Here is a 114,690-nt window from a genome sequence, read left to right as displayed (position 1 = left end):
CGATCGATCAGTGGTCGCCGATCTTCCAGGAGGCCGGGTACTCGCCGATCGGCCCTGCGGTGCTCAACATCATGGCGCCAGACGAGGGGAACATGCACCTGCTGCACGTGACGGGTACGCCCGTGCAGCGCGAGCGCTACCTCGCGCCGCTGGTGCGCGGCGACATCCGCTCGAGCTTCGCGATGACCGAGCCCCACCCGGGCGCGGGTTCAGACCCTCGCGCGCTCTCGACCACGGCGGAGCGGGTCGACGGCGGCTGGCGGATCACGGGGCAGAAGCGCTTCATCAGCGGGGCGAACGGCGCCGCGTTCGCGATCGTGATGGCGCGCACGCCGGCGGTCGAAAGCTGGGACGAGGGGGCGACGATGTTCCTGCTCCCGCTCGACGCGCCGGGCGTCACGATCGGCCCCGACATCCACACGATCGAGGGCGCGATCGCGGGCGGGCATCCGTATGTCAGCTTCGACGGATGCCTCGTCCCCGACGACGACGTGCTCGGCGAACCGGGTCAGGGGTTCCGGTACGCGCAGGTGCGACTCGGCCCCGCACGGCTCACCCACTGCATGCGCTGGCTCGGACTCGCGCGTCGCGCGCACGACACCGCACTCGACAGGGCCAACGCACGCGAGCTCTTCGGTTCGCGTCTGCGCGACCTCGGCGTCGCCCAGGCGCTCCTCGCCGACAGCGTCATCGACCTCGAGACCTCCGATGCCATCATCGACAAGACGGCACGGATGCTGCGCGCCGACGCCCGCGCGGGTGAGGCGCTGTCGTCGGTCGCCAAGGTGCACTGCTCCGAGGCGGTGTTCCGTGTGATCGACCGTGCCGTGCAGCTGTGCGGCGGCGACGGGGTGACCGATGCACTCCCGCTCATCCAGTACCTGAACGAGGTGCGTCCGTTCCGGATCTACGACGGATCGAGCGAGACCCACCGCTGGGCGATCGCCAGACGCGCAGCATCCGCTCGCTCCCGTGACGTCGAGGCGGGCGCGGCCCGGCTCGATGAGGTGACCCCGTGATCGCGGTGCCCGACGGCGTCGAAGCGGTGGCGACCTCGACGGACGCGGCCGGGCTCGAGCGGCCGCCCCTGCTCGTGGTCGACGCGGTCGAGGAGTACCTGCGGGGTCTCGGCTTCGGCGATGGAGCGCTCGCGTGGGCGCGCATCGGCGAGGGCCATTCGAACGTCACCTACGCGGTGTCCTACGGCGGGCGCGACCTCGTGCTGCGGCGCGGGCCGCGCCCGCCGCATCCGCCGTCCACCCACGACATGGCCCGCGAGGCGCGCGTGCAGCGCGTGCTCGCCGCGGCGGGCGTGCCGGTGCCGGTGATCGTCGCCGAGTGCGACGACCCCGCCGTGCTGGGCGTGCCGTTCTACGTGATGGAGCGCGTGGACGGGGAGGTCATCACGGATGCTGTGCCCCCGCCACTCGACGACGCCGACGGTCGTCGTGGAATCGGGTTCGCCGCCGTCGACGCGCTCGCCGACCTGCACGCCGTGCCCGTCGACGCCGGCGAGGTCGCCGCGCTCGGACGACCCGACGGCTACCTCGCGCGCCAGGTCGGCCGTTTCGCGGCGCTGTGGGACGTGAACTCGCGGCGCTCGTTCCCCGCGGTGGCAGAGCTCGCCGCGTGGCTGGCCGAGCGCATGCCCGAGACCCGGCGCACCGCCGTCGTGCACGGCGACTTCCGCATCGGCAACCTCATGTACGCACCCGGAGCGCCGGCGCGCGTCGCCGCGATCCTGGACTGGGAGATGGCCACGCTCGGCGACCCGCTCGCCGACCTCGGCTACTTCACCGCGACCTACGCCCGCCCGGGCTCTTCACCCACGCCGCTCGAACTGACACCCGTCACCCGGCTCGACGGGTTCCCCGAGACCGCGGAGCTCGTCGCGAGGTATGCGGCGCGGCATCCGCTCGATCTGTCGATGCTGCCCTGGTACGAAGCGCTCGCCTTCTTCAAGGCCGCGGTGTTCTGCGAGGCGCTGTACACCCGCTGGCTCGACGGCCAGCGCCCCGCAGACACGTTCGGCCCGACCCTCGAGGACGGAGTTCCGCGGCTGCTCGAGGCCGCCCAGGACAGGGCCGCGGCCCTCGGCGCCTGATCCGAGTACGCCGGAATCTCCGAGTTTCGCGGGCGGAGCCGAGGCCGGGAACCCGGCATAGGCTCGAGGCAGGAGGTCTCCCATGCCCCACGCCGTCATCGTCGATGTGGTCCGCACCCCGTCCGGGCGCGGCAAGCCCGGGGGAGCGCTGAGCGCGGTGCACCCCGTCGATCTCGTCGCGGGCGTGCTCACGGCGCTGCTCGAGCGCAGCGGCCTCGAGTCGCGGCAGATCGACGACGTGCTGATGGGATGCGTCAGCCAGGTCGCCGATCAGTCCCTCAACATCGCGCGGCACGCGGTGCTCGCGGCCGGGTTCGACGACACCGTGCCGGCCGTCACCATCGATCGCCAGTGCGGCTCGAGCCAGCAGGCCGCGCACTTCGCCGCGCAGGGCGTGATCGCCGGCGCGTATGACATCGTGATCGCCGCCGGCGTCGAGTCGATGAGCCGCGTGCTGCTCGGGTCCAGCGCCCACGGCGGAACCGTGTCGCACGGCGTCGCCCACCGCTACCCCGATGGTCTCGTGAACCAGGGCGTGTCGGCCGAGCTCATCGCGCAGAAGTGGGGCTTCAGCCGCGAGCAGCTCGACGCGTACTCCGCCGAGTCGCATCGACGGGCGGCGGATGCCTGGACCCGCGGCGCGTTCGACTCCCAGGTCGTGCCGGTCTGGGGCGGCGGCCCCGAGGCCGTCGCCTTCGACGAGACGGTGCGGTCCGGCACGACCGTGGAATCGCTCGCCGGGCTCAAGCCGGCCTTCCGCACCGATGAGCTCGCCGCCCGGTTCCCCGACCTCGATTGGCGCATCACGGCGGGCAATTCGTCGCCGCTCACGGATGCGGCATCCGCTGCTCTCATCATGAGTGAGGAGAAGGCCGCCGAACTCGGCCTCACGCCCCGCGCGCGCTTCCACTCGTTCGCCGTGGTCGGCGACGACCCGATGATGATGCTGACCGGGCCGATCCCCGCAACGCGGCGCATCCTCGAGCGCAGCGGCCTGTCGATCGCCGACCTCGACGCGTACGAGGTGAACGAGGCGTTCGCGTCGGTGCCGCTCGCGTGGCAGCGCGACCTCGCCGCCGACCCCGAGAAGCTGAACCCGTGGGGCGGCGCGATCGCGCTCGGCCACGCCGTCGGCGCGTCCGGCACGCGCCTGCTCGGCACGCTGGTCGCGCACCTCGAGGCGACCGGCGGCCGCTACGGCCTGCAGACGATGTGCGAGGGCGGCGGCATGGCCAACGCGACGATCATCGAGCGCCTGTAGGGTGCACGCCCGCCGGCGGAGCCCGCACCGGAGGCTGAGGTCTACGGCGCCTGCAGCCGGGACTGCCACCGATGGTGCTCGCGCACCAGGAGCAGGGCGAGGATGCTCCAGACACCGAGGTCGTCGGTGAATCCGAGCGGCCCGAGGACGAGCTCGGGGATCAGGTCGATCGGCGAGACCGCATAGACGACCGCAGCGGTCGCGGCGATCCACGTCGTCGGCGCGACGCGGTGCTCACCGCCCTTGAGTGCCTTGAGGAAGCTCCACCACATGCATCGAGTGTGCGCCGCGATCGACCGATAGAGGCCCGGCGAGATCAACTCGTGATGCTGAGCATTCGCTGATCGCCGCTGCAAGCGATTGCGTGAACAGGAGGAGAACGGATGCCCCAGCCCGCGGCATCCGCTCTATGAAAGCCTTCTCATGATGTAAGCGCTTGCAATTCCCGCGACGCCGCTGTTAGTGTCGGCCGCACAACTGCACCGCGGGCACGTCGGCGTGCCCACCGCCCCACCCCAGGAGCTCCCGTGTCGAAGTCGACCTCAGGACGTGCCCGCATCCTCACCGCCAGCCTTGCCGCGGCGGCGCTCTTCGTGACGGGGGGAGTGGTCGCCATCGCGCCCGCGCCCGCGGCCGCCGCCGAGCGCACGTTCGCGCTCGTCGGCAGCCTGCAATCCGAACTCGGCTGCGCCGACGACTGGAAGCCCGACTGCGCGGCGACCGAGCTCGCCGCCACCGACACCGCGGGCGTCTACGCGGCGGACTTCACCGTGCCGGCGGGCTCCTACGAGTACAAGGTCGCCGTCAACGACGCGTGGGACGAGGCGTACGGGCTGAACGGCGGCGGTGGCAACATCCCGCTGACGGTCGGCGGCCCGGCGGAACTGCGGTTCGTGTTCGACGACAACACCCATCGTGTCGGCGTCGAAGCGAGGAGCCTGCGCGCCGGGTACACGGCCGACGACGATGCGCTCGTCGCCGCGCCGGTGCGGCAGCCGGGAAGCCAGGAGCAGTTCTACTTCGTGATGACCGACCGCTTCGCGAACGGCGACACCGCGAACGACCAGGGCGGCCTCGGCGGTGACCGTCTCACCACCGGCTTCGACCCGACCGACAAGGGCTTCTACAACGGCGGCGACATCGCGGGCCTGCGCGAGAAGCTCGACTACATCGACGGCCTCGGCACGACCGCGATCTGGCTGACCCCCAGCTTCAAGAACAACCCGGTGCAAGGCGAGGGCGCGAACGCGAGCGCCGGCTACCACGGGTACTGGATCACGGACTTCACGCAGATCGACCCGCACCTCGGCACGAACGCCGAGCTCGAGGCCCTGATCGCCGAGGCGCACGCCAAGGGCATCAAGGTCTACTTCGACATCATCACGAACCACACAGCCGACCTGATCTCGAACACGCAGGGCCAGTACTCGTACATCGACCAGGCGACGGCCCCCTACAAGGACGCGTCGGGGGCGGCCTTCGACCCGGCCGACTACGCGGGCACCGACACCTTCCCCGAGCTGGACGCCGCGACCTCGTTCCCCTACACGCCCGTCGTGAACGACGCGACCGCCAAGGTGCCGGCGTGGCTCAACGACCCGACGCTGTACCACAACCGCGGCGATTCGACCTGGTCGGGCGAGTCGGTCACGTACGGCGACTTCTCGGGCCTCGACGACCTGATGACCGAGCACCCGACCGTCGTGAACGGCTTCGTCGACGTCTACCAGGACTGGATCGACCTCGGCATCGACGGCTTCCGCATCGACACGGCGAAGCACGTGAACTTCGAGTTCTGGGAGACCTGGACCACCGAGGTGCTCGACTACGCGCACTCCCTCGGCAAGGACGACTTCTTCATGTTCGGCGAGGTCTACGACGCCGACCCGGTGAAGCTGTCGCCGTACGTCCGCGACACCGACATGAACTCGGTGCTCGACTTCACGTTCCAGTCCTCGGCCGTCAGCTACGCCGCGGGCAACAGCGCGAAGGGACTGCAGTCCCTGTACGCGGGCGACGACTGGTACACGACGACCGACACGTCGGCCACGGCGCTGCCGACCTTCCTCGGCAACCACGACATGGGCCGTGTCGGCTACATGCTGCAGTCCACGCCGAACGCGCTCGAGCGCGACCTGCTCGCGCACGACCTGATGTTCCTCGGGCGCGGTCAGCCCGTCGTGTACTACGGCGATGAGCAGGGCTTCGCGGGCACCGGCGGCGACAAGGACGCGCGCCAGACGCTCTTCGCGACGCAGGTCGCCGAGTACCAGAACCAGAAGCTGATCGACGGCACCACTGCCGGATCGGTCGACCGCTACAGCACGACGTCTCCGGTCTACCAGCGCATCACCGACCTCGCCGCGCTGCGTGAGGCTCACCCGGCCCTGGTCACCGGCGCGCAGATCGAGCGCTACGCCGACAACGGCGCCGGCGTCTACGCCTTCTCGCGCGTCGACCGCGACGAGAAGGTCGAGTACCTGGTCGCGCTCAACAACACGACGGCCGCCAAGACGGTGAACGTCTCGACGCTCACGGCGAACGCCTCGTTCGCCCCGGTGTACGGCACCGACGCGGGCGTGTCGACGGATGCCTCGGCCGAAGCATCCGTCACCGTCCCGGCGCTGTCCGCCGTGGTCTACCGGGCGAACGCGCCCGTCACGGCACCCGAGTCGCCGCTCGCGATCACCCTGTCGGCGCCCGCTGTGGGCGCGGCGGTCACCGGCTCCGCGCCGATCTCGGCCGACGTCGACGACGAGACGTGGCAGGAGACGAGCTTCGCGTGGCGCGTCGTCGGCTCGGACGAGTGGCACGCGCTCGGCACCGCCGAAGACACCGACCCGCGCGTCTTCCACGCCGTCGACGGCCTCGCGGACGGCACGCTCGTCGAGTACCGCGCGGTGACCACCGACGCCGCCGGCGGTCACGCCGCCGCATCGACGTACGCGTCGGTCGGCAACGCCGTGTCGCTCGTCGTGGACGAGGAGCCCGAGTCGCCGATCGACATGGTGACCGTGCCCGGAAGCCTCAACTCCGAGATGGGCTGCGCCGGCGACTGGACCCCCGGCTGCGAGGCCGCGAAGCTCACGCTCCGCGCCGACGGCATCTGGGCCGGCACGTTCGACCTGCCCGCAGGCGACTACGAGTACAAGGCCGCGATCAACGGCACGTGGGACGTCAACTACGGCGCGAACGGCGTTCCGGGAGGCGGCAACATCGCCATCTCGCACCCCGGCGGCAAGATCTCGTTCTACTTCGACCCGCGCACGAACATCGTGCAGTCGACGGCCGAGGGACCCATCGTGACCGTCCCGGGCAATCACCAGAGCGAGAGCGGCTGCGCGGGAGACTGGGCGCCCGAGTGCCTCGCGAGCCTCATGGCCGACGGTGACAAGGACGGCGTGTACGAGCTCACCCTCGACCTGCCCGCCGGTGCGTACGAGGGCAAGGTCGCGCACGGCATGAGCTGGGCCGAGAACTACGGCGTCGGCGGCACGCCGGGCGGCTCGAACTACTCGTTCACCGCCGAGGACGGCGTGCCCGTCCTGTTCCGCTACACACTGGCCACCCACGTGCTGCAGATCGGCGACGGACTGCCGGGACTCGGCGAGGAGCGCGCTCACTGGATCGACGCGCAGACCCTCGCCTGGCCCGCCGGTCTCGGCGCCGACCCCGCCGAGGCCGCGTGGCAGCTGCACGCGTCGACGGCAGCGACCCTCGCGCTGGACGAGGGCGAGGTCGTCGGCGGTGACGCGATCGGGCTCACCCACCTCGACGGCGGCCTCACGGACGCGCAGCAGCAGCGGTTCCCCGCACTCGCTGACTACGTCGCGCTGCGGGTGGAGGAGGGGACGGATGCCGCAGCCCTCGTGCGCGGCCAGCTGATGGTGTCGCAGCGCGACGCCGACGGCACGATCCGCGCCTTCACCGGGGTGCAGATCCCCGGCGTGCTCGACGACCTGTACGCCGACGGGGTGGCCGACGCCGACCTGGGCGTCACGTTCCAGGGCAAGAAGCCGACGTTCCGTCTGTGGGCGCCCACCGCCCAGAGCGCGACGCTGCTCACGTGGGAGGCCGGCGCCGACGGCGACCCCGTGCGTCACGAGGCGGCGTGGGACGCGGCATCCGGGATCTGGACCGTCGCAGGTGCGAAGTCGCTGAAGGGCGACGAGTACCTGTGGGAGGTCGTCGTCTACGCGCCGACCACCGGGGCGAACGAGACCAACCAGGTCACCGACCCCTACTCGGTGGCGCTCACCACGAACTCCGAGCGCTCCGTCGCCGTCGACCTGGCCGACAAGCAGTGGCGCCCGAAGGGCTGGGAGAAGACGAAGGCGCCCGTGATCGACCGCCCGGTCGACCGCGCGATCTACGAACTGCACGTGCGCGACTTCTCGATCACCGACGAGTCGGTGCCCGAGGCCGAGCGCGGCACCTATCGTGCCTTCACCCGTAACAGCGCGGGCACGAAGCAGCTGCGCCAGCTCGCCGACGCCGGCATCAACACGGTGCATCTGCTCCCGACCTTCGACATCGCCACGATCGAGGAGGACCGCTCGAAGCAGGCCGTGCCGGACTGCGACCTCGCGTCGTACGCCGCCGACAGCACCGAGCAGCAGGCCTGCATCCAGCAGGTCGTCGACGCCGACGGCTTCAACTGGGGCTACGACCCGTTCCACTACACGACGCCCGAGGGCTCGTACGCGGTCGATCCCGAGGGCGGGGCGCGCGTGGGCGAGTTCCGTGAGATGGTCGGCGCGCTGCACGGCATGGGCCTGCAGGTCGTGCTCGACCAGGTGTTCAACCACACGTCGGCCTCGGGACAGGCGCCGACGTCGGTGCTCGACCAGGTCGTGCCCGGCTACTACCAGCGCCTCAACCTCGCCGGAGGTGTCGAGACCTCGACGTGCTGCCAGAACGTGGCCACCGAGCATGAGGTCGCTCAGAAGCTCATGGTCGACTCGGTCGTGACCTGGGCGCGCGAGTACAAGGTCGACGGCTTCCGCTTCGACCTCATGGGCCACCACTCGAAGGAGAACATGCTCGCGATCCGCGCCGCGCTCGACGAGCTCACGCTCAAGGGCGACGGCGTGGACGGCACGGCGATCTACCTCTACGGCGAGGGCTGGAACTTCGGCGAGGTCGCGAACAACGCCCTCTTCGAGCAGGCCACGCAGGGGCAGCTCGGCGGCACCGGCATCGGAACGTTCAGTGACCGCCTGCGCGACGCCGTCCACGGCGGCAGCCCCGTGGCCGGCGAGACGATCCAGCAGCAGGGCTTCGGCACCGGCCTCGGCACCGACCCCAACGGCGCGCCGATCAACGGCACGACCGAGCAGGCCCTCGCGGACCTCGCGCACCAGACCGACCTCGTGAAGCTGGGACTCGCGGGCAACCTCCGCGACTCCACGCTGACCGACCACACGGGTGCCGTGAAGGCGGGCGACGAGCTCGACTACCGCGGCTCGCCGGCCGGGTACGCCGACCAGCCCGACGAGATCATCACGTACGTCGACGCGCACGACAACGAGACGCTGTACGACCTGTCGGTGCTGAAGCTCCCTGCCGACACGACGATGGCCGATCGCGTCCGCATGAACACGCTGTCGCTCGCGACCACGGCGTTCGCGCAGACCCCGTCGTTCTGGCACGCCGGCACCGAGCTGCTGCGCTCCAAGTCACTCGACCGCAACAGCTACAACTCGGGCGACTGGTTCAACCGGATCGACTGGACCGGCCAGGAGTCGACCTTCGGGTCGGGTCTGCCGCGGGCGGCCGACAACGAGACGTCGTGGGCGATCAAGAAGCCCCTGCTCGCGAACCCGGCGAACAAGCCGGCGGCGTCCGACATCGCCACGGCCGAGGCATCCGCTCTCGATCTGCTCCGCGTTCGTGAAGAGGTGGGGCTGCTGCGTCTCGGATCTGCCGAGCTGATCGGCGAGAAGGTCACGTTCCCGAACAGCGGACCGGATGCTGCACCCGGCGTGCTCACGATGCTCATCGACGACCTCGTCGGCGACGACGTCGATCCCGAACTCGAGGGTGCGCTGGTGGTGTTCAACGCGGGAGTCGAGCCGACGACCCAGACGATCTCGTCGCTCGCCGGTCGCTCGTTCTCGCTGACCCCGGCTCTCGCGAACGGCTCGGACGATGTCGTCAAGACGACCACGTGGGATGCCTCGACCGGCACCGTGACGGTGCCCGCGCGGTCCGCCGTGGTGCTGGTCGACCGTGAGCCGGTGGCCACGACGACGCTCGTCGCGCCGACGAAGCTGCTGGTCAAGGCGGGCGGCGGCATGACCGTCGCGGGCAGGGTCACCGCCGCCGACGGGTCCGCGCCGGTCGGCACGGTGACCATCACCGACAACGGCAAGGTCGTGGCGAGCGTCGAGCTCACCGCGGCGGCGAAGGGCAAGGTGGCGGTCGACGTGAAGCTCTCGAGCCGTGGGGTGCACCTCATCCGCACGACATTCACCGGCGCCGGCGACTACGAGGACTCGCGGGCGGCGATCCCCGTCCCCGTGCTCGTCTACTGACGGGTCCTGCCGGGCGCATTCCGCCCGGCAGAGCTGTCAGGCCGGCTCGGCGCGAGCTCAGGGGAGTGGGGACCCGATGCGCAGCAGATTGCCGTTCCGGTCGACGACCGCGAACTCGCACATGCCGTAGTCGGTGTCGACCGGGGCTTCGATGCGACTGCCGGTCGGCGGGTCGGGCTCGACGAGGCCGGCCCATTCGTGGTGGAGCCGCCTCGCATCGTCGACGTACAGGTAGCACATCGAGGCGGTGGTCAGCGGGTCGACCGACGGATCCTCGGAGAAGTGCAGCTCGATCGCGCCGCGGCCGATGATGAGGTACTGCCACTCCTCGGGCGGGGCACCGCGGTTCTCGAACCCGAGCCGTTCGAAGAACGAGAGCGTTTCGGCGAGGTCGCGGCTGAGGAGGATCGGGACGGCGCGCTCGCTCATCCCGGCAGGCTAGCGCGACGCCCCGCGGGTCGACAGTGCTAGAGGAGCTCCATCAGCTGCGGGCCGAACACGGCCACTGCGGCTGCGGCGACGCCTGCCGCTCCGATCGCGGCGATCGTCACGACGACGATGTTGCCGCCGATCGTGAGGAGCAGTGCTGCGGCGGTGGACAGCTCGCGGTGGCGGGTGACCGGGACAGTGGATGTGGTGCTGACCATGCCTTCGACGCTACGGAGCGGACCGCGCGGCCGCGTCAGCCGGGAGTCTCATACGGGTCCCCCCGGAGGATGATCTCTGCGGCCCACTTGACAGCGCGAGCTTTCTTCAAGAAAGTTGGCCCATGCCGCTCCGCTCCGACTGGTCGGGCTCGACATGCCCGATCGCCCACGCCGCCGACGTGCTCGCCGACCCGTGGGTTCTGCTGATCCTGCGCGAGACGCTGTCGGGGCGTGCCCGTTTCGAGGAGCTGCGCGACGCGACCGGCGCCGCCGACAGCGTTCTCGCGCGGCGCCTGCTCGGGATGGTCGACGCCGGTCTCCTCGAGCGCGACCGCGCGTCGGGCTACCGCGTCACCGAAAAGGGTGCGCAGGCGCTCCCGGTGCTGCACGCCTACGCGCGGTTCACACAGGCGGTCGACCCCGATGGCCCGTGGGGCCTCACGATCGCCTGCGCGCGGTGCGGGACGGTGGCGGATGCTGCGGACTGGTGCGCGTCGTGCGCCCTGCCTCTCGACGCCACGACCACGACGTGGGCGCGGCGCAGCATGGGCGGACAGCCTTTCCGCCTGCATGTGGGAGCTTCAGCATGAGCAGGGCCGACGAGCGCGAGGAGGGGGCAGCCGGGCCCACGCGCCCGGAGGCTCCGCTCGACGCGCCAGCGGCGAGTGGAGGGGGCGTGGGGACCGTTCCTCGCGGCCGTCGGATCCATCCCGCCTGGCTCGTCGCCGCGACCGCGCTCGTCGCGCTGATCGGCGCGGCGGGCTTCCGTGCGGCGCCCGGCGTCCTGATGCTGCCGCTCGAGGAAGAGTTCGGCTGGTCGCTCACCGAGATGTCGGTCGCCGTCACGCTGAACCTGCTGCTCTTCGGGCTCACCGCCCCCTTCGCCGCCGCGCTGATGCAGCGGTTCGGCATCCGCGCGGTGACGTCGACCGCGCTCATGCTCATCGCAGCGGGGGCTGCGCTCACGGTGTTCGTCACGGCGCCGTGGATGCTGCTGCTCACGTGGGGGCTGCTGATCGGACTGGGCACGGGCTCGATGGCGCTCGTGTTCGCGGCGACCGTGACCGACACGTGGTTCGCGAAGCGGCGAGGGCTGGTCTCGGGCGTGCTCACCGCCGGCAGCGCCACAGGGCAGCTCATCTTCCTGCCGGTCATCGCCGTTGCGGCCGAGGACTACGGGTGGCGTATCGCGTCGCTCGTCATCGCGAGCGGAGCGCTGCTGGTGGTGCCGCTCGTGCTCGCGTTGCTGCGGGATCGGCCATCGGATCTCGGCGTCGGCCGCTACGGCGAGCCCGACGCGCCTCCGGTCGAGCGGGCGGCCGTGCCGCCCGTCCGCGCCGCGCGCGGTGAGGGCGCCGCCGCGATGGCGCTGCGGGCGCTGCGCGATGCGTCGAAGGTGCGGGCGTTCTGGGCCCTCGTCGTGGGATTCGCCATCTGCGGCGCCACGACGAACGGTCTCGTCGGCACCCACTTCATCCCGAGCGCGCATGATCACGGGATGCCGCAGACCACCGCCGCGGGACTGCTCGCGGTCGTCGGCATCTTCGACATCGCGGGAACGGTCCTCTCCGGCTGGCTGACGGACCGCGTGAACCCGCGCATCCTCCTCGCCGTCTACTACGCGGGTCGCGGCGTGAGCCTGCTCTTCCTGCCGAGCCTGCTGTCGTCGACCGTGCAGCCGAGCATCGTCGTGTTCATCGTCGTCTACGGACTCGACTGGGTCGCGACCGTGCCGCCGACGATCGCGCTGTGCCGCGAGATCTTCGGCGACCGCGGGCCGTTGGTGTTCGGCTGGGTGTTCGCCGCGCACCAGGTGGGGGCAGGTATCGCGTCGGTGCTCGCCGGCATCGTGCGCGACCAGACCGGGCAGTACACCGTCGCGTGGTTCGCGGCGGCCGGTCTGTGCGTCGTCGCGGCGGTGATCAGCGGTGCGATCGCGCGCCGGCCGCGGTCGCGTGTGCTGCGGTGAGGACGCGCCGAGAGAATCCTGTGCGGAAGTGTCGACATCGTCGTCGGTCATGCGACGACCGGAGTGAGGCTGGCGGACGGCCGCCCACAACCGGAAGGATCACCCCATGAAGTACATGATGTTCGTCGTCACGTCGCTCGAGCCCGATGCCGAGACCGACGAGTCCGACGTCGACCTGTGGGTCGACCCGCTCGACGCCAGCGGCAAGCGCGTCATCGGCGAGGTGCTCGCGCCGCAGGCCGACTCCACGGTGGTGAGGGTGCGCGGCGGGAAGGTGCTCACCAGCCGCGGTCCGTACGTCGAGACGGCCGAGGTCATCTGCGGCTTCGACATCCTCGAGGTCGAGAACCTGGAGGAGGCGATCGAGATCGCGTCGCGGCATCCGATGGCACGAAACGGCCAGCTCGAACTGCGCCCGTTCATGGTCTGGGACCAGTGACGCGAAGAGGCGGCCCCCACCCGGAGGTGGGGGCCGCCTCGTGTGCGGTGTGTCAGTCCGTGGTGCTCTCGCGACGCTTGCGGATCACGAAGAGCGCGGAGCCTGCGACCATCAGCAGCGCTGCGCCGCCGACCGCGATGCCCCACGGGAACTCCGAGCCGGTCGCGGCGAGGGCCCCGGGAGCCACGACCGTGACGCCCACCTCGATCGGGTCGAGACCCGCCGACGTGATCACCAGGCGGTGGTCGCCGAGCGCGATGTGCGACGGGATCGCCACGGTGAAGCTGAGGCGGCCCTGCGCGTCGGCGGCCGGAATGCCCGAGACCACGACCGGGTCGCTGAACAGCGTCGCGGCCACCGTCTGGCCGGGCACGAGGCCCGAGAGCGAGACGCGCAGCGTGCCACCCTGCTCGACGCGACCGGAGCCCACGTCGACCCGCGCCCAGTCACCGCCGCGCTGAACGCCCGCCGCCGGCGGGTTGCCGCCGGGGTTCACGGGCGTGGGCGGGGTGGTGGTGCCCGGGTCCGTGCCGGGGTCCGTGCCCGGGTCGGTGCCCTCGACCGGAGGCTGCTCGCCGATCAGGTACGCGCGGTTCGCGGGCGACGGCGCGACCGGTCCGCCGGCGGCGGCGAAGAAGTCCACCGTCGCCTGGAGGTCGATCTGACCCGAGTCGAGCACGTTCGTGCCGTCGGCGAAGGAGAAGAAGTTGTCGCCACCGGCCGAGAGGAACGAGTTCGTCACGACGCGGAAGGTGTCCGTCGGGTCGACCTCTTCACCCTGGTACTGCATCGACACGACGTGCGCACCGCGGGTGGCAGCCGGGTCGTACTCGAACGTGAAGCCCTTCGAGACGCCGAGGGCGAGCTTCGGGCGCGACGCGCCGTCGGGCTGCCACTGCTGCTCGAGGATCTCCTTGATCTGCGCGCCCGTCAGGTCGAGCGTGACCAGGGTGTTGCCGAACGGCTGGACGTTCGCGACCTCGCGGTACGACATCGCGCCGTTGTCGTCGCCGAACAGCAGGTCGTTGCGCAGGCCGCCCGGGTTCATGAAGGCGATCTGCGCGTCGGCGCCGCCGTAGGCAGGGTTCTCGCTCGTCGCCCACAGGTAGACGTCGGCGACGGTGTTGCCGAGCGTGGAGTGCGCGCCGCGGTCCTCGCTGCCGGTCGAGGTCTTGCCCCGGAGGATGTCAGCCGTGATCGAGCCGACCTGCACCTGGCCCTTCTCGTTCGCGACCTTCACGGCCTCGTCGACGATCGACGTCGTCTCGGCCTGCGGGTACGCGACGTGCTGGCTCACGACCGAGTCGTACAGCGACACGGTGCCGCCGGTGATCGACCCGAGCTCGCCCGACTCGGTCAGCTCGATGTCGAGCGTGCCGAGCGCGGTGCCGTACTGGTGGGCCTGGATGACGGGGCGACCGCCGATCTCGTGCGCGTACCGCTGGTGGGTGTGCGCCGAGACGATGGCGTCGATGTCGCCGGAGGCGTTCTGGACGAGGTCGCCGAACGCGTCGTCTGACTGGCTGGCCTCGAGCGCCGAGCCCGCGGCCCCTTCGTGGGCGAGCAGGATGACGACGTCGGCGCCTTCCGCCACAGCATCCGCCGCCGCGTCATTGGCCGAGTCGACCAGGTCGCGGAACTCGATGCCGGCGATGCCGTCGGGGCTCACCATGCCGGCCGTCTGCGTCGTGACGACGCCGACGAACGCGATCTTCGTGCCGTTCACCGTCTTGATCGTGTACGGCTGCAGCGCGTGGACGTCCGTGCCCTTCTCGAACACGTTCGCGCCGAGGGCGAAGTCGCTCATCGCATCGGCGTTCTCGTCGCCCTCGTAGCTCGGGATGACGTCGTTCACCAGGTCGTCGAAGCCCTGGTCGAACTCGTGGTTGCCGACCGCGCTGGCATCGAGGCCGGCCGCGACCAGCGCGTCGATCGTCGGGTCGTCGTCGTCGATGAACGACTCGAACGCCGTGGCGCCGATGTTGTCGCCGGCCGAGACGAACAGCGTGTTCGGGTTCTGCTGACGGTACTTGTCGACCGCGCCCGCGAGCACCGCCGCACCCGCGACTCCGCCGGTCTCCTGCACGAGGCGCCCGTGGAAGTCGTTGATCGTCAGCACGCGCACGTCGGGCTGCGAGGCGGTGAGCTGCGCGACGTCCCACACGGTGGTGGTGCCCGAGACCTCGCTGCCCACGACGAGCTGCGGGGTGCCCGTCGACGAACGCAGCGCCGAGATGAACTGGATGCCCTCGGGGCCGAGGTCGCCGGCCGCGGAAGTCTTCACATCCTGCGTGAAGTCGCGGTTGTTGACGTAGGTGACGTACTGCGCTGCCGCGGGGTCGGTGATGTCGTAGACCATCACGCCGCCGACGCGCTCGAGGCCGACGAAGGCGTAGATCTTGCCGCCGACGACGCCGACCGTGACATTCTCGGGCTCGGGGCCCTTGTCGTCGCTGCGGTCGTTGCTGTTGTTGTTGTCGTTGCTGGCGTTGAAGACCAGGTCCGGGATCTGCGACGTGATCTGCTCGAAGTCGTCGCCCGAGTCGAACACCAGGTTGCCCTTGGTGTCCCAGATCGAGAACGAGCGACCGCCGTAGGCGTACAGCTCGCTGTAGCAGTCGGCGCCGTCGGCCTTGCCGAGGTCGGTGACCACCTTGAGGCGACCGAGGACGTCGTCCTTCTGGATGTTCGCGATCTCGGAGAGCGGCCCGGTCGCGCAGATGCCGGCGAGGCCGTCCTTGCCGAGGTCCTTGATGCGGGCCTCGTCGATGAAGTACGAGTCGGTGTCTTCCACGCCCCACTCGCGCGCGTCGCCCTCGTTCGCGGTGACGAGGTACGTCGCGGTCTTGCCGCCGACGGTCGCCTGGAACGACTGGATGCCGTCGGGCATGTAGAGGCCCTTGAGGCCGGGGTAGGTCTTGATGTTGACGGTCGGAGCGCCCTGCGGATCGCGGTCGCTCGCGTCGAGACCGTTGCCCGCGGCGCCGTAGTCCTTGTACCCGAGCGGGAGGATCGAGGTGACCTCGGCTTTGGTGAGGTCGATGACCGCGATCGCGTTGGCCTCCTGCAGCGCCGCGTACGCCGTGCTGCCGTCGACCGTGATGTACTCCGGCTCGAGGTTGCGGCTCACGCGGTTGGCAGTGAGCGGCTTGCCGCCCTGGTCGGGTGCCGCGACGTCGGGGCCGAACACGCGCACCTTGGCGTCGAGCGGCTTGGCGCCGCCGGCCTCGAAGGCGCCGAAGCCGGCGGTCTTGACCGCACTCTGGGCCGGGGCGGCGACGCCGGCCGGAAGCGTCACGACGCTGACCGAGCCCTCGGGGTCGAGCGAGAAGTCGTCGGCAGGCTCACCCTCGTTCGCCACGACCGCGTACTTGCCGTCCTTCGAGACGGTGACCATGTCGGGAAGGGCTCCGACCTCGACCTCTCCGAGCACCGCCGCTTCGGCCGAGTCCTTGTTCGCGTCGAAGAACACGAGGTGACCCTTGTCGGTCTTCTGCTCGGCCTCGAAGGCGACGACCCCGAGTCCGTCGTCGCGGACGGCGAGGGAGTTCGCGACGCCCGTCGAGGCGATCGAGAACAGCTCGGTCGGGTGCTCGGGGTCGGTGTTGTCGAGCACGACCACCGTGCCGGCCTGCGCGTTGACCACGAACAGACGGTCGCGGTAGGCCTGGACGATCTCGGCGGCGGACTCCCCGTAGACGCCGGACTCGTGGGTGCCGAGCGGGGTCAGCGCGAGTGCGGCGTTCGGGGCGGAGTCGCTGAAGTAGTCCGGAACGAGCGCGGCGGATGCCGCGGTGCTGCTGGTCAGCGCGAGCGCGCAGACGGCCGCGGTCGTCGCGGTGAACGCGACGGCGCGGCGGAGAAGATGCGAAGGCATGCGTGTCCTCTTGAGGGGGTGACGGGTGCGACACGGAACGGAACCCAGCGTCCAGACCGAATCGGTTCGAGCCTCTCTAGCGAAGGTGACCCCAGGGTGAACGGGATACGACGACCAGGGTGCACGGATTACCGAGCAATTACATGGATGTCCTAGTATTCTGGAAGCCGTGACGAAGCCGTCACCCTGACTCACCGGAGAGACGTAATGGACGCCACCCCTGTCCCCGTGCTCGCTCCCGTCGCCATCAGCGAGGACGAGCGCGCCGCCATCATCGAAGCCGTGCGCGATTTCGCACAGTCCGAACTCGCGCCGCACGCGCTGGAGTGGGACAGGGCATCGCACTTCCCTCGCGAGACGCTGGGTCTCGGCGGCGAGCTCGGTCTCGGCGGCATCTACGTCCGCGAGGATGTCGGGGGCTCGGGCCTTTCGCGCTCCGATGCGGCTGCGATCTTCGAGGAGCTGGCGAAGGGCGACCCCGCCATCGCCGCCTACATCTCGATCCACAACATGGTGGCGTGGATGATCGACACGTACGCCACCGACGCTCAGCGCCAGGAGTGGCTTCCGCTCCTGACCTCGATGCAGGGCTTCGGCAGCTACTGCCTCACCGAGCCGGGTGCAGGGTCCGACGCCGCCGCGATCGCCACGAGCGCGATCCGGTCGGGCGACGAGTACGTGCTGACCGGAGTCAAGCAGTTCATCTCCGGCGGGGGCGAGGCATCCGTCTACATCGTCATGGCCCGCACGGATGCCGATGCCGGCGCCCGCGGCATCACCGCGTTCCTCGTGCCGGCCGAGACCGCCGGGCTGTCGTTCGGGCAGCTCGAGCACAAGATGGGCTGGAACGCCCAGCCGACGCGGCAGGTGATCCTCGACGAGGTGCGCGTGCCCGTCGCGAACATCCTCGGCGGCGAGGGCCAGGGGTTCAAGATCGCGATGTCGGCGCTCGACGGCGGCCGCATCAACATCGCCGCGTGCTCGCTGGGCGGCGCGCAGTGGGCGCTCGACCGCGCGGTGACCTACGTGCACGAGCGCTTCACGTTCGGCGAGCCGCTCGCCGAGAAGCAGGCCGTGGTGTTCGCGCTCGCCGACATGGCCACCGAGCTGCGCGCGGCGCGGGCGCTGGTGCGCGATGCCGCCGCCGCCCTCGACGCGAAGGCACCCGACGCCTCCATGCAGTGCGCGATGGCCAAGCGGTTCGCCACGGACGCGGGCTTCACCGTCGCGAACCAGGCGCTGCAGCTGCACGGCGGCTACGGTTACCTCCACGAGTACGGGATCGAGAAGGTGGTGCGCGATCTGCGTGTGCATCAGATCCTGGAGGGGACGAACGAGATCATGCGCGTGATCATCGGCCGCCAGCTGCTCGCGCACTGACGATCTCAGGACGAGGAGGTCCGACATGAAGGTCGCATTCCTGGGGCTCGGCCATATGGGCCTGCCCATGGCGCGGAATCTCGCCGGCAGCGGACACGAGGTCGTCGGCTTCGACGTCTTCCCCGCCGCGGTCGACGCGGCGCGAGAGGCGGGGCTGACCGTCGCGGATTCGGGGACGGATGCCGCCACCGCCGCGGACGTCGTCATCACGATGTTCCAGACCGGCACGCAGGTGCTCGAGGCCTATCGGGGCTCCGGCGGGGCGCCGGGACTCCTCGGGGTCGCAGCATCCGGAGCGCTGTTCATCGACTGCTCGACGATCGCCGTGGACGAGGCGCGCGCCGCGCACGCGCTCGCCGAGGCCGCCGGGCACCGCTCGCTCGACGCCCCGGTGTCGGGCGGGGTCGTCGGCGCCGAGAACGCGACGCTCGCGTTCATGGTCGGCGGCACGGACGACGACTTCGAGGCGGCACAGCCCCTGCTCGAGGCGATGGGCCGCCGTGTCGTGCACTGCGGAGGTGCCGGGCTCGGCCAGGCCGCGAAGGTCTGCAACAACATGATCCTCGCGGTGTCGCAGATCGCGGTGGCCGAGGCGTTCGTGCTGGGGGAGCGGCTGGGACTCTCGCACCAGGCCCTCTTCGACGTCGCGTCGAACGCGTCGGGCCAGTGCTGGGCGCTGACGACGAACTGCCCCGTGCCGGGTCCGGTGCCGACCAGCCCCGCGAACCGCGACTACCAGCCGGGCTTCGCGGGCGCCCTCATGAACAAGGACCTGGGGCTCGCCGAGCAGGCGATCGAGCTCACCGGGGTGGATGCCCGCATGGGCATGCTCGCGCGCGAGATCTACGCCCACTACGCGGACGGCCCCGGCGCGGGCCAGGACTTCTCCGGCATCATCAACTCGATCCGCGAGTTCTCGGACTGACCCCCGCCCCCTGCCCCCCCGCGGTCGCTTCTGCGGCGCCGCCCGCTCAGTACGGGGCCCGCCGTCGGCGCCCGAATGCGTTCTCCGCTCCGCAGTCAGTTTGTGCGTCGATATCCAAAGGACACCCGCACGAAGTGACTGCGGAGCCGAGGCCTTACGATCAGGACGACCCAACCGAAGGAGCAGAGATGACCGAGGACCGGGCGACCGAGTACGAGACGATCCTCGTCGAAACGCGAGGCCGGGTCGGGTGGATCACCCTCAACCGGCCGGAGGCGCTCAACGCGCTCAACTCGCAGGTGTGCCGCGACGTCGTGGCCGCGGCATCCGTCTTCGATGCCGACGAGGGGATCGGCGCGATCGTCGTGACCGGCTCGGAGCGCGCGTTCGCCGCGGGCGCCGACATCAAGGAGATGGAGTCCAAGAACGGGCTCGAGATGCTGATGGGCGACCACTTCGGCGGCTGGACGCAGTTCGCCGCCGTGCGCACGCCGGTGATCGCGGCCGTCTCGGGCTATGCGCTCGGCGGCGGGTGCGAGCTCGCGATGATGTGCGACATCATCCTCGCGGCCGACACCGCGAAGTTCGGGCAGCCCGAGATCAACCTCGGCGTGATCCCCGGCATGGGCGGCTCGCAGCGCCTCATCCGCGCGGTCGGCTACTACAAGGCCGCCGAGCTCATCCTCACGGGACGGATGATGGATGCTGCGGAAGCCGAGCGGTCGGGACTCGCCTCGCGCGTCGTGCCCGCGGCCGACCTGCTCGCCGAGGCGCAGAAGACCGCTGAGGCGATCGCGTCGAAGAGCCTCCCGTCGCTGTACGCCGCGAAGGCCGTGCTGGACGCCGCGCTGGAGACCCCGATGGCCGAGGGGCTGCGCCTCGAGAAGCACGTGTTCGCGAGTCTCTTCGACACCGAGGACCAGAAGGAGGGCATGGCCGCCTTCCGCGAGAAGCGCGCCCCGGAGTTCAAGGGGCGCTGATGTGGCTCCGACTTTCCGGTCGTTGAGCGAGCTTGCGAGTCGAAACGCCTCGAGCTCGCGGACTGCGCCGGGTTCGGGGCGTTTCGTCTCGCTCGTTCCTCGCTCGCTCGACGACCGGCGGTCGGGCTCTCTATCGCCCGGTCAGAGGGGGTCGGGCTGAGGACGGGGCTCGGTGAAGTCGCCGGCGTCCTTGCGGAATCGCGCGATGATCCGCACGAGCTCGGTCGTGTCGGCGTCGGTGAGCCCGGGATCCTCGAAGACTTCGGTGTTGAGGGCTGTGGTCGCGCGCTCCACGAGCTCGCGCCCGGTGTCGGTGAGCACGAGCATCGCCGCGCGGCCGTCGCCGGGGTGCGGCTCGCGCGAGACGAGACCGTCACGGGCCAGGCGGTCGACGGTGTTCGTGACGCTGGTCGGGTGCACCTGCAGGCGGGCGATGGCGCTGGCCATCGGCATCCGTCCCTCCCTCGTGAAGCCGAGCAGGCGCAGCATCTCGTACCGTGCGAACGACAGGCCGAACGGCTTCAGAGCGGTGTCGATGCGCGCGAACAGCAGCTGCTGCGCGCGGATGATCGAGGTCACGGCGGTCATGCCCGCGGCGGCGTCCTCCCAGCCATGGGCGATCCACTGGCGCTTGGCTTCGGCGATCGGGTCGACCGGAAGACGCTTGGGTGCTGCCATGTCGACCTCCTCGCTCCACCGTACCGGTCGACCAGGCTGACAACGGACACGCGGATGCCGCGAAACGGCGGCTTATGTATACACACGGCGGGCAACGGGTCGGTCATCGCCGGTTCATTTCGCGGGATTGGGTACATTGCGGCGCGAGCCATAGACTCGTGCCCAGCGTGAGGAGATCGTATGAAGATCGTCGTCCTGGTCAAGGAAGTCCCGGATACCTATGGGGATCGCAAGCTGTCGCTCGAGACCGGCCTGGCCGATCGCGGCGCGAGCGAGACGGTGCTCGACGAGATCGGTGAGCGGGCGCTCGAGGTGGCCCTGTCGTACGCCGACAAGACGCCGGACACCGAGGTGGTCGTGCTCTCGATGACGCCGGAGTCGTCGGCGGCGACGGTGCGCAAGGGGCTCGCGATGGGCGCCGCGTCGGCCGTGCAGGTCGTCGACGAGGGACTGCTCGGCGCCGACCTGGGACTCACCGCCGAGGTGCTCGCCGCGGCGCTGCAGCGCACCGGGTTCGACCTGGTGATCGGCGGCAACCTGTCGACCGACGGAGTGGGCGGGATCATCCCTGCGATGGTGGCCGAGATCCTCGACGTGCCGTCGGCGACGTATCTGAGCTCCGTCGAGATCCGTGACGGCGAGGTGCTCGGCACGCGCGCCTCGGACGGGGCGACGCTGCAGGTGACGGCGGCGCTCCCGGCGGTGATCTCGATCACCGAGGCGCTACCCGACGCGCGCTTCCCCAACTTCAAGGGCATCATGGCGGCGAAGAAGAAGCCGTTCGAGACCCTGTCGCTCGCCGAGCTCGAGATCGATCCGCACGATCCGGGTGCGTCGCGGTCGATCGTGATCGCGCTCAGTGAGAAGCCGCCGCGCGAGGCCGGCGTCAAGATCGTCGACGAGGGGGACGCGGGCCAGAAGCTCGCGGACTTCCTCATCCAGAACCGGCTCGCGTGAGGTGGCACCCATGACGTTCGCAGATGACTCGATCCTGGTCCTCCTCGACACCACGCCGTCGGGCGGGCTCGCCAAGACGGCGGCCGAGCTGCTGGGTGCTGCCGCCTCGGTGGGCACGCCGGTCGCGGTGCTCGTCGGCGATGCCGCATTGGCGACGGATGCTGCGGCCCTCGGTGCCGCGTCGGTGCTGGTCGCGCCGGCCGGCGAGGGACTGTCGGTCCCGCGCGTGGACGCGCTGACGGAGGCCGCCGACCTGGTGCGCCCGGACGCGATCCTGGTGGCGAACTCGGTGGAGGGCCGCGAGGTCGCCGGCCGATACGCCGCCCGCACCCGTTCGGGCGTCGCGGTGGATGCCGTCGGCGTCTCGCGCGACGCGGAAGGCGTCGTCGCGCACCACTCGGTCTACGGCGGCGCGTACAACGTCGACTCGGCCGTCACGTGGGGTGCGCCGGTCATCACGATCCGGCAGGGGTCGATCGACGCCCGCGCCGATGCGGTCGCCGGCGTCGAGGCGGAGCCGCTCGAGGTGCGCGCCTCGAGCCGTCGCGCCGCGACCGTGACCTCGGTCGACGAGGCCGTGGTGTCGTCGACGCGCCCCGAGCTGCGCGGCGCGGCGAAGGTGGTGTCGGGCGGACGCGGACTCGGGTCCGGCGAGAAGTTCGAACTCGTGGAGCAGCTGGCCGACGCGCTCGGCGCCGCGATCGGCGCGTCGCGTGCGGCCGTCGACGCCGGCTACGTGCCGTACTCGTACCAGGTCGGGCAGACTGGCGTCTCGGTGTCGCCGCAGCTGTACGTCGCGCTCGGAATCTCGGGCGCGATCCAGCACAAGGCCGGCATGCAGACCGCGAAGACCATCGTCGCGATCAACAAGGACGCCGACGCCCCGATCTTCGAGATCGCGGACTTCGGCGTGGTCGGCGACCTGTTCACGGTCGTGCCGCAGCTGATCGCCGCGCTCGAGGCGAAGAAGGCGTAACCCGGTATGGCGACGTTCGGTTCCTCGGTGCGCCGCGGCCTGCCACGCGTGCCCGGCGGCGAGCCCTGGCCGCCCGCCGGCGCCGCGCCCGGCGCGAACGGCAACGGTGCGGGGCCAGCAGCCGAGGTCGCCGCCACCCAGGTGGCGCAGCAGGGGAATTCGGATTCCTCGACCCCGCGCGTCGCGACCCCCGGTCATCCAGTTCCGCAGTCGGTTGTGGCGGGTGCGCAGGAAGATGCCGCGCCGAAGGTGACTGCGGAACCGCGGGGTGCGGTCACGCTGCGCCGGGGTCTGCCGCGCGTGCCCGGTGGAGAGCCCTGGCCGCCCGCCGGGGGAGCGCCGAGGGTTCCGCAGTCGCTTGCGGCGAGTGCCGAGACGGATCATGCACCAGAAGTGACTGCGGAACAGCTGGGGCCGGACTCGACGGCGGTGCCGCAGCGAGTCCCGGCCACCACGCGCGCTGTCGCTCCGGGGTCAGCTGCGACCGCAGCCGGCGACGGTGCCACGGCACTGCGGCGCGGTCTGCCCCGCGTCGCAGGCGGCGAGCCGTGGCCGCCGGCCTCCGTCGCCCCTCCCCGTTCCTCGCTCGTTGGGCGAGCGAGGAATGAGGGAGTCGAAACGCCCCGCACCGACGAGCAGCCCGAGATCGGCGACGTTTCGACTTCGGGCGCCAGAGCGCCCTACGCTCAACGACCGGCGACCGCGACCGCGACGGGCGTGCCGCTGACGCAGCCGCTGCCGTTCCGGCGCACGGTGTGGGCCGGTGCCACCGCCAAGACCCATCCGGCGGCGAAGGCGGAGCCGAAGCGGATCGGACCGTTCACCCGGGGCCAGTGGGCCGGCGCGGTGATCGTCGGCGGCGCCGGACTGCTGTACGCGGCCGGCATGGCGGTCTTCGCGGTGCGCTGGCTGCTGTCGACCGAGTGGGGCGTGGACTTCCTCGCGGCCTACCCGGGCGAGTACCACCTGCCCGAGGGGGCGCCGGTCGGCATCCCGGCGTGGCTCGGGTGGCAGCACTTCTTCAACGTGTTCCTGATGGTGCTGATCATCCGCACCGGACTGCAGGTGCGCACCGAGAAGCGGCCGAGCGTGTTCTGGTCGCCGCGCAGCAACGGCCGGCGCAAGATGAGCCTGAACCTCTGGTTCCATCAGTCGCTCGACATCCTGTGGATCGTCAACGGCGTGATCTTCGTGGTGCTGCTGTTCGTGACAGGCCAATGGATGAAGATCGTGCCCACGTCGTGGGCGGTGTTCCCCAACGCCGTCTCGGCGGCGCTGCAGTACGTGTCGCTGGACTGGCCGACCGAGAACGGGTGGGTGAACTACAACTCGCTGCAGCAGCTGGCCTACTTCGCCACCGTGTTCCTCGCCGCACCCCTCGCGATCGCGACGGGGGTGCGGATGAGCCACGTCTGGCCGAAGAACGCGACCGGGCTGAACAAGGCGTACCCGGTGGAGTGGGCGCGCGCCGTGCACTTCCCCGTGATGCTCTACTTCGTGGTCTTCATCGCGGTGCACGTGTTCCTGGTGTTCGCGACCGGGGCGCTGCGCAACCTCAACCACATGTACGCGGCGCAGGGCTCGACGGATCCGAACGCATACGCCGACAACTGGACCGGATTCTGGTTCTTCGTCGCATCCCTCGTCGTGATCGCCGCCGCCTGGGTGGCCGCGCGGCCGCTCGTGCTGGCGCCGATCGCCCGCCTGTTCGGCAAGGTCTCCGGCCGCTGACGCGACCGGGCTACTCGACGACGATGCCGGCGAGGTCTGCGAGGGCGGGCGCCATGAGCTGCAGCTGCTCGGGCGAGATCGTCGCGCCGCGGAGGCCCGCCATCCCGACGATCTGACCGAGGTCGGCCCCGCGCAGGTCGACGTCGGTGAGCCGGGCGCCGCTGGCGTTCAGCGTGCCGATGCGGGCGCCGTCGAACGCGACGCGGCGGGCCGAGGCACCCAGCAGGTCGATCTCGTCGATGGTGCAGTCGACGAAGGCGACGTCGAGCAGCTCGGCCCCGCGGAGGTTCACGTAGCCGAGTTTGCAACGGGTGAATCGGATGCCGCGCCAAGCCACGTCGTAGGCCTCGACGGAGCCGAACCGGCTGTCGCGGAGCTCGACATCGCGCCAGCCGCCGCGTGCGGCCGAGACCGCGGGCACGTTGGCGCCGGCGAAGACGGACTCGACCAGGTGGGCGCCGTGGAGCGCCCATGTTCCGAGATCGAGGCCGTCGAACCGGCACGCCTCGACGGTGGCGCCCGACTCGAGCTGCCAGGCGTCGCGGGCGATGCCCGAGTACACGACACCGTCGAGGCGCCCGGCGTCGAGCATCTCGTCGTCGCCGGGATCGAGCGCGCCCAGCGACGATTCGTCGAAGTCGAAGGAGGGAGGCTGGGTGCCCTGGGTCTTGCGGGATCTGGCAGCTGGCATCGCCGCAACCTTAGCCCGTGCCACCGACGCCCGCCCGCGGAGGTGTGTCGGTTGGGGTTTGGGGCTCGCCGCGTGCATTCGGGGCGCGCGGCACGCGCCCCCAGCGGACGTCGTGCGCCCTGAACTCCACAGCGATCCGCCCCGAGGCGGCTCTGGGGAGGGGGGATAACCCGAAGAGAAGTCTCCGGGTGCCTCGGGCGCGCGGCGCGGCGCGCGCGCCTAACTTTGGTGACATGACCTCCTCGGACTCTCCTCACGTCCACCCGGTGACGCGGCCCGCCCAGGTGGCGGGCGCCATCGCGCAGCTCGCGGCCCTCGGCGTCATCGGCGCTGCGGCCTTCTCCCTCCTCTTCACGCTGCTCGGCGTCGGCATCGGCCTGGTGTTCGTGATCGGCATCGGCCTGGTGGTGCTCGTCGGGCTCGTCTACGTGCTCTTCGCGCTCGGCTGGCTCGAGACCGAGCGGGTCGACGGGCTCTACCGGTTCGGGCTTGCGCGGCTGCGTCCGCGGACCAGCGGCCGCCCCGGCTTCGGCGGGTTCCTGCGTACGATCTGGATGCAGGCGATCGACCCCGGCACGTGGCGCGCGATCGCGAACCTCGCGATCGCGACGATCCTCGGGTGGGTCGTCGTGGCCCTCGCCGGACTCCTGGTCTCGGGCGCCGTCCTCGTGTTCGCGCCGCTGTTCGCCGACGCGAGCGCTGTGCGGCTCGCGCGCACCGGCATCGAGGTGCCGCTCGCGTGGGCGGTCCCCGTGGGCATCTTCGCGGCGCTCTTCTCGGCCGCCGCGCTCATCGGACTCGGCGTGCTGCACGGCATCATCGCGCGGGCGATCATGGTGCCCTCGCGCGAGGCCCAGCTCGCCGCCGCGGCACGCATGTCGAGCCAGCAGCACGCCGGCGCGGTCCGCGCCGCCGACGTCGAGCGCACGCGCATCGAGCGCGACCTCCACGACGGCGTCCAGCCGCGCCTCGTGTCCGTCGGAATGACCCTCGGGCTCGCGCAGCAGAAGATCGACGCCGACCCGGAGGCCGCCAAGGCCCTCATCACCGAGGCGCACACCTCGACGAAGGCGGCCATCACGGAACTGCGGCAGCTGGCCCGCGGCATCCACACCTCCGTCCTCGACGATCGCGGTCTCGACGCCGCCATCTCGGCCCTCGTCGCGCGGTCGGTGGTGCCCGTGCACACCGATGTGCGCCTGGACGGCCGCTGCAGCCGTGACACCGAGGCCGCCGCCTACTTCGTGATCGCCGAGGCCCTCACCAACGCCGCCAAGCACTCGCGGGCGACCGAGGTGCGCGTGGTCGCACGACTGCGCGAGCCCGGGACGCTCTGGGCCCGCGTCGAAGACAACGGCGTGGGCGGCGCGCGGATCATCCCCGGCGGCGGCCTCGACGGCATCGTCAACCGCGTCCTCGCGGCCGGCGGCGAGGCCCGCATCGACAGCCCCGCCGGCGGTCCGACGAGCGTGGAGGTGAGCATCCCGTGCGCATCCTGATCTGCGAGGACTCGGCGCTGCTGCGCGCCGGCCTGGTGCGGGTGCTCGAGGACTCCGGCCACGAGGTGGTCGCCGCCCTTCCCGACGCGTCGCGTCTCGACGAGACCGTCGACGAGACGGCGCCCGACCTGTGCATCCTCGACGTGAGGCTTCCGCCCACGTGGGTCGACGAGGGCATCCGCGCGGCCCTGTCGCTGCGGGCGCGCCTGCCCCAGCTCGCGGTGCTCGTGCTCTCGCAGTACGTCGAGGAGCGCTACGCCGCAGATCTGATCTCGTCCAGCGGCGGAGCCCTCGGCTACCTCCTGAAGGACCGCGTGGCCGACGTCACCGACTTCCTCGAGGCGATCGAGCGCATCGCGGCCGGTGCCACGGTGCTCGACCCCGAGGTGGTCGCGCAGCTGCTCAGCCGCAGGACGAGGGACGAACGGATGCTGCGCCTCACCGAACGCGAGGCCTCGGTGCTCGCGCTCATCGCGGAAGGACGCTCCAACCAGGCCATCGCCAAGACGCTGCACGTCACCGAGGGCAGTGTCGAGAAGCACATCACCGCGGTCTTCCAAAAGCTGGACCTCGAACCCGACGAATCGGGCAACCGGCGCGTGCTCGCCGCGATCGCCCACCTCGAGCACGGCGGCCCGACGCCGCCGGCTCCCCCCACACCCAGCGGCCGTGGGCCGCAGACAGGAACGAACCGATGAGCACGACCCTGACCCCTCCTCCCGTGGCGCCGGGCACCCCCGCCGAGCCGCCGCGGCCCTCCTCTGGACGATCGCGCGCCGTCGCGATCGTCGTGATCGTGCTGGGCGGCATCGTGCTGCTGGGCGCGGCGATCTCGGCCGCCGTCGGGACCATCGCCTCGGCCTCGGTCCACACCTCCACCCGCACGGCCGACGCCGCCGGCGTCGACGAGCTCGACGTCGACGCCGCGGCCGGCACGCTGCGCGTCGAGTTCTCGGACGTGCGGGAAGCCGAGCTCGAGGTGACGAGCTCATGGGGCGCCGGAGACTGGAGGCTCGAGCGCGACGGCGACACGCTGCAGGTCTCGTCGCCCGACCGCGACTGGTTCGGCTGGCGCGGATGGTTCGGCGACGGGGGAGCGGATGCCGTGCTGCGGCTGCCGGCGTCGCTGGAAGGACTGGACGCCGACATCTCGCTGGCGGCCGGCGAGTTCGTGACCGACGGCGAGTTCGGCCAGCTGGACCTCTCGCTCGCGGCCGGCTCGTTCGACGTGACGGGATCGGCGGAGTCGCTCAGCGCGGACGTCAGCGCCGGACGCGGAACGCTCGAGCTCGACGGCGTGCGCGAAGCCGACCTCACCGTGAGCGCGGGCTCGCTCGACGCGACCCTGACCGGCACCGCGCCGGACGCGGTCGAGCTCGACGTGAGCGCCGGTTCGCTGCGGCTCACGGTGCCCGAGGGCGAGTACGACGTGCGCGCGGAGGTCTCGGCCGGTCAGTTCGACAACAGCATCGGCTCGACGCCTGGCGCGTCCCGCACGATCGACGTGCAGGTCTCCGCGGGCCAGGCCGTGCTCAAGTCCGGGAGCTGACCGCCCCGCATCGAAGTCCGGGAGCTGACCGCCCGCACTCCTTCCGACCCGTCGTCGCGGCTCTGCGACGGCGGGTCGGTCCGCGTCTTCGGGGTCCGCCACCCCCGTTCGAGGAAGTCGGCGGGGCGATCGGGTGGCGCGGGATCGGGGGTCAGGAGGAGACGGATGCTGCGCCCGCGGCGAATCCCTCGGCGTAGGCCTCGTCGGCGCCGAGGCGGAACATGTCCTTCTCGAGCGGGCGCACGATCGAACGGGCGCCGGGAAGATCCAGGGCGCCGACGAGGTCGGCGCGGCCGCGCACCACGGCGACGGGGCGCCGGGTCGCCTTGCCCTTGACGAGGTCCGCTGCGGCCGCGAGCTCGTCCCCGACGCACGGCATCGTGACGACCAGCGGGCGGCCCTCGGCATCCGTCCCTCCGCGCAGGTCCTCGAAGACGTGCACGCCGCCGGCGCCGATCGCGTGATCGGTCTGGCCCTCGCGCCAGGCGCGGCCGAGCGTGTCGGAGACGATGACGCCGACCTCGGCGCCGAGGCGCCCGCGCAGGCCCGCGGCGATCGCCCGTGCGGAGGCGTCGGGGTCGACGGGCAGCAGGAGCACCGTGCCCTCGGGGGTGTTGGACGCGTCGACGCCGGCCGCTGCCGAGACCATGCCGAGGCGGTTCTCGACGATGCGCGTCGTGGAGCCGTGGGGGGTGGTGCGGGATGCCACGACCCGCACGGTCTCGGAAGTGATGGCGTCTTCCCGGTCGTCGGCGATGACGAAGCGCCCCTCCGCCTTCGAGACGATCTTCGACGTCACCACGAGGATGTCGCCGTCCAGGAGCTCGTCACCCGCCGCGCGGGCGATCACATCGACGAGGTCGGCGCCCGCCTCGATCTCGGGAATTCCCTCGAGGGGCCAGACGGTGAGCGCGGTGCGAGGCGGCATGGGTCCAGTCTTCCGGATGCGCGGGCGCTCCTGCTCCGCCGTCGGAAACGTCGTGGGGGCGTATCCGGCGAACCGGACACGCCCCCACGGGACAGCGGTGGATCAGCGCACGAAGCGCACCTCGGTGAGGGTCTCGCCGAGGAAGGGCTCGGTGTGCGTCGCGCCGTCGAGCGCGAAGCCGTTGCGCGTGTAGAAGCGGTGCGCGCGGGGGTTGTCGTCGGCGACCCACAGGTACAGGCCCTCGGCGGGCTCGACGACCGCGTCGAAGAGCTTCTGGCCGATGCCGGTGCCGTGGTGGGCGTCGAGCAGGTAGATGAAGTACAGCTCGCGGAAGCGCGGCGCGTCCTTGTCGCGGGCGGGGCCGGAGCCTGCGAATCCGACGATGTCGCCGTTCACGAGGGCGGCGAACATCTTGAACTCGGGACCCTGGACGGCCCAGTGGGTCCAGAGCTCGGCGAGACGCTTGGGCGAGACGGCCTCGAGGGCGGCCTTGCTGATGAGGTGGTCGTACGTCTCGTGCCAGGCGGTCGCGTGGACGCGCCCGAGGGCCTCCGCGTCGACGTCACGCACCGGACGGACGACGATGTCGGTCTGGGTTTCGGCTTCCATGGCCAGACTCTACGCGCGTCGGCGCGAGACCCGAAATCGGGGCAACGCCCGGTGAACGAGGGGTGACGAACGGATGCTGCGCCCCGGAGGATCTTCGAATCTCACAGCGCACCGATCTGAGCGGGCGCCCGACGGAAGCTGTCGGGAATCCACAACCGAATCGGCGGACTCGTCGAGGATCGCTACGATCGCACCTCGTGAACGTGATGTGGCGGACCCTGATCGTGATGGTGACCGCGCGGCGGAGGCTGCGGCGCGGCGGACGACTCGGTCCGAGCGAGATCAGCCGGATCCGGCTCACGACCCTGCTCACCGACATCGACCTTCTGCGTCACATGAACAACGGGCGCTACCTCTCGCTGTTCGACCTCGGCCGGTGGGACCTCCTCGTGCGGACGGGCCTGTGGGACGTCATGAAGACCTACGGCTGGTACGCCGTGGTCTCGAGCGAGACGGTGACCTTCCGCAAGTCGCTCAATCTGTGGCAGAAGTTCGACGTCGAATCGCGCATGATCGGGCACGACGACAAGGCCGTCTACCTCGAGCATCGTGCGGTGGTCGGCGGCGAGGTGTACGCCCGCGCGATCATCCGCGCCCGCATGATGAAGCGGTCCGGGGGGACGCTGTCGCACGAGGAGCTCTTCGCCGCGATCGGCCGCCCCGAAGGGGTCCCAGAGGTGGATGCGTGGGTGCACGACTGGGCGGCAGCATCCGCTCTGCCTCCCACGCGCGCGGAGGCGCCCAGCGTCTGGGGCTGAGGCGTCAGCGCAGGATCGCCGTCGCGATCAGCGACATCGCGGCGAGGATGCCCACGTTGATGGTCGCGAGCAGCAGGGTCCAGTAGCGGCTCGGCTGCAGGTGGGTCCAGCTGCGGTGATCGACGGCGTCCAGCGCGGCGTCGAGGGAACGGTAGCGGCCGAGGGTCCGGCCACCGCGAGTCGCCACATAGCCGCGTTCGTCCCGCGTCACCCCGCCCACCTGGCGTCCGAAGCGGTCAGCGGCCCAGGAGCCGCGCTCGGGGGTGGACCAGTGGATCTCACCAGCCCGGTCTTCGGTGTGCTGTGTCATGCGTCCACGCTAAGCACGCGTCGACGCCGACCCCGGGTCTTGACAGGAACGCCGGCCGCGCCTATTTAAGGTGCTGCGGGGTTGTCGGGCTCGGGCACGATCGTGAGGCCCGCGGGTGAGTTCGCCGCTTTGGCGAGGGCGTCCACCCACGCGGGATTGAGGCGAGGCTGGCGGCCGCCGAAGTACTCGAACGCCAGCGAGACGTTCGGGCTCAGCCACACCGAGGTGCGTCCGAGGCCGGCGCGGGTCGGGTCGCTCCACGTGAAAGGGAACGACTCGCCGCGTCGCAGCTTGGCCCAGATGACCGCCTGCAGATGCGCGAGGATCCGATCGTCGATCGACGTCGTGACGCGGGTGTCGTAGGTGAGCGTGCCCATCGGTCCCACCTTAGCCCTCGGGGCATCGTGACGAGTCGGATCGCGTCTCCGGCCGAGGGTGCGCGACATGATACGCCGTTTCGCCGCATTTGTCTGGTGTTGCGCCTCGACGCGAACGTCCTCGACGCTGGTGGCATGCCCCGTCCCCTCCAGCTCACCCGTGACTTGCGCGCCGCGCTCTCGACCGGCGAGCTGTGGATCGCCTTCCAGCCGCAGTACGACCTGGATCCGGCGGGCCCACCCGACGCCCCGGAGCCGACGGACCCCGTCGCCGTCGAGGCGCTCTGTCGCTGGACCCATGCGCACCTCGGCGCGGTCCCGCCCGACACGTTCATCCCCCTCGCGGAGCAGGGGCACTTCCTCGACGAGGTGGATCTGCAGGTGTTCGACCGGGCGGCGGAGCGCGTGATGCGGTGGCGCGGGTCGGGACACCCGCTCGGTCTCGCGGTGAACGCGTCTCCCGCGCACTTCTCCACCCGGTACGCCGACACGGTGGTGGCGCGGCTGGACCGGCTCGGCATCGACCCTGCCGGCATCACGATCGAGATCACCGAGGCTCCGACGCCGCAGCTGCGTCCGGAGATGCTCACCGCGATGCAGACGCTGCGGTCCGTCGGGGTCTCGATCTCGGTCGACGACTACGCCGGCGGTGACACCACCGTGGCGATGCTGGAGGCCCTTCCGATCGACGAGGTGAAGATCGACCGATCACTCACGCAGCGGACGGATGCCGAAGCCGACGACGCGATCGCCGCCGTGGTCGCGAGCAGCGCCGAGCACGGATGGCGGGTGCTGGCGGAAGGCATCGAGACCGTGGCCCACCTCGAGCGCTCCCGCCGTCGCGGCTGCCACCGCGGGCAGGGCTACCTGTGGGGACTCCCGATGCCGTCCGACGAGATGGACGAGCTGCTCGCGGTCTGACCGGACCGGAGCGCGCGGCCCCGCTTCAGAGCCCGTAGTCGGCGAGGTCCTCGCTCTGCTCGTCGCTGGGAGCCGGCGTGTCGCCGACCTCGAACTGCGACCACGTCACCGGCATGCCGGGGGAGAACAGGATGTCGACTCCCGGGCCCCCGCGCAGCGGCGGGATGTTCACATAGCCGCCCCCCGCCTTGATCGCCTCGAGGATCTTGGTCTTCAGCTCCGACACGGGGTCGGGAAGGAAATAGTCGCGTCCATCCACGGTGAGCCGGTTCACGATCGCCATCGCACCAGCGTACCTGCGCCACCCGCCCGTAGGATCGACGCGTGGGCATACTTCACTACGGCGCACCCCCGGCGTCCTTCACGATCGACGATCGCACCCTCGCTCACCTCGAGCTGGTCATCATGGCGAAGCTGCGGCGTCGGGAGAACCTGTCGTTCGCCCACGTCGACGAGCACACGTCGCTGCGTCAGGCCGTCTGGATCTCGTCGGTGACGCCGCTGCGGTTCGAGTACGAGGGGCCGATGCCCGAGATCAACCGGCTCTGGCTGCAGGATCTGATCGACGCGGCGAACTCGTCGTCCGGGCTCCGGGTCGTCCCAGAGCCCGACCTTCCGTCACGCTGAGACCCGACCGCCACCGTCGCGCTTCGCGCGGTACATCGCCGCGTCCGCGGCATCCAGCAGTCCTCCGGGAGAGATCCCGCGCTCGGCTGCGACGACGCCCGCGGAGGCGCCCACGGCGACCTCGACGCCCCGTACCGTGATCGGCTCGGCGATCGCGGCCAGCGCCCTTCCCGCGATCGCCGCGGCCTCCTCCGGCCCTGCGCTGACGCACACGATCACGAACTCGTCGCCGCCCAGCCGTACGACCATGTCAGAGCTGCGGGCCACCCCGCTCAGCCGGCGGCCGATCGCGGCCAGGACGGCGTCGCCCATCTCGTGGCCGTACGTGTCGTTGATGAGCTTGAAGTCGTCGAGGTCGAGGAAGACGACAGCCACGGCGGCGCCGGAGCCCTGCAGCAGCTCGTTCAGCCGGTCGTCCAGGAAGCGGCGGTTGTGGAGACCCGTGAGTGCATCGCGCAGCGCGAGCTCCGCGAGCTCCGCCTGGGTGCGGGCGACCATGGCCGACCTGATCTCCTCACCGAGGTCCGAAGCGTCCTGGGCGTGTTCACCCCACGGGAGGCTTCGACCCGTGACGCTCTCGCGCCAGGCGGAGAACGACCGGCGAGGGGAGAGCGGCGTGTCGCGGTTCTCCGGTCGCTGGTCGCCGAGCCAGTCGACCGTGCGCGAGACCTCGCTGCGTACGAAGACGAGCGTGTCGCCGTCGCCGCCGAGCGGGACGATGAGAAGGCCGGCGACGCCCGGCACCTCCACCGCGAGGCCCGGCCGTTCGATCGGAAGCGCCTCCCACAGCAGTCGCCCCGGGCCGAGCTCGTCGATCACGGCGAACAGGCGAGCGGGGGGCGGCACGACGCCCACGGTGTGGACCGTCTCGCCCATCCGCAGCAGGGCGCCGTCTGCGGGAACCACGTCGAGCACGGTCCGCTCGCCGCTCATCAGCACGGTGCCGACGTCGCCGCGCCCGTAGAGCGGGGCGATGATGGCGATCCGCCGCTCGCGCGCCTCGAGCTGCCGGCGCAGGCGCCGGATCTGCTCAGCAGCGGCGAGCTGGGTCACGACCTGGGTCGCCATCACCTCGAGGGCCCGGCGCAGCAGCACGGGCAGACGTCGGGGGGTGCGGTGAGCGCACGTGAACATCCCCACGAGGCGGTCCTCGATGACGAGGCCGAACGACACCGTCGCCGCCTGTCCCATGTTGCGCATGAACTGGAGGTGGTGCGGTGACACGGCGCGCAGCTCGCTGCGCCCGAGGTCGAGCGGGGCGTCCTCGGGAAGGAGCGTGTGCAGGGCGAGGCCCGGGTCCTCGGTGTCGGCGATCACCCGTGAGCGCTTCTCGATGTACAGCGCACGCGCCTGCGCCGGGATGTCGGAGCCGGGGAAGTGGAGTCCGAAGTACGCCTCCATGCCGGGTTCGCGCTCGTCGGCCACGACCTGCCCGTGCCCGTCCTCGTGGAACTCGTAGCACATGACCCGGTCGAAGCCCGTGATGTCCTTGATCTCGCGGGCTGCCTGCTGCCGCAGCTCGTCGGGGTCGGTGACCCCCGCCAAGCGCTGGATCGCGCCGACGACTCCGGTGCGGACGTATTCGAGCTCCGGCACCACGGGCTCGAGCTCGACGACGAGCGGGACGGTGCCGCGATGTGCGATGACGTCGTAGACGCCGCCCTCGAACTCCGCGCGCACCGGATCGACGGCCAGTCCCTGGCTGATCGCCCAGGAAAGCGTGTCGCTGCCCGCCTCGCGCAGGTCGCGTCCGAGCCAGTGCTCGACGTTCTCGCTCGCGACGACCACGACTCCGGTCGCCTCATCGATGCCGAAAAGGGCGCCGTGCGCCTGGATGCGTCCGATCGTGCGGATCTGCTCCTGCGAGCATTCCTGGAGGCGGAGCGTCTCTGCTTCATCGCGGGGACGGTCTCCGTCGAAGACGAGGGCGGGCGTGTCGGTCAACGCGGGTCCTTCGGGGGGCGTGGCGGGTGGTGGCGAACTGCGTCGGCGAGAGCACTCATCCTATGCGTGAGGGGGTCCGGAACCTAAGAATCCCCGGTGCAGCGCCGGGCCTAGCGCACGCACTGCCGGTGCGCAACGGGTTTGCCGCTCGCCGGGTGCGGAGGTTGCCTGGCAGTGGTGGCGCCGGCCGAACCCCGCCGGCGTCGGAGGGAGAAGGAGGAGCCGTGGATACGACCACCCTGATCTGGATCATCGTCGGCGTCGTCATCGTGCTCGCGATCGTCGTCGTCGCCCTGCTGCTCACCGCGCGCGGGCGCCGTGAGCGTCGCCGGGAACACCAGCACGATCGCGCCGAGAAGATGCGCGAAGACGCGCGCGAGACCGAGCTGCAGGCCCGGCAGCACGAGGCCGAGGCGGCACGTGCCCGCGCGGACGCCGCAGCCGCCGCGGCGGCCGCGGAGGACGCCAAGGCGCGGGCGGCCGAAGCGTCGATGGAGGCCGAACGCCGCGCGGGACGCGTCGACGACCACCGCGCCGAAGCCGAGGACCTGCGTCAGCAGCACGCAGAGGCGATGCGCAAGGCCGACGACGTCGACCCCTACGTCGACGGCACCGGTGCCCGCAACGCCGCCGCCCCGTCGGCCGCACCGCACACGGGCGAAACCGCCGGCGACCGGGACACGGTGCTCGAGGGCGCCGAGCGCCGCCGTGCGAACACGGACGAGCGGCCGCCGACTCCGCCGGAACGGCACGAGCACACCGAGCGCACCTGACCGGGAGGCGGATGCTGCGACCCCGCCTCGGCGCGGCCTTCGGGTCCCGCTAAGAGCCTGGGGGCGCAGCATCCGTCCGCCGCAGCGGAAACGCGTCGTGCAGGGCACGCCGAACCTCCAGGATGCCCGCGCGTGCCCGCGACGCGGTGCGCTGCGCGGTGAAGATCTCGCGCGCGGGACGACCGGGCAGATCGAGCAGCGACACCGGGACCGCCGACCCCTCCCACAGCAGATCGGGCAGCACGGCGACCGCTCGTCCCGCCGCGACCAGACGCGCGTGGGCCGACAGATCGGCCAGCTCGTACCGCACGTCGGGTTCGAAGCCCGCGGCGCGGCACTGCTGCACCGCCCACAGGCGGGCGGCGGTGCCGGCGGGCTCCATCACCCACGGGCGATCGCGGAGGTCGTCGAGCGAGCGTGCGCGATCAGCGGATGCCACGGCCAGATGGATCGGGTCGGTGCCGAGCGGGTCGCGCTCGAGACCCGATGCGTGGGCCCGCGTGTGCCCGGGGTACTGCTCGGCGATCACGAGGTCGACGCCCCGCGCCGTGAGCTCGAACAGCCCGAGCTCGGGAGGCATCTCGACGAGCTCGACGCGAAGATCGGGTGCGCGTTCGGACAGCAGTCCGAGCGCGGCGGGCACGATGGCGAGTGCGGCGGTCTGCATGACCGCGACGCGCACCGGCGCGAGCCCCGGGTGCAGGGACTCGAGCTCGCCACGGGCCTGCTCGTCGAGGTCGAGTGCCCGCGCGGCGTGCGCCGCCAGGACGCGTCCGTGCTCCGTGAGCCGCACCCGCCGCCCTTCCGGCGCCAGCAGCGCGACGCCGGCCTCCTTCTCGAGCTGCGCGAGCTGCTGGGAGATCGTGGACGGACTGTACGAGAGCGCGTCGGCGACGGCTGCGAGCGTGCCGCGCAGCGCGAGCTCGTGGAGCAGTCTGAGACGACGCAGCTCGAACATCAGCATCCCATCGATAAATCCGAACGATATTGATCGTAGATGATCGCTTTTCACGAATGAATGGATGCCTCACCCTTGACCTCATGCAGCAGGTGAACCCGATCGCGCACATTGAGGTGCAGGCTGGAACCACGGAGTCCGATGACGTGACAGCGGGAGTGCGAATGCAAGGACGACCCGACGAGCACGTGGCCGGTGAGGCGGTCGCCCTCGCGCAGCGGTGGATCGCCGAGAGCGCCGAGGTCGAGGTCGACCCGGCGGCGCAGCGACTGGCCGGCGTGCTCAAGGACCCGAACGGCCTGCCGTTCACCATCGGGTTCGTCGACGGCGTGATGCGTCCCGAGAGCCTGTCGGCCGCGGCATCGCATCTGCATCGCGTCGCGCCTCTCGTGCCCGGGTTCCTGCCCTGGTACCTGCGCGGCGCGGTCCGTGTGGGCGGGGCGGTCGCGCCGGTGCTGCCGTCGCCGGTCGTGCCGATCGCACGGCGCGTGCTGCGTGAGATGGTCGGGCACCTCGTCGTCGACGCGCGTCCCGACAAGCTCGGCCCCGCGATCGCCGCGCTTCGTGAGAGCGGCGCGCGGCTCAACCTGAACCTCCTCGGCGAGGCTGTGCTCGGCGAACAGGAGGCGCTGCGCCGGCTCGAGGGCATCCACGAGCTCATCCGCAGGCCCGACGTCGACTACGTCTCGGTCAAGGTCTCGGCGATCGCCAGCCACATCTCGATGTGGGCGTTCGACGAGGTCGTCGCCAAGGTCGTCGATCGACTGCGGCCGCTGTACCTGACGGCGGCTTCGCCCACGAGCTCGGTGAACGGGCCGACGTTCATCAACCTCGACATGGAGGAGTACCGCGACCTCGATCTCACGATCGCGGTGTTCACGCGCCTTCTCGAGGATCCGCGCCTGCGGCACCTCGAAGCCGGCATCGTGCTCCAGGCGTACCTGCCCGACGCGCTGCCCGCGCTCGAGCGGCTCACCGCGTGGGCGCAGGAGCGCGTCGCGAACGGCGGCGCGCGCATCAAGGTGCGACTCGTGAAGGGTGCGAACCTCGCCATGGAGCGCGTCGACGCGGTCATGCACGACTGGAGCCTCGCCACCTACGGCGAGAAGGTCGACTCCGACGCGAACTACGTGCGGTGCCTCCGCTTCGCACTCGACAAGGAGCACACCCGCGCGGTGCGGATCGGCGTCGCCGGACACAACCTCTTCGACATCGCCTACGCCTGGCTGCTCGCCGGCGAGGCCGGTGTGCGCGACCATGTCGAGTTCGAGATGCTGCTCGGCATGGCGCAGGGCCAGGTCGAGGCGGTCACGCGCGAGGTCGGCCATGTGCTGCTGTACGTGCCGGTCGTGCGTCCCGACGAGTTCGACGTCGCGATCAGCTACCTGGTGCGACGCCTCGAGGAGAACGCGTCGAGCGACAACTTCCTGTCGGCGGCCTTCGACCTCGCCGACGACCCGGCGATGTTCGACCGTGAGCGCGACCGGTTCCTCGCCTCCCTCGCCCGCGCCGACGATCCGGCGCTCGCGACCGGCGCGAACCGTGTGCAGGACCGCGCCGCCGAGGCGATCGCGACCACCGGCCCCCAAGCAGACTCCCCGCGAGCGCAGGCGCGCCTGCGCCGGGCCGCCGCGGCGTCCGACGAGGCCGGTCTGACCCAGGCCGTGATCGGCATCGCGCGCTCGGCGGTGCCGGGCGACACCGCCCCGGTCGAGCGGTCCGTCCCCGAGCAGGTGTTCGGCGCCGAGGCGTTCGTCGAGACCGCGGTGTTCGCTCCGCGCGAGTCCGCCGCCCGCGTCGCGGGCGCGCCGGGCTTCCGCAACACCGCCGACACCGACCCGGCGCTGCCGGCGAACCGCGCCTGGGCGCGCAGCATCCTGTCGCGCATCGAGACCTCACGCGCCGGCGACGCGACCGTCGAGGCGGCCCGCGTCACCGACGAGCCCACGCTGCAGGGGATCGTGGCCCGCGTGCGCGACGCCGCCTCGGCGTGGGGCGCCCTTCCCGCGGCCGAGCGCAGCCTCGTGCTGGCCGCCGCCGCGCGCGCCCTCGAGGCCCGTCGCGGCGAGCTCATCGAGGTCGCAGCCTCCGAGACCGGCAAGGTCTTCGCCGAGGCCGATGTCGAGGTGAGCGAGGCCGTCGACTTCGCGAACTACTACGCCGCCACCGCGCGCGAACTCGACCGCGTGAGCGGCGCGGTGTTCGAGCCCGCGCGCCTCACCGTCGTCACGCCGCCGTGGAACTTCCCGATCGCGATCCCCGCCGGCGGTGTGCTGGCGGCGCTCGCCGCGGGATCCGGCGTGGTCTTCAAGCCTGCACCTCAGGCGCGGCGCTGCGCCGCGGTCGTCGCCGAAGCGCTCTGGGAGGCGGGCGTTCCGCGCGACGTGCTCGCGCTCGTCGACATCGACGAGGGCGGTCTCGGGCAGACGCTGCTGTCGCACCCGGACGTCGACCGGGTGATCCTCACCGGAGCGTGGGAGACGGCGGCCCTGTTCCGCTCGTGGCGCCCCGACCTCCCGCTCCTCGCCGAGACCAGCGGCAAGAACGCGATGATCGTCATGCCGACGGCGGACCTCGACCTCGCGGCATCCGATCTCATCAAGAGCGCGTTCGGCCACGCCGGCCAGAAGTGCTCCGCCGCGTCGCTCGCGATCCTCGTGGGTCCGGTCGGCCACTCGCAGCGCTTCGCGCGTCAGCTGGTGGATGCTGCGACCTCCCTCCGCGTCGGAGTGCCGTCCGACCCGCTCAGCGAGGTCGGCCCGGTCGTCGAGGTGCCGCGCGGCAAGCTGCAGTGGGCGCTGACCACCCTCGACGAGGGGGAGAAGTGGCTCGTCGAGCCGACGCGCGTGGACGCCGCTCCCGAGTACGACGGGCGGCTGTGGACCCCCGGCATCCGCACCGGCGTGCAGCCGGGCTCGCGCTTCCATCGCGAGGAGTTCTTCGGGCCCGTCCTCGGAATCATGCACGCGTCGTCGCTCGCGCACGCGATCGAGCTGCAGAACGCCGTGGCCTACGGCCTCACCGCGGGGCTCTACACGCAGAATCCCGACGACCTCGCGCTGTGGCTCGACCGCGTCGAGGCGGGAAACCTCTACGTCAACCGCGGCATCACCGGCGCGATCGTGCAGCGCCAGCCGTTCGGCGGCTGGAAGCGCTCGTCGGTCGGCGCCGGCGCCAAGGCCGGTGGCCCCAACTACCTCGTGGGCCTCGGCCGGTGGCGCGCCACCTCCGGCGCCCCGACGTCGGCGACGCTGCACCTGCGTGGTCTCGACACCCGCATCGTCGCCCTCATCGAGGCGGCGCAGCCTTCGCTCGGCTACGAGGCGTTCGAGTGGCTCCGCCGGGGCGCCCTGTCGGACGCCATCGCGTGGGACCGCGAATACGGCCAGGTCAAGGACGTGTCGGGCCTCGGCGTCGAGCGCAACCTCTTCCGCTACCGCCCGATCCCGGCCGTCGCGCTGCGCGCCACGGCCGACGCCTCGTGGCAGGCCGTGCTGCGTGTGGTGATCGCGGGACTCCGGGCGGGCTCGCGGCTGACGCTCTCGGCGCCGGTCGGTCTTCCTGCGGCGGTGCGCCGAGTCCTGGCCGAGGAGGACGTCGCCGTCTTCGTCGAGACCGACGAGCAGTGGCTCGAACGCCTCAGCGCCGTCGACATCGTCGCAGCGGCCGCCGATGCCGACCCCGAGCCGCGGCCCGCGCGCGTGCGACTCATCGGCCAGCCCGACTCGGTCGCGGCGCTGCACACCGTCGTCGCGCAGGCCATGGGCGGTGATCCCGATCTCGCGGTCTACGACAACGAGGTGACCACCGCCGGCCGGCTCGAGCTGCTGCCCTTCCTCCACGAGCAGTCCGTGACGATCACCGCTCACCGTTTCGGCAACCCAGACCCCTGGAGCGAGTCCGTCATCTGACGTGTGGATTCCGGATGCTGCGACCCGCAGCATCCGGATTCCTCTCGTCGCGCTTCTACAACGTTAGAACTTTCTGGGCGCCTCGGCTTGACATCGCCTCGGCTCGCGTCGCACACTGTTTTCCACCGAACAATTCCAACGTTGTAAATCAACGACGGCACCCCCACGGTCAGCGACGATCGATCTCCTGATCCGAGCGCTGACCACCACAGCACTACGAGAGGAAACGTGATGACGAAGTCACGGAAGTCGGTCGTCGCCGCAGCGGCGATGCTCGCCGCCGGCGGCCTGATCCTGTCCGGCTGCGCCGGCGGCTCGGGCGACGGCGGCAGCGAGCAGCTGACCTTCATGTTCCGCGGCAGCGACGCCGAGAAGGCGGCCTACACCGCGGCCATCGAGCAGTTCGAGAAGGACAACGACGTCGACGTCAAGATCATCATGACGACGGCCGACGAGTACAGCACCAAGCTCAAGGCGGCGATCACGGGCAAGCAGGTGCCCGACGTCTTCTACGTCGACCCGGGAAGCGTGCAGGCCTACGTCAAGACCGGCATCATCAGGGACATCACCGAGGACGTCGAGAGCGACGAAGACCTCGACCTCGCCAATGTCTGGCAGTACGGCGTCGACAGCTACCGCTTCGACGGCAAGCTGATGGGCCAGGGTGCGATCTACGCGATGCCCAAGGACGTCGGCCCGTTCTCGTTCGGCTACAACCGCACGATGTTCGAGAAGGCCGGCATCCCGCTCCCCGACAAGGACACCCCCTACACGTGGGACCAGTTCGTCGACGTGGCCAAGCAGCTCACGCAGGACACCAACGGCGACGGCACGCTCGACCAGTGGGGCACCGGACTCAACGTGCAGTGGAACCTGCAGCCGTTCGTGTGGTCGAACGGCGGCGACTGGCTGAACGAGGACCGGACCGAGGTCACCGTCGACAGCCCCGAGTTCGCCGAGGCGCTGCAGTGGTTCGCAGACCTGTCGAACGTCGAGGGCGTCACGCCGTCCACCGCCGACGCGCAGACGCTCGACACCTACCAGCGCTGGATGCAGGGCCAGATCGGCTTCTTCCCGGTGGGTCCGTGGGACGTGCCTGTCTACGAGAAGCTCGACTTCGACTGGGATCTCATCCCTTACCCGGTCGGCGCCACCGGTGAGACCGCGACCTGGACCGGCACCCTCGGCATCGCCGTGAGCGAGAGCACCAAGGACCCCGAGACGGCCGCGAAGCTCGCCATCTACCTGTCGACCGACCGCACCGCGCAGCAGTCGCTCGTCGACGCCGGTGTGCAGATCCCCAACCTGATCGACATGGCCAACGAGTGGGTCACCGCGTCGACGCTCCCGCCCGAGAACAAGCAGGAGTTCCTCGACATCGTCCAGGACTACGGCCGTGCGCTGCCCGCGAACACCACCTACAGCGCCGAGTGGTACGACGAGCTGTTCAAGAACATCCAGCCCGTCCTCGACGGCGAGCAGACCGCCGCGGACTACCTGGAGGAAGTCCAGCCGCGCATGCAGGAGATGCTCGACAAGGCCAACGTCGACGCCGGCATCGGCTGATCCCGGAACGGATGCCGCGGCCCGTGCCGCGCCGTGATCTCCGGCCGCGCCGGGGCGCGGCATCCGTCCCCTCCTCCTGCTTCTGAAGAAACGAGGTTCCCCATGTCGACGACGACACCCGTCCGCCGTTCGCGGCTGCACCGCCGCGAGCACCGCGCGGCCCTCGCGTTCGTCGCGATCCCGGTCATCGGATTCCTGGCCTTCACCGGCTACCCGCTGGTGTTCTCGGTGTACGCGTCGTTCACCAAGTGGAACGGCCTGAGCGAGCCGGTGTTCAACGGGCTCGACAACTTCGTCGAGATGGCCGCCGACCCGTACTTCTGGCAGGCCATGGGCAACACGATCTTCTACATGATCGGCATCCCGATCGGCCTGATCCTGTCGCTGATGCTCGCGCTCGCGCTCAACCGCAAGATGCGCGGCACCACCTTCTTCCGCACGGTCTACTACGTGCCGGTGATCTCGTCGCTGGCAGCCGTGGCGATCCTCTGGCAGTGGGCCTACAACGGCGACTTCGGCCTGGTGAACCAGGTGCTCGCGCTGTTCGGCATCGAAGGCCCGAACTGGCTGCAGAACGCGGCGACCGTGAAGCCGGCGATCATCATCATGGCCGTCTGGAAGGGCCTGGGCTACTCGATGCTGCTGTACCTCGCGGCGCTGCAGTCGGTGCCCCGGCACCTGTACGAGGCCGCCGCACTGGACGGCGCCGGCGCGTGGGGCCAGTTCCGCCACATCACGGTGCCTCTGCTCAGCCCGGTCACGTTCTTCCTCGTCGTGACGAGCATCATCGGCGGCGCGCAGATCTTCATCGAGATCAACATCATGACCCCCACCGGCGGCCCGGAGTTCAGCTCCGCCTCGATCGTCTGGTACATCTGGCAGAAGGCGTTCAACTACCTGCAGATGGGCTACGCGACGGCGATGTCGGTGGTCCTCGGCCTGCTCGTCTTCGTCGTGACCGCGATCCAGTTCCGGCTCAACCGCCGCTTCCAGTTCTCGATCGACTGAGGCCATCATGACGCTCACCACCCCCGACACCCTGTCCGCGCTCGACGCGGAGGTCACCGGCAAGACCCGACGTCTGCCGAAGCGCCGTCTCGGCCGTCCCACCGGCAACACCGCCGGCGTCCCCCGCCGCGCGTCCGCATCGCGCCGCCTCGTGAACGTCGTGCTCATCGCCCTGCTGTCGATCGGCGGCATCGTGATGATCGCCCCGCTGCTGTGGACGTTCAGCACCTCGCTCAAGACCCGCGAAGCCGTCTTCGCCCTGCCGCCGCAGTGGATCCCCGATCCCGTGATGTGGGAGAACTACGTGCGGGTCTGGTCGGCCGGACCGCTCCTCTCGGGCATCGTGAACTCGATCATCGTGTCGGCGACGGTGACGATCATCGGCACGGTCACCTCGATGCTCGCGGCCTTCGCGTTCGCGAAGCTGCGCCTGCCCGCCAAGAACCTGCTGTTCCTGCTGCTGCTGTCGGCGATCATGATCCCGTTCCCGACGATCATGATCCCGCAGTTCAAGGTGTTCGCCGACCTCGGCATGGTCGACACCCTGTGGCCGCTGATCCTTCCGGGCGTCTTCGGCAACATCGTGATGATCTTCTTCATCCGCCAGTACCTCGACTCGGTTCCGGACTCGATCATCGAGGCGGCCAAGATCGACGGCGCCGGCTACCTGCGCATCTTCTTCACGCTGATCTTCCCGGCGATCCGGCCGGCGATCGCGGCGCAGTTCATCCTGTGGTTCATGGCGGTCTGGAACGACTACCTCGCGCCGATCATCTACCTGAACTCGCCCGAGAAGCAGACGCTGCAGCTCGTCATCGCGAGCTTCAACGCGACCTACGCCAGCCAGACGGACTACCCGCTGATCATGGCGGCGTCGTTCATCGCGCTGATCCCGGTGCTCGCCGTGTTCATCATCTTCCAGCGGCAGATCATCGAGTCGGTCGCGCTGACCGGGGCGAAGGGCTGATCATGTCGCTCCCGATCGCAGACCCGACCTCCGACCCGACGACCTGGGGTGCGCGCAACGCGCACGATCCCACCGTGGTGCGCGGCGACGACGGCCAGTGGTACATGTTCTCGACGGATGCCGCCGCCGGCGTCGACGCCATCCCCGCGGGCGTCCACGTGCGCACGTCGCCCGACCTCGTTCGCTGGACGTTCGTCGGCACCGCCCTCGACGGCGTCCCCGCTCCGGCCCTCGCGCACACCGGCGCCGCAGGACTCTGGGCGCCCGAGGTCGTGCGCTGGCCGACCGCCGACGGCTCGCCGCGCTGGCACATGTACTACTCGGCCTCCACGTTCGGGTCGCGGACGTCCGTCATCGGACTCGCGACGGCCACGTCCCCGGCTGGGCCTTGGACGGATGCCGGACCCGTCGTCTCGACCACGCACGACGTCGACGGGCACAACGCCATCGACGCCGCCGTCGTCTTCGACCGCGCGGGGCGCCCGTGGTTCACGTACGGCTCGTTCTTCGGCGGCATCCACATCCTGCCGCTCGATCCCGCGACGGGCTTCGCGCAGCGCCCCGGCGAGACCGGCACGCTCATCGCCCGCCGCCCGGCGAGCGTCGACGGCGCCGTCGAGGGCGCGTACATCGTGTACCGCCCCGAAGAGGACCGGTACGTGCTGTTCGTGTCGTACGACTCGCTGTTCGACAGCTACAGCGTGCGCGTCGCGGTGGCCGACGAGGTCACCGGCCCCTACGTCGACCTGAACGGCCGGTCGCTCACCGACACGGTGGGCGATGCACCGGATGCCGTGGGCACCAAGATCCTCGGCGGCCACGTGTTCCCCGGCGGCACGGCCTGGATCGCACCCGGTCACAACTCGGTGTTCCGCGACGGCGATCGGCTCTTCGTCGTCCATCACGTGCGCCGGGCCGACGACCCTGCGCGGCACGAGGCGCAGATCCGCCGGGTGCACGTCACAGCCTCGGGCTGGCCGCTGGTGTCGCCGCACCCGTTCGCCGGGTACGAGGCCGAGCGCCTGCCGCAGGCCGAGGGCGTCGACGGCGACTGGAACGTGGTGCGCCTGGACCCGGCTCGGCGCGGGGTGGAGGCATCCGTTCCCCTGCGCGTGATCGCCGCCGCCCGGACCGACGGCGACGCGGTGACGACTCCGCTCATCGTGCAGGCGGAAGGCGGCGACATCGTGCTCGACGCGGTCGTGTTCGGCGCGTGGGACCCGGTGGCCGAGCGCGCCGTGCTCGCATTCGCCGGGCTGGACGCCGAGGGCATCGCGTGGACCGGGTCGAAGGCGGTGACGCCATGATCACCGAATACGGCTGGGCCGGCCGCGTGATGGCGTGGCTGCGGATCGTCGCGGGCCTCATCGTCGTGAACCTGCTCTTCCTCGCCGGAACCGTCGTCGGTCTCGTTGTGCTCGGCGTCGCGCCGGCCGCACTAGCGGCGACGGCCTGCCTCACCCGCATGCGCGACGGCGACGCAGAGACCGGGCTCGCGCGCGAGTTCGCCGCCGTCTACCGCGCGCAGTTCTGGCGCGCGAACCTGATCGGCCTGCCGTTCGGGGTCGTCGCGGTCCTGCTCGCCGCCGACACCGCGGTGCTCCCGGCGCTCGACAGCGTCGCGGCCTCGGCGCTCGCCGGGTTCACCTGGGTCGTGGGCGCCGTCGCCGTGCTCGCGTTCGCCTGCGCGCTGACCGTGGCCGTCCGCTACGACGAGACCGCCGGCGCGGTGCTCCGCTACGCCGCGGTGCTGCCGTTCACGTCGCCCGTCATGAGCCTCGTCATGCTCGTGAGCCTGGCATCCGGCGCGGTCGCGCTGGCCCTCTTGCCGGTGCTCGTCCCGCTCATCGGATTCGCCGTGCTCCTCTTCGTCGCGGGGTGGTTCGTCGACCACCGACTCGCCGCGCTCGACCCCGACCACCCCCGCGCCGGCGACCGCCGACGTGACCCCGCACCTTCGGCCGGGGCATCCGCCATCCCCTGATCGCCCGCGGGAACACCCCTTGCTTGCGGCGCACCCGTGCCGGAACGTCCCTGCCGTGCTGCCCGCAGCCGGCCCGTCCCTGGAGAAGAGAACGTGACCATCACGACCACCACGACTGCCCCGACCGCCACGGCCCGTGTCTCGGTCGACCGCGAGGCCGTCGTCGCACCGATCGACCGCCGCATCTTCGGCTCGTTCGTCGAGCACCTCGGCCGCTGCGTCTACGACGGCATCTACGAGCCCAGCCACCCGACGGCGAACGAGGACGGCTTCCGGCTCGACGTCGTCGACCTCGTGCGCGAGCTCGGCTCGACCACCATCCGCTACCCCGGCGGCAACTTCGTGTCGGGCTTCCGCTGGGAGGACAGCGTCGGGCCGCGCGACCGGCGCCCCGTGCGCCGAGACCTCGCGTGGCACTCGCTCGAGACCAATCAGGTCGGCGTCGACGAGTTCTCCCGCTGGCTCAAGCTCACCGGCTCCGAGCTGATGATGGCGGTCAACCTCGGCACGCGCGGCATCGAGGCGGCCCTCGACCTGCTCGAGTACTGCAACCACCCGTCGGGCACGACCCTCAGCGACCAGCGCATCGCGAACGGCTCGGTGGAGCCGCACGGGATCCGCATGTGGTGCCTCGGCAACGAGATGGACGGCCCCTGGCAGACGGGCTACATGACCGCCGACGACTACGGCAAGCTCGCCGCGCGCACCGCCCAGGCGATGAAGGCCGCCGACCGTGACCTCGAGCTCGTCGTGTGCGGCTCGTCGGGCTCGGCCATGCCGACGTTCGGCGACTGGGAGCGCACGGTGCTCGAGCACGCCTACGACCACGTCGACTTCATCTCCTGCCACGCGTACTACCAGGAGCGCGGCGGCGACCTCGCGTCGTACCTCGCGTCGTCGCTCGACATGCAGTACTTCATCGAGACGGTCGTCTCGACCGCCGACCACGTCGGCAACAAGCTGAAGTCTTCGAAGAAGATCAAGCTCTCGTTCGATGAGTGGAACATCTGGTACCTCGACGAGCACCGCGAGTCCGACGAGGTGAACGCCGAGTGGCGCTATGCGCCGCGCCAGCTCGAAGACGTCTACTCGGTGGCCGACGCCGTCGTGCTCGGCAACCTGATGATCACGCTGCTGAAGAACCACGACCGCGTCGCCTCCGCCTCGCTCGCGCAGCTCGTCAACGTCATCGCGCCGATCATGACCGAGCCGGGCGGGGCGGCGTGGCGCCAGACGACGTTCTTCCCGTTCTCGGTGACGTCCCGCCTCGCACGCGGCGAGGTGCTGAAGCCCCGCATCGACGTCGGCAGCTACGAGACGGCGGTGTACGGCGATGCGCCGCTCGTCGACTCGGTGGTCACGTTCGACGGAAGCGTCGCGGCGGTGTTCCTCGTCAACCGCAGCCAGACCGAGGCCATCGAGGTCACCGTCGACGTGTCCGAGCTGGGGGTCGCCACCGTGGCCGAAGCCCTCACGCTGTGGGACGACGACGTGTACGCCAAGAACACACTCGCCGACCAGGAGCGCGTGGGGCTCAAGTCCCTCGACGGCGTCGTCCTCGACGACGGCACCCTCACCGTCACCCTCCCGCCCGTGTCGTGGTCGGCGATCGCCCTCGCATGACCCGTGCGGGCCGGCGGGCGGCGGCCGCAGCAGCCTTCGTCGCGGTCCTCGCGCTCGCGACCGGATGCGCGGCGGCGCCCGCCGTGCCCGCCCCCACGGGCGACACCTTCGTGCACGACCCCGCGTTGGTGGTGGGGGAGGAGGGCGAGGCGTCGCTCTTGTACTCGACCGGCGACGGGCGGATCGGCGACGGCAACATCCAGATCCGGCGGTCGCCCGACGGCGTGGACTGGGAGGACGCCGGCACGGTGTGGGACGAGAAGCCCGCATGGCTCGTCGAGGCGGTCCCCGGCGTCGACAACCTGTGGGCCCCCGAGCTCTACGAGCACGACGGCACGTGGTACCTGTACTACTCGGCGTCGACGTTCGGCAAGAACACGTCGCTGATCGCGCTCGCCACGAACACGACGCTCGACCCCGAAGATCCCGGTTACGAGTGGGTGGACCGTGGCGTCGTGATCGAGTCGGCGGGCACCGACTTCAACGCGATCGACCCCGGCATCGTCGAGGACGAGGACGGCGAGCCCTGGATGGCGTTCGGCTCGTTCTGGAGCGGCATCCGCATGGTGCCGCTCGAGTGGCCGAGCGGGCTGCGCGCCGATGAGTCCGAACCGCTCCTCATCGCCGACCGGCAGCTGCCGCCCAACGCCATCGAGGCGCCGTACATCCTCCCTCACGACGGCTTCTACTACCTGTTCGTCTCGAAGGACTTCTGCTGCAAGGGCGTCGACAGCACGTACTCGATCGCGGTCGGCCGCTCCGAGTCCGTGACCGGTCCGTACGTCGACGCCGAGGGCGTCCCGCTCCTCGAGGACGGCGGCACCCCGGTGCTCGTCTCCGACGGCACCCGGGTGGGTCCGGGCGGCCAGTCGGTCTCGGCCGGGCTCCTCGCGTTCCACCTCTACGACGCCGACCTCGACGGCCAGTTCCGCCTCGGCGTGCTGCCGCTCGCGTGGCGGGACGGCTGGCCGACCGCGGAGTGGCCGGCGCGGGACTGAGCGGACTCTGCGCGGCGTTCCCCGGGTTCAGCGGGGGACGGCGGGCGCGGACTCGCGCTGCACGATCTCGAAGTCGGCGAGGAGCAGCCGCGGCGGGACGTCGAGGCCGCCCATGCGCTCGATGAGCGTCGAGACGGCCGTGCGCGCGATCCAGTCGCTGCCGGGATCGACGGTCGTGAGCGAGGGGATCGAGTACTGCGCCTCGTCGATGTCGTCGAAGCCGAGCACGGCGACGTCGTCGGGCACGCGCAGGCCCGCCTCCTGCAGGGCGCGCATCGCGCCGAAGGCGAGCGTGTCGTTGAGGGCGAACACGGCGTCGAAGCGCACGTCGCGCTGGATGATCTCGCGCATGGAGCGCGCGCCGTTGGCGCGGTGCCACTCGATCGACGGACCGATCAGCCGCCCGTCGAACGGGATGCCACGTGCCTCGAGCGCTTCGCGATATCCCTGCAGGCGCAGCGCGGCCGAGCCGATGAGCTCTCCTTCGTGGGCGCCGACGATCGCGATACGGCGGCGACCGGAGTCTATGAGGTACTCGGTCGCCGCGCGGGCCGCCTCGACGTTGCGCATCGTGAGGTGGTCGGTCGGGCCGTCGAAGATGCGCTCGCCCAGCAGCACGAGCGGGTAGTCGACGTCGAGGTGCGCGACGTCGGACTGGCTCATCTCGAGCGGACTGAAGATGAGCCCGTCGCTCATCTTGCGCCGGGGGCTGGCCAGCAGGTCGAGCTCGCGCTGGCGGCCGCCGCTGCCGGTCTGCTCGATCGTGACGACGAGACCGGATGCCTCGGCAGCGGCGATCACGGCGGCGGCGAGCTCTGCGAAGTAGGCGAGCGCCAGGTCGGGCACTGCCAGCGCGATCGAGCCGGTGCGGCCGGACCGGAGGCTGCGTGCGGTGAGGTTGGGCGTGTAGTCCAGCTCCGCGATGGCGGCCTCGACCCGCTCCTTCGTGGTGGGGCGGATGTGCGGGTAGTCGTTGATGACGTTCGACACCGTCTTGATCGACACGCCGGCGAGACGGGCGACGTCGTGCAGTGTGGCGGCCATCGTCACATCCCCCCTCGTCGAGAGATCTCGACGTGATCAGATCCTACAACGTTGTAGGAGGTCCACCGCGTTGCGCCCCTCATTGTGGCCGAGTCGAGGCATCCGTATCAATCGATCGGATCGACCGCGATCGGATGTAAAGAATTCTTGACAGTCCGCGACGGTGGTCCTATCTTCGGTGTAAAGAATCCTTTACACCATCGGGGAGGGGTCATGGTCTACGAAGAGCGCAACATCTGGGCGAGCCTCATCGTCAGTGCGATCGGCATGGTCGTCTACGCCGTGATCGTGCTGCAGCAGGCCGACGGAGGACCGCTGACCGACGTCGACTGGGTGCCGATCATGCTGTGGATCATCGGCGCCAGCATCGTCGGCGCGATCGTGGTGAGCATCGTGTGGGGGATGCTCGCCGGCATGCGCGACCCCGACGGCGTGGGCAAGTCCGACCAGCGCGATCGTGACATCGCGCACATGTCGACCCGCGTCGGCCAGGCCTTCCTCGTGATCGCGGGACTCGGCGTCATCATCCTGTGCGCGTTCGAGGCCGACTGGTTCTGGATCGCCAACGCCATGTTCTTCGGGTTCGCGCTGTCCTCGATCGTCGGCGGCATCGCGAGCGTCATCGCCTACCGCCGCGGGCTCGTCTGATGGTCAAGCCCACCAAGGTCACCAACACCATCCGCGCCGTACGCGAGGCCGCGGGGATCACCCAGGCAGAGCTCGCGCGCCGGGTGGGTGTCACCCGGCAGACCCTCATCGCCATCGAGCAGGGCCGGTACTCGCCGACCCTCGAACTCGCCTTCCAGCTCGCCCGCGCCTTCGGCGTCGGACTCGACGACCTCTTCGACTACCCGGAGGAATGACATGACGAAGCCGCTCCGCGGGCCCGCGGCCCTGCGCACCGACTCCATGCCCGCGTGGACGCAGCATCGCTACGGCGGGGCCGATGTCGTCGCGCTCGAGAACATCGACGTGCCGGCGCCGCGCCGCGGCGAGGTGCTCCTGCGCCTGCGCGCGACGGGCCTCAACAACGGCGACATCCGCGTCATGCGCGGCGAGCCTCTCCTCGTGCGCCTCGCGTTCGGCCTGCGCCGCCCACGCCAGGCGGTGAGGGGGATGGATGCCGCCGCCACCGTCGTCGGGATCGGTGACGGCGTGACGGAGCTCGCCGTCGGGGACGAGGTCGTCGGCGAGCTTCCCGCCGGCGGCGGCCTCGCACGCTTCGCCGTCGCGCCGGTCGGGCGGCTGGTGCGACGCCCCGCCGAGCTCGACGCCGCGGTCGCCGCAAGCCTGCCGGTCGCCGGTGGCACGGCCTGGCAGGCGCTGCAGCTCGGTGCAGTCACGGATGCCGCGCCCCCGGGCGCGTCGCCGCAGCGGGTGCTCGTGATCGGCGCCTCGGGTGGCGTCGGCACCTTCGCGGTGCAGCTCGCCGCCGGTCGCGGCGCGGAGGTGTGGGCGCTGTGCGGACAGCGCAACCTCACGCTCGTCGAGGGACTGGGCGCGTCGCACACGTTCGACTACCGGCACGTGCAGCCTGGGTCGGCCGAGCTCGGAGAGGGGCGGTTCGACGCCGTCATCGACATCGCGGGCACCGCTTCACAGCGGGACCTGCAGCGGCTCGTGCGCGACGGAGGCCGGGTCGTGCTCGTCTCCGGCGAGGGCGGTCGCGTGCTCGGGCCGATCGGGCGCATCGCCGCCGCCGCACTGCGCTCGATCGGCTCGAAGCGCCCGCTGCGCCCGCTCGCCGCGGTCGCCAAGCCCGACGTGCTCGCCGAGCTGCTCGCGCTCGCCGCGGCCGGGAGGCTGAGTCCCGTCATCGAGCGGCGCTACCCGTTCGCCGAGGCGGACGCCGCGCTGGCACGCGTTGCCGACGGCCACGTGGCGGGCAAGGTGGTTGTCCTCGCGGAGTGACGGGGTGCAGCGGGGCCCACGCGCCAGTGGAGGAGGCGTGGGGGCCTACGCCCGCATTTCCAGGCCGTGCGCAGCGGCCGTGAGACAATGGACGAGGCGTGCCCGGTTGACGGCTTCCTCAGCTCCGCCGGGCCTCTGGACAGCGTCCGCCGCGCCTCTACAGGAGCAAGATGTCCACGCAGAACACCGCGCCCGCCACCGCCCCGGTCACCGGGTCCGCCACCGGCCGGATCCAGCAGATCCGCCGCTACCTGATGTGCCGCCCCGAGCACTTCACGGTGAGCTACACGATCAACCCGTGGATGGAGCCGGCGAACCCCACCGACACCGCCCTCGCGCTGCGCCAGTGGCAGGCCCTCTACGACACGTACCTCGCGCTCGGCCACGAGGTGCACCTCATCGACCCCATCGAGGGTCTTCCCGACATGGTCTACACGGCCAACGGCGGGTTCGTCATCGACAACGTCGCGTACGGCGCGAAGTTCCGCTTCCAGGAGCGCGTCCCCGAGGGACCCGCGTTCATGGACTGGTTCCGTGACAACGGCTTCGAGGTCGCGGAGCCCGTCGAGGTCAACGAGGGCGAGGGCGACTTCCTGCTCGTCGGCGACACGATCCTCGCGGGCACCGGCTTCCGCTCGACCGGCGACAGCCACCGCGAGCTCGCCGACGTGTTCGGCAAGGAGGTCGTGAGCCTCAACCTCGTCGACCCGCGGTTCTACCACCTCGACACCGCGATCTCGGTGCTCGACCCGGTCGAGGGCCCCGGTGGCGTCGAGAAGGCCAACATCGCGTACCTCGAGCACGCCTTCGACGAGCGCAGCCAGGCGATCCTCGCCGAGCGCTACCCCGACGCGATCCGCGTCGCCGACGCCGACGGTGCCGTGTTCGGCCTCAACTCGGCCAGCGACGGCCTGAACGTGATCATCTCCCCGCGTGCGACGGGCTTCGAGGCTCAGCTGCGCGAGCGCGGCTACAACCCGATGCTCGTCGACCTGTCCGAGCTGCTGCTCGGCGGCGGCGGCATCAAGTGCTGCACGCTCGAGCTGCGACGCTGACCCGCGCGAAAGAGGAGTTCCTGATGACCGCCGCCTCCACCTCACTCGACGCCGCGATGAGCCAGATCATCGCCGCCGAAGAGGAGCACGTCGCCCACAACTACCACCCGCTCCCGGTCGTGATCTCGCGCGGCGAGGGAGCATGGGTGACGGATGTCGAGGGCAAGCGCTACCTCGACCTGCTCTCGGCCTACTCTGCCCTCAACTTCGGGCACGGGCATCCCGCGATCCTCGCCGCCGCGCAGGAGCAGCTGAACCGCCTCACGCTCACCAGCCGCGCGTACCACAACGACCGTCTCGGGCCCTTCGCCGCGGCGCTCGCCGAGCTGTGCGGCAAAGACCTCGTGCTGCCGATGAACACCGGCGCCGAGGCGGTCGAGACCGGCATCAAGGTGGCCCGCGCGTGGGGCTACCGCGTGAAGGGCGTCGCTGCGGACGCCGCGAAGATCGTCGTCGCGCACGGCAACTTCCACGGGCGAACCACGACGATCGTCGGTTTCAGTGACGACCCGCAGGCGCGCGCCGACTTCGGTCCGTTCACGCCCGGCTTCATCTCGGTGCCGTTCGGCGACGCCGCGGTCATCGACGCGGCGATCACCGCCGACACGGTGGCCGTGCTCATCGAGCCGATCCAGGGCGAGGCGGGGGTCATCCTCCCGCCCGAGGGCTACCTCAAGAAGGTGCGTGAGATCTGCACCCGCCGCGGGGTGCTGTTCATCGCCGACGAGATCCAGTCCGGCCTCGGCCGGGTGGGGGAGACGTTCGCGTGCGACCGCGAGGGCGTCGTTCCCGACGTCTACCTCCTCGGCAAAGCGCTGGGCGGCGGCATCCTTCCGCTCTCGGCTGTCGTCGCCGACCGCGACGTGCTCGGGGTGATCCACCCGGGCGAGCACGGCTCGACGTTCGGCGGCAACCCGCTGGCCGCGGCCGTGGGGCTCCGAGTGGTCGAGATGCTGCAGACCGGCGAATTCCAGGGCCGCGCGAAGCTCCTCGGCGAGCACCTCGAGGCGAAGCTCCAGGAGCTCGTCGGCCACGGGGTCACCGCGGTGCGCGTCGCGGGCCTCTGGGCCGGCGTCGACATCGACCCCGAGGTCGGCACCGGGCGCGAGATCGCCGAGCGTCTCATCGGGCGCGGGGTTCTCGCGAAGGACACCCATGGCCAGACGATCCGCATCGCGCCGCCGCTCGTCGTGCGCGCGACCGAGCTGGACTGGGCGGTCGAGCAGCTGCGCTTCGTGCTCGCTGGCTGAGGCGCCCGCGGTGGGGTTCTGCGGCGGCTCAGCTCACGTCGACGTTGAGTTGCTGCCACCCCGTCGCGCCGTCGGGCGCGGGCCACGCGTCGGCCTCGGTCTGCAGCTCGCCCGCGGTATTGGTCGCCCGGCAGCGGATCTCGTGGGCCCCGCGCTCGGCCGTCCAGGGGATCGACCACTGCACCCACGTGTCGTCCGAGATCGCCGATGCGAGGGTCGCCTCGCGCCACGGCCCGCCGTCGACCTGCACCTCGACCTTCGCGATGCCCACGTGCTGCTGCCAGGCGACACCTGCGATGGTGGTGTCGCCGGCGCTCAGCCCCTGGCCGCTCCGCGGCAGGTCGATGCGTGACTGCAGCTTGATCGGTCCCTTCGCCGACCACCCGCGCGTCGTCCAGTACGCGGTGGCCTTGTCGAACCGCGTCACTTCGAGCTCGGTGACCCACTTGGTCGCCGAGACGTAGCCGTACAGCCCCGGGACGACCATGCGCACCGGGAAGCCGTGCTCCGCCGGCAGCGGTTCGTCGTTCATCCCGACCGCGAGGATCGCATTGCGGCCCTCCTCCTGCAGCACCTCGAGCGGCGTGCTCGCGGTGAAGCCGTCGATCGAGCGCGACAGCACCATGTCGGCGTCGGACGTCGGCCGGGCGCGTTCGAGCAGCCGGCGGATCGGATACCCGAGCCACTTCGCGTTGCCGATGAGGTCGCCGCCGACGGGGTTCGAGACGCACGCGAGGGTGGTCCAGCTCTCCTCGAGAGGAAGGGCGAGCAGCTCGTCCCACCCGATCTCGACCTCGTTCTCCACGAGCCCGTGGATCCGCAGGCTCCAATCGCTCGGGTCCACCTGCGGCACGACGAGTGCGGTGTCGATGCGATAGAAGCTCGCGTTCGGGGTCACGACCGGCGTCATGCCGGTGAGGTCCAGCTGCGCACCGGCGGGCACCGCGGGCGCCGCGACTGCGGGCGCGGGAAGACGCAGCGCCTGACGCACGGCGGTGACGGTGCGCGCGCCCGCCTGCAGCGCCGTCCCCGCGATCGCCGCGAGGACGCCTGCGGCCGCGGCCGCACCGGTCCAGGCCAGGAACCGGCGGCGTGTCGTGGCGACCGGCATGCGCGAACCCCCCTCCGGTCCGTCCGGCACGGAGGGCTCGGCGTCCGGCGATGCGCCGGCGTCGTCACCGGCGGGTGGGGAGACCGTCCTCGCTCTCGCGAGCTGCGTCAGCAGCGCGAGCGCGGTCGCTGCGAGGAAGCCCGCCGCCAGCGAGGGCAGCCAGGCCAGAGCCACAGGCTCGGGCCGCAGCATCGCCAGCAGTGCGGCACCCGCGCCGAGCGCGGCGAACACGACGACGCCGTACCACGGCCGTCGCAGCTCCAGCACGCCCACGAGTGCCGCCAGGACGAGCAGCACCACGGCGATGCCGATCAGCAAGGCGAGCTTGTCGGCCGTGCCGAACAGCGTGATCGCGGCATCCTTCGCCCACGGCGGCGCGAGGTCGATGAGTGTCCCGCCGATGACGGCGAACGGGCTCGCGGACGGTGCGACGGTCGCCGCGATCAGTTCGCCGATGCCGGCACCGAGGACGACGGATGCCACGCCCGCGGCCGCGCCGGAGAGCGCCGGGGCTTTCGCGGCGACGCGGGTGGAGGCATCCGCCTCACGTGTCATAGCGGGAGCATACGTCCGATCCGCCCTGTGCGGACCAGGAGAACGGCTCGGAAACACGAGCGCAACGAAGGCCGCATTAGGCTCATGTCATGGGTGATCTGTTCGACGGCTACGGCTCCACGCTGGCGCCGCGCAAGACGCCCTCGGGGGTACCCGCGTTCGACGAGATGTTCGGGAGCCCGGCCCACCCGGGTGCGCCGGCCGAGTCGCGTGAGGCCTATCGAGAGCTCTACCAGGCGCTCGCGCAGATGACCCAGGAGGAGCTGCGCGGCCGCACCGATTCCCTCGCGAGCTCGTACCTCGCGCAGGGCGTGACGTTCGACTTCGCCGGCGAGGAACGGCCGTTCCCGCTGGACGCCGTGCCGCGCGTGATCACGTACGACGAGTGGTCGCGCATCGAAGCCGGCGTCAAGCAGCGCGTGCGCGCGCTCGAGGCGTTCCTCGACGACGCGTACGGGCACCAGTTCTGCGTCCGCGACGAGGTGCTGCCCGCCGGACTCATCGCGAGTTCGCAGTACTTCTACCGTCAGGCCGCCGGCATCCACTCCGCCAACGGCGTGCGCATCCAGGTGTCGGGAATCGACCTGATCCGCGACGAGCACGGCGAGATGCGCGTGCTCGAAGACAACGTGCGCGTGCCCTCCGGCGTCAGCTACGTCATCTCGAACCGCCGGGTCATGGCCCAGACCCTGCCCGAGCTGTTCGTGTCGATGCGGGTGCGCCCCGTCGGCGACTACCCGAACAAGCTCCTCGCAGCGCTGCGCGCCTCCGCCCCCGCGGGCATCGAAGACCCGAACGTCGTCGTGCTCACCCCCGGTGTCTACAACTCCGCCTACTTCGAGCACACGCTGCTGGCCCGGCTCATGGGCGTCGAGCTCGTCGAGGGCCGCGACCTGCTGTGCATCGGCGGCAAGGTCTTCATGCGCACGACCCGCGGGCCCAAGCGCGTCGACGTCATCTACCGCCGCGTCGACGACGACTTCCTCGACCCGCTGCAGTTCCGCGCCGACTCCATGCTCGGGGCCCCCGGGCTCATGCTCGCGGCGCGTCTCGGCAACGTCACGATCGCCAACGCGGTGGGCAACGGCGTCGCCGACGACAAGCTGCTCTACACCTACGTGCCCGACCTCATCCGCTACTACCTGGCGGAGGAGCCCATCCTCAAGAACGTCGACACGTGGCGCCTCGAAGACCCGAACGCGCTCGAGGAGGTGCTCGACCGCCTCGACGAGCTCGTCGTGAAGCCGGTCGACGGCTCCGGCGGCAAGGGCCTGGTCGTGGGACCCGATGCCTCGCCTGCCGAGCTCGAGAAGCTCCGCAAGAACCTGCTCGCCGACCCCCGCGGATGGATCGCGCAGCCGGTGGTCATGCTGTCGACGATCCCCACCCTCGTCGAGGACGGCATGCGTCCCCGCCACGCCGACCTCCGCCCCTTCGCGGTCAACGACGGCGAGGACGTGTGGGTGCTCCCCGGCGGCCTGACCCGCGTGGCGCTCCCGGAGGGACAGCTCGTCGTGAACTCCAGCCAGGGCGGCGGCTCGAAGGACACCTGGATCGTCGGCGGCTCCGCGCCGGGCCAGGTGGAGTACGGCCACGGACGAGGCGTGCCGGAGCTCGTCGCCGACCAGGCCGCGACCGTGACCGAGGCGATCCCCATCATCTACGACCCGCAGACCGAGCCCACCCACTCGCCGCACGACCGCCCCCGCTCGCGCGTCGAGCAGCAGGAGCAGCAGCAGCAGGCTGCGGAGCAGGCTGCCGACCTCCCGGTCGTTGAGAAGGGTGTCCGGACATGCTGAGCCGTATCGCGGAGTCGCTGTTCTGGATCGGGCGTTACATCGAGCGCAGCGACGGCACCGCCCGCATCCTCGACGTGCACCTGCAGCTGCTCCTCGAAGACCCGTGGATCGACGAGGACACGGCCTGCCGGTCGCTCCTCAGCGTCATGGGCTCCGCCGTGCCCGACGGCGTGGACCAGGTGCGCCGCGAGGACGTGCTCGCACGTCTCGCCGTCGACCGCATGAACCCGTCGAGCATCGCCTACGCGCTCACCGCCGCGCGCGAGAACGCGCGCCGCGCGCGCGAGATCGTCTCGAGCGAGCTGTGGGAGACGCTCAACACGACGAACGCCCGCATGCCCCGACGCCTGCAGAACGACCGCGTGCACGAGTTCTTCCAGTGGGTGCGCGAGCGTGCGGCGCTCGCCGTCGGCATCGTGGACTCGTCGACGAGCCGCGACGAGGCCTGGCAGTTCTTCACGCTGGGGCGCAGCATCGAGCGCACCGACATGACCGCGCGCCTGCTGGCCACGCGGTCGCTGACCGAGGCATCCGGTCCGTCGTGGACGACCATCCTGCGCTCGTGCGGCGCCTACGAGGCGTACCTCCGCACCTACCGCGGCATGCCGAGCGCGCGCAACGCGGCCGAGTTCCTGCTGCTCGACCGCCTCTTCCCGCGCTCGATCATCTACTCGATCCAGCGCGCCGAGGAGTGCATGAGCGCCATCGACCCGCGCGCCGACCGCGTGGGCCACTCCAACACGGTGCTGCGGGCCCTCGGCCAGATCCGCAACGACCTCGAGTACCGGCCGATCTCCGAGATCCTCGGCGAGCTGCCGACGCACATGGACCGCGTGCAGACGGTCACGCGCGAGGCATCCGAAGCCATCCGCGGCCGGTTCTTCCCGACGCAGGCCGAGCCCAGCTGGATCGGAGAGATCTCATGAAGCGCCTCCGGATCGAGCATCAGACCGGCTTCAGCTATCAGGGCGACGTCACCGCGTCGTACAACGAGGCGCGCATGCTGCCGGGTTCCACCGACAGCCAGTTCGTGCTCAACTCATCGCTCGACATCGAGCCGTCGACCTCCGTCAACCAGTACGTCGACTACTTCGGCACGCGGGTCGCGGCGTTCGACGTGCTGTCGCCCCACTCGTCGCTCACGATCACCGCGCGTTCGCTGGTCGAGGTGCGGCCGCGGCCGCTCGAGCACATCGACGTGACGTGGGAGGGCCTCGCCCGCGAGGCGGCCCGCTCGCTCGAGACCGTCGAGCAGATGTCGCAGACCCGACGCACCCGGCCGCACGAGGAGGTCGCCGAGCTCGCACGGTCGATCGCCGCACAGCACGACCACCCCGGCCGCGCCGCGCACGCGATCGCCGTCGCCATCGGCGACGCCGTCGAGTACATGCACGGCATCACCGGCGTGCACTCGACCGCGGCCGAGGCGTGGGAGGCGCGAAAGGGCGTCTGCCAGGACATGGCCCACATCGCCCTCGGCGCGCTGCGGGAGGTCGGCATCCCGGCGCGGTACGTGTCGGGCTACCTGCACCCGCGGCCGTCGGCCGAGGTGGGCGTCGCGGTGACGGGCGAGTCCCACGCGTGGATCGAGTGGTTCGCGGGGGAGTGGCAGGGGTTCGACCCCACCAACAACATCGAGATCGGCGACCGGCACGTGCTCGTCGGCCGGGGCCGCGACTACGGCGACGTGCCGCCGCTGCGCGGCGTCTACGCCGGCCCGTTCAAGAGCAACCTGCACGTCAAGGTCACGATCACGCGCGAGGTGTAGTCGACGGCGTCACCCCTCAAGGATCGGAGGCGAGAATCGGATGCCTCGGGCCGAGGCATCCGATCTCCGCTGGATCTCCGGGTTCCGGGCGACCGATGCTGCGGCTCAGGCCGGTTCGGCGGCTTCGACCTCGATGCGCTCCTCGTCGCGCGGTCTGCCGCTGCCGAGCGAGAGCGTGGCCAAGAGGCCCACCGCGAGGAAGCCCGCGGCGGCGAAGCTGGCGTACTTCGTGCCTTCCGAGAACGCGGCCTTCGCGTCGTCGGCGAACTGCTCTGTCTGAGGCGATTCGGCGAGGCCCGCGATCGCGCCGCCGGCGCTGTCGACCACGGCCGAGACGACCTGGTCGCGCTGCTCGGCGGGGATCCCGCGGTCGTCGAGCTTCGCCGTGAGCACCGCGGAGGTCGTGGAGAAGAGGATCGTGCCGAGGATGGCGATGCCGAGCGCCGCCCCGAGCTGGCGTGCCGTCGACTGGGTTCCCGAGGCCTGGCCGCCCTCGGCGGTCGGGACGTCGGCGAGCACCACGCCCGTGAGCTGCGCTGTGGCGAGCCCGACGCCGAATCCGTACACGAAGAGTGCGGGGATCAGCGGCACCCACGAGGCGTCCGGCGCGATGACGAAGCCGACCGCTGCGATGCCGATGATCTCGGCCACGATGCCGACGCGCACGATCCACACCGGTGCCACGCGTCCGCTCAGGGCCCCGGCCAGTCCGCTCGCGGCGAAGGAGCCGATCGCGAGGGCGAGGAGGATCAGGCCGGTCTGGACGGCCTCGAACCCGAGCACGAACTGCAGCCAGAGCGGGAGGGCGAGGATCAGCCCGAACTCGCCGAGCGAGACCACCATCGCGGCGATGTTGCCGTTGCGGAACGAGGGGATGCGGAAGAGCCCGAACGCGATGACCGTCGGCTTGCCGGCCCGGCGGCGATGAAGCCCCCACCAGGTGAACGACACGACGCCCAGGGCGGCGATGGCGAACGCCACGGCGACGGGGGAGATGTCCCATGGCCAGGTCCATCCGCCGATCGTCAGTTCCTTCTCGGCGGTGAGCCAGCCGTAGGTGCGTCCTTCGATCAGCCCGAAGACGAGGGCTCCGACGGTGATCACCGACAGCAGCGCGCCGAAGAGGTCGATCGACACGGCATCGCCGCGCGATTCGTCCACGGTCAGCAGCACACCGACCACGATGGCGATCCCGAGCGGCACGTTGATGAGGAACGCCCAGTGCCAGGAGAACTCGGTCGTCAGCCAGCCGCCGAGCAGCGGGCCGACCGCGGCCATACCGCCGATCGTCGAGCCCCAGACCGCGAAGGCGACGGCCCGCTCGCGGCCCCGGAACGTCGCGTTGAGCAGCGACAGCGTCGTGGGGAGCATCATGGCGCCGCCGACGCCCTGGATGAAGCGCGCGCCGATCAGGAGTCCGCCCGTCGTCGCCAGCGCGGCCCCGACGGAGGCGAGGGTGAAGATGACCACGCCGATGAGCAGCATCCGTCGTCGTCCCCATCGGTCGGCGAGCGCGCCGAAGACGAGCAGCAGTGACGCGAAGACGAGGGTGTACGCCTCCTGAACCCACTGCACCTCGCTGGACGTGATTCCCAGATCGTCGACGATGGCGGGGATCGCGACGTTGACGATGGTGGAGTCGACGATGATGAGCGCGACGGCGACGCTGATGAACACCAGCCCCGCCCAGCGGCGGCGTGAACCCGAGGTCATATCGCTAGCTTATCTAGCGATATCACCTCGATCCAGACCTTCCCCACCCTCAGGCGGGAGGGCTGTCGGGGTCCAGCGTCTCGAGCGTCTCCTCCTCGACGGGGTTGTCGGCCTCGAGCTGTTCCTCGGTGGTCTTGTCGCCGCCCAGCGGGCTGTCGCCTTCAGGGGCTCGGTCGTCGGTTCGCCGTTCGTCCATGGCGGTCACGCTAGCGCGGGACGGATGCTGCCGCCCGGGGCTTGACGGAGGCCCGGAGGCAACTTCGGAATCTGCGGAAAGTTTCCTTGACGTTCGATGATGAAACGTGTCACCGTAGAGCGGTCTACACAACGTAGAGCGATCTACGGATCGACCTCAAGGGAGAGGAAAAGCACAATGATGTCGCCTCAATCCACCAACCTCGCGCGAAATCCGCGCGCGCGCCGACGTACCACGGCGCTCCTGCTCGGCGCCGCACTGATCGCCGCGGGGGGAAATGTCGCGTTCGCGGCACCCGCTGCAGCCGCCGACTGCGCCACCGTCCCCTGGATGGACACCTCGAAGTCGGCCGACCAGCGGGCTGAGGCGCTGCTGGCCGCCAGCACGCAGCACCAGAAGTACCGCTGGCTCGTGGAGCAGCCCGCGAACAGCCCGCAGCAGACGACCTGGTCGGGCGGCGTCGTCTACCCCGTGCAGGTGGACTGCACACCCACCGTCATCTACTCCAACGGTGCCGAGGGCGCACACGGCAAGGCGGGCACCACCGCATGGCCGGGGCCCATCGCCATCGCCGCCTCCTGGAACCTCGAGCTCAATGAGCAGAAGGGCGCGATCCACGCGGACGAGGCGTTCGACAACCGCAGCAACGTCATCCTCGGCCCGGGCGTCGCCAGCGGCCGCACCCCGCTCTCGGGGCGCAATGCGGAGTACTTCGGCGAGGATGCACTGCTCTCCGGCCTCATGGGCGCCGCGAACGTCCGCGGCATCGAGGACGGCAGCAGCCCCGACAAGCCGGTCATCGCCAACCTCAAGCACTACGTCGCGAACGAGCAGGAGCTCGACCGCAACAACAGCTCCTCGAACATCGACGAGCGCACGTTCCGGCAGGTGTACGACCTGCCGTACGAGATCGCGATTAAGGAGAGCGACCCCGACAGCCTGATGTGCTCGTACAACCAGATCAACGGCATCTGGTCGTGCGAGAACGACATCCTCACGACGAGCCTGCGCGACAAGATGGGCTTCGACGGCTACGTCATGAGCGACTTCGGCTCGGTCCACTCGACCGGTCCGTCGCTCATGGCCGGCCTCGACCAGGAGCTCAACCGCCCGATCTGGTTCACGCCGGCTCGCCTGGACGCGGCTCTGGCGGCGGGGCAGATCACCCAGCAGCGCATCGACGAGGCCGCGTTCCGGGTCGTGCGCACCTACATCAAGGAGGGGCTGTTCGATCACCCGCTCCCCGCGACCGCGAAGCCCGTCACCGCGACGGACGACTCCCGCGCCCTGGCGCGCGAGCTCGCCGAGGAGAGTGCCGTGCTGCTGAAGAACGACGACGGCATCCTGCCCCTCGACGACGGACCCCTGACCGTCGCGGTCGTCGGTCCGACGGCCTCGAAGACGCCGACGGGCGGCATCAGCTCCGCGCAGGCGTGCTCGGCCGGCGGATTCGGTGCGGGCGGCGTGCTCAACTGCGCCAACGTCGTCGATCCGCTCACGGCGATCACACAGCGCGTCCAGGCCGCGGGCGGAAGCGTCGTGTACAACAACGGCGCCGACCTCGCCTCGGTCGCCGCGACCGCTGCCCAGGCCGACGTCGCCATCGTCTTCGGCTACATCCGCACGGGCGAGTTCGCCGATACGGCGGACCTCCGCCTCGACTCGAACGGTGACGCGCTCGTGCAGGCTGTCGCCGCGGCGAACGACGACACCGTGGTGGTCCTCAACAGCGGAACCGCGGTCGAGATGCCGTGGATCGACGACGTCGACGCGGTGTTCAGCAACTGGTTCGCCGGTGAGCAGATGGGCCCCGCCCTGGCGGCGCTTCTCTGGGGCGACGTCAACCCGTCGGGCAAGCTGCCGATGACCTTCCCCAAGTCGGTGACAGACACGCCGACCGGAAACGACCCGGCACGCTACCCCGGCATCTTCTCCAACGGGTCGACGACCCGGCCCGCCGGGTCGACCGAGGCACGCCAGGTGAACTACACCGAGGGTCTCCAGGTCGGCTACAAGTGGTACGACGCGCAGGGCATCGAGCCGCTGTTCGAGTTCGGGCACGGCCTGTCGTACACGTCCTTCGCGTACAGCGACCTGGCGGTCGACCACGTGGACGACCCGGCGACCGGTGACGTGCTGTCGAAGGTGTCGTTCACGGTGACCAACGCCGGCGCCCGCGCCGGCGCGGAGATCCCGCAGGTCTACCTGACGCTGCCCGACGCGGCCGAGGAGCCCGGCAAGCGGCTCGTCGGCTTCGACCGCGTCGAACTCGCGGCGGGTGCGAGCACCCGGGTCGAGGTCGTCGTCGACTCGACGGCGAGCAACCAGCCCTTCTCGATCTGGGATGTGGACGCCGATAAGTGGACCGTGCTGGACGGCGAGTACACCTTCGCCGTCGGATCGTCGTCGCGCGACCTGCCGCTCACGCAGGACGTGTTCGTCGACCGTGTCGCGCCGAAGATCACCTCGATCATGGTCGACGGCAGCCAGAAGGTCGTGGTCGCAGCGTCGGACGAACTGAGCGGCGTCGCGCTGATCGAGTACTCGACCCAGAAGAACAAGCAGGATGCCTCGGCATGGGCTCCGTACACGGGACCGCTGCAGGTCGACGCGAAGAGCACCGTCTCGTTCCGCGTCACCGACCACAGCGGGAACGTCAGCGAGATCGTCCAGGTGAACCGCAAGGACCTGCGCTGAGACCCCGGGGGCGGCACTCCCTGGGTCGCCCCCGGACCACCGTCCGCCCCGTGGTGCCGCCACGGGGCGGACGACGCTTTCCCGGGCGCACCGGGGTACGTTTGCCCTGCAGGTCTGCACCGACGAGGAGAAGAATGACGGATGCCCCCTCCCCGCGCCACGCGACGATCGAGGACGTCGCGCGGACGGCCGGCGTCTCTCGTGCCGCCGTGTCGAAGGTGCTGCGCAACGCCTACGGCGTGAGCGACGGGATGCGCGAGCGGGTGACGGCCGCGATGACCGAGCTGAACTACCGTCCGCGGATCGCGGCACGGGCGATGCGCGGACGCACGTACACGCTCGGCATCGAGCTTCCGGATCTGGCCAACCACTTCTTCGCGCGGATCGCACGCGGTGCCACGAGCGCCCTCGAAGGAACGCCGTACCAGCTCATCATCGCTCCCGCCGAAGCCGGGTCGCGCGAGGGCCTGCGGGCGCTCGAGGCGCTGGTGGACCGTCAGGTGGACGGCGTCATCGCGGTGTCGCCGCGCGTCGACGAAGCAGGGCTGGAGCGGATCTCCGGTTCCGTTCCCGTCGTCATGTTCGGGCGCCACGACACCTCCGACCGGTATGACGTCGTCGCCGGCGACGACGCCGCGGGGGCGCGTGCCGCGATGCGGCACCTGCTCGATCTCGGCCACCGCCGGATCGCGCACCTCACCCTGCACGAATCCGGCGCCTTCGAGCCGTTCCCGCACGGCGTGCGCCTGCGCGAGTACGAGGCGGCCATGGCGGCCGCCGGGCTCGGCGAGCACACTGCGGTCTGGCGCACCGACGAGGGCGAGGGGCCGTCCTCGGACGTCGTTCGCCGCATGCTCGCGGACGGGACGACGGCCACCGCCGTGTTCGCGGCCCACGACGAACTCGCCTTCGGCGCGATGCGCGCCGCGAAGGAGGCGGGGGTGCCGCTCGCCGTGGTCGGGTACGACGACGTTCCCATGGCCTCTCACCCTGCGCTCGGGCTCACGACCGTGCACCAGCCTGGTGAAGCGATGGGCGCGCGTGCCGTCGAGATGCTGCTGGAGCGCATCGCCGGGCGCACGGAAGCGATGCACGAGATCTTCGAGATCGAGCTGAAGGTGCGCACCTCCACGCGCGCTCCTTCGAGCTGAGAGGGATCAGCGCGCCGCGACCACCGCGTTGTCGAGCTCGTCGAGATCGACGCCCGGCCGCTCGGCCTGGTTGGTGAGCAGCACGAAGGCGACGCCCGCGCTCGGATGCACCCAGAACTCGGTGCCTGCCCATCCGCCGTGGCCGTACACATCGCGGTCGATGAGGCCCGGGGCGCGCGTGCGCAGGTTCCACGTGAAGCCCCAGTCCTGCCCGCGCTCGGCGGGGTACGGCTCGAGGCGCGGGATGTCTGCGGTGAGCGGGCGGCGCATCATCGCGAGGGTCGCCGGCTGCACGACGCCGCCGGCCTCGCCCTGCCCGATGCGCAGCAGCGCCGAGCCGAGCGCGAGGAGATCGCCCGCCGTGCCGATCATGCCCGCACCGGGGTTACGGTGGCTCGCGAATCCGCGCATGTCCAGGCCCAGACGCTCGGCGTCGACGACCGTGTGCGGCTCGACGGCCGGGTCGAGCGTGAGCCCGGTCGCGCCGAGCGCGGCGGCCCACTCCGTGACATCGGCATCCCACGTCCGCCCGGTGGTGTGTCGCACGAGCTCGGCGATGCCGTCGAACGCCACCGTCGAATAGCGCGAGGCGTTGCCGGCGGCGAAGTCGCGGCCCGGCGCGAGCAGCGCGGCGCGCAGCCCCTCGGCGGGGTCGAGCGTGGGTTCGCGGATGCCTGAGGTGTGGCTTGCCAGGTGGCGGAGGCGCACGACGTCGTCGCGGCCGGCTCCGAACGCGGGCAGCGCCGCGCTGAGCGGCGTCTCGGTGGTGAGCAGGCCGCGCTCGATCGCGCGTGCGGCGGTGAGGCCGGTGAGCACCTTGGTGATCGAGAACAGCCAGTACGGATCCTCGACCTGTGCCGTCCGTCCGTCCGTCGCGCCGAACGCGTCGAGCGCGACGACGCCGTCGGCGGTCGCGATGCCCACGACCGCGCTGGGCAGGCGCCCCGCCGCCACGTGCCGTCGCGCCCAGTCGAACGCGGCGCCGTAGCCGGTCACGAGCGGGGCTCGTACCGTTCGGGAGACACGGATGCCGCCACCACGCGCCGCAGGTCCTCGAGGGTCGCGTCGGGGCCGAACCAGCCGTGCGCGCGCGCCTGCACGAGCACATTGCCGAGCGCTGTCGCCTCGACCGGACCGGCGAGCACCGGAAGACCCGACCGGTCGGCGGTCGCCTGGCACAGGAGCCTGTTGAGGGCGCCGCCGCCGACGATGTGGATCACGTCGATGTTCCGGCCCGAGAGCCGGGCCGCCGTCGCGAGCGCGTCCGCGAACGCCTGGGCGATGCTCTCGACGATCGTGCGGGCGAACGCCGCGCGGGTCGTCGGCACCGACGCACCCCTCTCGCCGAGCACCGCCGCGATGCGCGCGGGCATGTCGCCCGGAGCCGACAGCCGCGGGTCGTTGGCGTCGAACAGCGCGATGTCACCGGACACGGATGCCGCGGCATCCAGCAATTCCGGAAGGTCCATCGCCGCGCCGTCCTCGGCCTCCCAGGTGCGCACGGCCTCGCTCAGCAGCCAGAGGCCCGTCACGTTGTGGAGGAAGCGCACGCGTCCGTCGACGCCGCCCTCGTTCGTGAAGTTCGCCTCGCGGGCCGCGTCGCTCACGACGGGCTCGTCGAGTTCGACGCCGACCAGGCCCCACGTGCCGCACGAGATGTAGGCCGCGTCGGGGGTGCTGAGCGGCACCGCGACGACGGCTGAGGCGGTGTCGTGCGAGCCGACCGCGATCACCTCGAGGGCCGCGCCCACGCGCTCGCGGGCTTCGCCGTGCAGGGTGCCGAGAGGGGCGCCAGGATCGACGAGGGCCGGAAGCACGGATGCTGGAATCCCCAGCTTCGCGGCCAGTTCGAGGTCCCACGCGCCGGTGTTCACGTCGACCAGCCCGGTGGTGGACGCGTTGGTGCGCTCGGCGACGCGCGCGCCGGTGAGCAGGAACGCGACGAGGTCGGGAACGAGCAGCGCAGAGCTCGCGTCCTGGAGCATCGACTCGACCACGTACTGGTACAGCGTGTTGAACGGCAGGAACTGCAGTCCGTTGCGACGGTAGAGCTCGTCGAACGGCACCCGTGCGTGCACCATCTCGACGCCGCGCGCGGTGCGCTCATCGCGATAGTGGAACGGCTCGCCGAGCAGCTCCTCGCCGTTCACCAGGCCGTAGTCGACGGCCCACGAGTCGATGCCGATGCTGGCGATGCCGCTCTCGCGACGCAGCGCCTCGGCGAGGCCGTCGACGATGTGCCGGTACAGCGCCGAGAAGTCCCAGTGCAGGGAATCGTCGGCCCCGGGCACCGGACCGTTCGGGAAGCGCGAGACCTGCTCGAGCCGCAGCATCCCGTCGTCCACGTAGCCGAGCATCACGCGTCCGCTGGTCGCACCGAGATCGACGGCGGCGACGACGCCGCCACGCGGGCGCGCGGCGGCGTCGGTCGAGATCGAATCCGTCATCGCAGGAAGGCGGCGGCGACGCCGGAGTCGACGGGGATGTGGAGGCCCGTGGTGCGGCTGAGCTCGGGGCCGGTGAGGACGTAGACCGCGTCGGCGACGTTCTCGGGGACGACCTCGCGCTTGAGGATGGTGCGGTTCGCGTAGAACTGACCGAGGTCCTCTTCCTTGACGCCGTAGGTCGCGGCGCGGTTGGCGCCCCAGCCGGCGGCGAAGATGCCGGAGCCGCGCACGACGCCGTCGGGGTTGATGCCGTTGACGCGCACGCCGTGCTCGCCGAGCTCGACCGCGAGGAGGCGCACCTGGTGGGCCTGGTCGGCCTTGGTCGCCGAGTACGCGATGTTGTTCGGGCCGGCGAAGACGGAGTTCTTCGACGAGATGTAGATGACGTCGCCGCCGAGCTTCTGCTCGATGAGGATCTTCGCCGCGGCCTTCGAGACCAGGAACGAGCCCTTGGCCATGACGTCGTGCTGCAGGTCCCAGTCCTTCTCGGTGGTCTCCAGCAGCGGCTTCGACAGCGACAGCCCGGCGTTGTTGACGACGAGGTCGACACCGCCGAACGCGAGCACGGCGGCGTCGAACGCGGCCTGGATCTGGTCGGCGTCGGCGACGTTCGCGGCGACGCCGATGGCGACGTCGGTGTTGCCGAGCTCGGCCGCGGCGGCCTGCGCCTTCTCGAGGTCGAGGTCGGCGACGACCACGCATGCCCCCTCGGCCGCCAGGCGGACGGCGATGGCCTTGCCGATGCCGGAGGCCGCACCCGTGACGAGCGCGATACGGCCCTGGTGGGTCTTGGGCTTCGGCATGCGCTGCAGCTTCGCCTCTTCGAGGGCCCAGTACTCGATGCGGAACTTCTCGGCGTCGGAGATCGGCGAGTACGTCGACAGCGCCTCGGCGCCGCGCATCACGTTGATCGCGTTGACGTAGAACTCGCCGGCGACGCGGGCGGTCTGCTTGTTCGCACCGTACGAGAACATGCCCACGCCGGGGATGAGGACGATGAGGGGGTCTGCGCCGCGGATGGCGGGGGAGTCTGCGGTCGCGTGCGCGTCGTAGTACGCCTGGTAGTCGGCGCGGTACTCCTCGTGCAGCTCCTTCAGGCGAGCGATCGAGTCCTCGACCGACGCGTCGGCCGGGAGGTCGAGGATGAGCGGCTTGACCTTGGTGCGCAGGAAGTGGTCGGGGCAGCTGGTGCCGAGCGCGGCGAGCTCGGGGGCGCGGTCGGACGCGAGGAAGTCGGTGACGACGGCGGCGTCGGTGAAGTGGCCGACCATGGGCTTGTCGGTCGACGCGAGACCGCGGATCGTCGCGGCGAGAGCGGCGGCCTTCGCGCGGCGCTCGGCCTCGGGGAGGGCCTCGAAGCCGGCGCGGACGCCGCCGAACGGGTCGGCCTTGCCGTTGGCGTCGATGTACGCCTGCGCGGTCTCGATGATCCAGAGCGAGTTCTGCTCGGCCTCGTCCGACGTGTCGCCCCAGGCCGTGATGCCATGGCCGCCGAGGATCGTGCCGATCGCCTGCGGGTTCTGCTCCTTGATCGCCGCGATGTCCAGACCCAGCTGGAACCCAGGGCGACGCCACGGCACCCACACCACCTTGTCGCCGAAGATCTTCGCGGTCAGCTCCTCGCCGTCCGCGGCGGTCGCGATGGCGATGCCCGAGTCGGGGTGCAGGTGGTCGACGTGCGCCGCGTCGACGAGGCCGTGCATGGCGGTGTCGATCGACGGCGCCGCGCCGCCCCTGCCGTGCAGGCAGTAATCGAACGCGGCGACCATCTCGTCCTCGCGGTCGACCCCGGGGTAGACGTCGACGAGGGCGCGCATGCGGTCCAGGCGCAGCACCGCGAGGCCGGACTCCTTGAGCGTGCCGAGGTCGCCGCCCGAGCCCTTCACCCACAGCAGCTCGACGGGCTCACCGGTGACCGGGTCGGTCTCGGTGCCCTTCGCCGACGTGTTGCCGCCGGCGTAGTTCGTGTTCTTCGGGTCGGCGCCGAGGCGGTTCGACCGGGAGATGAGGTCGGAGACGGCCGAGTTGGTCATGTCGTGTCCTTCGAGTTCTTGCTGCTCCGCAGTCGGTTTGTGCGGTTCGCGGGCGGATTGAATTGGCAGAAGCTGACTGCGGAACAGGGGGGCTAGAGGTGGGCGGCGGGAATCGAAGCGGGGAGGGCGGCGAGGCGGGTTGCGAAGCGCCCGATGGTGACGGATGCTGCGGCCTCGTGCGGACGGTTCAGATGGCCGTGCTCGGTGCCGGGCTCGGTCACGACGTCGACCGGACAGCCGGCGGCGCGCAGGGACGCGGCGAACGCCTCGCCCGAGACGCGGAGCTCGTCGACGTCGCCGTTGACGATGAGGGTCGGCGGGAACTGCACCAGGTCGACGGGGCGCGCGAGGCCGGGGATGGCGCCGAGCGGGGCGCGCTCGACGGAGCCGCCGAGGTAGTTCTCGTACATGGCGCGCACCACGTCGGCGCCGAAGCGGTCGGCCCCGGGCTGAGCGTCGAGCGCGGCCCGCAGCGCGGCGTCGGGCGCCGGCTGCACGGCCAGCAGCGTCGGGTACGCGAGTAGCACGAGCGCGGGGAGCGCCGCGCGCCGTTCGATGAGGCGCAGCGTCGCACCTGCGGCGAGGTTGCCGCCGGCGCTCGTGCCGCCGATGGCGATGCGGTCGCGATCGACGCGCAGGCGGCCGGCATTCTCGGCGAGCCACGACCACGCCGTGAGGATGTCATCGGATGCCGCGGGGTAATGGTGCCCGCCGGGCGGCCGGCCCGCAGCATCCGTCGTCCATCCGTCCGGAACCGGTGCGAGGCGGTAGTCGACCGACACGACCGTCGTGCCCCGCGCGGCGAGCTGAGACGCCACCCAATCGGACTCGGGCATGTCGAGGTCGCCGAGGGCGAAGCCGCCGCCGTGCGCCCACACCAGTCCGGTGCCGTTCGGCTCTCGCGCGGGGTAGACGCGCACCAGTCCGTCGGCGGCGGAGTAGGGCTCGCTCATGTCGGTCCTTCACATCGTTGTTCCGCAGTCACTTTCTGCGGCTTCGGATCGTGCGGCTTCGCAGTTTCTGACTGCGGAGCGGCCGATCTGGTGGTGCACCGGGGGCGCGGGGATCGGCATCCCACGCCCCCGGTGGGTCTGGGCGCAGCCGGCGGGTCAGGCGCCCCAGCCGGCCTGCGTGCCGCCGACGCGGTCTGCGGCGATCTGCTGCTGGTAGCCGGATGCCGCGTACGCGGCCATCGGGTCGGCCGCGAGTCCGCGCGACTCGCGCCACTCGGCGAGGGCCGGACGCACGTCGGTGTAGAAGGCGTCCATGAAGACGGCGTTCGCGGCGAGCACGTCGTTCGCCTGCTGCGCGGCCGCGAGGGCGTCGCGGTCGACGAGGAGGGCGCGGGCGGTCATCTCCTGGACGTTGAGCACCGAGCGGATCTGGCCGGGGATCTTGTCTTCGACGTTGTGGCACTGGTCGAGCATGAAGGCCACGTCGGGGTTGTTGAGACCTCCGCCGCGCACCACCTCGAAGATGATGCGGAACAGCTGGAACGGGTCGGCCGCGCCCACGATGAGGTCGTCGTCGGCGTAGAAGCGCGAGTTGAAGTCGAACGAGCCGAGCTTGCCGAGGCGCAGCAGCTGCATGACGATGAACTCGATGTTGGTGCCCGGCGCGTGGTGGCCGGTGTCGAGGCAGACCATCGCCTTGTCGCCGAGCGAGACGACCTGGGCGTAGGAGGTGCCCCAGTCCGGGACGTCGGTGTGGTAGAACGCCGGCTCGAAGAACTTGTACTCGAGCACGAGACGCTGTTCGTCGTTCAGGCGGTCGTAGATCTTCTGCAGCGAGTCCTGCAGGCGGTCCTGGCGGGCGCGGATGTCGGCCTGCCCCGGGTAGTTCGAGCCCTCGGCGAGCCAGATCTTGAGGTCGCGCGAGCCGGTGGCATCCATGATGTCGATGCACTCGAGGTGGTGGTCGATCGCCTTGTTCCGGATGCGGTCGTCGTGGTGCGTGAGCGCCCCGAACTTGTAGTCCTCGTCCTGGAACGTGTTCGAGTTGATGGTGCCGAGCTCGACGCCGAGGTCCTCCGCGTGGCGGCGGAGGTCCGAGTAGTCGTCCACCTTGTCCCACGGGATGTGCAGGGCCACGCTCGGCGCGAGCTTCGTGTACGCGTTGACCTGCGCGGCATCCGCGATCTTCTCGTAGGGGTCGCGGGGCGTGCCGGGCGTCGTGAACACGCGGAAGCGCGTGCCGGAGTTGCCGAACGCCCAGCTGGGCAGCTCGATGCCCTGGCCTTCGAGTGCGGACAGGATGTCGGGTGACAGCGTCGTCATGATGCGGTGCTCTCGTTCTCGGATTCGGCGACCGCGGCCTGCGCCGCGGTCAGTTGGTCGTGGAGGTTGAAGACTTCGGTGAGGGGTGTCGCGGCCTGGTCGGGGCGGCCCTCGAGGCCGACGAAGAACCGGCCCATCTCGGCCTCCCAGCGAGCGGCGACCTCGGAACCGGCGAGGTAGGCCTGTGCGGCCTCGTCGTCGTCGGTCTCGTAGTAGCCGATCAGGCGCCCGCCTTCGCCCAGGAAGAGCGAGTAGTTGCGGCGACCCGAGGCGGCGATCTCGGCGAGCATCTCGGGCCACACCGGCGTGTGGCGGGCGATGTACTCGTCCAGCAAATCGGGTCGCACCGTCAGCTGGAAGCAGACGCGCTTCGTCGCGGTCGCGCTGGTCATGGGTCGGACGCCTCTCGGGTGGGCGGCGATGTCGGCTGCGACACCGCCGGAGCAGTGAATCGTTTCAAAGATAAACGGCGAGCGTGCTTTCCGCAAGTGGGAGAGCGCTTTCCGCTGAATCGTACGACGTAGACGGCCGTGTGTCGATAGCGTGAGAGCCGATTCGACGCGAGGGAGCACGGATGGAGCATCAGGAGAGGGCGCTGGCCGCCTACGTGGAGTTGGTGCGGGAGCAGCCCGGCGCGCTGGGCGTGGTGCTCGTGGGGTCGGTCGCGCAGGGCAGGGAGCGTGAGGACTCCGACGTCGACGTGTACCTCGTCGTCGACGACGACCGCTTCGCCGCCGAGACCGCGCAGGGCCGGTTCGCGTGGATCGACCGGAAGGAGCTCGACTACCCGGGCTCGTACATCGACATCAAGCTCGTGAGCCCGTCGTATCTCGCCACGGCCGTCGAGAAGGCCGACGATCCGACGCGGGCGTCCTTCCTCGGCGCGAGGGTGGCCTGGAGCGTGCTGCCGGGGCTCGACGAGACGATCGCCCGCATCGTCGAGCTTCCGGATGAGGTGTGGGACGACCGCGTTCGCTCGTTCGTCGCGCAGGCCCACCTGTACGGCGGCTACTTCCTGCGTCAGGCTGTCGAGCGTGGCGACGGATTCCTCCGCCGCCACGCCGGACTCCACCTGGCGCTGGCCGCCGCGCGCGCGGCGCTCGCGGCGAACCGCGTGATGCTTCCGGGCCCCAAGTACATCTCGAAGCTGGTCAATGCCGTTCCGACGCCCGCCGGCTTCGTCGAGGTGTGGAGTCAGGTCGTCGACGAGCCCGGCATCGATGCCGCGGGCGAGCTGATGCGCATCCTCGACGAGTGGGTCGGGGACGGCCTCACCCCCGACGAGGCGCTGTCGACGTTCATCCGCGACAACGAACTCGCCTGGCTCCGGGGGAGCGTCCCCGCGGAGTTCTGGTGAAGCCACCACGCATCACCCCTTGACCGCTCCGCTGGTCATGCCCGCGACGATCTGCCGGTTGAAGAAGATGTACATGATCAGCGGCGGGATGGTCGTCAGCAGGATGTACATGAACAGCAGGTTGAACTGGCTGACGGTCTGGCTCTGGAAGTTGTAGAGACCGAGCTGCACCGTGGGGTAGTCGTTGCCCGGCAGGAAGTACAGCGGGTTCTGGAAGTCGCTGAAGACGAAGACCGCCTGCACCACGATCACGGTGACGATGACCGGCTTGAGCAGCGGGAGCACGACCGCGAAGAACAGCCGCATGGGTCCCGCACCGTCGATGATGGCGGCCTCGTCCAGCTCCTTGGGGATTGTGGCGACGAACGCGCGGAACAGCAGGACGCAGAACGCGAGTCCGAACGTGGCCTCGATCAGGATCATGCCCGGGATGGTCTTGAACAGCCCGATGCCCTGGAGCACCCAGATCGTGGGCACGACGGCCGGCGGCACGATGAGCGCGGCGAGCACCATGAAGTTGATGACCGGGTTCCAGCGGGAGCGCTTGCGCTGCAGCACGTAGCCGACCATTGCGGCGAACACCACCATGATGGCGCAGCTGAAGACGGTGATGATCGTGGTCCAGAGGAAGGCCCACAGCACCTGGTAGTCGTTCTTCTGCAGCACCTCGACGAGGTTGTCCCAGAACAGCCACTCCGTCGGCAGGCTGAACTCGACAAGTCCGGCTTCCTGCGAGGTCTTCGAGGACTGCAGGAAGACGAAGACGAACGGCAGGATGAAGACCACGACCGACACGATGATCGCGATGATCCCGACGAGGTACTTGCGAATCCAGCGGCGCGCCGTCATCGGGCGGCGGTCCTCCTTGGGACGGCGGCCGCCGCGGAGCTTGGGGGCGTCGGCGGTGGTGATTCTCTCGGTGACGGTCACAGCTCCGCCTCCCTTCTGTTCAGGAGCCAGGACACCGGCACCATGACGGCGGTGACCACCAGGAAGAGGATGACGTTGCCTGCGGTGGACAGGCCGAAGAAGCCGGCCTGGTACTGCTTGTAGATGACCGACGCGATCACGTCGCTCGAGAAGCCGGGGCCGCCCTTGGTCATCGCCCAGATCATGGCGAACTCGCGGAGACCGCCGATGAGGGACAGGATGATGACGGTCGCGGTCGCGGGGCGGACGAGCGGCAGGGTGATGTTGCGGAAGATCGACCACGCTCCGGCGCCGTCCATGCGCGCCGCTTCGAAATACTCGTGCGGGATGGCGACGATGCCGGCCATGAAGATGAGGGTGGCGATGCCGACGCCCTTCCAGATGTCGACGCCGGCGACGGTGAGCAGGGCGAGGTTCGGGTCGGTGTACCAGCCGGGCTCGGGCAGGTTGAAGAAGCCGAGGATGTTGTTCACGACGCCGTGGAACGGGTCGAGCAGCGCCTTGAAGGTGAGGCCGACGCCGATCGTGGAGACCAGCACCGGGAAGAACACCACGGCGCGGAGGTAGCCGCGGCCGAGGATCGGGCCGGTCAGCAGCAGCGCCAGCGCGAGGCCCAGCACGACCTTCGCGGCCGAGGTCACGAAGCCGTAGATGAAGGTGTTGATGAAGCCCTGGACCAGCTGGGGCTCCTGGAAGAACTGCACGAAGTTGTCGAAGCCGATGAACTGGACGTCGAACAGCGTCCAGCGCGTCAGCGAGAAGTAGAAGGACGCGAACGTGGGCACCGCGAAGAACACGATGAACAGCACGGCGGCGGGGATGTAGAACCAGGTCGGGTACGGGCTGCGGATGCCCTTGCGCTTCGGGTCGGTCTTGCCCGATCGGGTGGCGGGCGGTGCCGCGCCGGTCGGTGCTACTGCGGTCGTCATTTGATCACTCCTTTGTGAAGAGGGGCCGGCGGCGTGCCGCCGCCGGCCCCTGTGTTACCTGATCTCAGCGGATCCGGATGCGGTTCACCAGCCCTCGAGGCCGAGCTGCTGGGCCTGCTTCTTCACGTCCTCGTCGTACTGCGCGGCACCGTCTTCGGCGCCGGTGATGCCGGAGCCGACGGCGACCGTGATGTTCTCGAGGTTCGGTCCCTTGATCGGGGAGAGGAACTCGAGCGCGGAGCCGGTCTTGCCGGAGTCGAAGTACGCCTGGATGTCGTTCACCAGGTCGGGCACGTCATCGGGCAGCGTGCAGGCACTGGTGACGTACGGGCCGGCGATCGAGCCGCCCTCGTTCTGCACCTGGCAGCCCTCGTCCGAGTTCGCGAACGCCACGAACTTCTTGGCGGCCTCGAGCTTGTCGCCCTCGGTGGACTTCGCGATGTAGATCGCGTTCGGCTGCCACATCGTGATCGACGTGTCAGCGGCGTCCGCGGCCGGCAGTGCGAACACGCCGATGTCGTTGACGTTGTCGGGGTAGTCCTGCTGCACCGCCGAGATCGTCGCCGACAGCATCGGGTACTGCGCCCCGGCGCCGGTCGCCAGCGCGGCCATCGCCTGCGCGTTCGTCATCGAGGGGAAGTCCTCGTTAAGGAGGCCCTTCTCGAAGACCTCTGCGCCGTGCGTGAATCCGGCGAGAGCCGGCTCCTCGACGTACTTCGCGTTCGGGTCGTTGGCGGTGTACTCCTCGGCCCAGTCGGGGTTGACCGCCGACACGTTCGCGAAGTCGCCGAGCACGAACAGCTGGCTGGTCCAGGTGTCACCGAACGACTGCAGGATCGGGGCGACGCCGCCGCCCTCGGCCTTGATCTTCTCGCTGTTGGCGATGAACTCGTCCCAGGTGGTCGGGATCTCGAGGCCGAGCTGCTCGTAGACCTTCTTGTTGTAGAGCACGGCGCCGGCGAACGAGGTGCCCCATGGGGCGCCGTACAGGCCGTTGTCGGTCGACACGACCGCCTTGAAGTCGTCGGTCAGGCCGCTGACCCAGTCCTCGTCGCTCAGGTTCACGAGCGTCTGGTCGGGGTTCAGCGCCTGCAGCAGCGAGCCCGAGTTGTAGTGGAAGACATCGTTCATCGAGTCGGTCGACAGCTTCGTCTTCATCAGGTTGTCGCCCTCGGTGCCGCCCGGCTGCGTCTCGAGCTTCACCGTGATGTCGGGGTTGGCCTTCTCGAACGCCGCGATCAGCGCCTTCGCCTGGTTGGTGTTGGCGTCGTCGCTCTGGGTGAGATAGCTGATCTCCACCTTGCCGTCATCGGAACCGCCACCGCCGCTGCACGCGGCCAGCGGCACGGCGAGTGCCACGATGCCCGCACTCGCGAGGAGCACTCTCCGGGTCGAAGAGCTCTTCATCTTTACCTCCTTGTAAAGCCGAGCGGATGGTCCGCCCACGCTGCCGGAATCCCTGGTGCTGCGTTGAGAGGGTCGCTGCCCTGGTGGCATTGAAACCATTCAACCCTCGTAAGGTACGTCCGTTCCGGCATGGGGTCAACAGTGGGATCAGAACTGATCCGTCACGATCGTGTAACGGTCTACACTTCGATTGACAAGAACCATGAATCGTTTCACGATTGTGGAGCGGGTCGGCGACGCGGCCGACCTCCGAAAGGACCCAGCCATGACGGCTCTTCCCTCTCCCACCGCAGTCGACGACGCCGTTCGGATCGTCGGGCTCCGCTCCCAGCACGGCCCCGGACTGCTCGGCGTCCCGCGCACCGGGCTGCGCCTGAGCTGGCGCACCGAGAGCGACGATTCGGATGCCCGTCTCGTCGGCTATCAGATCGCCGAAGGCTCTGAGGGAGCCGAACCCACGATTGCGGAGCCGGTCGCCGACGCCCGGACGGTCGGCATCGCTATCCCGGTCGAACTCGCCGCCCGCGAGCGTCGTGCCTTTTCGGTGCGCGTCGCGACGCCGCGCGGCTGGAGTGCGTGGAGCGAGCCGCTGGTCGTCGAAGCCGGCGTCGACGGACCGGGGCTCGAGGCATCCGTCATCGGCGCCGACACCCCGCCCGACGGGCCCGTGCCGCTGCTGCGCACCGAGTTCGTGCTCGACGGAGCGCCGACGACCGCTCGGCTGCGCCTGTCCGCACTCGGTCTCGTCGATGCGTGGATCAACGGCGTCCGCGCGACCGACGCCCTCCTCACACCGGGGTGGACGTCGTACCAGGAGCGCATCCTCGTCGACACGATCGACGTCACCTCCCTGCTGCGTGCGGGCGCGAACGTGATCGTCCTCGCCGTCGCCGACGGCTGGTACCGCGGCAGCTTCGGGTTCGCGCGGCGCCAGGCGATCTACGGCGACCGCACCGGGGCGCTGGCGCAGCTGGAGGCCGACGGCGAGATCGTGGCGAAGACGGATGCCTCGTGGCAGACCGGATCCGGACCTCTCCGCAGCGCCAGCATCTACGACGGCACCGTCACCGACCTGCGCCTCGACGACCCCGCCGTGCACGAGCCCGGGTTCGCGGGCGACGGCTGGGTCGCAGCATCCGTCGTCGCCTTCGACGCGACGCGATTCGAACCCCGCTCGGCGCCGCCGGTGCGGGTGGTGGCGGAGCTGCCGATGGCGCCGACGCCCCACGACGGACGTACGCGCCTGGACGGCGGGCAGAACCTGTCGGGCTGGGTGCGCCTCGTGGTGCGCGGCCGCGCGGGCGATGTCGTCACGGTCCGCCACGCCGAGGTGCTCGAGCCGTCGGGCGACCTGCACGTCAAGGCGCTGCGGTCGGCCAAGGCCACCGACGTCTACATGCTCGACCGCGACGGCGAGCACACGCTCGAGCCCGCGTTCACGTTCCACGGCTTCCGCTACGCCGACGTCGAGGGTGCCGAGGTCGTCTCGGCGACGGCGGTCGCGATCTCGAGCGACCTCGCGCCGCGGAGCACCTTCGCGTCGTCGCACGAGGCGCTCGACCGGTTCCACTCGAACGTCTTCTGGTCGCAGCGTGACAACTTCGTGTCGGTGCCCACCGACTGCCCGCAGCGCGACGAGCGGCTCGGCTGGACCGGCGACGCGCAGGCGTTCGCAGCGACGGCGAACACCCTCATGGACACCGAGTCGTTCTGGATGTCGTGGCTGCGCGACCTGGAGATCGACCAGACCGACTCCGGCGGGGTGCCCGCGGTCGTGCCCGACATCATCCGCCCGCAGGACATGCTCATGGGCGGCGTGCCCACCGAGAACATGGGCCGTGCCGGATGGGCGGATGCCGCCACCATCGTGCCGCTCGCGGTCTACGAGTCCTACGGCTCGACGGAGGTGCTCGCGCGTCAGCGCAGCAGCATGCGGCGCTGGGTGGAGCACCTGCGCCGCCGCGCGGGCGACGGCGTCGTGCTGCCGGGCGGCGACTTCCAGTTCGGCGACTGGCTCGACCCCGACGCCCCCGGCGAGCGGCCCTGGGAGGCCAAGGTCTCGAGCGACTTCGTGTCGAATGCGTTCTACTCGTGGTCGGCGCGCCTGCTCGCCCGGGCCGAGCGCATCCTCGGCGACGCCGACAGCGCCGACGACTACGAGGCCCTCGCCGACCGCGTCGGAGCCGCGACGTTCGCACGCTGGGGCGAGGAGGCGATCCTCACGCAGAGCGGTGCGGCGATCGCCCTCGAGTTCGCCCTGGCGCCCGCAGAGCGCCGCGCCGAGATCGCGGACGCGCTCGCCGAGAACGTGCGCCGCGAGAACGGCCGCATCGCGACCGGCTTCCTCGGCACGCCCCTCGTGCTCTTCGCGCTGTCGAACTCGGGCCACCTCGACGAGGCGTATCTCATGCTGCTGCGCCGTGACGCCCCGTCGTGGCTCTACCAGGTCGACCGTGGTGCGACGACGGTGTGGGAGCGGTGGGACGCGATCCTCCCCGACGGCAGCATCCACTCCGGCGCCATGGACGCCCTGCCCACCGAGGACGCCTCCGAGGACGAGACCGGCATGCTCTCGTTCAACCACTACGCGTACGGCGCGATGATCGACTGGGTCTACCGCACGGTGGCGGGCCTCGCCCCCGATGCCGACGACCCGGGGTACCGAACCGTGCACGTGGCTCCGCGCCCGGCCGTGGGGCTCGAGCACGCCTCGGCGTCGATCCAGACCCCGCAGGGGCGTCTCGCGATCGACTGGCGGGTCGACGGCGACGTGTTCGAAGCCACCCTCGAGGTGCCCTTCGGCTCGCGCGCCGTGCTCGACCTCCCGGTCACCGCGGGCTCGGCGACGACCGTCGACGGCGCTCCTGCACCCACCGAGCTCGGTCACGGCACGCATCGCATCACGGTCACCGCGCCCGCCGTCGCGACGCCCGGCGCCGTCGTCCCGGCCTGATCGCGGCATCCGTCAGACCTTTCCCCACCCCCAGACCACACACCCGAGGAGTGCCATGAGCAGCCCCGTTCCCCACATCGTCATCGACGCGCCGTACCGCAGCGACGTCGTCGCCTCATCGACCCCCGAGATCGGCTGGCGCACCGAGACCGACATCCCCGGGTGGCTGCAGGCAGGGGCCGAGGTCGAGGTCACGCGTGCCGGCGAGGTGTCGTCGCACCGTGTCGACGGCCGCGCGTCGACAAGGATCGCGTGGCCGTTCGCCCCGCTCGCTGCGCGCGAGGAGGCCTCGCTGCGCGTGCGGGTCACGGGCGTCGACGGCGCCCTCGGCGACTGGAGCGAGCCGCGGCGCGTCGTCGCCGGGTTCCTCGCCGAGGGGGAGTGGCAGGCCGTGACGATCGGCCTCGCCGCGCCCGCCGCGAATGCCCAGCCCGCGTACCTGCGGACGGAGTTCGGCGTGACCGGCCCGGTGGCACGCGCCACGCTCTACGCGACGGCACTGGGCGTGTACCAGGTGGCGATCGACGGCGTCGACGTCGACGACCAGGTGATGAAGCCCGGCTGGACGCCCTATGCGCACCGCACCATCCACGAGACCACCGACGTCACCGCTCTCGTCGCGGAGGGCCGCAACGCCATCGGCGTGCGCCTGGCCGGCGCGTGGGCGACGGAGAGCTTCGGGTTCCGCGAGAACGCGCGTCCCCTCTACGCCGACCAGCCGCGCTTCGCGGGTCAGCTGCTCATCGAGTACGCCGATGGGTCGAGCGAATGGATCGTCACGGATGCCTCGTGGCGGGCGTCCACCGGACCCCTCACGGCGAGCGGGCTCTACGCGGGCGAGGACCACGACGCCCGGCTCGCCCTCGTCGACCGCGACGGTCGGGGTTTCGCCGAGGCGGGGTACGCGGCCGACAGCTGGGCGCCCGTCGCCGAGCTCGACGCACTGCGCACGCCCGAGGCGCGGGTGTCGCCGTTCGTACGACGCGTCGAAGACCTCGCGGTGCGCGAGGTCATCACCACCCCGAGCGGCAGGACCGTCCTCGACTTCGGGCAGAACCTGGTCGGCCGCCTCCGGATCCGGGTCTCAGGTCCCGCGGGCACGGTGATCACGCTGCGGCACGCCGAGGTGCTCGAGCACGGCGAGCTCGGCACGCGGCCGCTGCGCGCCGCCGCCGCGACCGACCACTACACGCTGTCCGGCCAGGGCGCAGAGGAGTGGGAGCCGGAGTTCACGTTCCACGGCTTCCGCTACGCCGAGATCGACGGCTGGCCGGGCGAGTTCGACCCCTCCGCCGTCACCGCGGTCGTCATCCACAGCGACATGGAGCGCACGGGCTGGTTCGAGGCATCCCATCCCCTCGTCAACCAGCTGCACGAGAACATCGTGTGGGGCCTGCGCGGCAACTTCCTGTACCTCCCGACCGACTGCCCGCAGCGCGATGAGCGTCTCGGCTGGACGGGCGACATCCAGGTATTCGCGCCGACGGCGTCGTTCCTCTACGACGTGCGCGGTTTCCTCGACTCGTGGCTGCGCGACCTCGCCCTCGAGCAGGTCGACGGCGTGGTGCCGTTCGTCGTGCCGAACGCGCTCGGCGTCGCCCGCCCCGCCGCGGCGTGGGGCGATGCCGCCACGATCGTGCCGTGGGTGCTTCACGAGCGCTACGCCGACGTCGCCACGGTCGAGCGCCAGTACCCCAGCATGAAGGGCTGGGCGGACGTGCTCATCGGGCTGGCCGGCCCGCGCCGGCTGTGGGAGGGCATGTTCCAGTTCGGCGACTGGCTCGACCCCGACGCGCCGCCGCACCTGCCCGCGAACGCGAAGACCGATGCCGACATCGTGGCGTCGGCCTATCTCTTCCGTTCGGCGGACGCCGTGGCCCGCGCCGCCGCGCTCCTCGGCAAAGACGACGAGGCCCGGGAGTACGCGCAGATCGCGGAGGAGGTGCGCGCCGCGTTCCTCGCGGAGTACGTGACGCCCGCCGGGCGCATGATGTCGGACGCGCAGACCGCGTACGCGATGGCGATCGTCTTCGACATCGTCCCCGCCGACCAGCAGGAGGTGCTCGGCGCCCGGCTCGCCGAGCTCACGCGCCTGTCGGGCTACCGCATCAGCACCGGCTTCGTCGGCACGCCGATCATCCAGGACGCCCTCACGCGCACCGGCAACCTCGAGACCGCACGCCGCCTGCTGGTGCAGACGGAGAACCCGTCGTGGCTGTACCCGGTCACCATGGGGGCGACCACCATCTGGGAGCGGTGGGACTCGATGCTGCCCGACGGATCGATCAACCCGGGTGAGATGACGTCGTTCAACCACTACGCGCTCGGCGCGGTCGGCGACTGGCTGCATCGCGTCGTCGCGGGCCTCGCGCCCGACGCGCCGGGATACGAGCGGATCCGCATCCAGCCGCGCCCGCTCGCCGAGTTCGACCACGCGTGGGCCGAGCACCTCACGCCGTACGGCACCGCGCGTGCGGGCTGGTCGCGCCAGGGCGGCGTCATCCGCGTCGAGGCCACGGTGCCGCCGAACACGACAGCCGTCGTCGTGCTGCCCGACGGGCGTGAGTTCGAGGTCGGCTCGGGAACCCACGAGTGGGAGGTCGCCGACACCGCGCCGGCGGCCGCCGCCTCGCGGATCGGCCTGGACTCGACCCTCGCCGCCGTCATCGACGACCTCGAGGCCTACGAGGCCATCGGACAGGTGCTCGAGGCCTCGAGCCCCGACGCCGCGCACGGCTTCCGCACGCACACGAAATGGTCGGAGGCCCGCGAACTCGGGGAGGCGCTGTTCATGCACGCCGGCCCCGAGACGCAGCAGGAGATCGCCGCGGCGCTCGCCGCGCTGTCGGCGCAGCGCGAGGGGGCGACGGCCGATGCCTGAGGCCGGACGTGGCGCGGGGGAGACCGCTTGCCCCGTGCCCTACAATCGCGGGAAGCGGATCTGAACACTGGGAGCGTCATGGTGGTGAGCGTGCGCGATGTCGCGGCTGCGGCATCCGTTTCCGTCGGCACGGTCTCGAACGTGCTCAATCGACCCGAGAAGGTGTCGCCCGCCACCGTCGAGCGGGTGACGCAGGCGATCGAGGAGCTGGGGTTCGTCCGCAACGACGCGGCCCGGCAGCTCAGAGCCGGGCGCAGCCGCAGCATCGCCCTGATCGTGCTCGACGCGGGCAACCCGTTCTTCGCCGAGGTCGCCCGCGGGGCCGAGGACCGCGCCGCCGAGGCCGGGATGAGCGTGCTGCTCGGCAACAGCGATGAGCGCTCCGACCGCGAGGACGCCTACCTCGATCTCTTCCGCGAGCAGCGGGTGAACGGCGTGCTCGTCACGCCTGTCGCCGGCGACCTCGCCGGACTCGCGCGGCTGCACGCCGGCGGGGTGCCCGTGGTGCTCGTCGACCACGAGGACTCCGCGAGGGTGTTCGGCTCGGTCTCGGTCGACGACGTCGAGGGCGGGTACCTCGCGGTCTCACACCTCCTGTCGACCGGGCGCCGGCGCATCGCCTTCATCGGCGGTCCTCGCACGATCCGCCAGGTGGCGGACCGGCTCGAGGGCGCGCGTCGCGCCGTCGCCGAGGTGGAGGGGGCGACCCTCGAAGTCGTGGAGATGTCGGCGCTGTCGGTGCTGCAGGGGCGTGAAGCGGGAGAGCTCCTCCGCGGACGCGCCGCGGCAGACCGGCCGGACGCCGTGTTCGCCGCGAACGACCTGCTCGCCGTCGGCGCGCTGCAGGCGTTCACGCTCATGGCCGATCTGCAGGTGCCGCGCGACATCGCGCTCATCGGCTACGACGACATCGACTTCGCGTCGGCGACCGTCGTGCCGCTGAGCTCGATCCGCCAGCCGGCGCACCTCATCGGGTACACCGCCGTCGACCTGCTCCTCAAGGACCTCGAAGAGCCCGACGGCGACCACGCGCGCACCGTGCGCTTCCAGCCCGAGCTGGTGGTGCGGGAGTCCACGGCCGGCTGACCTCACCGGGCCGAGGTCGGCCGGGTCGCCTCCTCGAGCAGCTCGAGCACGTGACGGTAGTCGGCTCCCGTCGCGCGCGTCATGCCCAGCTCGCACGTGCGGTTGCACGACGCGTGCGCGTCGGCGCCCAGGGCCCGCACCTCGGCGGCCTCGGCGGCCGTGGCGGACGCGGTGAGCTCGGGATGCAGCATCCCGCGGTCTCCGGCGAAGCCGCAGCACGACCACGCGTCCGGCACGACCACCTCGGTGGCGACGGCTTCGGCCACGCGGCGCAGGGCGGGGTCCAGGCCGAGCTGCGTCGACGAGCACGTGGGGTGCAGCGCCAGCGAGCCGACGAGCGGCGCCACCTCGCCCAATCGGGGGAGCAGCACGCGCTCGGCGAAGGCGACGGCGTCTTCGACACGGGCGTCGACGCCGGCATCGGCGAGCAGGTGGATGAAGCCCTCGGTGCAGCTCGAGGCATCCGTCACGATCGTGAGTTCGCCGCCGTGCGACGCGTCCGTGATCGACGCGGCGACCCGGCGGGCCATCACCTCGCGCCCGCCCGCGTGACCCTTCGAGGTCCAGGGTGTGCTGCAGCACAGCGCGTCGACGCCGTCCGGCACCGCGAGCCGGACGCCCGCGCGTTCGGCGAGCCGGCGGAACGCCTCGGTCACCCCGACCCCGTCGCCCGCGGCGCCGAACATCGCGTTGACGCAGGCGGGGAGGAAGACCGCGACCGGCGCTTCGTCGCCCGTGCCGACGCCGGCGCCGAGGCGTGAGCGCGCGCGTCCGCCGCGGGGCAGGTCGTCCGAGTAGCGCGGCACGGTGTCTGCGCCGAGCACGGCGCGGCCGAGGTCGGTGACGGCGCCGACAGCGCGGGCCGGAAGGCGGTCGGCCACCGTGAGGCCGAGGCTCGCGACCCGGGTCGCCCCTGCCCACGCGTGCGCGGCGCCCTTCCACGCCGCGTTCGCCGCCGGGCCGGCGTCCTCGCGGCGCAGGCGCTTCACGAGGGTCCCCGTGTTGATCAGCACGGGGCACGCGGTCTGGCACATGCCGTCGACGGCGCAGGTGTCCACGCCCGCGTAGTCGTAGTCGCGTTCCAGCTCGCGCACGAGCGCGTGATCGCCGGATGCCTCGGCCCGGGCGATCGCGCGCCGCGTCACGATCCGCTGGCGCGGCGTGAGGGTGAGGTCGCGGCTCGGGCACACCGGCTCGCAGTAGCCGCACTCGACGCAGCGGTCGGCCTCCTCCTCGATCGGGTCGGCGAGCTTGATGTTGCGCAGATGCGCCTCGGGGTCGGCGTCGATGATGACGCCCGGGTTGAGGATCCCGGCCGGGTCGCACAGCCGCTTGAGCTCGCGCATGACGTCGTAGAGCTCGTCGCCGTACTGCCGGCGCACGTACGGCGCCATGACGCGGCCGGTGCCGTGCTCGGCCTTGAGGTTGCCGCCGGCGTCGAGCACGAGCTCGACCATGTCCTCGGTGAACGCACGGTAGCGGGCGAGCTGATCGGCCGACTCGAAGCGGTCCGTGAGCATGAAGTGGATGTTGCCGTCCTTCGCGTGCCCGAAGATGACGCTGTCGTCGTAGGCGTACCGCTCGAACAGCGTCTGCAGCGTCGCGCACGTGGGCGCGAGGCGGTCGACGGGCACGACGACATCCTCGAGCAGTGCCGTGGTGCCGCTCGGGCGCGCACCGGCGACCGAGGCGTAGAGGCCCTTGCGCAGCTTCCACGCGGCGGCGCGCGCCACCGGATCGGACGAGAAGGATGCCGCGGCCTCGAGCGGCTGCCCCGCGAGGGTCTGCGCGCCCCGCGCGACGAGCTGTGCGAGCTCGTCGTCGTCGTGCGCGTGGAACTCGATGAGGAGCGCCGCCTGGTCGCGCACCGTGAGCCCCGTGATCTCGCGGGGGGCTCCGGCGAGCGACTGCCCGACCCGGAGCGACGTCGCATCCATGAGCTCGAGCGTCGCCGCCCCCGTCGCGACGAGCTCGGGGAGGGCGCGCGTCGCGGCCGCGAGATCGGGGAAGACCGTCAGCGCCGTCGCCATGCGCGGCAGGATCGGCACCGTGCGGTAGGTCGCCTCCGCGACGAACGCCAGCGTCCCTTCGCTGCCGACCACGAGGTGCGCGAGCAGCTCTGCCGGGGTGTCGAAGTCGAGGAACGCGTTGACGGCGTACCCCATCGTGTTCTTCATCGCGAACTGCCGGCGGATGACCTCGACCGACCGCGGGTTCGACACCACCCGTTCGCGCACCCGCATCAGGCCGTCGACCAGATCAGGCTCGGCGGCGCGGAGTGCCGCGTCGGCATCGGGCGCACCCGAGTCGACGACCGTGCCCGACGGCAGCACGAGCACGAGCGACTCGAGCGTCCGGTACGTGTTCTCGGTGATGCCGCATGCCATGCCGCTGGAGTTGTTGTTGACGACCCCGCCGATCGTGCAGGCGAGCTCGCTCGCCGGGTCGGGGCCGAGCCGGAAGCCGTGCCGCGCGAGCCGTGCATTGACCTGTCGCACCGTCGCGCCGGGCTGCACGCGCACGCGGCGCCCGCCGTCGAGCACGTCGATGCGGCGGAACCGCTGCCGCACGTCGACGAGCAGCCGGTCGGTCGATGCCTGGCCCGAGAGGCTCGTGCCGCCCGAGCGGAACGTGAGGCTCGTCCCGCTGCGGCCGGCCTCGCGCATCACGCGGCCGACCTCGGCCGCGTCGGCGGCGACGAGCACCGCCTCAGGGGTGAGCAGGAAGTGGGAGGCGTCGCTCGCGTACGCGACGCGGTCGATGGCGCGGGTCCTGAGGCGCGATGCCTCGCCGACGGCGTGCGCGATTGCGTCCACAACGTCGGCGGCGGGCAGGGTCGCGGAGGCGGCGCTTCTTGCCATGGGAACTCCTCGCTGAGCTAGACTGCAATCACATTCAAGAGAGAATGGATATGCAAGCTCCTATGGACATGCAGACTAGCGGATCGTCCACCGTGATCTCCACTGGGCCCGACCTCTCCCGCGATGGCGTCGAGCGGTACTGGGAGAGCACCGCTCCGGGAGCGGGACGACGGATGCCGCGGGCCGACGCCGTCAGCGATGCCGCGACGGTCGACCTCAACGGGGTGTGGCGCTTCCGGCTCTCACCCACGGCGGCGGGCACGGGGTCGGCATGGATCGCCGACGACTTCGACGATGCGGGCTGGGACGCGATGCCGGTGCCGTCGCACTGGGTGCTCGAGGAGTTCACGCCGCTTGCGGGCGGCCCCGCGCGCCGCATGCTCGGCACCGACGAGGGGCCGCTCTACACGAACACCGCCTATCCGATCCCGCTCGATCCGCCTCGCGTCTCGACGGAGAATCCGACGGGCGATTACCGGCTGGTCTTCGACGTCCCCGAGGGCTTCGGCCCGGCGGTGCTGCGCTTCGAGGGCGTCGACTCGTGCGCGAAGGTCTGGCTGAACGGCGAGGAGCTCGGCTGGTCGACCGGCAGCCGCCTGCCGTTCGAGTTCGACGCACGGGTGCGAGCCGGGCGCAACGTGCTGTGCGTGCGCGTGCACCGCTGGTCGGCAGGCACGTACCTCGAGGACCAGGACATGTGGTGGCTCCCGGGCATCTTCCGCGACGTGCAGCTGCGTGCGCGTCCGGCCGGTGCGATCGACGACCACTTCGTGCACGCCGACTACGACGCCGCGACGGGCATCGGCACGCTGCGGGTGGATGCCTCGACCCGGGCCGTCGTCGAGATCCCCGAGCTCGGCATCCGTGTCCCGGCGGGCGAGACCGTGACGGCTCCCGTCGAGCCGTGGAGCGCGGAGCGGCCGCGCCTGTATCGCGGGACCCTGCGCTCGAGGGGCGAGACGGTCGAGCTCGCCGTCGGGTTCCGGCACGTGGAGGTCGTCGACGGCGTGTTCACGGTGAACGGGCGGCCCGTCACGTTCCGCGGCGTCAACCGGCACGAGCACCACCCCGACACCGGGCGCACGCTCGATCGTGACACGATGATCCACGACATCGTGCTCATGAAGCGCGCGAACATCGACGCCGTGCGCACCAGCCACTACCCGCCGCATCCGGAGTTCCTTCGCCTGTGCGACGAGTACGGACTGTGGGTGATCGTCGAGGCCGACCTCGAGACGCACGGGTTCATCTACGAGGGATGGGCGCACAATCCGCCCGCGCTGCCCGAGTGGCGCGACGCGGTCATGGACCGCCTCGTGCGCACGGTCGAGCCGCACAAGAACCACCCGAGCATCGTCGTCTGGTCGCTCGCCAACGAGAGCATGACCGGCGACGGCTTCGCCGAGATGCGCCGCCGGCTCGACGAACGCGATCCCTCGCGCGCCGTGCTCTACGAGCGCGACCCGAGCTATCGCGACTCCGACTTCTACTCGCTCATGTATCCGTCGCTCGAGCTGCTCGACCAGATCGGCCGGCACGAGGAGCCCCGCGGGGGGCGGCTGAGCATGCACGGCATGGTGTTCACCGACTCGGGCGGGGTCGCGCCGCTGCCGGAGGGTGTCACCGAGGCCGACGAGGAGCGCCGGCGCGCCCTCCCCTTCCTCCTCGTCGAGTACGCCCACGCGCAGGGCAACGGCCCCGGATCCCTGCAGGACTACTGGCGCATCATCCGCGCCCACGACCGCCTCTGCGGCGCGTTCGTGTGGGAGTGGATCGACCACGGCTGGAACGCCGTGACCGACGACGGGGTGCCGTTCGTCATGCACGGCGACGACGTGGACTACGAGCCGCGCGGCGGCCGGTTCAGCCTCCACGGGCTGGTGTTCAGCGACCGCACGCCGACCCCCGGCCTCGTCGAACTGGCGAAGGCGCACGAGACCATCAGGATCACGGTGGAGGACGACGCCGTGCGCATCGAGAACGACCGGCACACCGCCGACACCGCGGACGTGGCGTTCCGGTGGGCGGTCGAGGCCGACGGCGAGGTCGCCGCGAGCGGCCCGCTGCCGGTTCCCGTCCTCGCACCGGGGGAGTCCGTGGCGGTCTCGATTCCGGATGCTGCCGCCACCGCTCTCGCATCGGGCGCCGGCGACATCGTGCTCACTGTCGAGGCGGCGCTCGCCGCGGACGAGCTGTGGGCGCCGGCCGGGCACGTCGTGGCGTGGGGGCAGCGTATGCCCGCGCCCGCGGACGCAGGCACCGGGGCCGAGAAACCGCAGACCGATCGAGACACCGCGCGTGCCGTGGCTTCCCCGCAGCTTCGCGGTGTCTCGCGCACCGCCGGCGAGATCCGGCTCGGATCGGCCACGTTCGATGCGACGACGGGCCGCTTGGTGCGCCTCGGCGATCTCGAGCTCGACGGCCCGGTGCTCGACCTGTACCGCGCGCCCACCGAGAACGATCACGGCCAGGGCGAGACCAACAACATCGCCGGCGTCTGGCGAAAGACGATGCTGCACCGGCTGCTGCATCGTGTCGACGAGATCGACGCGGGCGACGGACGGCTCCGGGTGAGCGGGCGCACGGCGCCGCGCACGCACCCGCACGGCGTCGCCTGGACGATGACGTGGACCGCCGACGGCGACGGGCTCGTGCTCGAGGTCGACGCCGCCTTCGTCGGGCCGTGGACGGACACCCCGTACATGCGTCGCGACATCCTCGTCCCGCGGCTCGGTCTGCTGTTCGGCCTTCCCGGTGCCGCCGAGCGGGTGGCGTGGTTCGGCCGGGGCCCGGACGAGACGTACGTCGACTCGTTCGAGGCCTCACGCGTCGGGCGCTACGGCCGGTCGATCGACGAGCTCCAGGTGCCGTACCCGGTGCCGCAGGAGAACGGCAACCATGTGCAGACGCGATGGCTCGAGGTCGCGGGCCCGGGCATCCCCGCTCTGCGGGTCGAGGGTCGGCCGGAGTTCGACTTCACCGCTCGCCGCTGGACGTCGCACGACCTCGATCGCGCCGCCAAGCCGCACGACCTCGTCGACTCGGGTCGGGTGTGGCTCAACATCGATCATGCGCAGCAGGGTGTGGGCTCAGCATCCGTCGGTCCTGCTCTTCCGGAGAAGTACCGGATCCCGCGTGAGCGTACGACGTGGAGCGTGCGGCTCGAGGCACGCTGAATCCTCCGCCGGCCCATACACCGCGCGCGAACCTCGGAGACCCGGCGAGAATCGGAGGGATCCGGGCCCCCGCATCCGAAACTCGCGGGATCCCCGATTCTCGCGCGTCGCGTCAGAAGCCGTGGCTGAGCAGAGTCGCGCCCGCGCCCGCTCGCAGCGCGCCGAGCGCCTCGCGCTCGTACTCGGGCATGCGGTCGGGGAGGGCGTCGAGGTCGAACCAGGCGAGCTCGGCGCACTTGCGCGGCTCGAGGATCTCGGGCTCACCCTCCCACTCGTCGCACACGAAGAACCAGTCGACGCGCTGCTCGATCGGGTTGTCGGTGCCGTCCGTGCGCTGCATGACCGTGACCGGCGTCAGCGTCGCGGCGGCGAGGGCCACCCCGAGCTCTTCGCGGACCTCGCGGATCGCGGCGTCGACGGCGGTCTCGCCGAGCTCGACGTGGCCTGCGGCGCCGGCGGCCCAGCATCCGTCCATGTAGCCGGTGTTCTGACGCAGCTGCAGCAGCACCGCCCCGCCGCGGCGGAGATAGACGTACGACGAGGGGACGACGAAGAAGCGGGTCACGGCGACCCAACCTACCGTCAGCCGAGCGCGGCGACGTCGGTGAAGAGGGCGTCAGCCCCCACCTGCCCGCCCTTGAGCAGCAGCTCGAGTCCGTCGACGGCGGGGTCCGCGGCGTGCGCCCGCAGCAGCACGACGTTGCCCCACGGGTTCGCGGCGATCGAGAGCGACTCCACGCCGAGCAGGCGCGTGACGCGGCTCGACGTGTCGCCACCGCACACGATCACGCGGCGTGCCGCTTCGTCGCGGGCGACGGCGGAGATGACGGATGCTGCCGCCTCCGCGATCGCCTCGAGCACGGGGCGGTCGCCGGTCGAGGTCGCGTCGGCGTCGTCGGAGGTGAGCACCACGCCGCGGCCGGCGCGCAGCGCGGCGATCACGTCGGGCACGACGGCCTCCCTCGCAGGCCCGCCGAGGGGCAGCGGCTGCACCAGCCAGCCCGCGGCGGCCGCGGCATCCGCCTGCCGGCGCGTCTGAGCCGAACGGCTGCCCGACACGACGAGCACGGGACCCGCCGCGGGGGTGGATGCCGGGACAGCGGGGCCGCTGCGGGGGTCGGCGGCGGCGATGCCGTGGGAGAGACCGCCCGAGCCGATCGCGAACACCGGAGCGGGGAGCGCCGCGACAGCCTCGCCGACCGTCACGAGGTGCTCGTCGGTCAGGGCGTCGAGGACCAGCGCCGACTCGGCGGAGCTGCGCAGCAGCGCCCCGAGATCGTCGAAGGCGACGAGCGGGATGGAGCCCACGGGCAGGTCCGTCTGGCGGCCGATGTGGACCGCGAGGTCGGCCTCGGTCATCGGCGTCGAGGGGTGGTGCGACATCGTCGGCTGCCGGTCGAGCCGGTACACCGTGCCCCGCTCAGCGGCGAAGTGCTGGCCGAACAGCGTGTACCGCCCGAAGTCGGGCTGCGCGAACAGCATCGGCACCGGGCGCTCGCCGAACGATTCGCGCGCGAGCTCGACGACGCGGCCGAGACTGCCCACACCCGGCGCGGAGTCGGCCGTGGAGCACGCCTTGTACTGCACGATCGCCGGGTCGAGCTCTGCGAACGCGGCGAACACCGGGCGCAGCTCGGCGTCCATCTCGTCGGGCGCGAGGGAGCGCGAGATGCCGGCCACGCCGACCACGTCCACCTCGTCCGCCGCGCGACGCAGGGTGGCAGCATCCGGGAGTCCCGTGAAGAGCCGTCCCGTCCAGCCGCGCCGCGCGAACTGCAGGAGCGCGTCGACGCTGCCCGTGAAGTCGTCGCCGTAGAAGAGGGCGGCGCCGCGGGCGGCTCTAGGCACGGACCGGACCGAAGAGCTCGGCGGCCCGGCGGAGCGCGGAAGAGCTCTCGTAGGCGTCGTCGATGCTCTCGCCGCGTGCCGCCGATGCCCATGCGTCGCGCATGCTCGCGACGCCGGCCGCCGCGCCGTCGGGATGACCGTGGATGCCGCCGCCGGCGAGCACGAGGAGGTCGGTCGTGCCGACCGCGGCATAGGTGGCGTGCGCGAGCCCGCCCCACTGTCCCGACGACAGCACGGGGAGCGTCGGCGTCAGGCCGAGGAGGGGCTCACGCACCGCGGCGATGGAGTCGAGCACCTGTTCGTCCGTCTCGTAGAACTTGTTGCTGATGCCGTTCGTGTGCAGGTGGTCGGCGCCGGCGAGGCGCGCGAGCTTCTGCCACGCACGGAACCCTATCCCGACCTGCTCGGAGCGCCCGAACGAGCCGAACATCGCACGGTGTCCGTGGATCGGCACGCTGCTGTGGCTGCGGAGGAACTCGAGGCCCGGCAGGCCGATCAGGTTGATGCACGCCATCACGCACGTGCCGCCGGCGGCCACCACGAGGTCGTGGTTCGCCTCCAGCCGCCCGATGTCGTCCGTGATGTTGAACGCGTACATGGGCTTGCGGCCGGTGCGGTCGGCGTAGCGCTCGAGCACCGGCATGACCGCGGCGACCCGCTCGGCCAGCGGCGCGCTCGGCCCGTTGCCCTGCAGCTCGTCGTCCTTGATGAAGTCGATGCCCGATTCGGCGAGCTGACCGACGACCTCGGCGAGGTCGGCGGGGGACAGGCCGATGCTGGGCTTGACGATCGTGCCGATGAGCGCGCCCTCGGGGCGGCCGACCAGCCGGCGCGTGCCCTCGACCCCGAACGCGGGGCCGGGGTAGCGCTCGGCGAACGCCGGCGGCAGCTCGAGGTCGACGAGCCGGATCGCCGCCAGCTCCTTGATCTCGAAGAGGTTGCCGGCGACGGCGGCGAGCAGGTTCGGAAGCGATGGGCCGAAGTTGTCGAGCGGGAACCGCAGCCGCATCCGCGCACGCCGCCGGAGGGCCGGGTCGCCGACGGCTCCCGGCAGGGGCGAGGCGCCGGTGAGGGGCAACTCGTCGAGGGACTCGACCTGGGCGGCGAAGCGCGCGCGCACCTCGTCGGACTCGCGCTCGACGCGGACGAACGTGCCCGTGGACTGCTCGCCGGCGAGGACTTCGGCGGCCTGCCGCAGGGGCAGCGAGGTCTCGATGACGTACGTCGCGATGACGTGCGGGGACGTGAAGGATGACGAAGGCATGCGCGTCACCAGACCAGCGGGAGCCAGACCGACATCTCGCCGGCACCGCGATTGCCCCACGCGAAGTAGGGGATCAACCGCACGGGTGCCGTCGCGAGCGCGGTGTCTGCGAGGTCGTCGTACAGCGCGTCCTCGTCGGACCCGGGAAGGATCACCGCCTCGGTCTCGAGGGCGACCACACGGTGGCCGGCGACTTCGGCCTCGGCCGGGGTCAACGCCGCGCCGCGCCGGAGCGCGACCTGTTCGAGCACGACCTCCGCGGGAAGATCGGCGGTCTCTACGCAGTACACGACAGGTCCGCGGCGCACGGCGACCTGGTTGGTCGCCTCCTCCGCGAGCCGATGGGCGCGCAGCACCCGCACCGGCATCGGCAGCGTCAGTGCGACGACGTCGCCGGCCCGCCACTCGCGCTCGATGCGCGTGTACGTTCCCGGCTCGGTCACCGCCACCGCGGCGCCGTTCACCGTGAGCGTTGCGCCCGACGACCAGCCGGGGATGCGGAGGTGAAGGGGGATGCCGCCGGCTGCGGCATCCGTCACGGTGAACGTGATCTGCTCGCTCCAGGGGTAGTCCCCGTCTTCGCGCAGCGCGAGACGGCGCCCGTCGCCGGACGTCACGTCGAGCGTGCTGCCGCCGTAGAGGTGGACGAACACGCCCTCGTCCCCGATCGACGCCGCACGCTCGTGGAACCGCGCGAGCGTGCGCGCGATGTTGGGTGGGCAGCAGAAGCAGCTGAGGTACGGCTCGCGCAGGCGCTCGTCCGACGGCGGGGGCACCGGCACCGGGTGGAGGGCGGTGTCGCCCGGCCGGCGAAGCGGGTAGGGGAGGTCCCGCACCTGCCGCAGCGCGTTGGTGTAGAAGTACTCGGAGCCCGCGAGGCTGATGCTCGACAGCAGGCTGTTGAAGGCCACCTGCTCGATGACATCGGCGTAGGTCGCGTCGCCCGTGAGCGCCAGCATCCGCTCGCCCCACAGGATCAGGCCGATGTTCGCGCACGACTCGTTGTGGGCCGTGGTGTGGGGCAGCTGGTACGCGCGACCGTAGGCCTGGTGCACGCGGCTGATCTGGTTCTGCCACGGCGAGCCGTCGGGGGAGGCCCCGTCGTAGAGCGCGCCGGCACCACCGGTGATGTACAGCTTCGTGTCGACGACGTCGCGCCACAGGTTCTCGAGCACCGCCTCGAGCTCCTCGTCACCGGTCTCGGCGACGAGGTCGGCGAGACCCGCGTAGAGGTAGTTGGCCCGCACGGCGTGGCCGGCGACGACCGTCTGCTCGCGGACGGGGACGCGGTCCTGGTTGTCGTCGCCGCCCTCGAAGTCGTCACGGACGCGGATGAACGCCTCCGACAGGCGCAGGTACTGCTCGTCGCCGGTCGCGCGGTAGAGGTCGATGACCGCCATGTAGTGCGAGGGGCAGATGGCGCTGCGAGCGAGCTCGAGCGGCTTGTTGGTCGCGAGGTCCTCGAGGAAGGCCGCCGCCTTGCGGGCGGCGTCCAGGAGCGTGGTCGACCCCGTCACCTCGTAGTGGCGGACGCCGGCCGTGATGAGGTGGCCGAGGTTGTACGTCTCGAAGTTGAAGCGGTCGGCGAGCGCCAGCACGTCCTCGTGGTTGCGCGTCGAGATGAGGGTCGGCGTGTGGAGGTAGCCGTCCTCGCGCTGCACCGAGGCGATGAGCCCCGCGATCTCTTCGATCCGGGCGGCGAGCTCGGCGTCGGGGTCGGTCTCGAGGCGCGCGATGGCGGCCTCGAGCCACTTGTAGAAGTCGCCGTCCATGAAGGGCGGTCCGGCGTGCGCGCCCTCCTCGAGTCCTGCGGCGATGCGGAAGTTGGTGAGCCCGGCGCTGACGGCCGGGTCGCTCAGGGAGGACCAGATCTGCGGGATGGTGACGTCGCGCGTGCGGTCGTGGACGTCGCCCCAGAAGCCGCTCGCCCAGCGCGCGCTGTCGGCGCCGAGGGGTCGCAGCCGGGCATGTGCCCTGGTCGCGGTGGTGGCGGTCATCGTTGTTCCTTCCGAGTGGCGTTCAGTCTCGTGCTGGTCGCTGCGTCGCGGCAAGCCTGGGCTGATCCGAGTGAGAGGAGACAGCTCTGCAACTTCTCGCAATGCTGCATGGAAATGCAGTCTAACCCCTGAATCGTCTCAAAGTGAATAGAATTTCAGTACTGACTGTTGACACACGTCGAAATCGTGCCTACTGTCGTGCTCGTACCTTTCACCCGCATGGTCGTCGTCAAGGAGGACGCTATGAACACCCGCAGCAACCGCCGCCGCATCGCGGCGCTGGGAATCGCACTGGCCGCGGTGCTGCCGCTGGCCGCCTGTGCCGGCAGCGGCACGCCCGACACCGGATCGTCGGAGGGTGGCGGCGCCGGCGCCGGCGGCACCGATCCTGAGACCTTCACCGTCATGACGGCGAACGAGAACCCCGTGCTGGAAGAGCAGCTCACCGCTCTCTCCGAGGGTGCCTGCAAGGCCGAGAACGAGGCCCTGCCGCTCGAGCACCAGAAGGTCGCGCAGGCCGACACCGTCCAGAAGGTGACGCTGCTCGCCAGCCAGGGTGCCCTGCCGACGCACACCATCGCGGGCACCGCGCTCATCCGCCCCGACGGCGACCTCAACGCGGCCGGACTGGTCGGCGACCTCAAGGCCGCGCTCGAGGGATCCGGCGCGTGGGACAACGTGCTCCCCGCGGCGGCGTCCACCGTCGAGCAGGTCTACGGCGGCATGTTCTCGATGCCGTACCAGTACAACGTCGAGGGCATCTTCTACAACAAGGAGATCTTCGCCGACAACGGCATCGAAGAGCCCCAGACCTGGGACGACCTCCTCGACGCCTCCGCGACGCTGCAGGATGCCGGCATCACCCCGATGACCGAAGCGGGTGCCGCCGGCTGGCCCCTCACGCGCATCATGGGCATGTACATCTTCCGCAACGTCGGCCCCGACGCCATGGCAGCCGTCCGCGACGGCGATGCCAAGCTGACGGAGCCCGAGTACGTCGCCGGCGCGCAGGCGCTCGCGGACTACGCCGAGGCCGGCTACTTCGGCGAGGGCTTCTCGACGCGCGACGGCGACACGTCCTCGAACATGTTCCTCACCGGCAAGGCCGCGATGACCTACGACGGATCCTGGCTGCTCAGCGCGATCAACGACCCCGAGCGCAACCAGATCGGCGGCGAGAACGTCGGCTTCATGCCGTTCCCCGAGGTCGACGGCGGCAAGGGCTCGATCGACCAGTACGCCGCGAACGCCGGCGCGCCGATGATCATCAACGCCGAGCAGTTCGGCCCGAAGGTCGTCGACTGGGTCAGCTGCATCGCCGAGAACTACGGCCAGCAGGCCCTCCAGGACGCGGGCGTCATCTCGGGCTTCACGGTCAACGGCGACGTCACCGACATCTCGGAGAACACCGCGGAGATCCAGGAGCGGATCGCGGGCATCGACCAGACCGTACTGTGGTTCGAGGCGCTGATGGACTCGAAGAGCAACTCGCTCGCCTCGACCAACGCGACGCTGCTGACGACCGGCCAGATGACCGCCGAGGACTACATGACCCAGCTCCAGGCGAGTATCGACGCCAACGGCTGAGACCCCGTACCGGCTCCCCGGGCACTCGCCCGGGGAGCCGGCTCTTCGAGAGAGAAAGCAGTTCGCAGATGAACTCGATCTTCGGAGATCGGAAGACGATCTTCATCCTGCTGGCACCGGCCCTGGTGCTCTATACCCTGCTCAAGGTGGTGCCGGTCGGCTGGTCGCTCGGCCTCTCCTTCTTCGAGGGCAACTCGCTCCGCGGGTTCGAGTGGGTGGGCGTCCAGAACTTCATCACCTTCTTCAGCGACCCGAACGCCCTGCAGTCGATGTGGGTGAGCGTCTTCTTCGCGATCGTCGCCACGATCGGCCAGGTCGCCCTCGGCTACGGCCTCGCGCTCCTGTACGTCTTCGTCCTGCGCAAGGGCTCGACGCTCGTGCGGACGTTCGTGTTCTTCCCGACCGTGCTCCCGACCGTCGCCGTCGCGCTGCTGTTCCGCAGCTTCGTCGCCGTCGGCGAGAACCAGGGACCGGTCAACGACATCATCAACTTCTTCGGCGGCGAGAGCGTCGAGGTGCTCGCCTCCACCGTGGGCACGATGACCCTCGCGATCCTCATGACGCTGTGGAGCTCGATGGGCTTCTACGCCGTCCTCCTCTACGCGGGACTCCTCGACATCCCCGAGGAGGTCATCGAGTCCGCCCGGCTCGACGGCGCCAACGGCCTGAAGCTCGTCCGCCACATCGTCGTGCCGCTGTCGCTGCCGATCCTGCTGTCGTCGATCATCTTCAGCCTCAACGCGACGCTCAAGGTCTTCGACAGCCTGCTCGCCCTCAACGGCGGCGGACCCGGCACGTCGACCGCGCCGATGACGCTGTACATGTACCGCACCGCCTTCGAGTACGCCGAGTACGGCTACGGCTCGACGATCGCCGTCCTCCTCACCGCGCTCTGCCTGGTGTTCACCCTGGCGATCTTCCGATCGTCGCGCCGCAAGGCGGAGGTCTGACATGACTCTGACGCACACCGACAATCCCGCGTACACCGTCGCGACCCCGACTGTCCGCAAGCCCAGCCCGGGTCGCGCCCGGCGCACCGCGGTGAAGGCTCTTCGCCGCCTGCCGGTCTGGATCCTCGTCGCCGTCCTGATGGTCGTGGTGCTGTACCCGCAGGTCTGGATGGTGCTCGGCTCGTTCAAGACGCAGTCCGAGTTCCTCTCGAACCCGGCGCTGTCGCTGCCCGAGACGTGGAACTTCGACAACTACGTCACCGCCCTCACCAACGGCAACGTCGCGCGCAACTGGCTCAACAGCGTCCTGGTGACGATCCCGTCGGTCATCTTCATCGTCTTCATCGGCGTCGCCGCCGGGTACGCGCTCGAAGTGATGATCTGGAAGGGACGCAACGGGGTCCTGCTCTACATCCTCGCCGGCATCATGGTGCCCGGTCAGATGATCCTCGTCCCGCTGTTCATCACCTACTTCCGCATCGGCATCACCGACACGCTGTGGCCGCTCATCATCACGTACACCGTGATGGGACTCCCGCTGACGACGTTCCTGATGGCGACGTACTTCCGGTCGGTGCCGCGCGAGATCTTCGAGGCCGCGACCGTCGACGGCTCGGGTCCGCTGCGATCGTTCTTCGTGATCGGCGTCCCGATGATGAAGAACGCGATCCTCACGATCGGCCTCGTGCAGTTCTTCAGCGTGTGGAACGACCTGCTGATCGCCCTGACGTTCACGACCCGGCCGGAGCTCGCGACGATCCAGGTGGGCCTCTTGAGCCTGAGCGACGAGTACGGGTCGACCCAGTACGGTCCGCTGTTCGCGGCCGTCAGCATCAACATCGTGGTGCTGCTGATCCTGTTCCTCACGCTCAACAAGAAGATCATGGCCGGCATGTCCGGCGGCGCCCTCAAGGGCTGAGAAGCTGAAAGGCTGGCTGCATGAGCTCGTCCGCGCCACGCATCGCGTTCCTCCACACCGGAGCCGTCAACATCGCGCCGTTCGGTGCGCTGGCGGCGGAGTTCCTCCCCGGCGCGACCGTCGTGAACTACCTCGACGACCGCATCGTGGCCGACCTCGGCGACGAGGCGCGTGCGGACTCGGTGCCCGAGCGCATCGGCGACCTCGTGCGCGCGGCGGCGGCCGGGGGAGCGGATGCGGTGATGTTCACGTGCTCGTCGATCTCCGAGCTCGCCGCTCCCGCCGCCGCGGCGGCAGGAGTGCCCGTCCTCCGCGTCGATGAAGCGATGGCGGATGCTGCGGTGCGCAGCGGTCGCCGCATCCGCGTGCTCGCGACCCTGCCGACGACGTGCCGTCCGACCCTGGGCCTGCTGCAGGAGCGCGCCGCGCTCGCGGGCGTCGAGCCGGAGTTCACGAGCGAAGTCATCGAGGGCGCGTTCGCGGCCGTCGCCGGCGGGGACCGCCCGACCCACGACCGCCTCGTCGCCGCCGCCATCGAGCGCGGCGCTGCCGAGGCCGACGTCATCGTGCTGGCTCAGGCCTCCATGGCCTCCGCCGCCGAGGCCGTGTCGGTCGATGTGCCGGTGCTCACGAGCCCGCGCCTGGGCGTCGAGCGCCTGGCGCAGTCCCTCGCGGCGCGCTGAGACCCCGGCGGCGCCTCCGCGGCCCTGTGCCGTGCGTGGGCGTCCCGCCTCCTCATTTGAGGAGTCGTCCCGCCTCCTCATTTGAGGACCTCAGCCGGAATGAGGACGCGTCACCCCCCGGCGTGCCCTCATCTCGGATCTCGTCCTCATTTGAGGAGCGCGTGCTCGTGCTCCCGCTCGTGCTCGCGCATGGGGCTGGGAACTCGACCGAGGGTCCGGTCAGCGGTCGGCGAGGGCCTCGGCCGAGCGCAGGTCGGTCACGAGCGTCGTGACCCAGTCGCCGGCCAGGGCGCCGTGGATCGCCTCGAGCTTGCGCTCGCCGCCGGCGATGCCGACGCGGCGCGGGATCCGCCGGAGGTTCTCGACGGTGATGGCGATGATGCGGTCGTCGAGCGCGCCGCGCACGAGCGAGCCGTCCGCGCGGAAGATGCGGTGGCAGATGTCGCCGACGGCGCCCTGGTCGAGCAGCGCCTGACGCTCCTCGGCGGCGAAGGCGTTGCCGCTCGCGGCGAGGGCGTCGGAGGGCTCGATGCTGCCGATGCCCATGATCGCCATCGTGAGCTCGTTCCAGTGGCGCGCGACCTCCTGCATCGAGGGGTCCTGCAGCAGGCTGTCGCGGATCGCCGGGTCGCCGACGACGCCCGGAGCCTGCACGTAGACGGGCTCCGCGCCGAGAGTTCGCGCGAGTTCGCCGAGCAGCCGGTTCGAGTGGCTCTGCGCCTCCGGGGCGCCGACGCCGCCGAGCAGCTGCACGACCTCGGTCGCACCGCGCACCGTGAACGGGCGCATGCGGTCGACCATCGCGAGGATCGTCTGGCTCCACGACGAGACGCCGATGCGGTCGGCGCCCGAGAGGGTCGCCTCGAGGTAGGCTGCCGCCCCCGCCCCGAGCGAGGCCAAGAGCTCGCCCTCGTCGGCCTCAGGGTCGACGTCGACGATGACGGCCTCGGCGAGGCCGTACTTCTCCTCGAGCTGCTCCTCGAGCTCGGCGTAGACGCCCGGGGCGACGGTGACGATGGTGCGCACGATGCCCACGGACTCCGCACGCTTGAGCAGACGGGAGACCTTCGCCTGTGAGATATTGAGCGCGGCCGCGATGTCGGCCTGTCGTACGCCGCGCTCGTGGTACATACGCGCGACCTTCGTGAGCAGGCGCACCTGCCCGTCCGCGGGCCGGGTGTAGGGCGTCAGGGGCACGGCGTCTCCGATCGTGGCGATCCAGTGTGTATTCGGATTCGCTAACGAAAGGATATTCACTCTCCGCGCCGAACGCCACCCCCGACGACATGGGGATTCACACAGCGATCGGGGATTTCGGATGCCGCGGGCCGCAGCATCCGAAATCCCACACGGTCAGCCGGGGACCGGACTGTGGATCAGGCGGGGACGACGGCCTCCGCCGGCACGGGCACCACGCGGGTGTGCGTGCCCGGAGCAAGCGTCTCCTCGTCGGCGCCGTCGAGGTCGAGCACGGCCTCGGCGCCGACGGGAACCGTTGCCTGGACGTGCAGCTGGCCGTCCTCGATGCGCCACGAGATCGCCGCCTCGCCGTACGCGGTGAGCTGGCGCGCCGACGCGGACGTCAGCCCGCCGCCGGGGCGCGGTGCGAAGCGGATGCGGCGGTAGCCGGGGGCGTCGGGGGCGAGCCCGCCGATGACCCGGTGCATCCAGTCGGCGACGGCGCCGAGCGCGTAGTGGTTGAACGACGTCATCTGCCCCGGGTTGACGGTGCCGTCCGGCAGCAGCGAGTCCCACCGCTCCCACACCGTCGTCGCACCCTGTTCGACCTGGTACAGCCACGAGGGGCACTCGCGCTCGAGCAGAAGGTCGTACGCAGCCGCGACCTGGCCTCCCGAGCTCAGGGCGTCGGAGACGAGCGGCGTGCCGACGAAGCCCGTCGCGATGCGGTTGCCCGCGGCGTGCACGAGGTCGGCGAGGCGCGTGGCCGCAGCATCCCGTTTCACCGGATCGGTGATCAGGTCGAACTGCAGGCCGAGCGCGTACGCCGTCTGGGCGTCGCTGGTCATCGTGCCGTCGGCGTTCACGTACGCGGCCTCGAAAGCCGCGACCACCTCGTCGGCGAGCGCGTCGTAGTGCGCCCGCTCGTCGGCGAGTCCGAGCACCTCGGCCATGCGCGCCACCGTCCGCGCCGACTTCGCGAAGTACGCGGTCGCGACGAGGTAGCGGTCGGTGAGGGCGTCGGCGGGGTCGTCCGGCGGAGCGGCCGGGTCGAGCCAGTCGCCCAGCTGGAAGCCCGAGTCCCACAGCCGCGAAGGCCCCGCGAGGCGCTCGAGCAGGTCGACCCAGCGGTGCGCGCTGTCCCACTGTGCCTGGAGCACGCCCACATCGCCGAACCGGTCGTAGAGGGTCCATGGGAGCAGTGTCGCCACGTCGCCCCACGCGGCGCCCGGACGCATCGGCGTCCACGCCTTGTCGGCGGGGATCACCGGCACGTACCAGGGCACGGTGCCGTCGGGCAGCTGCTCGATCGCGAGGTCCTGCAGCCACCCCGAGAGCATGCCCGACACGTCGTAGAGGGTGGAGGCCGTCGGCCCGAAGACCTGGATGTCGCCGGTCCAGCCGATCCGCTCGTCGCGCTGCGGGCAGTCGGTGGGGATGTCGACGAAGTTCCCGCGCATGCCCCAGCGCACGTTCTCGTGGAGGCGGTTCAGCGCCGGATCCGAGGACTCGAACCAGCCGGTGCGCTCGAGATCCGTGTGGTAGACCCGGGCGACGAGGGCGCCGGCGGCGGCATCGGCGTCGAGGTCGCCCGGCCAGCCGGTGACCTCGACGTAGCGGAAGCCGTGGAAGGTGAAGCGAGGTTCCCACTCCTCGACCTCGCGGCCCGCGAGCGTGTAGTTGTCGGTCGAGCGCGCGGCGCGGAGCGGTCGCGTGTAGATCTCGCCGTCCTGCATGACCTCCGCGGTGCGCAGGCTGACCGTGGTGCCGGCCTCGCCGGAGACCCGGATCCGCACGCGGCCCACCAGGTTCTGCCCGAAGTCGAGGATGCGCGAGCCGCTCGGCCCGGTGAGCACCGCGACCGGCTGGACCTCCTCGGTCGAGCGCACCGGCGGAGCGGTCGGCGCGACGAGCGTCGCGGGGTCGCGGTGGCGCTCCTGCACTCCCTCCCACGCCGAGTCGTCGTAGCCGGGGGTGGACCAGCCGGGCAGCTCCTCGCGGGCGTCGTAGTCCTCGCCGTCGTAGATGCCGCTCGCGAGGATCGGGCTCGGCGCCGAACGCCACGAGTGGTCGGTCGCGACGATCTCGCGGGATCCGTCGCTGTAGGTGAGCTCGAGCTGGCCGAGGAACGACTGGTCGTCGCCGTACAGGTTGCGGAAGCCGCCGCGCCAGCCGAGGCGACCGCGGTACCAGCCGTCGCCGAGCCACGCGCCGAGCGCATTGGGGCCGGGCGTCACGAGGTCGGTCACGTCGTAGGTGTAGTAGCGCAGGCGCTTGCCGTACACGGTCCAGCCGGGCGAGAGTGCGTCGTCGCCGACGCGGGCGCCGTTGAGCTCGGCCTCGTACACGCCGTGCGCGGTCGCGTAAAGGCGGGCGCGCACCAGTCCCTCGCGCACGTCGAAGCCGCGGCGCACGAGCGAGGGGCGCCGCTGGTCCGACATCGGGTTCTCGTTGCGGGTCGCTCCCACGGGCCGCGCGACCCAGTTCGAGGGCTCGAGCAGTCCGGCCTCGAGGACGGTGGGGACGGATGCCGCAGACCACGCGCCGTCCTCACCGCGCACGGAGATCCGCACCGAGACGATCTCCCGCGAGCGCAGCGGCTCGGCGGGCCACGCCACGAGCACCTGCTCGCCGGAGTCGACGACGTAGGTGGTGACCTCGCCGCCGCGGTCGACCTCGACCGAGTACGAGGCCTGCCGCCAGCCGGCCGGCGCCGAGGCGACGCGCCACGAGAGCCGCGGCATCCGTTCCCCGATGCCGAGCGGCTCGCGATGGTGTTCGATGCGGGGTGCGTCGACGATGACGGACATCGGGGTCCCTTCCAGGAGAACTGAAACGTTTCGGTTTCAACGTGTACGGTGAGTGTCGCACCGAATTCGAAACGTTTCAAGCTGCGGTCGGGGTGCGGGTACACGGAGGTACGGCATGAGGATCGGCGTCACCGGCAGTGGAGGCAAGCTCGGGCGGGCCACGGTGGAGCGGCTGCGCGCCGACGGGCACGTCGTGTCGGGCTTCGACCTCGCGGGCACGCCGGGCCCCGGCTTCACGCGCGTCGACCTCACCGACTTCGGCCAGACGCTCGACGCGTTCCTCTCGGTCACCGCGCGCCATGACGGGCTCGACGCCCTCGTGCATCTCGCGGCGATCCCCGTGAACGGGCTGGTGCCCGATGCGGCGACCTTCCACAACAACGTCACGGTGTCGTTCAACGCGCTGTTCGCCGCGCATCGCGCCGGCATCCGCACAATCGTGCTGGCGTCGAGCATCACCGCGATGGGCTTCCCCTTCGACGAGGCGCCGCCGTCGCTGCCGGTCGACGAGACGTACACGAGCGCGAACAACACCTATGGCCTCGGCAAGGTGGCGGAGGAGGCGATCGCCGCCCAGCTCGTGCGATGGACGCCCGAGACCTCGATCACCGCCCTGCGCTTCACCAACGTGGTCGGACCCGACGAGTACGCGACGTTCGAGCGGGCCGCCGAGCCCGGCTACCGCCGCGACCTCGTGGGCTCGTGGGTCGATGCGCGCGACGGGGCGCTCGCGGTCGCCCTCGCGCTGGAGGCCGCCGAACCCGGGTTCGAGGTGTACAACGTCGCGGCGCCGGAGTCCGGCAACGCGCAGCCCTCCCGCGAGGTCGCCGAGCGCTGGTTCCCCGGCACCCCTGTCGCCTCCGACCTCGGCGAGTTCGAATCGCTCATGTCGACCCGCAAGATCCGCGATCGCCTCGGGTTCGTCGCCGAGCACGACTGGCGCTGACATGTCGCGCCCCGGCATCCGCCAGGTGGCCGCCCGCGCCGGTGTCGCGGTGGGGACGGTCTCGGCCTACCTCAACCACCCCGACCGGGTGTCTGCCGAGCGGGCGCGCCGCATCGCCGAGGCGATCGACGAACTCGGCTTCGTGCCGTCCAGCGCCGGCCGCCAGCTGCGGCTGGGTGTGAGCAGCCTCATCGGCTACCTCTCGCCCGACGTGAGCAACCCCCACTTCAGCGAGATCGCCCAGGAGGTCGAGTACCGCGCCGAGCGGCTCGGCATGACGGTGTTCTTCGCCCACTCGCACGGCGACCGCGAGCGCGAGGACGCGTATCTCGAGGCCTTCGAGCAGCGCCAGGTGCGCGGCATCCTGGTGTCTTCGTTCCAGCCGATCGAGGCGAGACTCGCCGCGATGCGCGAGCGCGGCACGCCCTCGGTCCTCGTCGGCCGGCGGGCGTGCGACGACCTCCAGCCGTCGGTGTCGATCGACGACGTCTCGGGCGGGCGGCAGGCGGGCGAGCACCTCATCGCGATCGGATGCCGCCGCCTCGCCTTCGTCGGCGGTCCGCTGCCCGTTCAGCAGGTGGCCGATCGGCTCGAGGGGGTGCGCAGTGCGGCGGCGGCAGCATCCGTCGACGCTCCCGAGGTGATCGAGGTCGCCGAGCGGTCGATCGCGGTCGGGCGCGCGATCGGCGCGGCTCTGGCTGGGCGCCCCACGGCCCAGCGCCCGGACGCCGTGTTCGCCGCCAACGACGTGCTCGCACTCGGACTGCTGCAGGCGCTCGTGGCCGGCGGCGTCTCGGTGCCCGGCGAGGTCGCGCTCGTCGGGTACGACGACAACGAGTTCGCCGAGGCATCCCTGATCCCGCTCACGAGCGTCCGCGCGCGTCACGACGACTTCGGTGCGGCCGCGGTCGACCTGCTGTTCGAGGCGATCGAGCTCGGGACGGGCCCGCGCGCCGACGGCGCCACGGCGCAGCGCGTCTACGAGCCCGAGCTGATCGTGCGCGAGAGCTCGCGGCGCGCGCACTGAACCCATCCCACCTCACACGGATACGACATCGAAGGAGAATCCCCGTGTCCTCAGCGCTGCGCGCTCCCCAGTCCGAGCTGTACCGCCCCGTCGAGCTGACCTTCAGCGGCACCGACGTGATCCCCGCGGACCGCACGCCCGTCACCGTGCACGCGCGGCACGGGGTTTCCGGAGCCGAGCGCGTGGTCCCCGGATTCTGGGACGGCGGCACCACCTACCGCGTGCGGTTCGCCCCCGACCTCGAGGGCGAGTGGTCGTGGACGAGCGAGAGCACGGATGCTGCGCTCTCGGGCCGTTCCGGCACATTCGAGGTGGTGCGCGGCACCGACCATGGGCCGGTGCGTGTCGCGCACCGCTTCCACTTCGCGCACGCCGACGGCACGCCGTTCCGGCCCGTCGGTGCGACCGCCTACAACTGGCTCCACCAGGACGAGCCGCTGTTCTCGTCGACGGTCGACGCGATCGCCGAGGCGGGCTTCAACAAGTTCCGCTTCATGGTGTTCCCGCAGGGCGGCGGGTACATCGAGCACGTCCCGACGCTCATGCCGTTCGAGAAGACCGACGGGCGCTGGGATGTCACCAAGCCCGTGCCGGAGTTCTTCCAGCGCCTCGACCGCGCCGTCGAGGTGCTCGGGGAGCGCGGCATCCAGGCCGACGTGCTGATCTACAACGCGTACGACCGCGGGCAGTTCGGGCTGAACGAGCTCACCGAGGAAGAGGACGCGATCTACCTGCGCTACCTCGTCGCTCGGCTCGCCGCCCACCCGCACGTGTGGTGGTCGCTGTGCAACGAATTCGACCAGCTCGAGCGCCCGGACGACCGCTGGGATCGCACCGGCGAGCTGCTCGCCGAGATCGACCCGTACGACCACCTCCGCTCCATCCACAACTGGATCGAGCTGTACGACAACAACCAGCCCTGGGTCACCCACGCGTCGATCCAGAACGGCGCGGTCACGACCGACTTCGGCCGCGCGAACCTCTACCGCGACGTCTATGGCAAGCCCGTCGTGCTCGACGAGATCAAGTACGAGGGCGACATCCCCGACCGCTGGGGACACCTCGACGCCGAGCAGCTCGTGCACCAGTTCTGGATCGCCACGGTCGCCGGCACGTACGCCTCGCACGGCGAGAGCTTCGTCACCGAGTCGGGCAGCCTCCACATGGTCGAGGGCGGACCGCTGCGGGGCGACTCTCCTGCACGGCTGGCGTTCCTGCGCGAGATCCTCGAGGAGGTCGACGGGGCGGGCCTCGACCCGATCGACAAGTGGGACGATCCGGCGTACGTCGCCGGCATTCCGCGCCGCCTCTACGTGCATTACCTCGGCGCCTCGGCGCCGGCGACGTGGGACTTCCGCCTCCCGATCGGCTTCCCGGGCGAGCGGCCGGAGCCCGGCGACCGGTTCGAGGTCGATGTCATCGACACCTGGAACATGACCGTCACCCCCCTCGGCCGGACCTTCACGCTCGACGATGTGCAGCGCAACGACGCCTACGATCGTGCCTCGGCCCCGGTCGAGCTGCCCGCGGGCGAGGCGCTCGCGCTGCGCATCACGCGGGTCGGGGACTGAGCCGTGGCATCCGTCGATCGCCTGCGGGCGTGGCGGGGCGGCCCGCGGCTCGGCACGGCGTACTACAACGAGTACCTGCCCGATAGGGACCGGCTTGAGACCGACCTCCGGCTGATGACGGATGCCGGGATCACGTGCATCCGCGTCGGCGAGTCGGTCTGGTCCACGTGGGAGCCCCGCGACGGCGAGTTCGACCTCGAGTGGATGACGCCGATCCTCGATGCGGCCGAGCGCCACGGGATCGCGGTCATCCTCGGCACCCCGACCTACGCGGTGCCGCCGTGGCTGGCGCGCGCACATCCGGAGCTCGCGGTCGTGCGCCGCGACGGCTCGCGGGTGCCGTGGGGCGGGCGGCAGGAGGCCGACTACACGTCGGAGCTGTTCCGCGGCTACGCCGAGCGTGTGATCCGGGCCGTCGTCGGCCGCCACGGCCGGCATCCCGCCGTGATCGGGGTGCAGCTCGACAATGAGGCGGGTCTGCACCTCATCCACAACGACGCCGTCGTGCAGCGCTTCCGCGAGTGGGTCGCGGAGCGCTACGGCGACGTCGAGACGCTCAACCGGGAGTGGGGACTCACGTACTGGTCGCACCGCATCGCCGACTGGGACGAGCTGTGGGCGCCGGCCGGCAACACCACGCCGGCCTACGACCTCGCGTGGCGCCGGTTCCAGGCCGAGCTCACGGCGGACTTCATCGGCTGGCAGGCCGGCATCGTCCGCGAGCTCGTCGACGACGACACCTTCCTGACGACGTGCATCGCCTATCAGCGCCCCGCGATGGACGACGTCGCGGTCGGCGCGCGGCTCGACATCGCGAGCGGCAACGCCTACTACCTCGCGCAGGACGCGCTCGATCTCTCCCTGGAGGGGGCGGGCGGGAACTGGTACGCCGACGACGTCCCGCAGCTCGTGCTCATGGCCGACCGCATGCGCGCCACGACGCAGGGGCCGTTCCTCGTCACCGAGACGGGTGCCGCGTCGATCGGCCCCGCGTGGCTCACGCGCCCTCCCTATGACGGGCAGCTCGCGCAGGCGGCTTGGCTGCTGGTCGCGCGCGGCGCGCGGCTCGTGTCGTACTGGCACTGGCACACGCTGCACTCGGGCGCCGAGGTGCACTGGGGCGGCATCGTCGGACACGACCTGTCGCCAGGGCGTGTCTACGACGAGATCTCCGGGATCGGCCGGCAGTTCGCCGCGGCGGCGGAATGGCTGACGGATGCTGCGCCCGACGCCGACCTCGGGCTCGTGTCCGCGCACGACAGCGAGTGGATGATGGCGTTCGAGCCGCCGCTCGCGGCCGGGTCCGAGGGGGACCGCGGGTCGTACGCGCGGATCGTGGGTGCCTTCGGCCGCGCCGCGATCGATGCCGGGCTGCAGGTCGGGTACGTGAACGAGCGTCAGCTGCCCGAAGCCGACGAGCTCGTGCAGCGCTACCCGGTGCTCGTGGTCGCAGGGCTGGTCGCGGCATCCGATCCGACCCTCGAGACCCTCGCGGAGTACGCGCGTCTCGGCGGCCGGCTCGTGCTGGGTCCGCGCACGGGGTACGGCGACGACGAAGGCCGCATGCGCGTGGCGCTCGCGCCGGCGATCGTGGGTGCCGCAGCGGGCGTGGGCTACCGGGAGTTCGCGGCGCTCGCCGCGCCGGTCGACGTGGTCCGGGACGGCGAGATCGTCGGGAGCGCCCACGGCTGGGTGGATGGACTCGAGCCCGACGGGGCCGAGGTCGTGCTCGGCTACCGGCACGAGCTGTTCGGACGGTGGGCCGCCGTGACGCGACGGGATGTCGGCGCGGGCTCGATCACCGTGGTGGGCTCCCTTCTCGACCGCGCGACGCTCGCCGAGGTGATCGGCGACGTGGCGGGATCGCCCGACGGGATCCTCGCGGCGCGGCCGAGCTCGGTCACAGCGCACTCGCTCACGGGAGAGCGGGGCCGCGTGTGGGTGATCCACAACTGGTCGCCCGAGCCCCGTGCCGTCGTGCTCGGCCGGGCCGCAGCATCCGTCCTCGACGACGCGGTGTTCGCGGCGGGGGCCGAGGTCACGCTCGCGCCCTGGGATGTGCGCGTCTGGCGCGAGGCCTGACCGCGCTCAGGCCAGGTCGGCCCGATGCGGCGGATCGTCCGTCGGAAGCGGCACGTGTGGCCGACTCGGCGCGGGCCGGGGAAGGTCGAGTCGGCTCTCGATGCCGTGTCGCGCGTGAGGAGCGACGTCTTCGGCCGACTCGGCGCGGGCCGGGGAGACGGATGCGGAGGTCAGAGACGGGTGAAGGTGCCGGGGGCGAGCTCCGCGGTGCGGGACTCGCCGCCGGGGAGCTCGACCTCGACCGTGCGCGAGCGGTGGTCGAGGTTCGCGGCGAGCACGATGTCGCCGCCGGCGGTGCGGGCCCCGAGCGCCCACACGAGGCCGTCGGGGGAGTCGCCGCGCAGGCCCGGCTCGCCGGCGAGCGCGGCGAGAGCGGCGACGGCGTCGAACACGGGCAGGGTCGCGCCGTCGGCCGTGCGCAGTCCGCGCGGACCCCATTCCTCGAAGTAGGCGAGCGTCGCGACGCCGGGCACCGCGAAGGCCGCGGCGCTGGCGACGGTCCACGCGGCCAGTTCGGGGGCGGCCTGGCGCGCGTCGACGGCGTCCGTCAGCGCCGAGCCGTAGCCGTCGCGCAGGTCGTCGTGGTCGGGCATCGGCGGCGGGGTCGTCGCCACGTCGTTGAAGTGCGGGCGCAGCGAGATCGGCCCGATGTGCACCGGCAGGCCGCCCGCGAGGCGCACGGCCTGCGCGGCGGCGACCCGCTGCATGCCGACGGACTCGACCAGCTGGGCGGTGCTCAGGCTGTGGAAGAGCGGCGTGCTGCTGAACACGATGCCGTCGAGGCCGCGCGGAAGGCGATGGTGCTCGCGGTTGAGTTCGGTGAAGTGCGAGCGTGCGCCGCCGACCACCTCGGCCTCGATGCCCGCCTCGGTGAGGGCGTGGCGGAGGGCGGCGATCGCATCGAGGTCGGAGACGTGTCGCGCCGGACCGGTCGGCGGAAACGCGGTGACGCGCGCGACCGACAGACCGTGAAGCGCGGGTACCGCGTGGTCGATGGCGGCCGGGTCGTCGTCCGCGAGGACGAACCTCACGTCCAGAGGGAGTCCGGATGCCGCGGCGCGGTCGAGCGCCGCACGCCAGTTGCCGGTCGCGAGGTCGAGCTCGACGAGCACCGTCCCGCCGAGGGCTGCGAAGTCCGGGGCGGGATCCGCAGCGGTCGATGCCGACACCCCGATCGCGGGCAGCGCCGGCCCCTCCTGGAGGCGGATGCGGGTCACCGGGTCGTCCACCACGGCGGCGGGGGTCCCCGATACGGCGATGTCGACCGATTGGACGACCCGCTCACCTGCGGCGAGAGCGTAGGGGAAGGGGAGTGCGAGAGGGCGGCTGTACGTCTTGTACGAGGCATCCGTCCAGTTGCGCTGGTCCTCCATCTCGAAGACGTCGCCCGCGAAACGCACGTCGACGTCGAGGCCGTCGTGCGTCCAGGACAGGCCGGCGATGTCGAACGCGGGCTGATGGGGGCTGATGCCGGCCGGGAACCGGGAGCGCACCACGGTGCCGTCGGAGTGGCGGACGTGCAGAGTGGAGCCCGCGAGCGTCGGCGGGTGGAGCACGACGAGGCCGGTGCGGTTGGTCTCGAACTCCGAGGCCGACTCGAGGTCGGCGAGGACGCGCAGGCGTCCGGCGCCGCGCACCTCCGCGCGGACGATGCCGTGGAGGTCGGAGCCGAGCCCGGTCGAGTGCACGTGCAGCGTCAGCGCGATGCCGGACGAGTCGATGCGGTCGACCACGAGACCGGCGGTGTCCCAGTTGCGATCGCGCACCACCGCGCGCACCGAGCGGAGCACGACGCGGCCGTGATACGAGATGTCGGCGAGCTCGTCGTCACGGAGCTCGAGCGACCACGGGCCGCTCCGCCACTCGCGTGCGGGTTCGCCGTTCCACAGGTCCGTCATCGTCCCATCCTCGTCCTCCGCAGCGAGTCCTGCGCAACGTTCGTGGTCCTCGACCCTCGTCCCCCGTGTTCGGGGCGCGGAATCTCCGTTGGGGCGCAGAAGATGCGCCCCAACGGACGAAATGCGCCCCAAACCCCGAGTGGACGTGGGGTCAGAGCGAGGTCATGCCGCCGTCGACCTGGAAGGTCGCCCCCGTGGCGAAGGCGCCGTCGTCGCTGGCGAGGTACACCATGATGCCCGCGACGTCGTCGGGGGTGCCGGCGCGACCGATCGGGATGCGGCTGACGATCGCGGCGCGCGAGGCGGGGTCCTCGCTGATCGCCGCCACCAGGGGCGTCTCGGTGTACGCCGGCTGCACCGTGTTCACGCGGATGCCGCGGTCGGCGTACGCCGCCGCGACCGTGCGGCCGAGGCCGTGCATGCCGGCCTTCGACGCGCTGTAGGCGGTGAAGTCCTTGCCCTCGCCGTTGACCGCCGTCGGGCTGCCGGTGAGGATGATCGACCCGCCGCCGCGCGGCACCATGCTGCGCAGAGCGTGCTTGACCGTCAGGAACGTCCCTGTCAGGTTGATGTCGATCGTCCGGCGCCACACCTCCAGGTCGAGGTCGGCGGCCTGCGCATCCTGCCCGAACAGCTGCACGCCGGCATTCGCCACCACGACGTCGGGCGCCCAGCCTGCCGCCTCGACCTCGGCGAAGGCCGCGGCGACCGCGTCCTCGTCCGAGATGTCCATCGTGACGGCACGGGCGTTCTCGCCGATCTCGGCGGCCGCCGCGGCCGCCCCCTCGCCGTTGCGGTCGGCGAGGATCACACGGGCTCCCTCACGGGCGAAGCGCTGGGCGACCGCGAGGCCGATGCCCAGTGCACCGCCCGTGACGAGCGCGGTCTTGCCCTCGAGCTGTCCCATGGATCAGCGCTCGATGTGGTCGAGGTGCAGCATGCGCGCGAGGTTCTTGTCGAGCTCGTCGTCGCGGAAGATCTTCTTCCAGTCGTCCTTGATGATCGACTCGCGGCCGTAGTCCATCGCGATGAGGCACGCGTCCGAGAACGGGTTGTCGCCGCGCAGACCGTTGGCCAGCGCCACCTGGGTGTGGCCGTACAGGATGCTGCGCGCCGCCGCCTCGGGGACGCCCATGGTGTTGATCGCCTCGTCGAGCGCCTCGTTGAGGAGCGCGCCGATCATGCAGGCGACGGTCTCGACGAGGGTCGGCTCGAGCTGCGCGAGCTGCTTGACGGTGACGAAGTGCACGTCGATGACGGGCGCGTAGATCGCACGGACCGTGGCCTCGACGATGGCCTTGTGGGCCGGGTCGTCGCTCTCCACAGCCGCGATGGCGTCCTGCGGGGCGGCGATGCCGCCGAACGTGTCGGCCCACTCCTCCTTGGTCGTGCGCTCGAGGAACACCGACGGGTGGCACGGGTGCGCGACGGCCTGGACGACGTCCTCGCGCGTGGTGAGCAGGCCCGCGTAGGCGGCGGCCGGGTCGAGCGTCAGCACGATCGCGCCCGACTTCAGCTGCGGCACGAGGTCGGCCGTGACGGGGCCGAGGGCGAGGTCGGGCACGGCCAGGACGACGATGTCGGCGTCGGCGACGGCGGTGGCGGCATCCGTCAGCTCACGACCGGCGTCGATCGTGCGCTCCCGGCCGGCGGGAGAGTTCTCGACGTACCAGACGGTGTGGTCGGTCTTGACGAGGTTGTTGGACACGCGCATGCCCATCTTCCCGCCGGCGCCGATGACGGCGATCTTGTAGGTGTCGGTGGTCGTGCTCATGTCGTGCTCCTCAGATATTCGATGGTGCGGCGGGTCCATTCCCGCTCGGTGCGGACGGTGGTCTCGGCATCCCCCTGCCAGGAGAGCCAGTGCTCGACGACCTCGTTGATCCCGCGCTCGCGAGGGCGCACGGTCTCGAGCAGGTGGGGGTAGTCGTGGAGGCCGTCGCCCATGGGCGCGCCCCCGTACGTGAAGCCGACCCAGCCCGGCTGGCGGGCGAAGGCGAAGTCCTTGACGTGCACGTTCTTGACGTGCGCGGCGGTCAGCTCGACGCAGTCGCGCGGACGCTCGAGGCGGGCGACGACGTTGGCGGGGTCGAGGCAGATGCCGAGGCGCTCGCTGTCGATGCGTGCGACCAGGCCCACGAGGTCTTCCGTCGAGACCTGCTCGTAGGTCTCGAGCGCAAGGTCGACGCCGGCGGCCTCGAAGGAGGGGAGCACGGCGGCGAGCCACTCCGCGGCCTGATCGAGGGTGGGACGGGTGTCGGCGGAGTAGAGCATGCTGCGCACCAGGGTGGTGTCGAACGCGCTCGCGAGATCGAGGAATCGCGTGAGCCGATGCGGCTCGATGCCCTTGGTGCCCAGCTCGATCGTGAGCTCGAGGTCGCGCGCCGCGGCCGCAGCGTCGGCGAGCTCGGATCCGGTCATGGTCTCGAGCGGAGCGTAGTCGCAGATCTGGAACAGGTCGACGCCGAGCTCCTTGGTGGCCTCGAACGCCGCGATGAGCGACAGCGGCTCGGGCACCTGGTCGGAGTGCTGCCAGAAGAAGGCGTACGTCCCGAGGCCGATCATGCGTCCACCTCGCCCTCAGCCCCGTGAGACGACAGGTGGCCGCCGAGACCCTGGGGTTCACCCACCGTCTCGTCCGCCGACTGGGGTCTCACTGAATCATCGGCGGGGTGGGGGCGGGAGGCGGCGAGGGCGGATGCCTCGTCGAGGACGGCGGTGAGGGCGTCGGGGTCGTGGGCGAAGCGGCCGAGGAAGAGGCCGTCGACGGCTTGGCCGAGGCGGGTGAGGAGGCCGGGGCCGGCGGAGCCGCCGTAGATGACGACGCTGCCGGCGCGGGCGGGGTCGGCGTCGACGGCGGCGCGGAGGGCCCGGGTGACGGTGGCGATGTGCGTGTCGGGGGCCGGCTCGGCGGCGCCGATCGCCCAGACCGGCTCGTACGCGACGATCACCGGACCGGCGGGGACGTTCTCGAGGTTCGCGGCGAGCTGCTCGACGTTCGCGAGCGCGGCGGCTGGGGCGCCGAGGTGCTCGGCTTCGCCGATGCAGAGCACCGGGGTGATGCCGTGGGCGAGGGCGGCGGTGGCTTTGCCGGCGGTGACGGTGTCGGTCTCATCGAACAGGCGGCGGCGTTCGGCGTGGCCGATCTCGGCGACCTGGACGCCGACCTCGGCGAGCTCGGCGGCGGTGACCTCGCCGGTGTAGGCGCCGGGCGGGTAGGCGGAGACGTCTTGGGCGCCGACCAGCACCGGGGTGCCCGCGAACGCCTGCAGGGCGGGGAGGATCTGCAGGTAGCTGGGGATGACGAAGAACCGCACGTCCCCGGCGGCCACGGCGGGGTGGCCGGCCGCGCGCTGCGCCACATCGGCGAACCACGCGCGTGCCCGCTCGTGCCCGAAGTACGTCTTCAGGCTCACTCCGACCGTGACCTGCGCCATCAGCAGGACCCGGTGGTCTCGAACTCGTCGATGACGGCGACCTTGTCGGCGGACGCGGAGGTGGTGTCGAACCGGTAGGTCAGCCACTCGCGCACCAGTCGGCGGGCGAGCTCGATGCCGATCACGCGCTGGCCCATGGTGAGCACCTGCGCGTTGTTGGACAGCACGCCGCGTTCGACCGAGAACGAGTCGTGGGCGGTGACGGCGCGGATGCCGGGGACCTTGTTCGCCGCGATCGCGACACCGAGGCCCGTGCCGCAGATCAGCAGTGCGCGGTCGGCGGTGCCGGCGGCGACCTGCTGCGCGGCCTCGATGGCGACCTTCGGGTACGGGGTGTGGCCGTCGGCGTCCACGCCGACGTCGATCACCTCGGCCACGCCGGGGTTGGCGAGGAGGTCCTTCTTCAGGATCTCCTTGTAGTCGAAGCCGGCGTCGTCGGCGCCGATCACGATGCGCAGCGGCTCAGGGTTCTCAGACGGTGCCATGTGCGTTCTCCTTCTGGTCGTCGGCCGCGCGCGTCTCGGCGGCGAGTGTTTCTGCGATGGCGGTCACGATGAGCGCGAGACTGATCGCGCCCGGGTCAGGGGTGCCGACGCTGTTCTGGCCGTGTGTGCGGGCACGGCCCATGCGGGGCAGGAGCTCGGCGGTCGCGATCGCGGCGCGGGTGGCCGCATCCGCCGCCGTCCGCCACGCGTCGGGGAGACGGGCGCCGGCATCCACGGCACCGGTGAGGGTGGTGCTGAACGGCACGAGCGCGTCGACGAGGGTCTTGTCGCCGACCTCGGCCTTGCCGTAGTCGGTGACCCCGCGCGACCCTGCCGCGACCCCGGCGGCGATGGCGGCCGGATCGGGGCGGCCGGTGTCGCCGAGCTTCGCGGCGACGGCGTTCAAGATGACGCCCCACAGTGCGCCCGACGTGCCGCCGGCCTTGTCGGCCCAGGCGTCGGCGGCGTGCGCGAGCGTGGTGCGAGCGCCGGCACCGGCGTCGACGGCGGCGGTCGCGGCGGCCAGCGCCGCGTGCGAACCGCGCTGCATGCCGATGCCATGGTCGCCGTCACCGGCGATCGCATCGATCCGGCCCAGCTCGTCGACGTGCTCGTCGACGGTGTCGACGATCGTGCGGACCGCTGCGAGCACGGTCCGGGCGACGGACTGGGATGCCTCGTCCCCGGGCTCGATGGCCTCGGCCACGGTCGCAGCGGTGTCGGCGACGACGAGACGCTGCTGCGGGGCGACGGAGCCGCGCCGGTAGGCGGGGGTGTCCACGGGTGCGTCCCACAACGGGGCGAGCTCACTGTCTTCATCGGCACCCGCCAGCCAGAACAGGGTCAGCGACGTGCCGGCCATGTCGAAGCTCGTGCAGTACTCGCCGACGTGCGGGTCGACCAGCTCGAGACCGGCGTCGGTGAGGAGCTGGGCGATGCGCCGGTAGACGACGAACATCT

General features: G+C 70.9%; 91 protein-coding genes (2 of these 91 only partly in view). 51 read left to right on the top strand and 40 right to left on the bottom strand.

What is annotated here, in order from left to right; translation table 11 throughout:
- From Q9R33_RS13165 to Q9R33_RS13155, 3 genes are all read left to right on the top strand, one after another.
- Positions 1-1,019: the 3' portion of an acyl-CoA dehydrogenase family protein gene (locus Q9R33_RS13165; RefSeq protein ID WP_311294055.1), read on the top strand. Its footprint begins 190 nt before the window's first position; the window shows 1,019 of its 1,209 coding nt (coding positions 191-1,209); its start codon lies beyond the left edge, outside the window; it ends in the stop codon at positions 1,017-1,019.
- Positions 1,016-2,104: a phosphotransferase family protein gene (locus tag Q9R33_RS13160; protein ID WP_311294054.1), complete on the top strand. Its 1,089-nt coding sequence runs from the start codon at positions 1,016-1,018 to the stop codon at positions 2,102-2,104. The genes Q9R33_RS13165 and Q9R33_RS13160 overlap by 4 nt, the downstream gene beginning before the upstream one ends.
- Before the next feature lie 82 nt (positions 2,105-2,186).
- Complete coding sequence (locus Q9R33_RS13155; RefSeq protein WP_311294053.1) at positions 2,187-3,365, top strand: thiolase family protein; 1,179 nt, start codon at positions 2,187-2,189, stop codon at positions 3,363-3,365.
- 41 nt (positions 3,366-3,406) lie between these two features.
- On the opposite strand, the gene Q9R33_RS13150 is transcribed toward Q9R33_RS13155, so the two are convergent.
- A complete protein-coding gene (locus tag Q9R33_RS13150; RefSeq protein ID WP_056371923.1) occupies positions 3,407-3,637 on the bottom strand; it encodes a DUF1232 domain-containing protein in 231 nt (76 codons plus the stop codon).
- 255 nt (positions 3,638-3,892) lie between these two features.
- Between Q9R33_RS13150 and pulA the strand changes: the two genes are divergently transcribed.
- Positions 3,893-9,901 carry a pullulanase-type alpha-1,6-glucosidase gene (gene pulA, locus Q9R33_RS13145; RefSeq protein ID WP_311294052.1) on the top strand — a complete coding sequence of 2,003 codons (6,009 nt, stop codon included), beginning with the start codon at positions 3,893-3,895 and terminating at the stop codon, positions 9,899-9,901.
- Positions 9,902-9,958: 57 nt separating this feature from the next.
- On the opposite strand, the gene Q9R33_RS13140 is transcribed toward pulA, so the two are convergent.
- On the bottom strand, positions 9,959-10,330 hold the full coding sequence (locus tag Q9R33_RS13140; RefSeq protein ID WP_311294051.1) for a VOC family protein: 372 nt from the start codon (positions 10,328-10,330) through the stop codon (positions 9,959-9,961).
- 38 nt (positions 10,331-10,368) lie between these two features.
- Complete coding sequence (locus Q9R33_RS13135) at positions 10,369-10,548, bottom strand: hypothetical protein (RefSeq protein WP_056371919.1); 180 nt, start codon at positions 10,546-10,548, stop codon at positions 10,369-10,371.
- A 122-nt stretch (positions 10,549-10,670) separates the two neighbouring features.
- On the opposite strand from Q9R33_RS13135, the gene Q9R33_RS13130 reads away from it, so the two are divergent.
- The 3 genes from Q9R33_RS13130 to Q9R33_RS13120 all read left to right on the top strand — a co-directional run bounded on the left by Q9R33_RS13130 (position 10,671) and on the right by Q9R33_RS13120 (position 12,956).
- On the top strand, positions 10,671-11,138 hold the full coding sequence (locus Q9R33_RS13130; RefSeq protein WP_311294050.1) for a helix-turn-helix domain-containing protein: 468 nt from the start codon (positions 10,671-10,673) through the stop codon (positions 11,136-11,138).
- Positions 11,135-12,517, top strand: coding sequence for an MFS transporter (locus tag Q9R33_RS13125; RefSeq protein WP_396654105.1), 1,383 nt, complete (start codon positions 11,135-11,137; stop codon positions 12,515-12,517). Before Q9R33_RS13130 ends, Q9R33_RS13125 begins: the two co-directional genes overlap by 4 nt.
- Positions 12,518-12,623: 106 nt before the next feature.
- Positions 12,624-12,956, top strand: coding sequence for a YciI family protein (locus tag Q9R33_RS13120; protein WP_311294049.1), 333 nt, complete (start codon positions 12,624-12,626; stop codon positions 12,954-12,956).
- A gap of 52 nt (positions 12,957-13,008) precedes the next feature.
- Here the strand turns inward: Q9R33_RS13120 and Q9R33_RS13115 are convergent, their stop codons facing one another.
- Positions 13,009-16,833 carry a choice-of-anchor I family protein gene (locus tag Q9R33_RS13115; protein WP_311294048.1) on the bottom strand — a complete coding sequence of 1,275 codons (3,825 nt, stop codon included), beginning with the start codon at positions 16,831-16,833 and terminating at the stop codon, positions 13,009-13,011.
- Between the two features lie 207 nt (positions 16,834-17,040).
- On the opposite strand from Q9R33_RS13115, the gene Q9R33_RS13110 reads away from it, so the two are divergent.
- The 3 genes from Q9R33_RS13110 (at position 17,041) to Q9R33_RS13100 (ending at position 20,118) form a co-directional block, all read left to right on the top strand.
- On the top strand, positions 17,041-18,213 hold the full coding sequence (locus tag Q9R33_RS13110; RefSeq protein WP_056371912.1) for an acyl-CoA dehydrogenase family protein: 1,173 nt from the start codon (positions 17,041-17,043) through the stop codon (positions 18,211-18,213).
- Between the two features lie 25 nt (positions 18,214-18,238).
- Entirely contained in the window at positions 18,239-19,138 is a 900-nt protein-coding gene (gene mmsB, locus Q9R33_RS13105; protein ID WP_311294047.1) for a 3-hydroxyisobutyrate dehydrogenase, read from the top strand.
- A gap of 188 nt (positions 19,139-19,326) precedes the next feature.
- On the top strand, positions 19,327-20,118 hold the full coding sequence (locus tag Q9R33_RS13100) for an enoyl-CoA hydratase (protein WP_311294046.1): 792 nt from the start codon (positions 19,327-19,329) through the stop codon (positions 20,116-20,118).
- Between the two features lie 141 nt (positions 20,119-20,259).
- Here Q9R33_RS13100 and Q9R33_RS13095 read toward each other — a convergent pair whose 3' ends face one another.
- A complete protein-coding gene (locus Q9R33_RS13095; protein WP_310249235.1) occupies positions 20,260-20,796 on the bottom strand; it encodes a MarR family transcriptional regulator in 537 nt (178 codons plus the stop codon).
- Positions 20,797-20,976: 180 nt separating this feature from the next.
- Between Q9R33_RS13095 and Q9R33_RS13090 the strand changes: the two genes are divergently transcribed.
- The 3 genes from Q9R33_RS13090 (at position 20,977) to Q9R33_RS13080 (ending at position 24,460) form a co-directional block, all read left to right on the top strand.
- Positions 20,977-21,753, top strand: a complete 777-nt coding sequence (locus Q9R33_RS13090) for an electron transfer flavoprotein subunit beta/FixA family protein (protein WP_310249232.1) — start codon at positions 20,977-20,979, stop codon at positions 21,751-21,753.
- A 10-nt stretch (positions 21,754-21,763) separates the two neighbouring features.
- A complete protein-coding gene (locus Q9R33_RS13085; protein WP_311294045.1) occupies positions 21,764-22,729 on the top strand; it encodes an electron transfer flavoprotein subunit alpha/FixB family protein in 966 nt (321 codons plus the stop codon).
- Between the two features lie 717 nt (positions 22,730-23,446).
- Positions 23,447-24,460: a cytochrome b/b6 domain-containing protein gene (locus tag Q9R33_RS13080; protein ID WP_311294044.1), complete on the top strand. Its 1,014-nt coding sequence runs from the start codon at positions 23,447-23,449 to the stop codon at positions 24,458-24,460.
- 10 nt (positions 24,461-24,470) lie between these two features.
- Here the strand turns inward: Q9R33_RS13080 and Q9R33_RS13075 are convergent, their stop codons facing one another.
- Entirely contained in the window at positions 24,471-25,151 is a 681-nt protein-coding gene (locus Q9R33_RS13075) for a pentapeptide repeat-containing protein (protein WP_311294043.1), read from the bottom strand.
- Between the two features lie 233 nt (positions 25,152-25,384).
- On the opposite strand from Q9R33_RS13075, the gene Q9R33_RS13070 reads away from it, so the two are divergent.
- The 3 genes from Q9R33_RS13070 to Q9R33_RS13060 are packed head-to-tail and all read left to right on the top strand — an operon-like array spanning position 25,385 to position 28,199.
- Positions 25,385-26,650 (top strand): histidine kinase, encoded by a 1,266-nt coding sequence (locus tag Q9R33_RS13070; protein WP_311294042.1) that lies wholly within the window; start codon positions 25,385-25,387, stop codon positions 26,648-26,650.
- Complete coding sequence (locus Q9R33_RS13065) at positions 26,638-27,348, top strand: response regulator transcription factor (protein WP_056371896.1); 711 nt, start codon at positions 26,638-26,640, stop codon at positions 27,346-27,348. The genes Q9R33_RS13070 and Q9R33_RS13065 overlap by 13 nt, the downstream gene beginning before the upstream one ends.
- The gene (locus tag Q9R33_RS13060; protein ID WP_311294041.1) at positions 27,345-28,199 is read left to right on the top strand and encodes a hypothetical protein; all 855 of its coding nucleotides are present in this window, start codon (positions 27,345-27,347) and stop codon (positions 28,197-28,199) included. Before Q9R33_RS13065 ends, Q9R33_RS13060 begins: the two co-directional genes overlap by 4 nt.
- A gap of 151 nt (positions 28,200-28,350) precedes the next feature.
- Here Q9R33_RS13060 and cofE read toward each other — a convergent pair whose 3' ends face one another.
- On the bottom strand, positions 28,351-29,127 hold the full coding sequence (gene cofE / locus Q9R33_RS13055) for a coenzyme F420-0:L-glutamate ligase (protein ID WP_311294040.1): 777 nt from the start codon (positions 29,125-29,127) through the stop codon (positions 28,351-28,353).
- Positions 29,128-29,229: 102 nt separating this feature from the next.
- Entirely contained in the window at positions 29,230-29,736 is a 507-nt protein-coding gene (locus tag Q9R33_RS13050; protein ID WP_056371891.1) for a GNAT family N-acetyltransferase, read from the bottom strand.
- A gap of 197 nt (positions 29,737-29,933) precedes the next feature.
- Here Q9R33_RS13050 and Q9R33_RS13045 point away from each other — a divergent pair, with 197 nt between their 5' ends.
- A complete protein-coding gene (locus tag Q9R33_RS13045) occupies positions 29,934-30,494 on the top strand; it encodes a thioesterase family protein (protein WP_056371889.1) in 561 nt (186 codons plus the stop codon).
- Between the two features lie 4 nt (positions 30,495-30,498).
- On the opposite strand, the gene Q9R33_RS13040 is transcribed toward Q9R33_RS13045, so the two are convergent.
- A complete protein-coding gene (locus Q9R33_RS13040; RefSeq protein ID WP_056371887.1) occupies positions 30,499-30,804 on the bottom strand; it encodes a hypothetical protein in 306 nt (101 codons plus the stop codon).
- A 65-nt stretch (positions 30,805-30,869) separates the two neighbouring features.
- Positions 30,870-31,181 (bottom strand): hypothetical protein, encoded by a 312-nt coding sequence (locus Q9R33_RS13035; RefSeq protein WP_056371885.1) that lies wholly within the window; start codon positions 31,179-31,181, stop codon positions 30,870-30,872.
- Positions 31,182-31,316: 135 nt separating this feature from the next.
- Between Q9R33_RS13035 and Q9R33_RS13030 the strand changes: the two genes are divergently transcribed.
- The gene (locus Q9R33_RS13030) at positions 31,317-32,102 is read left to right on the top strand and encodes an EAL domain-containing protein (RefSeq protein ID WP_056371884.1); all 786 of its coding nucleotides are present in this window, start codon (positions 31,317-31,319) and stop codon (positions 32,100-32,102) included.
- Positions 32,103-32,127: 25 nt separating this feature from the next.
- Here Q9R33_RS13030 and Q9R33_RS13025 read toward each other — a convergent pair whose 3' ends face one another.
- Positions 32,128-32,385: a hypothetical protein gene (locus Q9R33_RS13025; protein WP_056371882.1), complete on the bottom strand. Its 258-nt coding sequence runs from the start codon at positions 32,383-32,385 to the stop codon at positions 32,128-32,130.
- A 41-nt stretch (positions 32,386-32,426) separates the two neighbouring features.
- On the opposite strand from Q9R33_RS13025, the gene Q9R33_RS13020 reads away from it, so the two are divergent.
- Positions 32,427-32,729, top strand: coding sequence for a hypothetical protein (locus Q9R33_RS13020; RefSeq protein WP_056371880.1), 303 nt, complete (start codon positions 32,427-32,429; stop codon positions 32,727-32,729).
- Here the strand turns inward: Q9R33_RS13020 and Q9R33_RS13015 are convergent.
- Positions 32,721-34,673 (bottom strand): diguanylate cyclase domain-containing protein, encoded by a 1,953-nt coding sequence (locus tag Q9R33_RS13015; RefSeq protein ID WP_310249199.1) that lies wholly within the window; start codon positions 34,671-34,673, stop codon positions 32,721-32,723. The two genes, Q9R33_RS13020 and Q9R33_RS13015, sit on opposite strands and share 9 nt — an antisense overlap.
- Positions 34,674-34,897: 224 nt before the next feature.
- Here Q9R33_RS13015 and Q9R33_RS13010 point away from each other — a divergent pair, with 224 nt between their 5' ends.
- The gene (locus tag Q9R33_RS13010; RefSeq protein ID WP_311294039.1) at positions 34,898-35,446 is read left to right on the top strand and encodes a hypothetical protein; all 549 of its coding nucleotides are present in this window, start codon (positions 34,898-34,900) and stop codon (positions 35,444-35,446) included.
- Positions 35,447-35,495: 49 nt separating this feature from the next.
- Here Q9R33_RS13010 and Q9R33_RS13005 read toward each other — a convergent pair whose 3' ends face one another.
- On the bottom strand, positions 35,496-36,404 hold the full coding sequence (locus tag Q9R33_RS13005) for a LysR family transcriptional regulator (protein ID WP_311294038.1): 909 nt from the start codon (positions 36,402-36,404) through the stop codon (positions 35,496-35,498).
- A gap of 164 nt (positions 36,405-36,568) precedes the next feature.
- Between Q9R33_RS13005 and Q9R33_RS13000 the strand changes: the two genes are divergently transcribed.
- The 8 genes from Q9R33_RS13000 (at position 36,569) to Q9R33_RS12965 (ending at position 48,461) form a co-directional block, all read left to right on the top strand.
- On the top strand, positions 36,569-40,315 hold the full coding sequence (locus Q9R33_RS13000) for a bifunctional proline dehydrogenase/L-glutamate gamma-semialdehyde dehydrogenase (RefSeq protein WP_311294037.1): 3,747 nt from the start codon (positions 36,569-36,571) through the stop codon (positions 40,313-40,315).
- A 231-nt stretch (positions 40,316-40,546) separates the two neighbouring features.
- The gene (locus Q9R33_RS12995; RefSeq protein WP_311294036.1) at positions 40,547-41,881 is read left to right on the top strand and encodes a sugar ABC transporter substrate-binding protein; all 1,335 of its coding nucleotides are present in this window, start codon (positions 40,547-40,549) and stop codon (positions 41,879-41,881) included.
- Between the two features lie 102 nt (positions 41,882-41,983).
- Positions 41,984-42,889 carry a sugar ABC transporter permease gene (locus tag Q9R33_RS12990; RefSeq protein ID WP_310249192.1) on the top strand — a complete coding sequence of 302 codons (906 nt, stop codon included), beginning with the start codon at positions 41,984-41,986 and terminating at the stop codon, positions 42,887-42,889.
- 7 nt (positions 42,890-42,896) lie between these two features.
- Positions 42,897-43,856, top strand: a complete 960-nt coding sequence (locus Q9R33_RS12985; RefSeq protein ID WP_311294035.1) for a carbohydrate ABC transporter permease — start codon at positions 42,897-42,899, stop codon at positions 43,854-43,856.
- A 2-nt stretch (positions 43,857-43,858) separates the two neighbouring features.
- Positions 43,859-45,163, top strand: coding sequence for an arabinan endo-1,5-alpha-L-arabinosidase (locus Q9R33_RS12980; protein WP_311294034.1), 1,305 nt, complete (start codon positions 43,859-43,861; stop codon positions 45,161-45,163).
- Positions 45,160-45,840: a DUF624 domain-containing protein gene (locus Q9R33_RS12975; protein WP_311294033.1), complete on the top strand. Its 681-nt coding sequence runs from the start codon at positions 45,160-45,162 to the stop codon at positions 45,838-45,840. The genes Q9R33_RS12980 and Q9R33_RS12975 overlap by 4 nt, the downstream gene beginning before the upstream one ends.
- Before the next feature lie 93 nt (positions 45,841-45,933).
- Positions 45,934-47,463 carry an alpha-L-arabinofuranosidase C-terminal domain-containing protein gene (locus Q9R33_RS12970; protein WP_311294032.1) on the top strand — a complete coding sequence of 510 codons (1,530 nt, stop codon included), beginning with the start codon at positions 45,934-45,936 and terminating at the stop codon, positions 47,461-47,463.
- Entirely contained in the window at positions 47,460-48,461 is a 1,002-nt protein-coding gene (locus Q9R33_RS12965; RefSeq protein WP_056372058.1) for an arabinan endo-1,5-alpha-L-arabinosidase, read from the top strand. The genes Q9R33_RS12970 and Q9R33_RS12965 overlap by 4 nt, the downstream gene beginning before the upstream one ends.
- A gap of 27 nt (positions 48,462-48,488) precedes the next feature.
- Here Q9R33_RS12965 and Q9R33_RS12960 read toward each other — a convergent pair whose 3' ends face one another.
- Complete coding sequence (locus tag Q9R33_RS12960; RefSeq protein ID WP_056372056.1) at positions 48,489-49,505, bottom strand: LacI family DNA-binding transcriptional regulator; 1,017 nt, start codon at positions 49,503-49,505, stop codon at positions 48,489-48,491.
- 213 nt (positions 49,506-49,718) lie between these two features.
- Here Q9R33_RS12960 and Q9R33_RS12955 point away from each other — a divergent pair, with 213 nt between their 5' ends.
- The 5 genes from Q9R33_RS12955 (at position 49,719) to rocD (ending at position 53,721) form a co-directional block, all read left to right on the top strand.
- Positions 49,719-50,153 carry a hypothetical protein gene (locus Q9R33_RS12955; RefSeq protein WP_056371867.1) on the top strand — a complete coding sequence of 145 codons (435 nt, stop codon included), beginning with the start codon at positions 49,719-49,721 and terminating at the stop codon, positions 50,151-50,153.
- Positions 50,153-50,368 (top strand): helix-turn-helix transcriptional regulator, encoded by a 216-nt coding sequence (locus tag Q9R33_RS12950; RefSeq protein WP_056371865.1) that lies wholly within the window; start codon positions 50,153-50,155, stop codon positions 50,366-50,368. The genes Q9R33_RS12955 and Q9R33_RS12950 overlap by 1 nt, the downstream gene beginning before the upstream one ends.
- Position 50,369: 1 nt before the next feature.
- A complete protein-coding gene (locus Q9R33_RS12945; RefSeq protein ID WP_310249168.1) occupies positions 50,370-51,416 on the top strand; it encodes an NAD(P)-dependent alcohol dehydrogenase in 1,047 nt (348 codons plus the stop codon).
- A 170-nt stretch (positions 51,417-51,586) separates the two neighbouring features.
- A complete protein-coding gene (gene ddaH, locus Q9R33_RS12940; RefSeq protein WP_311294031.1) occupies positions 51,587-52,471 on the top strand; it encodes a dimethylargininase in 885 nt (294 codons plus the stop codon).
- 23 nt (positions 52,472-52,494) lie between these two features.
- Positions 52,495-53,721, top strand: a complete 1,227-nt coding sequence (gene rocD / locus Q9R33_RS12935; protein WP_311294030.1) for an ornithine--oxo-acid transaminase — start codon at positions 52,495-52,497, stop codon at positions 53,719-53,721.
- Between the two features lie 28 nt (positions 53,722-53,749).
- Here rocD and Q9R33_RS12930 read toward each other — a convergent pair whose 3' ends face one another.
- Complete coding sequence (locus tag Q9R33_RS12930; RefSeq protein WP_311294029.1) at positions 53,750-55,387, bottom strand: molybdopterin-dependent oxidoreductase; 1,638 nt, start codon at positions 55,385-55,387, stop codon at positions 53,750-53,752.
- An 89-nt stretch (positions 55,388-55,476) separates the two neighbouring features.
- Between Q9R33_RS12930 and Q9R33_RS12925 the strand changes: the two genes are divergently transcribed.
- The 3 genes from Q9R33_RS12925 to Q9R33_RS12915 are packed head-to-tail and all read left to right on the top strand — an operon-like array spanning position 55,477 to position 58,954.
- Positions 55,477-57,186, top strand: coding sequence for a circularly permuted type 2 ATP-grasp protein (locus Q9R33_RS12925; protein WP_311294028.1), 1,710 nt, complete (start codon positions 55,477-55,479; stop codon positions 57,184-57,186).
- Positions 57,180-58,112 carry an alpha-E domain-containing protein gene (locus Q9R33_RS12920; RefSeq protein WP_056371856.1) on the top strand — a complete coding sequence of 311 codons (933 nt, stop codon included), beginning with the start codon at positions 57,180-57,182 and terminating at the stop codon, positions 58,110-58,112. Before Q9R33_RS12925 ends, Q9R33_RS12920 begins: the two co-directional genes overlap by 7 nt.
- Positions 58,109-58,954 (top strand): transglutaminase family protein, encoded by an 846-nt coding sequence (locus Q9R33_RS12915; RefSeq protein ID WP_056371854.1) that lies wholly within the window; start codon positions 58,109-58,111, stop codon positions 58,952-58,954. The genes Q9R33_RS12920 and Q9R33_RS12915 overlap by 4 nt, the downstream gene beginning before the upstream one ends.
- Before the next feature lie 105 nt (positions 58,955-59,059).
- Here the strand turns inward: Q9R33_RS12915 and Q9R33_RS12910 are convergent, their stop codons facing one another.
- Both Q9R33_RS12910 and Q9R33_RS12905 read right to left on the bottom strand, forming a co-directional pair.
- A complete protein-coding gene (locus Q9R33_RS12910; protein ID WP_311294027.1) occupies positions 59,060-60,667 on the bottom strand; it encodes a DHA2 family efflux MFS transporter permease subunit in 1,608 nt (535 codons plus the stop codon).
- Between the two features lie 49 nt (positions 60,668-60,716).
- Positions 60,717-60,863, bottom strand: coding sequence for a hypothetical protein (locus tag Q9R33_RS12905; protein ID WP_200919532.1), 147 nt, complete (start codon positions 60,861-60,863; stop codon positions 60,717-60,719).
- 177 nt (positions 60,864-61,040) lie between these two features.
- Between Q9R33_RS12905 and Q9R33_RS12900 the strand changes: the two genes are divergently transcribed.
- The gene (locus Q9R33_RS12900; RefSeq protein ID WP_311294026.1) at positions 61,041-63,560 is read left to right on the top strand and encodes a glycoside hydrolase family 3 C-terminal domain-containing protein; all 2,520 of its coding nucleotides are present in this window, start codon (positions 61,041-61,043) and stop codon (positions 63,558-63,560) included.
- Between the two features lie 134 nt (positions 63,561-63,694).
- Positions 63,695-64,711, top strand: coding sequence for a LacI family DNA-binding transcriptional regulator (locus Q9R33_RS12895; protein WP_056371850.1), 1,017 nt, complete (start codon positions 63,695-63,697; stop codon positions 64,709-64,711).
- A gap of 6 nt (positions 64,712-64,717) precedes the next feature.
- Here the strand turns inward: Q9R33_RS12895 and Q9R33_RS12890 are convergent, their stop codons facing one another.
- From Q9R33_RS12890 to Q9R33_RS12865, 6 genes are all read right to left on the bottom strand, one after another.
- Positions 64,718-65,707 (bottom strand): serine hydrolase, encoded by a 990-nt coding sequence (locus Q9R33_RS12890; RefSeq protein WP_056371848.1) that lies wholly within the window; start codon positions 65,705-65,707, stop codon positions 64,718-64,720.
- Entirely contained in the window at positions 65,704-67,158 is a 1,455-nt protein-coding gene (locus Q9R33_RS12885; RefSeq protein WP_311294025.1) for a rhamnulokinase family protein, read from the bottom strand. The genes Q9R33_RS12890 and Q9R33_RS12885 overlap by 4 nt, the downstream gene beginning before the upstream one ends.
- Complete coding sequence (locus tag Q9R33_RS12880) at positions 67,155-69,191, bottom strand: bifunctional aldolase/short-chain dehydrogenase (RefSeq protein ID WP_311294024.1); 2,037 nt, start codon at positions 69,189-69,191, stop codon at positions 67,155-67,157. Before Q9R33_RS12880 ends, Q9R33_RS12885 begins: the two co-directional genes overlap by 4 nt.
- 92 nt (positions 69,192-69,283) lie before the next feature.
- Positions 69,284-70,144, bottom strand: coding sequence for an alpha/beta hydrolase fold domain-containing protein (locus tag Q9R33_RS12875; protein WP_311294023.1), 861 nt, complete (start codon positions 70,142-70,144; stop codon positions 69,284-69,286).
- A gap of 156 nt (positions 70,145-70,300) precedes the next feature.
- The gene (rhaI, locus tag Q9R33_RS12870) at positions 70,301-71,467 is read right to left on the bottom strand and encodes an L-rhamnose isomerase (protein ID WP_056371839.1); all 1,167 of its coding nucleotides are present in this window, start codon (positions 71,465-71,467) and stop codon (positions 70,301-70,303) included.
- On the bottom strand, positions 71,464-71,859 hold the full coding sequence (locus Q9R33_RS12865; RefSeq protein ID WP_056371837.1) for an L-rhamnose mutarotase: 396 nt from the start codon (positions 71,857-71,859) through the stop codon (positions 71,464-71,466). Before Q9R33_RS12865 ends, rhaI begins: the two co-directional genes overlap by 4 nt.
- Before the next feature lie 182 nt (positions 71,860-72,041).
- Here Q9R33_RS12865 and Q9R33_RS12860 point away from each other — a divergent pair, with 182 nt between their 5' ends.
- The gene (locus tag Q9R33_RS12860; protein WP_311294022.1) at positions 72,042-72,824 is read left to right on the top strand and encodes a nucleotidyltransferase domain-containing protein; all 783 of its coding nucleotides are present in this window, start codon (positions 72,042-72,044) and stop codon (positions 72,822-72,824) included.
- A 12-nt stretch (positions 72,825-72,836) separates the two neighbouring features.
- Here the strand turns inward: Q9R33_RS12860 and Q9R33_RS12855 are convergent, their stop codons facing one another.
- From Q9R33_RS12855 to Q9R33_RS12845, 3 genes are all read right to left on the bottom strand, one after another.
- Positions 72,837-73,673 (bottom strand): carbohydrate ABC transporter permease, encoded by an 837-nt coding sequence (locus Q9R33_RS12855; RefSeq protein ID WP_310249389.1) that lies wholly within the window; start codon positions 73,671-73,673, stop codon positions 72,837-72,839.
- A 77-nt stretch (positions 73,674-73,750) separates the two neighbouring features.
- Positions 73,751-74,683 (bottom strand): carbohydrate ABC transporter permease, encoded by a 933-nt coding sequence (locus Q9R33_RS12850; protein ID WP_056371833.1) that lies wholly within the window; start codon positions 74,681-74,683, stop codon positions 73,751-73,753.
- Positions 74,684-74,767: 84 nt separating this feature from the next.
- A complete protein-coding gene (locus Q9R33_RS12845) occupies positions 74,768-76,090 on the bottom strand; it encodes an ABC transporter substrate-binding protein (RefSeq protein WP_056371831.1) in 1,323 nt (440 codons plus the stop codon).
- Positions 76,091-76,355: 265 nt separating this feature from the next.
- On the opposite strand from Q9R33_RS12845, the gene Q9R33_RS12840 reads away from it, so the two are divergent.
- From Q9R33_RS12840 to Q9R33_RS12830, 3 genes are all read left to right on the top strand, one after another.
- The gene (locus Q9R33_RS12840) at positions 76,356-79,043 is read left to right on the top strand and encodes a family 78 glycoside hydrolase catalytic domain (RefSeq protein ID WP_311294020.1); all 2,688 of its coding nucleotides are present in this window, start codon (positions 76,356-76,358) and stop codon (positions 79,041-79,043) included.
- A 55-nt stretch (positions 79,044-79,098) separates the two neighbouring features.
- Positions 79,099-81,924 carry a family 78 glycoside hydrolase catalytic domain gene (locus tag Q9R33_RS12835; protein WP_311294019.1) on the top strand — a complete coding sequence of 942 codons (2,826 nt, stop codon included), beginning with the start codon at positions 79,099-79,101 and terminating at the stop codon, positions 81,922-81,924.
- Positions 81,925-82,002: 78 nt separating this feature from the next.
- Entirely contained in the window at positions 82,003-83,010 is a 1,008-nt protein-coding gene (locus Q9R33_RS12830; RefSeq protein ID WP_310249131.1) for a LacI family DNA-binding transcriptional regulator, read from the top strand.
- Between the two features lie 2 nt (positions 83,011-83,012).
- Here Q9R33_RS12830 and Q9R33_RS12825 read toward each other — a convergent pair whose 3' ends face one another.
- Complete coding sequence (locus tag Q9R33_RS12825; protein ID WP_311294018.1) at positions 83,013-85,871, bottom strand: FAD-binding and (Fe-S)-binding domain-containing protein; 2,859 nt, start codon at positions 85,869-85,871, stop codon at positions 83,013-83,015.
- 62 nt (positions 85,872-85,933) lie between these two features.
- On the opposite strand from Q9R33_RS12825, the gene Q9R33_RS12820 reads away from it, so the two are divergent.
- Entirely contained in the window at positions 85,934-89,047 is a 3,114-nt protein-coding gene (locus Q9R33_RS12820; RefSeq protein ID WP_311294017.1) for a glycoside hydrolase family 2 TIM barrel-domain containing protein, read from the top strand.
- Between the two features lie 112 nt (positions 89,048-89,159).
- Here the strand turns inward: Q9R33_RS12820 and Q9R33_RS12815 are convergent, their stop codons facing one another.
- From Q9R33_RS12815 to Q9R33_RS12800, 4 genes are read right to left on the bottom strand one after another with little or no spacing between them, the layout of a single operon-like run.
- Positions 89,160-89,612 carry an NUDIX domain-containing protein gene (locus Q9R33_RS12815; RefSeq protein WP_311294016.1) on the bottom strand — a complete coding sequence of 151 codons (453 nt, stop codon included), beginning with the start codon at positions 89,610-89,612 and terminating at the stop codon, positions 89,160-89,162.
- Between the two features lie 17 nt (positions 89,613-89,629).
- Positions 89,630-90,895, bottom strand: coding sequence for a four-carbon acid sugar kinase family protein (locus Q9R33_RS12810; RefSeq protein WP_311294015.1), 1,266 nt, complete (start codon positions 90,893-90,895; stop codon positions 89,630-89,632).
- Positions 90,888-92,159, bottom strand: coding sequence for a RuBisCO large subunit C-terminal-like domain-containing protein (locus Q9R33_RS12805; RefSeq protein WP_311294014.1), 1,272 nt, complete (start codon positions 92,157-92,159; stop codon positions 90,888-90,890). The genes Q9R33_RS12810 and Q9R33_RS12805 overlap by 8 nt, the downstream gene beginning before the upstream one ends.
- A gap of 5 nt (positions 92,160-92,164) precedes the next feature.
- The gene (locus tag Q9R33_RS12800) at positions 92,165-94,156 is read right to left on the bottom strand and encodes a beta-L-arabinofuranosidase domain-containing protein (RefSeq protein ID WP_311294013.1); all 1,992 of its coding nucleotides are present in this window, start codon (positions 94,154-94,156) and stop codon (positions 92,165-92,167) included.
- 243 nt (positions 94,157-94,399) lie between these two features.
- Between Q9R33_RS12800 and Q9R33_RS12795 the strand changes: the two genes are divergently transcribed.
- The 4 genes from Q9R33_RS12795 (at position 94,400) to Q9R33_RS12780 (ending at position 98,295) form a co-directional block, all read left to right on the top strand.
- Complete coding sequence (locus tag Q9R33_RS12795) at positions 94,400-95,743, top strand: extracellular solute-binding protein (RefSeq protein WP_311294012.1); 1,344 nt, start codon at positions 94,400-94,402, stop codon at positions 95,741-95,743.
- Positions 95,744-95,811: 68 nt separating this feature from the next.
- On the top strand, positions 95,812-96,693 hold the full coding sequence (locus Q9R33_RS12790; RefSeq protein WP_056371812.1) for a carbohydrate ABC transporter permease: 882 nt from the start codon (positions 95,812-95,814) through the stop codon (positions 96,691-96,693).
- A gap of 1 nt (position 96,694) precedes the next feature.
- Positions 96,695-97,612: a carbohydrate ABC transporter permease gene (locus Q9R33_RS12785; RefSeq protein WP_311294011.1), complete on the top strand. Its 918-nt coding sequence runs from the start codon at positions 96,695-96,697 to the stop codon at positions 97,610-97,612.
- A gap of 20 nt (positions 97,613-97,632) precedes the next feature.
- Positions 97,633-98,295 carry an aspartate/glutamate racemase family protein gene (locus tag Q9R33_RS12780; protein ID WP_310249108.1) on the top strand — a complete coding sequence of 221 codons (663 nt, stop codon included), beginning with the start codon at positions 97,633-97,635 and terminating at the stop codon, positions 98,293-98,295.
- 219 nt (positions 98,296-98,514) lie between these two features.
- Here Q9R33_RS12780 and Q9R33_RS12775 read toward each other — a convergent pair whose 3' ends face one another.
- Complete coding sequence (locus tag Q9R33_RS12775; protein ID WP_082497189.1) at positions 98,515-99,492, bottom strand: sugar-binding transcriptional regulator; 978 nt, start codon at positions 99,490-99,492, stop codon at positions 98,515-98,517.
- Between the two features lie 179 nt (positions 99,493-99,671).
- Entirely contained in the window at positions 99,672-102,284 is a 2,613-nt protein-coding gene (locus tag Q9R33_RS12770) for a family 78 glycoside hydrolase catalytic domain (protein ID WP_311294010.1), read from the bottom strand.
- A 115-nt stretch (positions 102,285-102,399) separates the two neighbouring features.
- On the opposite strand from Q9R33_RS12770, the gene Q9R33_RS12765 reads away from it, so the two are divergent.
- Genes Q9R33_RS12765 through Q9R33_RS12750 form a run of 4 tightly spaced genes read left to right on the top strand, consistent with a single transcriptional unit; the run spans position 102,400 to position 107,910 of the window.
- Positions 102,400-103,230, top strand: a complete 831-nt coding sequence (locus Q9R33_RS12765) for an NAD(P)-dependent oxidoreductase (RefSeq protein ID WP_311294009.1) — start codon at positions 102,400-102,402, stop codon at positions 103,228-103,230.
- Position 103,231: 1 nt separating this feature from the next.
- On the top strand, positions 103,232-104,257 hold the full coding sequence (locus Q9R33_RS12760; RefSeq protein ID WP_311294008.1) for a LacI family DNA-binding transcriptional regulator: 1,026 nt from the start codon (positions 103,232-103,234) through the stop codon (positions 104,255-104,257).
- Between the two features lie 44 nt (positions 104,258-104,301).
- Positions 104,302-105,828, top strand: coding sequence for a DUF4038 domain-containing protein (locus tag Q9R33_RS12755; RefSeq protein WP_311294007.1), 1,527 nt, complete (start codon positions 104,302-104,304; stop codon positions 105,826-105,828).
- 3 nt (positions 105,829-105,831) lie between these two features.
- Positions 105,832-107,910 (top strand): beta-galactosidase, encoded by a 2,079-nt coding sequence (locus tag Q9R33_RS12750; protein WP_311294006.1) that lies wholly within the window; start codon positions 105,832-105,834, stop codon positions 107,908-107,910.
- A 170-nt stretch (positions 107,911-108,080) separates the two neighbouring features.
- Here the strand turns inward: Q9R33_RS12750 and Q9R33_RS12745 are convergent, their stop codons facing one another.
- From Q9R33_RS12745 to Q9R33_RS12715, 7 genes are all read right to left on the bottom strand, one after another.
- Complete coding sequence (locus Q9R33_RS12745) at positions 108,081-109,808, bottom strand: hypothetical protein (RefSeq protein WP_311294005.1); 1,728 nt, start codon at positions 109,806-109,808, stop codon at positions 108,081-108,083.
- A 151-nt stretch (positions 109,809-109,959) separates the two neighbouring features.
- Complete coding sequence (locus tag Q9R33_RS12740; RefSeq protein ID WP_056371794.1) at positions 109,960-110,715, bottom strand: SDR family NAD(P)-dependent oxidoreductase; 756 nt, start codon at positions 110,713-110,715, stop codon at positions 109,960-109,962.
- A 3-nt stretch (positions 110,716-110,718) separates the two neighbouring features.
- Entirely contained in the window at positions 110,719-111,582 is an 864-nt protein-coding gene (locus Q9R33_RS12735) for a phosphogluconate dehydrogenase C-terminal domain-containing protein (RefSeq protein ID WP_311294004.1), read from the bottom strand.
- Positions 111,579-112,373, bottom strand: a complete 795-nt coding sequence (locus tag Q9R33_RS12730; RefSeq protein ID WP_311294003.1) for a TIM barrel protein — start codon at positions 112,371-112,373, stop codon at positions 111,579-111,581. The genes Q9R33_RS12735 and Q9R33_RS12730 overlap by 4 nt, the downstream gene beginning before the upstream one ends.
- The gene (locus tag Q9R33_RS12725; protein WP_311294002.1) at positions 112,370-113,245 is read right to left on the bottom strand and encodes a triose-phosphate isomerase family protein; all 876 of its coding nucleotides are present in this window, start codon (positions 113,243-113,245) and stop codon (positions 112,370-112,372) included. Before Q9R33_RS12725 ends, Q9R33_RS12730 begins: the two co-directional genes overlap by 4 nt.
- Positions 113,245-113,730 (bottom strand): ribose-5-phosphate isomerase, encoded by a 486-nt coding sequence (locus tag Q9R33_RS12720; protein ID WP_311294001.1) that lies wholly within the window; start codon positions 113,728-113,730, stop codon positions 113,245-113,247. Before Q9R33_RS12720 ends, Q9R33_RS12725 begins: the two co-directional genes overlap by 1 nt.
- A protein-coding gene (locus Q9R33_RS12715) for a dihydroxyacetone kinase family protein (protein ID WP_311294000.1) crosses the window boundary here: on the bottom strand, positions 113,717-114,690 show its 3' portion. The gene runs 808 nt beyond the window's last position; only the last 974 of its 1,782 coding nucleotides appear in the window; the start codon falls outside the window, past its right edge; its stop codon occupies positions 113,717-113,719. Before Q9R33_RS12715 ends, Q9R33_RS12720 begins: the two co-directional genes overlap by 14 nt.

It is taken from the genome of Microbacterium sp. PRC9, assembly GCF_031844125.1.
Classification (GTDB): Bacteria; Actinomycetota; Actinomycetes; order Actinomycetales; family Microbacteriaceae; genus Microbacterium.
This window is presented reverse-complemented; position numbering and strand designations above follow the sequence as displayed.

What these genes read in the sequence shown, in the direction of transcription:
- Q9R33_RS13155 (WP_311294053.1), top strand. Translation starts at nt 2,187, where the DNA reads ATGCCCCACGCCGTCATCGTCGATGTGGTCCGCACCCCGTCCGGGCGC.
- Q9R33_RS13150 (WP_056371923.1), bottom strand. Translation starts at nt 3,637, where the DNA reads ATGTGGTGGAGCTTCCTCAAGGCACTCAAGGGCGGTGAGCACCGCGTC.
- Q9R33_RS13140 (WP_311294051.1), bottom strand. Translation starts at nt 10,330, where the DNA reads ATGAGCGAGCGCGCCGTCCCGATCCTCCTCAGCCGCGACCTCGCCGAA.
- Q9R33_RS13135 (WP_056371919.1), bottom strand. Translation starts at nt 10,548, where the DNA reads ATGGTCAGCACCACATCCACTGTCCCGGTCACCCGCCACCGCGAGCTG.
- Q9R33_RS13130 (WP_311294050.1), top strand. Translation starts at nt 10,671, where the DNA reads ATGCCGCTCCGCTCCGACTGGTCGGGCTCGACATGCCCGATCGCCCAC.
- Q9R33_RS13125 (WP_396654105.1), top strand. Translation starts at nt 11,135, where the DNA reads ATGAGCAGGGCCGACGAGCGCGAGGAGGGGGCAGCCGGGCCCACGCGC.
- Q9R33_RS13120 (WP_311294049.1), top strand. Translation starts at nt 12,624, where the DNA reads ATGAAGTACATGATGTTCGTCGTCACGTCGCTCGAGCCCGATGCCGAG.
- Q9R33_RS13115 (WP_311294048.1), bottom strand. Translation starts at nt 16,833, where the DNA reads ATGCCTTCGCATCTTCTCCGCCGCGCCGTCGCGTTCACCGCGACGACC.
- Q9R33_RS13110 (WP_056371912.1), top strand. Translation starts at nt 17,041, where the DNA reads ATGGACGCCACCCCTGTCCCCGTGCTCGCTCCCGTCGCCATCAGCGAG.
- mmsB (WP_311294047.1), top strand. Translation starts at nt 18,239, where the DNA reads ATGAAGGTCGCATTCCTGGGGCTCGGCCATATGGGCCTGCCCATGGCG.
- Q9R33_RS13100 (WP_311294046.1), top strand. Translation starts at nt 19,327, where the DNA reads ATGACCGAGGACCGGGCGACCGAGTACGAGACGATCCTCGTCGAAACG.
- Q9R33_RS13095 (WP_310249235.1), bottom strand. Translation starts at nt 20,796, where the DNA reads ATGGCAGCACCCAAGCGTCTTCCGGTCGACCCGATCGCCGAAGCCAAG.
- Q9R33_RS13090 (WP_310249232.1), top strand. Translation starts at nt 20,977, where the DNA reads ATGAAGATCGTCGTCCTGGTCAAGGAAGTCCCGGATACCTATGGGGAT.
- Q9R33_RS13085 (WP_311294045.1), top strand. Translation starts at nt 21,764, where the DNA reads ATGACGTTCGCAGATGACTCGATCCTGGTCCTCCTCGACACCACGCCG.
- Q9R33_RS13075 (WP_311294043.1), bottom strand. Translation starts at nt 25,151, where the DNA reads ATGCCAGCTGCCAGATCCCGCAAGACCCAGGGCACCCAGCCTCCCTCC.
- Q9R33_RS13070 (WP_311294042.1), top strand. Translation starts at nt 25,385, where the DNA reads ATGACCTCCTCGGACTCTCCTCACGTCCACCCGGTGACGCGGCCCGCC.
- Q9R33_RS13060 (WP_311294041.1), top strand. Translation starts at nt 27,345, where the DNA reads ATGAGCACGACCCTGACCCCTCCTCCCGTGGCGCCGGGCACCCCCGCC.
- cofE (WP_311294040.1), bottom strand. Translation starts at nt 29,127, where the DNA reads ATGCCGCCTCGCACCGCGCTCACCGTCTGGCCCCTCGAGGGAATTCCC.
- Q9R33_RS13050 (WP_056371891.1), bottom strand. Translation starts at nt 29,736, where the DNA reads ATGGAAGCCGAAACCCAGACCGACATCGTCGTCCGTCCGGTGCGTGAC.
- Q9R33_RS13040 (WP_056371887.1), bottom strand. Translation starts at nt 30,804, where the DNA reads ATGACACAGCACACCGAAGACCGGGCTGGTGAGATCCACTGGTCCACC.
- Q9R33_RS13035 (WP_056371885.1), bottom strand. Translation starts at nt 31,181, where the DNA reads ATGGGCACGCTCACCTACGACACCCGCGTCACGACGTCGATCGACGAT.
- Q9R33_RS13030 (WP_056371884.1), top strand. Translation starts at nt 31,317, where the DNA reads ATGCCCCGTCCCCTCCAGCTCACCCGTGACTTGCGCGCCGCGCTCTCG.
- Q9R33_RS13025 (WP_056371882.1), bottom strand. Translation starts at nt 32,385, where the DNA reads ATGGCGATCGTGAACCGGCTCACCGTGGATGGACGCGACTATTTCCTT.
- Q9R33_RS13005 (WP_311294038.1), bottom strand. Translation starts at nt 36,404, where the DNA reads ATGTTCGAGCTGCGTCGTCTCAGACTGCTCCACGAGCTCGCGCTGCGC.
- Q9R33_RS13000 (WP_311294037.1), top strand. Translation starts at nt 36,569, where the DNA reads ATGCAAGGACGACCCGACGAGCACGTGGCCGGTGAGGCGGTCGCCCTC.
- Q9R33_RS12995 (WP_311294036.1), top strand. Translation starts at nt 40,547, where the DNA reads ATGACGAAGTCACGGAAGTCGGTCGTCGCCGCAGCGGCGATGCTCGCC.
- Q9R33_RS12990 (WP_310249192.1), top strand. Translation starts at nt 41,984, where the DNA reads ATGTCGACGACGACACCCGTCCGCCGTTCGCGGCTGCACCGCCGCGAG.
- Q9R33_RS12985 (WP_311294035.1), top strand. Translation starts at nt 42,897, where the DNA reads ATGACGCTCACCACCCCCGACACCCTGTCCGCGCTCGACGCGGAGGTC.
- Q9R33_RS12980 (WP_311294034.1), top strand. Translation starts at nt 43,859, where the DNA reads ATGTCGCTCCCGATCGCAGACCCGACCTCCGACCCGACGACCTGGGGT.
- Q9R33_RS12975 (WP_311294033.1), top strand. Translation starts at nt 45,160, where the DNA reads ATGATCACCGAATACGGCTGGGCCGGCCGCGTGATGGCGTGGCTGCGG.
- Q9R33_RS12965 (WP_056372058.1), top strand. Translation starts at nt 47,460, where the DNA reads ATGACCCGTGCGGGCCGGCGGGCGGCGGCCGCAGCAGCCTTCGTCGCG.
- Q9R33_RS12960 (WP_056372056.1), bottom strand. Translation starts at nt 49,505, where the DNA reads ATGGCCGCCACACTGCACGACGTCGCCCGTCTCGCCGGCGTGTCGATC.
- Q9R33_RS12955 (WP_056371867.1), top strand. Translation starts at nt 49,719, where the DNA reads ATGGTCTACGAAGAGCGCAACATCTGGGCGAGCCTCATCGTCAGTGCG.
- Q9R33_RS12950 (WP_056371865.1), top strand. Translation starts at nt 50,153, where the DNA reads ATGGTCAAGCCCACCAAGGTCACCAACACCATCCGCGCCGTACGCGAG.
- Q9R33_RS12945 (WP_310249168.1), top strand. Translation starts at nt 50,370, where the DNA reads ATGACGAAGCCGCTCCGCGGGCCCGCGGCCCTGCGCACCGACTCCATG.
- ddaH (WP_311294031.1), top strand. Translation starts at nt 51,587, where the DNA reads ATGTCCACGCAGAACACCGCGCCCGCCACCGCCCCGGTCACCGGGTCC.
- rocD (WP_311294030.1), top strand. Translation starts at nt 52,495, where the DNA reads ATGACCGCCGCCTCCACCTCACTCGACGCCGCGATGAGCCAGATCATC.
- Q9R33_RS12930 (WP_311294029.1), bottom strand. Translation starts at nt 55,387, where the DNA reads ATGACACGTGAGGCGGATGCCTCCACCCGCGTCGCCGCGAAAGCCCCG.
- Q9R33_RS12925 (WP_311294028.1), top strand. Translation starts at nt 55,477, where the DNA reads ATGGGTGATCTGTTCGACGGCTACGGCTCCACGCTGGCGCCGCGCAAG.
- Q9R33_RS12920 (WP_056371856.1), top strand. Translation starts at nt 57,180, where the DNA reads ATGCTGAGCCGTATCGCGGAGTCGCTGTTCTGGATCGGGCGTTACATC.
- Q9R33_RS12915 (WP_056371854.1), top strand. Translation starts at nt 58,109, where the DNA reads ATGAAGCGCCTCCGGATCGAGCATCAGACCGGCTTCAGCTATCAGGGC.
- Q9R33_RS12910 (WP_311294027.1), bottom strand. Translation starts at nt 60,667, where the DNA reads ATGACCTCGGGTTCACGCCGCCGCTGGGCGGGGCTGGTGTTCATCAGC.
- Q9R33_RS12905 (WP_200919532.1), bottom strand. Translation starts at nt 60,863, where the DNA reads ATGGACGAACGGCGAACCGACGACCGAGCCCCTGAAGGCGACAGCCCG.
- Q9R33_RS12900 (WP_311294026.1), top strand. Translation starts at nt 61,041, where the DNA reads ATGATGTCGCCTCAATCCACCAACCTCGCGCGAAATCCGCGCGCGCGC.
- Q9R33_RS12895 (WP_056371850.1), top strand. Translation starts at nt 63,695, where the DNA reads ATGACGGATGCCCCCTCCCCGCGCCACGCGACGATCGAGGACGTCGCG.
- Q9R33_RS12885 (WP_311294025.1), bottom strand. Translation starts at nt 67,158, where the DNA reads ATGACGGATTCGATCTCGACCGACGCCGCCGCGCGCCCGCGTGGCGGC.
- Q9R33_RS12880 (WP_311294024.1), bottom strand. Translation starts at nt 69,191, where the DNA reads ATGACCAACTCGGCCGTCTCCGACCTCATCTCCCGGTCGAACCGCCTC.
- Q9R33_RS12875 (WP_311294023.1), bottom strand. Translation starts at nt 70,144, where the DNA reads ATGAGCGAGCCCTACTCCGCCGCCGACGGACTGGTGCGCGTCTACCCC.
- rhaI (WP_056371839.1), bottom strand. Translation starts at nt 71,467, where the DNA reads ATGACGACGCTGTCACCCGACATCCTGTCCGCACTCGAAGGCCAGGGC.
- Q9R33_RS12865 (WP_056371837.1), bottom strand. Translation starts at nt 71,859, where the DNA reads ATGACCAGCGCGACCGCGACGAAGCGCGTCTGCTTCCAGCTGACGGTG.
- Q9R33_RS12860 (WP_311294022.1), top strand. Translation starts at nt 72,042, where the DNA reads ATGGAGCATCAGGAGAGGGCGCTGGCCGCCTACGTGGAGTTGGTGCGG.
- Q9R33_RS12855 (WP_310249389.1), bottom strand. Translation starts at nt 73,673, where the DNA reads ATGACGGCGCGCCGCTGGATTCGCAAGTACCTCGTCGGGATCATCGCG.
- Q9R33_RS12850 (WP_056371833.1), bottom strand. Translation starts at nt 74,683, where the DNA reads ATGACGACCGCAGTAGCACCGACCGGCGCGGCACCGCCCGCCACCCGA.
- Q9R33_RS12845 (WP_056371831.1), bottom strand. Translation starts at nt 76,090, where the DNA reads ATGAAGAGCTCTTCGACCCGGAGAGTGCTCCTCGCGAGTGCGGGCATC.
- Q9R33_RS12840 (WP_311294020.1), top strand. Translation starts at nt 76,356, where the DNA reads ATGACGGCTCTTCCCTCTCCCACCGCAGTCGACGACGCCGTTCGGATC.
- Q9R33_RS12835 (WP_311294019.1), top strand. Translation starts at nt 79,099, where the DNA reads ATGAGCAGCCCCGTTCCCCACATCGTCATCGACGCGCCGTACCGCAGC.
- Q9R33_RS12830 (WP_310249131.1), top strand. Translation starts at nt 82,003, where the DNA reads ATGGTGGTGAGCGTGCGCGATGTCGCGGCTGCGGCATCCGTTTCCGTC.
- Q9R33_RS12825 (WP_311294018.1), bottom strand. Translation starts at nt 85,871, where the DNA reads ATGGCAAGAAGCGCCGCCTCCGCGACCCTGCCCGCCGCCGACGTTGTG.
- Q9R33_RS12820 (WP_311294017.1), top strand. Translation starts at nt 85,934, where the DNA reads ATGGACATGCAGACTAGCGGATCGTCCACCGTGATCTCCACTGGGCCC.
- Q9R33_RS12805 (WP_311294014.1), bottom strand. Translation starts at nt 92,159, where the DNA reads ATGCCTTCGTCATCCTTCACGTCCCCGCACGTCATCGCGACGTACGTC.
- Q9R33_RS12800 (WP_311294013.1), bottom strand. Translation starts at nt 94,156, where the DNA reads ATGACCGCCACCACCGCGACCAGGGCACATGCCCGGCTGCGACCCCTC.
- Q9R33_RS12795 (WP_311294012.1), top strand. Translation starts at nt 94,400, where the DNA reads ATGAACACCCGCAGCAACCGCCGCCGCATCGCGGCGCTGGGAATCGCA.
- Q9R33_RS12790 (WP_056371812.1), top strand. Translation starts at nt 95,812, where the DNA reads ATGAACTCGATCTTCGGAGATCGGAAGACGATCTTCATCCTGCTGGCA.
- Q9R33_RS12785 (WP_311294011.1), top strand. Translation starts at nt 96,695, where the DNA reads ATGACTCTGACGCACACCGACAATCCCGCGTACACCGTCGCGACCCCG.
- Q9R33_RS12780 (WP_310249108.1), top strand. Translation starts at nt 97,633, where the DNA reads ATGAGCTCGTCCGCGCCACGCATCGCGTTCCTCCACACCGGAGCCGTC.
- Q9R33_RS12770 (WP_311294010.1), bottom strand. Translation starts at nt 102,284, where the DNA reads ATGTCCGTCATCGTCGACGCACCCCGCATCGAACACCATCGCGAGCCG.
- Q9R33_RS12765 (WP_311294009.1), top strand. Translation starts at nt 102,400, where the DNA reads ATGAGGATCGGCGTCACCGGCAGTGGAGGCAAGCTCGGGCGGGCCACG.
- Q9R33_RS12760 (WP_311294008.1), top strand. Translation starts at nt 103,232, where the DNA reads ATGTCGCGCCCCGGCATCCGCCAGGTGGCCGCCCGCGCCGGTGTCGCG.
- Q9R33_RS12745 (WP_311294005.1), bottom strand. Translation starts at nt 109,808, where the DNA reads ATGACGGACCTGTGGAACGGCGAACCCGCACGCGAGTGGCGGAGCGGC.
- Q9R33_RS12740 (WP_056371794.1), bottom strand. Translation starts at nt 110,715, where the DNA reads ATGGGACAGCTCGAGGGCAAGACCGCGCTCGTCACGGGCGGTGCACTG.
- Q9R33_RS12735 (WP_311294004.1), bottom strand. Translation starts at nt 111,582, where the DNA reads ATGAGCACGACCACCGACACCTACAAGATCGCCGTCATCGGCGCCGGC.
- Q9R33_RS12730 (WP_311294003.1), bottom strand. Translation starts at nt 112,373, where the DNA reads ATGATCGGCCTCGGGACGTACGCCTTCTTCTGGCAGCACTCCGACCAG.
- Q9R33_RS12725 (WP_311294002.1), bottom strand. Translation starts at nt 113,245, where the DNA reads ATGGCGCAGGTCACGGTCGGAGTGAGCCTGAAGACGTACTTCGGGCAC.
- Q9R33_RS12720 (WP_311294001.1), bottom strand. Translation starts at nt 113,730, where the DNA reads ATGGCACCGTCTGAGAACCCTGAGCCGCTGCGCATCGTGATCGGCGCC.